The organism is Chryseobacterium sp. II3a (assembly GCF_057815135.1).
Genome location: NZ_JBYPZJ010000007.1, coordinates 1 through 115343 on the forward strand (window position 1 = coordinate 1; position 115343 = coordinate 115343).

Annotated in this window: 105 protein-coding genes (1 of these 105 running past the window's edge); 58 read left to right on the forward strand and 47 right to left on the reverse strand. The window is 35.0% G+C overall.

Translation table 11 applies throughout. The features are described from left to right. The 4 genes from AC3HD6_RS16375 to AC3HD6_RS16390 form a co-directional block, all read right to left on the reverse strand. On the reverse strand, positions 1-513 hold a 513-nt coding region (locus AC3HD6_RS16375; protein WP_488895947.1), incomplete at its 3' end, for an IS110 family transposase. 344 nt (positions 514-857) lie between these two features. After that, complete coding sequence (locus AC3HD6_RS16380) at positions 858-1259, reverse strand: DoxX family protein (protein WP_488897308.1); 402 nt, start codon at positions 1257-1259, stop codon at positions 858-860. Between the two features lie 11 nt (positions 1260-1270). Next, complete coding sequence (locus tag AC3HD6_RS16385; protein WP_488897309.1) at positions 1271-1891, reverse strand: hypothetical protein; 621 nt, start codon at positions 1889-1891, stop codon at positions 1271-1273. A gap of 65 nt (positions 1892-1956) precedes the next feature. Further along, the gene (locus tag AC3HD6_RS16390; RefSeq protein ID WP_488897310.1) at positions 1957-2556 is read right to left on the reverse strand and encodes a Crp/Fnr family transcriptional regulator; all 600 of its coding nucleotides are present in this window, start codon (positions 2554-2556) and stop codon (positions 1957-1959) included. 166 nt (positions 2557-2722) lie between these two features. Between AC3HD6_RS16390 and AC3HD6_RS16395 the strand changes: the two genes are divergently transcribed. From AC3HD6_RS16395 to AC3HD6_RS16405, 3 genes are all read left to right on the forward strand, one after another. Continuing rightward, a complete protein-coding gene (locus tag AC3HD6_RS16395; RefSeq protein WP_488897311.1) occupies positions 2723-3175 on the forward strand; it encodes a hypothetical protein in 453 nt (150 codons plus the stop codon). 659 nt (positions 3176-3834) lie between these two features. After that, the gene (locus AC3HD6_RS16400; protein WP_488897312.1) at positions 3835-5259 is read left to right on the forward strand and encodes a tetratricopeptide repeat protein; all 1425 of its coding nucleotides are present in this window, start codon (positions 3835-3837) and stop codon (positions 5257-5259) included. Between the two features lie 728 nt (positions 5260-5987). Next, the gene (locus AC3HD6_RS16405; RefSeq protein ID WP_488897313.1) at positions 5988-6401 is read left to right on the forward strand and encodes a hypothetical protein; all 414 of its coding nucleotides are present in this window, start codon (positions 5988-5990) and stop codon (positions 6399-6401) included. A 102-nt stretch (positions 6402-6503) separates the two neighbouring features. Here AC3HD6_RS16405 and AC3HD6_RS16410 read toward each other — a convergent pair whose 3' ends face one another. From AC3HD6_RS16410 to AC3HD6_RS16435, 6 genes are all read right to left on the reverse strand, one after another. Then, positions 6504-6911, reverse strand: coding sequence for a hypothetical protein (locus AC3HD6_RS16410; RefSeq protein WP_488897314.1), 408 nt, complete (start codon positions 6909-6911; stop codon positions 6504-6506). 7 nt (positions 6912-6918) lie between these two features. Further along, entirely contained in the window at positions 6919-7266 is a 348-nt protein-coding gene (locus AC3HD6_RS16415; protein WP_488897315.1) for a DoxX family protein, read from the reverse strand. A 215-nt stretch (positions 7267-7481) separates the two neighbouring features. Beyond that, positions 7482-7961: a hypothetical protein gene (locus AC3HD6_RS16420; RefSeq protein ID WP_488897316.1), complete on the reverse strand. Its 480-nt coding sequence runs from the start codon at positions 7959-7961 to the stop codon at positions 7482-7484. A gap of 139 nt (positions 7962-8100) precedes the next feature. Then, a complete protein-coding gene (locus AC3HD6_RS16425) occupies positions 8101-9291 on the reverse strand; it encodes an MFS transporter (RefSeq protein ID WP_488897317.1) in 1191 nt (396 codons plus the stop codon). Positions 9292-9547: 256 nt separating this feature from the next. Further along, positions 9548-10159: a response regulator gene (locus tag AC3HD6_RS16430; RefSeq protein ID WP_488897318.1), complete on the reverse strand. Its 612-nt coding sequence runs from the start codon at positions 10157-10159 to the stop codon at positions 9548-9550. Positions 10160-10165: 6 nt separating this feature from the next. Beyond that, positions 10166-13159: a sensor histidine kinase gene (locus AC3HD6_RS16435; protein WP_488897319.1), complete on the reverse strand. Its 2994-nt coding sequence runs from the start codon at positions 13157-13159 to the stop codon at positions 10166-10168. Positions 13160-14042: 883 nt separating this feature from the next. Here AC3HD6_RS16435 and AC3HD6_RS16440 point away from each other — a divergent pair. The 8 genes from AC3HD6_RS16440 (at position 14043) to AC3HD6_RS16475 (ending at position 22037) form a co-directional block, all read left to right on the forward strand. Next, positions 14043-14402: a helix-turn-helix domain-containing protein gene (locus AC3HD6_RS16440; protein ID WP_488897320.1), complete on the forward strand. Its 360-nt coding sequence runs from the start codon at positions 14043-14045 to the stop codon at positions 14400-14402. Between the two features lie 408 nt (positions 14403-14810). Continuing rightward, positions 14811-16085 carry an aminotransferase class I/II-fold pyridoxal phosphate-dependent enzyme gene (locus AC3HD6_RS16445; protein WP_488897321.1) on the forward strand — a complete coding sequence of 425 codons (1275 nt, stop codon included), beginning with the start codon at positions 14811-14813 and terminating at the stop codon, positions 16083-16085. Further along, positions 16078-16716: a TetR/AcrR family transcriptional regulator gene (locus AC3HD6_RS16450; RefSeq protein ID WP_488897322.1), complete on the forward strand. Its 639-nt coding sequence runs from the start codon at positions 16078-16080 to the stop codon at positions 16714-16716. The genes AC3HD6_RS16445 and AC3HD6_RS16450 overlap by 8 nt, the downstream gene beginning before the upstream one ends. A 100-nt stretch (positions 16717-16816) precedes the next feature. Continuing rightward, a complete protein-coding gene (dnaX, locus tag AC3HD6_RS16455) occupies positions 16817-17902 on the forward strand; it encodes a DNA polymerase III subunit gamma/tau (protein WP_488897323.1) in 1086 nt (361 codons plus the stop codon). Between the two features lie 32 nt (positions 17903-17934). Then, complete coding sequence (locus tag AC3HD6_RS16460) at positions 17935-18516, forward strand: hypothetical protein (protein ID WP_488897324.1); 582 nt, start codon at positions 17935-17937, stop codon at positions 18514-18516. A 396-nt stretch (positions 18517-18912) separates the two neighbouring features. Beyond that, entirely contained in the window at positions 18913-19995 is a 1083-nt protein-coding gene (locus tag AC3HD6_RS16465; RefSeq protein ID WP_129056561.1) for a chorismate mutase, read from the forward strand. Positions 19996-20118: 123 nt separating this feature from the next. After that, complete coding sequence (gene rsgA / locus AC3HD6_RS16470; RefSeq protein ID WP_488897325.1) at positions 20119-21045, forward strand: ribosome small subunit-dependent GTPase A; 927 nt, start codon at positions 20119-20121, stop codon at positions 21043-21045. Between the two features lie 575 nt (positions 21046-21620). Then, the gene (locus AC3HD6_RS16475; RefSeq protein WP_034687444.1) at positions 21621-22037 is read left to right on the forward strand and encodes a nucleoside-diphosphate kinase; all 417 of its coding nucleotides are present in this window, start codon (positions 21621-21623) and stop codon (positions 22035-22037) included. An 83-nt stretch (positions 22038-22120) separates the two neighbouring features. Here AC3HD6_RS16475 and AC3HD6_RS16480 read toward each other — a convergent pair whose 3' ends face one another. Further along, the gene (locus AC3HD6_RS16480) at positions 22121-23968 is read right to left on the reverse strand and encodes an alpha-L-fucosidase (RefSeq protein ID WP_488897326.1); all 1848 of its coding nucleotides are present in this window, start codon (positions 23966-23968) and stop codon (positions 22121-22123) included. 153 nt (positions 23969-24121) lie between these two features. Here AC3HD6_RS16480 and chrA point away from each other — a divergent pair, with 153 nt between their 5' ends. The 3 genes from chrA to chrI are packed head-to-tail and all read left to right on the forward strand — an operon-like array spanning position 24122 to position 25972. Next, positions 24122-24346, forward strand: coding sequence for an MNIO class RiPP chryseobasin precursor ChrA (gene chrA / locus AC3HD6_RS16485; protein ID WP_068943004.1), 225 nt, complete (start codon positions 24122-24124; stop codon positions 24344-24346). A gap of 3 nt (positions 24347-24349) precedes the next feature. Further along, complete coding sequence (chrH, locus tag AC3HD6_RS16490) at positions 24350-25447, forward strand: MNIO family chryseobactin maturase (protein WP_488897327.1); 1098 nt, start codon at positions 24350-24352, stop codon at positions 25445-25447. 33 nt (positions 25448-25480) lie between these two features. Continuing rightward, a complete protein-coding gene (gene chrI, locus AC3HD6_RS16495) occupies positions 25481-25972 on the forward strand; it encodes a chryseobasin maturation helper ChrI (protein ID WP_488897328.1) in 492 nt (163 codons plus the stop codon). Positions 25973-26186: 214 nt separating this feature from the next. Here chrI and rpe read toward each other — a convergent pair whose 3' ends face one another. Together rpe and chrP are read right to left on the reverse strand one after the other, a co-directional pair. Beyond that, positions 26187-26837: a ribulose-phosphate 3-epimerase gene (rpe, locus tag AC3HD6_RS16500; RefSeq protein ID WP_068943007.1), complete on the reverse strand. Its 651-nt coding sequence runs from the start codon at positions 26835-26837 to the stop codon at positions 26187-26189. Between the two features lie 330 nt (positions 26838-27167). Beyond that, a complete protein-coding gene (gene chrP / locus AC3HD6_RS16505; RefSeq protein ID WP_488897329.1) occupies positions 27168-28241 on the reverse strand; it encodes a chryseobasin maturation metalloprotease ChrP in 1074 nt (357 codons plus the stop codon). 51 nt (positions 28242-28292) lie between these two features. On the opposite strand from chrP, the gene AC3HD6_RS16510 reads away from it, so the two are divergent. Next, positions 28293-28997 (forward strand): DUF4294 domain-containing protein, encoded by a 705-nt coding sequence (locus AC3HD6_RS16510; protein WP_488897330.1) that lies wholly within the window; start codon positions 28293-28295, stop codon positions 28995-28997. Between the two features lie 31 nt (positions 28998-29028). Here the strand turns inward: AC3HD6_RS16510 and AC3HD6_RS16515 are convergent, their stop codons facing one another. After that, complete coding sequence (locus AC3HD6_RS16515; RefSeq protein ID WP_488897331.1) at positions 29029-29445, reverse strand: NUDIX domain-containing protein; 417 nt, start codon at positions 29443-29445, stop codon at positions 29029-29031. A 104-nt stretch (positions 29446-29549) separates the two neighbouring features. Beyond that, positions 29550-30224 carry a tRNA (5-methylaminomethyl-2-thiouridine)(34)-methyltransferase MnmC2 gene (gene mnmC2 / locus AC3HD6_RS16520; protein ID WP_047431425.1) on the reverse strand — a complete coding sequence of 225 codons (675 nt, stop codon included), beginning with the start codon at positions 30222-30224 and terminating at the stop codon, positions 29550-29552. A gap of 85 nt (positions 30225-30309) precedes the next feature. On the opposite strand from mnmC2, the gene AC3HD6_RS16525 reads away from it, so the two are divergent. From AC3HD6_RS16525 to AC3HD6_RS16545, 5 genes are all read left to right on the forward strand, one after another. Further along, the gene (locus tag AC3HD6_RS16525; protein WP_488897332.1) at positions 30310-31380 is read left to right on the forward strand and encodes a branched-chain amino acid aminotransferase; all 1071 of its coding nucleotides are present in this window, start codon (positions 30310-30312) and stop codon (positions 31378-31380) included. Between the two features lie 293 nt (positions 31381-31673). Further along, positions 31674-32186: an FKBP-type peptidyl-prolyl cis-trans isomerase gene (locus AC3HD6_RS16530; protein ID WP_488897333.1), complete on the forward strand. Its 513-nt coding sequence runs from the start codon at positions 31674-31676 to the stop codon at positions 32184-32186. Between the two features lie 81 nt (positions 32187-32267). Further along, on the forward strand, positions 32268-33305 hold the full coding sequence (locus AC3HD6_RS16535; protein WP_488897494.1) for a peptidylprolyl isomerase: 1038 nt from the start codon (positions 32268-32270) through the stop codon (positions 33303-33305). 337 nt (positions 33306-33642) lie between these two features. Beyond that, complete coding sequence (locus AC3HD6_RS16540; RefSeq protein WP_488897334.1) at positions 33643-34809, forward strand: retropepsin-like aspartic protease; 1167 nt, start codon at positions 33643-33645, stop codon at positions 34807-34809. A gap of 94 nt (positions 34810-34903) precedes the next feature. Then, complete coding sequence (locus AC3HD6_RS16545) at positions 34904-35125, forward strand: hypothetical protein (RefSeq protein ID WP_141395677.1); 222 nt, start codon at positions 34904-34906, stop codon at positions 35123-35125. A gap of 80 nt (positions 35126-35205) precedes the next feature. Here AC3HD6_RS16545 and AC3HD6_RS16550 read toward each other — a convergent pair whose 3' ends face one another. After that, on the reverse strand, positions 35206-35451 hold the full coding sequence (locus tag AC3HD6_RS16550; protein WP_488897335.1) for a hypothetical protein: 246 nt from the start codon (positions 35449-35451) through the stop codon (positions 35206-35208). 709 nt (positions 35452-36160) lie between these two features. Here AC3HD6_RS16550 and AC3HD6_RS16555 point away from each other — a divergent pair. Beyond that, entirely contained in the window at positions 36161-36667 is a 507-nt protein-coding gene (locus tag AC3HD6_RS16555) for a hypothetical protein (RefSeq protein ID WP_488897336.1), read from the forward strand. Between the two features lie 243 nt (positions 36668-36910). Here AC3HD6_RS16555 and AC3HD6_RS16560 read toward each other — a convergent pair whose 3' ends face one another. From AC3HD6_RS16560 to AC3HD6_RS16590, 7 genes are all read right to left on the reverse strand, one after another. Then, on the reverse strand, positions 36911-38269 hold the full coding sequence (locus tag AC3HD6_RS16560) for a M20/M25/M40 family metallo-hydrolase (protein ID WP_488897337.1): 1359 nt from the start codon (positions 38267-38269) through the stop codon (positions 36911-36913). A gap of 2 nt (positions 38270-38271) precedes the next feature. Beyond that, entirely contained in the window at positions 38272-39633 is a 1362-nt protein-coding gene (locus AC3HD6_RS16565) for a M28 family peptidase (RefSeq protein WP_488897338.1), read from the reverse strand. A gap of 1 nt (position 39634) precedes the next feature. Then, complete coding sequence (locus AC3HD6_RS16570; protein WP_488897339.1) at positions 39635-41041, reverse strand: M28 family peptidase; 1407 nt, start codon at positions 41039-41041, stop codon at positions 39635-39637. A 55-nt stretch (positions 41042-41096) separates the two neighbouring features. Continuing rightward, positions 41097-42341, reverse strand: a complete 1245-nt coding sequence (locus tag AC3HD6_RS16575; RefSeq protein ID WP_488897340.1) for a DUF1015 domain-containing protein — start codon at positions 42339-42341, stop codon at positions 41097-41099. A gap of 2 nt (positions 42342-42343) precedes the next feature. Then, positions 42344-43309, reverse strand: a complete 966-nt coding sequence (locus tag AC3HD6_RS16580) for a D-2-hydroxyacid dehydrogenase (protein WP_488897341.1) — start codon at positions 43307-43309, stop codon at positions 42344-42346. A 125-nt stretch (positions 43310-43434) separates the two neighbouring features. Continuing rightward, positions 43435-44499: a 3-phosphoserine/phosphohydroxythreonine transaminase gene (serC, locus tag AC3HD6_RS16585; RefSeq protein ID WP_488897342.1), complete on the reverse strand. Its 1065-nt coding sequence runs from the start codon at positions 44497-44499 to the stop codon at positions 43435-43437. A gap of 111 nt (positions 44500-44610) precedes the next feature. After that, complete coding sequence (locus tag AC3HD6_RS16590) at positions 44611-44961, reverse strand: 4Fe-4S binding protein (RefSeq protein ID WP_068943024.1); 351 nt, start codon at positions 44959-44961, stop codon at positions 44611-44613. 59 nt (positions 44962-45020) lie between these two features. Here AC3HD6_RS16590 and AC3HD6_RS16595 point away from each other — a divergent pair, with 59 nt between their 5' ends. The 3 genes from AC3HD6_RS16595 to AC3HD6_RS16605 are packed head-to-tail and all read left to right on the forward strand — an operon-like array spanning position 45021 to position 47267. After that, positions 45021-46055, forward strand: coding sequence for an acyl-CoA reductase (locus AC3HD6_RS16595; RefSeq protein ID WP_488897343.1), 1035 nt, complete (start codon positions 45021-45023; stop codon positions 46053-46055). A gap of 48 nt (positions 46056-46103) precedes the next feature. Then, the gene (locus AC3HD6_RS16600; protein WP_488897344.1) at positions 46104-46550 is read left to right on the forward strand and encodes a peptidylprolyl isomerase; all 447 of its coding nucleotides are present in this window, start codon (positions 46104-46106) and stop codon (positions 46548-46550) included. 27 nt (positions 46551-46577) lie between these two features. Further along, positions 46578-47267, forward strand: coding sequence for a Bax inhibitor-1/YccA family protein (locus tag AC3HD6_RS16605; RefSeq protein ID WP_488897345.1), 690 nt, complete (start codon positions 46578-46580; stop codon positions 47265-47267). A gap of 652 nt (positions 47268-47919) precedes the next feature. Here AC3HD6_RS16605 and AC3HD6_RS16610 read toward each other — a convergent pair. The 5 genes from AC3HD6_RS16610 to AC3HD6_RS16630 form a co-directional block, all read right to left on the reverse strand. Continuing rightward, positions 47920-48168 carry a DUF6952 family protein gene (locus tag AC3HD6_RS16610; RefSeq protein WP_002980002.1) on the reverse strand — a complete coding sequence of 83 codons (249 nt, stop codon included), beginning with the start codon at positions 48166-48168 and terminating at the stop codon, positions 47920-47922. After that, complete coding sequence (locus tag AC3HD6_RS16615; protein ID WP_034698499.1) at positions 48168-48476, reverse strand: thioredoxin family protein; 309 nt, start codon at positions 48474-48476, stop codon at positions 48168-48170. Before AC3HD6_RS16615 ends, AC3HD6_RS16610 begins: the two co-directional genes overlap by 1 nt. 124 nt (positions 48477-48600) lie before the next feature. Further along, positions 48601-49233: a peroxiredoxin gene (locus AC3HD6_RS16620; RefSeq protein WP_066692332.1), complete on the reverse strand. Its 633-nt coding sequence runs from the start codon at positions 49231-49233 to the stop codon at positions 48601-48603. 147 nt (positions 49234-49380) lie between these two features. Next, entirely contained in the window at positions 49381-52320 is a 2940-nt protein-coding gene (locus AC3HD6_RS16625) for a M16 family metallopeptidase (protein WP_488897346.1), read from the reverse strand. Positions 52321-52349: 29 nt separating this feature from the next. Then, on the reverse strand, positions 52350-53543 hold the full coding sequence (locus tag AC3HD6_RS16630; RefSeq protein WP_488897347.1) for a pyridoxal phosphate-dependent aminotransferase: 1194 nt from the start codon (positions 53541-53543) through the stop codon (positions 52350-52352). Between the two features lie 194 nt (positions 53544-53737). On the opposite strand from AC3HD6_RS16630, the gene rsmG reads away from it, so the two are divergent. The 5 genes from rsmG (at position 53738) to AC3HD6_RS16655 (ending at position 60772) form a co-directional block, all read left to right on the forward strand. Beyond that, positions 53738-54373, forward strand: a complete 636-nt coding sequence (gene rsmG / locus AC3HD6_RS16635; RefSeq protein WP_488897348.1) for a 16S rRNA (guanine(527)-N(7))-methyltransferase RsmG — start codon at positions 53738-53740, stop codon at positions 54371-54373. A 62-nt stretch (positions 54374-54435) separates the two neighbouring features. Then, a complete protein-coding gene (locus tag AC3HD6_RS16640) occupies positions 54436-54840 on the forward strand; it encodes a hypothetical protein (protein ID WP_488897349.1) in 405 nt (134 codons plus the stop codon). After that, positions 54840-55388 (forward strand): DUF922 domain-containing protein, encoded by a 549-nt coding sequence (locus AC3HD6_RS16645; RefSeq protein ID WP_488897350.1) that lies wholly within the window; start codon positions 54840-54842, stop codon positions 55386-55388. The genes AC3HD6_RS16640 and AC3HD6_RS16645 overlap by 1 nt, the downstream gene beginning before the upstream one ends. Further along, positions 55372-58059, forward strand: coding sequence for a PD-(D/E)XK nuclease family protein (locus tag AC3HD6_RS16650; RefSeq protein ID WP_488897351.1), 2688 nt, complete (start codon positions 55372-55374; stop codon positions 58057-58059). The genes AC3HD6_RS16645 and AC3HD6_RS16650 overlap by 17 nt, the downstream gene beginning before the upstream one ends. Positions 58060-58411: 352 nt before the next feature. Next, on the forward strand, positions 58412-60772 hold the full coding sequence (locus tag AC3HD6_RS16655) for a patatin-like phospholipase family protein (protein ID WP_488897352.1): 2361 nt from the start codon (positions 58412-58414) through the stop codon (positions 60770-60772). Between the two features lie 202 nt (positions 60773-60974). On the opposite strand, the gene AC3HD6_RS16660 is transcribed toward AC3HD6_RS16655, so the two are convergent. The 4 genes from AC3HD6_RS16660 to AC3HD6_RS16675 all read right to left on the reverse strand — a co-directional run bounded on the left by AC3HD6_RS16660 (position 60975) and on the right by AC3HD6_RS16675 (position 66396). After that, entirely contained in the window at positions 60975-62930 is a 1956-nt protein-coding gene (locus tag AC3HD6_RS16660; RefSeq protein WP_488897353.1) for a T9SS type A sorting domain-containing protein, read from the reverse strand. A 160-nt stretch (positions 62931-63090) separates the two neighbouring features. Next, on the reverse strand, positions 63091-64269 hold the full coding sequence (locus tag AC3HD6_RS16665; RefSeq protein ID WP_488897354.1) for an acyl-CoA dehydrogenase family protein: 1179 nt from the start codon (positions 64267-64269) through the stop codon (positions 63091-63093). A gap of 128 nt (positions 64270-64397) precedes the next feature. Beyond that, positions 64398-65186 carry an NUDIX hydrolase gene (locus AC3HD6_RS16670; protein ID WP_068943039.1) on the reverse strand — a complete coding sequence of 263 codons (789 nt, stop codon included), beginning with the start codon at positions 65184-65186 and terminating at the stop codon, positions 64398-64400. Between the two features lie 16 nt (positions 65187-65202). Next, entirely contained in the window at positions 65203-66396 is a 1194-nt protein-coding gene (locus AC3HD6_RS16675; protein WP_488897355.1) for an MFS transporter, read from the reverse strand. 178 nt (positions 66397-66574) lie between these two features. On the opposite strand from AC3HD6_RS16675, the gene AC3HD6_RS16680 reads away from it, so the two are divergent. From AC3HD6_RS16680 to AC3HD6_RS16710, 7 genes are all read left to right on the forward strand, one after another. After that, complete coding sequence (locus tag AC3HD6_RS16680; protein WP_488897356.1) at positions 66575-69490, forward strand: SusC/RagA family TonB-linked outer membrane protein; 2916 nt, start codon at positions 66575-66577, stop codon at positions 69488-69490. Between the two features lie 11 nt (positions 69491-69501). Beyond that, entirely contained in the window at positions 69502-71055 is a 1554-nt protein-coding gene (locus AC3HD6_RS16685; RefSeq protein ID WP_488897357.1) for a RagB/SusD family nutrient uptake outer membrane protein, read from the forward strand. A 1-nt stretch (position 71056) separates the two neighbouring features. Continuing rightward, on the forward strand, positions 71057-72481 hold the full coding sequence (locus AC3HD6_RS16690; protein ID WP_488897358.1) for a glycoside hydrolase family 30 protein: 1425 nt from the start codon (positions 71057-71059) through the stop codon (positions 72479-72481). Between the two features lie 10 nt (positions 72482-72491). Further along, on the forward strand, positions 72492-74714 hold the full coding sequence (gene bglX / locus AC3HD6_RS16695; RefSeq protein WP_488897359.1) for a beta-glucosidase BglX: 2223 nt from the start codon (positions 72492-72494) through the stop codon (positions 74712-74714). 64 nt (positions 74715-74778) lie between these two features. Next, on the forward strand, positions 74779-75588 hold the full coding sequence (locus AC3HD6_RS16700) for a glycoside hydrolase family 16 protein (protein WP_488897360.1): 810 nt from the start codon (positions 74779-74781) through the stop codon (positions 75586-75588). Between the two features lie 34 nt (positions 75589-75622). Next, on the forward strand, positions 75623-77062 hold the full coding sequence (locus AC3HD6_RS16705; protein ID WP_488897361.1) for a glycoside hydrolase family 30 protein: 1440 nt from the start codon (positions 75623-75625) through the stop codon (positions 77060-77062). Between the two features lie 338 nt (positions 77063-77400). Then, positions 77401-78414 carry a terpene synthase family protein gene (locus AC3HD6_RS16710; protein ID WP_488897362.1) on the forward strand — a complete coding sequence of 338 codons (1014 nt, stop codon included), beginning with the start codon at positions 77401-77403 and terminating at the stop codon, positions 78412-78414. A gap of 104 nt (positions 78415-78518) precedes the next feature. On the opposite strand, the gene AC3HD6_RS16715 is transcribed toward AC3HD6_RS16710, so the two are convergent. Both AC3HD6_RS16715 and AC3HD6_RS16720 read right to left on the reverse strand, forming a co-directional pair. After that, on the reverse strand, positions 78519-79331 hold the full coding sequence (locus AC3HD6_RS16715) for an enoyl-ACP reductase FabI (protein WP_068943051.1): 813 nt from the start codon (positions 79329-79331) through the stop codon (positions 78519-78521). A gap of 120 nt (positions 79332-79451) precedes the next feature. Beyond that, the gene (locus AC3HD6_RS16720) at positions 79452-79751 is read right to left on the reverse strand and encodes a DUF883 domain-containing protein (protein ID WP_488897363.1); all 300 of its coding nucleotides are present in this window, start codon (positions 79749-79751) and stop codon (positions 79452-79454) included. A gap of 138 nt (positions 79752-79889) precedes the next feature. On the opposite strand from AC3HD6_RS16720, the gene AC3HD6_RS16725 reads away from it, so the two are divergent. Both AC3HD6_RS16725 and AC3HD6_RS16730 read left to right on the forward strand, forming a co-directional pair. After that, the gene (locus AC3HD6_RS16725) at positions 79890-80456 is read left to right on the forward strand and encodes a DNA-3-methyladenine glycosylase I (protein ID WP_488897364.1); all 567 of its coding nucleotides are present in this window, start codon (positions 79890-79892) and stop codon (positions 80454-80456) included. A 246-nt stretch (positions 80457-80702) separates the two neighbouring features. After that, positions 80703-81977: a hypothetical protein gene (locus AC3HD6_RS16730; protein ID WP_488897365.1), complete on the forward strand. Its 1275-nt coding sequence runs from the start codon at positions 80703-80705 to the stop codon at positions 81975-81977. Positions 81978-82042: 65 nt separating this feature from the next. Here AC3HD6_RS16730 and AC3HD6_RS16735 read toward each other — a convergent pair whose 3' ends face one another. Both AC3HD6_RS16735 and AC3HD6_RS16740 read right to left on the reverse strand, forming a co-directional pair. Then, on the reverse strand, positions 82043-82798 hold the full coding sequence (locus tag AC3HD6_RS16735; RefSeq protein ID WP_488897366.1) for a DUF3667 domain-containing protein: 756 nt from the start codon (positions 82796-82798) through the stop codon (positions 82043-82045). A gap of 24 nt (positions 82799-82822) precedes the next feature. Next, on the reverse strand, positions 82823-83080 hold the full coding sequence (locus AC3HD6_RS16740; RefSeq protein WP_488897367.1) for a hypothetical protein: 258 nt from the start codon (positions 83078-83080) through the stop codon (positions 82823-82825). A gap of 233 nt (positions 83081-83313) precedes the next feature. Between AC3HD6_RS16740 and AC3HD6_RS16745 the strand changes: the two genes are divergently transcribed. The 3 genes from AC3HD6_RS16745 (at position 83314) to AC3HD6_RS16755 (ending at position 84833) form a co-directional block, all read left to right on the forward strand. Further along, positions 83314-83742, forward strand: coding sequence for a MarR family winged helix-turn-helix transcriptional regulator (locus tag AC3HD6_RS16745; RefSeq protein ID WP_488897368.1), 429 nt, complete (start codon positions 83314-83316; stop codon positions 83740-83742). Continuing rightward, positions 83739-84506, forward strand: coding sequence for a Rossmann-fold NAD(P)-binding domain-containing protein (locus AC3HD6_RS16750; RefSeq protein ID WP_488897369.1), 768 nt, complete (start codon positions 83739-83741; stop codon positions 84504-84506). Before AC3HD6_RS16745 ends, AC3HD6_RS16750 begins: the two co-directional genes overlap by 4 nt. A gap of 198 nt (positions 84507-84704) precedes the next feature. Then, the gene (locus tag AC3HD6_RS16755) at positions 84705-84833 is read left to right on the forward strand and encodes a hypothetical protein (protein ID WP_488897370.1); all 129 of its coding nucleotides are present in this window, start codon (positions 84705-84707) and stop codon (positions 84831-84833) included. A 20-nt stretch (positions 84834-84853) separates the two neighbouring features. Here the strand turns inward: AC3HD6_RS16755 and AC3HD6_RS16760 are convergent, their stop codons facing one another. Together AC3HD6_RS16760 and AC3HD6_RS16765 are read right to left on the reverse strand one after the other, a co-directional pair. Then, a complete protein-coding gene (locus tag AC3HD6_RS16760) occupies positions 84854-85708 on the reverse strand; it encodes a nucleoside phosphorylase (RefSeq protein ID WP_347218154.1) in 855 nt (284 codons plus the stop codon). Between the two features lie 20 nt (positions 85709-85728). After that, positions 85729-86211 carry a hypothetical protein gene (locus tag AC3HD6_RS16765; RefSeq protein WP_068943059.1) on the reverse strand — a complete coding sequence of 161 codons (483 nt, stop codon included), beginning with the start codon at positions 86209-86211 and terminating at the stop codon, positions 85729-85731. 229 nt (positions 86212-86440) lie between these two features. Here AC3HD6_RS16765 and AC3HD6_RS16770 point away from each other — a divergent pair, with 229 nt between their 5' ends. Further along, positions 86441-88270 carry a cytochrome-c peroxidase gene (locus AC3HD6_RS16770; protein ID WP_488897371.1) on the forward strand — a complete coding sequence of 610 codons (1830 nt, stop codon included), beginning with the start codon at positions 86441-86443 and terminating at the stop codon, positions 88268-88270. Positions 88271-88455: 185 nt separating this feature from the next. On the opposite strand, the gene AC3HD6_RS16775 is transcribed toward AC3HD6_RS16770, so the two are convergent. After that, a complete protein-coding gene (locus AC3HD6_RS16775) occupies positions 88456-89244 on the reverse strand; it encodes a helix-turn-helix domain-containing protein (RefSeq protein ID WP_488897372.1) in 789 nt (262 codons plus the stop codon). An 87-nt stretch (positions 89245-89331) separates the two neighbouring features. Here AC3HD6_RS16775 and AC3HD6_RS16780 point away from each other — a divergent pair, with 87 nt between their 5' ends. From AC3HD6_RS16780 to AC3HD6_RS16805, 6 genes are all read left to right on the forward strand, one after another. Beyond that, positions 89332-89565, forward strand: a complete 234-nt coding sequence (locus AC3HD6_RS16780) for a hypothetical protein (RefSeq protein ID WP_488897373.1) — start codon at positions 89332-89334, stop codon at positions 89563-89565. Positions 89566-89574: 9 nt separating this feature from the next. Continuing rightward, complete coding sequence (locus AC3HD6_RS16785; protein WP_488897374.1) at positions 89575-90909, forward strand: TolC family protein; 1335 nt, start codon at positions 89575-89577, stop codon at positions 90907-90909. Positions 90910-90920: 11 nt separating this feature from the next. Then, positions 90921-91967, forward strand: a complete 1047-nt coding sequence (locus AC3HD6_RS16790; protein ID WP_488897375.1) for an HlyD family secretion protein — start codon at positions 90921-90923, stop codon at positions 91965-91967. After that, complete coding sequence (locus AC3HD6_RS16795) at positions 91967-93559, forward strand: MFS transporter (RefSeq protein WP_488897376.1); 1593 nt, start codon at positions 91967-91969, stop codon at positions 93557-93559. Before AC3HD6_RS16790 ends, AC3HD6_RS16795 begins: the two co-directional genes overlap by 1 nt. A 207-nt stretch (positions 93560-93766) precedes the next feature. Further along, a complete protein-coding gene (locus tag AC3HD6_RS16800; RefSeq protein ID WP_488897377.1) occupies positions 93767-95932 on the forward strand; it encodes an alkaline phosphatase PhoX in 2166 nt (721 codons plus the stop codon). 135 nt (positions 95933-96067) lie between these two features. Continuing rightward, positions 96068-96967: a leucine-rich repeat domain-containing protein gene (locus tag AC3HD6_RS16805; protein WP_488897378.1), complete on the forward strand. Its 900-nt coding sequence runs from the start codon at positions 96068-96070 to the stop codon at positions 96965-96967. Between the two features lie 2 nt (positions 96968-96969). Here the strand turns inward: AC3HD6_RS16805 and AC3HD6_RS16810 are convergent, their stop codons facing one another. The 4 genes from AC3HD6_RS16810 to AC3HD6_RS16825 all read right to left on the reverse strand — a co-directional run bounded on the left by AC3HD6_RS16810 (position 96970) and on the right by AC3HD6_RS16825 (position 100035). Then, entirely contained in the window at positions 96970-97293 is a 324-nt protein-coding gene (locus AC3HD6_RS16810; RefSeq protein ID WP_488897379.1) for a translation initiation factor, read from the reverse strand. Positions 97294-97482: 189 nt separating this feature from the next. Continuing rightward, positions 97483-98442, reverse strand: coding sequence for an alpha/beta hydrolase (locus tag AC3HD6_RS16815; RefSeq protein WP_488897380.1), 960 nt, complete (start codon positions 98440-98442; stop codon positions 97483-97485). A gap of 96 nt (positions 98443-98538) precedes the next feature. Beyond that, complete coding sequence (locus AC3HD6_RS16820) at positions 98539-99105, reverse strand: sugar O-acetyltransferase (protein WP_488897495.1); 567 nt, start codon at positions 99103-99105, stop codon at positions 98539-98541. 102 nt (positions 99106-99207) lie between these two features. Then, the gene (locus tag AC3HD6_RS16825) at positions 99208-100035 is read right to left on the reverse strand and encodes a helix-turn-helix domain-containing protein (protein ID WP_488897381.1); all 828 of its coding nucleotides are present in this window, start codon (positions 100033-100035) and stop codon (positions 99208-99210) included. A 141-nt stretch (positions 100036-100176) separates the two neighbouring features. On the opposite strand from AC3HD6_RS16825, the gene AC3HD6_RS16830 reads away from it, so the two are divergent. The 6 genes from AC3HD6_RS16830 to AC3HD6_RS16855 all read left to right on the forward strand — a co-directional run bounded on the left by AC3HD6_RS16830 (position 100177) and on the right by AC3HD6_RS16855 (position 106470). Then, positions 100177-101406 carry a DUF2268 domain-containing putative Zn-dependent protease gene (locus tag AC3HD6_RS16830; protein ID WP_488897382.1) on the forward strand — a complete coding sequence of 410 codons (1230 nt, stop codon included), beginning with the start codon at positions 100177-100179 and terminating at the stop codon, positions 101404-101406. 202 nt (positions 101407-101608) lie between these two features. Beyond that, entirely contained in the window at positions 101609-103150 is a 1542-nt protein-coding gene (gene gpmI, locus AC3HD6_RS16835) for a 2,3-bisphosphoglycerate-independent phosphoglycerate mutase (RefSeq protein WP_488897383.1), read from the forward strand. Between the two features lie 150 nt (positions 103151-103300). Then, positions 103301-104278 (forward strand): acyl-ACP desaturase, encoded by a 978-nt coding sequence (locus AC3HD6_RS16840; protein ID WP_068943066.1) that lies wholly within the window; start codon positions 103301-103303, stop codon positions 104276-104278. Between the two features lie 98 nt (positions 104279-104376). After that, on the forward strand, positions 104377-104808 hold the full coding sequence (locus tag AC3HD6_RS16845; RefSeq protein ID WP_068943067.1) for a BT0820 family HAD-type phosphatase: 432 nt from the start codon (positions 104377-104379) through the stop codon (positions 104806-104808). An 85-nt stretch (positions 104809-104893) separates the two neighbouring features. After that, positions 104894-105703, forward strand: coding sequence for a type I methionyl aminopeptidase (map, locus tag AC3HD6_RS16850; RefSeq protein WP_488897384.1), 810 nt, complete (start codon positions 104894-104896; stop codon positions 105701-105703). Then, on the forward strand, positions 105703-106470 hold the full coding sequence (locus AC3HD6_RS16855; protein WP_488897385.1) for a class I SAM-dependent methyltransferase: 768 nt from the start codon (positions 105703-105705) through the stop codon (positions 106468-106470). The genes map and AC3HD6_RS16855 overlap by 1 nt, the downstream gene beginning before the upstream one ends. 178 nt (positions 106471-106648) lie before the next feature. Here AC3HD6_RS16855 and AC3HD6_RS16860 read toward each other — a convergent pair whose 3' ends face one another. Beyond that, positions 106649-106981, reverse strand: coding sequence for a DMT family transporter (locus tag AC3HD6_RS16860; protein WP_045496196.1), 333 nt, complete (start codon positions 106979-106981; stop codon positions 106649-106651). A gap of 472 nt (positions 106982-107453) precedes the next feature. Beyond that, on the reverse strand, positions 107454-108017 hold the full coding sequence (locus tag AC3HD6_RS16865) for a Crp/Fnr family transcriptional regulator (RefSeq protein WP_488897386.1): 564 nt from the start codon (positions 108015-108017) through the stop codon (positions 107454-107456). 401 nt (positions 108018-108418) lie between these two features. Between AC3HD6_RS16865 and era the strand changes: the two genes are divergently transcribed. The 3 genes from era to AC3HD6_RS16880 all read left to right on the forward strand — a co-directional run bounded on the left by era (position 108419) and on the right by AC3HD6_RS16880 (position 112344). Beyond that, complete coding sequence (gene era / locus AC3HD6_RS16870) at positions 108419-109294, forward strand: GTPase Era (RefSeq protein ID WP_068943071.1); 876 nt, start codon at positions 108419-108421, stop codon at positions 109292-109294. Positions 109295-109361: 67 nt separating this feature from the next. Continuing rightward, the gene (locus AC3HD6_RS16875; RefSeq protein WP_488897387.1) at positions 109362-109790 is read left to right on the forward strand and encodes a DoxX family protein; all 429 of its coding nucleotides are present in this window, start codon (positions 109362-109364) and stop codon (positions 109788-109790) included. A 151-nt stretch (positions 109791-109941) separates the two neighbouring features. Continuing rightward, positions 109942-112344, forward strand: a complete 2403-nt coding sequence (locus AC3HD6_RS16880; RefSeq protein ID WP_488897388.1) for an alpha/beta hydrolase family protein — start codon at positions 109942-109944, stop codon at positions 112342-112344. 407 nt (positions 112345-112751) lie between these two features. Here AC3HD6_RS16880 and AC3HD6_RS16885 read toward each other — a convergent pair whose 3' ends face one another. After that, positions 112752-113696: a reverse transcriptase domain-containing protein gene (locus AC3HD6_RS16885; protein ID WP_488897389.1), complete on the reverse strand. Its 945-nt coding sequence runs from the start codon at positions 113694-113696 to the stop codon at positions 112752-112754. A gap of 656 nt (positions 113697-114352) precedes the next feature. Further along, entirely contained in the window at positions 114353-115048 is a 696-nt protein-coding gene (locus tag AC3HD6_RS16890; RefSeq protein WP_488897390.1) for an HAD family hydrolase, read from the reverse strand. Between the two features lie 75 nt (positions 115049-115123). Between AC3HD6_RS16890 and AC3HD6_RS16895 the strand changes: the two genes are divergently transcribed. Then, a protein-coding gene (locus AC3HD6_RS16895; protein WP_488897391.1) for a Crp/Fnr family transcriptional regulator crosses the window boundary here: on the forward strand, positions 115124-115343 show its start. 341 nt of this gene lie beyond the right edge of the window; the window shows 220 of its 561 coding nt (coding positions 1-220); it begins with the start codon at positions 115124-115126; its stop codon lies beyond the right edge, outside the window.

Below are 115343 nucleotides of genomic sequence, written 5' to 3' on the forward strand. Positions count from 1 at the left end.
TTGGGTCAATAGCTTAAACACATACACATCGTGACTTTTGGCTTCCCTTAATTGATTTTCCAAAGCCGTTTTTTGCAATAGTAAAGTATCACGGGATTTAGCCAGCACGTTCATTCGTTGTATAACTTCCTCTGGTTCCTCATAAGGCATTATTTTATCGTGATAGCGAACAGCGTATTCTGCAATTCTTCTGGCATCTTTTCGATCATCTTTTCCTCTTAAATCACTGGCCGCCTTTTTGATTTTTACCGGATGTTCCACCCAAAGCAGATACTCTGATTTTGAACAAAACTTCTCTAATGGTCGGTTATAAATTCCAGTATTTTCACAGCAAATCAAAAGGTCTTCTTTGGTTATTTTCAGAAGCTTTAAAATACCTTTCAAAAATGAAGATATTCCTTTCTCTGTGTTGGGAATGATCTGCTCACATTGGATCTTATACTCAGAATCCATTATAGCACAATCTAATTTTGATTTGGAAATATCAATGCCGATAACGTACTTTTGTCTCATAACTTTTTTGAGGTTATCATTCACATTGAGAATCGTGTCTAAGCCCTTGATAATAGGTCCAAAGCCTAAATTTCTATAATGACCTTATTCTCAAAGAAACAGGGTTCATAATCTATGTATAGGCCTCGAATCCTTGGACACATAATGGTTCACCCTGTTTCTTGTGAATGCTTTTATTTTGTAAACTTAATTTCTTTTTACAAACTAAAGGGCACATAGTTTTTTAGATATTCCCATATCCGTAGCAAATAGGCGGTACTCAATTTTATCAGAGATAAAATCTTTGCGCCTTAAAAACACGTTGAAAGAAAAAAATAGCGTCTTAGCGTTTTCCAACAAGATATTTAATCCCACTTATTTACCGTAGAAACCGCATATTTCCCAGCTCCAGCAAAGAAAAAACTAATTCCCACCAACATATAGATCACCAATAATTCCAATGCCCATCCTCCAAAATCATTCAGCTTAAAAATATTAGCCGTTTGGGCAAGAACGGTTGCGGTAAAGCAGTTGGCTGCAAAAATTAAACCTGCAAGCCTTGTTCTGAAGCCCAGCATCAGCATAATAGGAGCTATAATTTCACCTGCAAATACTCCATAGGCAAAGAAGGAAGGCAAACCGTGCATGGTCATCATATCTTCAATAAATCCTATTCCGTGAATCAATTTGTTCACTCCATATACTGACATTGGAAATCCAATGGCGATTCTGCTGATTAATAGTCCTAAATCAATGTTCTTTTTCATTATATTATTATTTAAAAGTTATATTTTACAAATGCCCCAACATTTTCAAGGGTCTTTTTAGCGTTGTTGAACTGGTCGAAATTGGAAGCCACTCCATACATTATTTTGTCCTGTTTTACACCCAGACGGATAAACTGTAAGCCTCTTGGATAGCCACTGTCATCAATATTGCCAATAACTAGTACACTGAAGTAGCCCTGAAGATTTTCCTTCAGATAAGGCATGTATTCAAACGATACAGACTGTTCAAGGGAAAATCCTTTCTGATAAGTTGTTCCAATAGAGTAGGAAAGAGAATAAGTAGGTTTTGCAATCCTGTATTGTACATACGCACTGAAGAATGCTCCAGGATTTTTCATCCCTATTGCAGCATTGATACTGAACCTTTTAGTAAGATTATAAGCAAAGGCATTTCGTATGAAGAATATATTTTCTTTGTCTTTGGTATATTCTGTATCAAATAAAGTAAGATTATTGAGCTTAAGTCGATCATTAAAATAATAATTGACATTATGCATATAGGTATAGGAACGGTGTCCTAAAACAAGGTCCGGGGTAAAGTTTAGCTTTTGTGCATTCAGGCTTAAAGAGACTGATGCAAGAGCTGTTATGGCGATGATTTTTGCCTTCATATTGCACTCATTAAATTTCTGAGAGCAAAATTATTCAGGCGTGGACGGAATAAACTTAAGATATCTTAAGAAACGTCAGACAGGTGTTTTTTTCTTAAATAACTCAGATATTCTACTGTAATTCCCAGATAGGAAGCCGTCATATATTGTGGGAAACGCTGCTCGATATTACGATAAGCTGTTACAAAGTTTCTGTATTTGGTGTAAGCATCCACTCTTGAATGTTCAAACGTTCTTTCTTGTAAAGTAACATAAGCTGATTGCATTTTCAAACGCCAGAATTCGGAGATGGCAGGAATTTCTTTGTACAATAATTCCAGATTGGTTTTACTGATCTGAACAATCGTAGCATCTTCATTAGCCTGAATAAACATTCTTGAAGGAAGCTCGCTCAAGTAACTGTACAGGTCATTGATCCACCAGTTTTCAATACCGAGCTGAGTGATATTTTCCTTACCTTTTTCATCAATATGATAAGCATATAAGCTTCCCTGGGCAATAAAGCGCATATGTCTTGAAACCTGTCCTTCACGGAGCAGATATTCTTTCTTTTTAAGCTGAATAAATTCCAGTTTTTGAATCACAAGATCAATTTCTTCCTTTTTTAAAGGGACAATTTCCTGAAAATGTTCTGTGAGCTGCGAAACGATAATATCTGTATCCATAATGAAGTTGTGGTATTGCCTACTAGTGCGTATTAACAGACAAATTCTGTCCAAATTTACGTAAATATTATGGCAAATATCAAGTATAACTTGTGGTGAAATTTTACATTCAAATGGATGGGTAAATTTTACTATATTAACTGATTCAATTGCAAATCATCAGAATATGAGCCATTTTGATACTGAATTTCAAAAATATCTTGCAGAGCTGGTTGAAACCGGCTTTGAATTTGTAGATAATAATTCAGAAGAAGTAGATGCTGTGTATATCATCGGGTTAATAGAGACAGGATATTTTTATAAAGTTTTTTATGAAATTAATGGCTATCTGGTGAAATCCCATAATGTGAATGAGGTATCAGATATGCAGTATGATATTAGCCATGAGAAATTGTTTGAAATGCTCAATAAAGGTAACCGGATATTGAAAGATATCGAAGGTCTTTTTAAAAATGATAGGAGAGATGCTCCCATCATGTTGAAGTTATCATATCACCCAAAAACAGATAAATTTAATAGTGATTTCAGCTATGATAATGCTTTTACAGGGCAGATGTTAAAAACAGCAGAAGATATATATGAAGAATGGTTTGGGCAAATGGAAAAATTAAATGGCTAATATTCTCATTTGTAATTATTAAAAGATACGTGTTATACTCATAAATGATATAGACAAAATCATTTTTATACAGTATTCAAAAAAGAAATCTATTAAACATCTACAGGTTACATAAAATCAATATATTAAAACGATACGGTTTTTAAATCGGATAGTTAAATTGATGCAAAATCCCCGGGTCATTTATGAAGCGCTTAATAAAGTGTGATATAGCTATTTAATAGTAATAAAAGACTCTATTTCTATCAATCTTTTTTGGCCGGATTTTAAATTTGATAATCAAAATAGATAGGTTTTATGTTATCTGGGGTCAATATATCTCGTGTTGAATTTATAAAATAAATTGATACAAAATGTTTTGAATGTTAATCATATTTTCAGTCTGGATCTGGAAGTCATTTCAATTTTGAGATGGCTTCTTCTTTATTATAGAATTCTCAATTAATTTGAATTTTGGTAAGGTTGTACGGAATAGATTTTTATCTAGAAGAAAAACTATATAATAGAATTGGAATACTATTTGTAATGCAATATCGAAATCACAAATGAACAGAATTTATTAGCAATCAAATATTTATGTTAAATAAACAAATGAATTAAAATTTAACAATTATTATCCTTAAATAATTAATAACATGTTCCCATCTCGATTAAATAGAATGTTTTATTCATATAATCTCTTGTTTTTATTCCTTTTGTGTTGTGCCACATCAGCGTATGGTCAGGAAGCATTTTCGCGTCAAAGGTTTGATAGCATTCTGCTTAAGAAAACAGAGTCACTCCGAATTCAGGGAGATTATGAAAACCTTGTCCGCCTTAATAAAGACTATTTGAATCTGGCGGAAGAAAAGAAATATAAGGAAGGAATCATCCTTTGTTACATCAATATTTCCAATATTTCAGCAACCATTGGGAATTATAAAAGAGGATTATCTTATCTTTCTCTGGCTGAAAAAGAACTTAAGAATGTTAATAGCCCGGTATTAAAGGCAAGACTCTATCAGGAACATGGCCAGCTGAATGGGGTAATAGGCTTGTATAAAAGTGCGCTGGAACTAAATGCGAAAGGCTTATATTATCTTAAAAATATTCCAGATGCAGAGAAAAGAAAATTTTATCTGTATAGACTTTATGCCAACAGGGCTGATTTTTTGTATAAAGCGAATAAAGCGGATTCAGCATACATTTATTTACAGAAAGGGAAAAGGATTGACGGCCAGGGAGTTCTTTTGAATACACTTTTGGCTAAGCATCACCTGATGTACACTAAAAGGAAAGACTCTGCCCTGATCTATCTTCAGAAAGCTTCAGAGAAAATTGTTAATACCGGTAAAGTAAATGTTCAAAGCGGATTTGTATATCTCACCTATGGAGATTATTACTTTACATTGGAGGATTATAAAACAGCATTGGAATATTACAATAAAGCATTGGATTACTATAGTAAAACAAACAGGCTGTATAATATCCCCGGAGTCTATGAATCTATAGCTAAAACCTACAAGATGCTGCATGAACCCCAGAAAGAAGAAGAGGCAATGCAAAAGTATACAGAAGAGAAAACAGCTCTAGACAATATTCAGAATGAAGCAATCAATATTTCGATAGATCACATGCTGAGTGATAAAGCCGAAGAGTCCAATGGTTTTCAAGAAAAGATCTACCTTTCTATTGGCTTAATCATTATTTTGTCGTTGATCATATTTATGTTATTCTACAGACATAACAGAGCATTAAGACAAAAGAAAAATGAATTTAAAAGTGAGGCTCTTTCGTTAAAAAGTAAAATTAATGATTCTTTTGATGAATTGGTAGGACTCGCTAAAAAAAATGATTCTACATTTTTGACACGATTTCAGGAAATCTATCCTGAGTTTTGTCCGAGACTTCTGGAGATCAACCCAAGACTTGGGGCTTCAGAATTGGCATTCTGTGCAATGATAAAGCTTAATTTCAGTTCAAAAGAAATTGCCGAATATACCTTTATCCAGCACAAATCTGTGCAGCAGAAAAAACACAGATTGCGAAAAAAGCTGAATGTTCCTACTGAACAAGAACTGTTTATTTTCTTCGATTCTTTATAAATTCATTATCAAAGAAAAATAAGCTTGCTTAAAGATAAAACAACTACCCATATGTTTTGTGTTTTTAAGTTGCTGTAAATATGTTGTTATAGGTTATGTAGTAGATATGTGGTAGCTGAATATTCGCAAATATTCTTATTTTATTTCTGTTTTATATTACTTAGCATTTTATTAGCTTTTTTGATATAGTGATACGATGTGGTATCAAAATTTTAGTGTTGAAGAGATTACGCATAGAATTGCAGTAGTCTCTTTTTTTTATGTTGATTTTACTTTTAATATAGAATAGATCATAAAATATTTTGATAACAGTAATATAGTATAGGATAGAAAATGATTTTTTGGCCTTAATCTTTCAACTTTCAGCTTTCCTTAACCTGATAGGAAAATAGGAATTCACCATTTTGTTAACTTAACTTATGTTTTTTTATAGATATTTGTCGATAAACGCTTTATTTATGGGTGAAATCGACAAATGTGGTATAAATGTAGTATGATAAAATTGTTGTTTTTTTTAATAAGTTTTTAAAATTTGCAAAACCAAAAAGAGGGGGCAGATAAGGAGACTTAAAAATCAATAAAAATTCTAAAAACACAATGATGACCCCTCTTTTATTATAAAGAAGTTAATTAAGAAAATAGATTGGGAAATTATAAGGTAAATTTAATGACCAACAGAAATATGTATCAGAAAAAATAAGTAAATTCATCTATTAAATTAAACATATATGAAAAATGTAAAACAATTTATTACAGCAATGGCAGTTGTAATGTTCGCTTCAGGAGTTTCAGCACAACTTAGTCCAAAAGGCGCAGGTTCAGACAAAGATAAACATGGTTGTAAAGGATCTGCAGGATATACATTCTCAGTAATAAAAAATGACTGTGTAAGAATTTTTGAAGAGAAGATACAATTAAAAGAAGTGGATAATAAAAAAACATACACTTCTAATGCCTCAGTAATTCTTAGCGAAGATGGAAAAAAAGCAGAGATATTTCTACCTGAATCTGATGGTAGCTTAGTGCTTGATAAAATTGCTTCTAAAAAAGTAGTAGCCTATAAAAAAGGAAAGTATACACTGACAAAAAACAAAAATGCTTATACATTAAAACTAGCAAACAAAATAGTTTTTAAAAGCTAAAAAGACAATCTTCATTAGTATCAAAGCACAATTGATCTTAGATATGTGCTTAAAGGCTGTCTCAAAGTGGGGCAGCCTTTTTTATGCCTTAGAAGTTTATATTTATTTATCCTGTCCAATATCCAATCGGTCAAATTTCCCTTCAGCATTTTTATGAAATTTGAAGAATACTGGAAAGGTTCCCCATTGCCCGGCTTTAAAGTTCCCGTGAATATTTTTTCCATCATTTTCAATACGGTCTATGCTGAGAAACATTTCTTTACCTAATGCATTGGCAAAAAAAGATTTAAAATCTACTGTATTGCCGTCATCCGTCATGGCTGGATTTTCAATAAAGAAGCTGTACCAGCTTTTATCTCCTGTTTGAAGAGCTTCTATGGCCTGTTTTACCTGTGGGTCCGTTATTTTAGATACATCCATTATATTTTGTTTTTCTTTGGCTGTATTCTGGCCGCAGGCGGTGTATGAAAGCCCTATAGCCAATAATATTGTAAGATTGGAATATTTCATATCAAAGCTAATTTTTAAGAGGATGCTGAAGATAAATAATCAACAAGTTGAGAAAAAGAAAGGGAAGCTCTATGAGTACTCCTTTAAAATCTTTTTCCATCAAATGAAAACAGATAATCAACAAAATACCTGCAGCCATTAGGAAGTTTCCCCAGACAAATGTTTTAGGAAACAGTATTAATAGGGAAGCCAGGATGGTGACGGTTCCATTAATCATCAGTCCGGTTTTGTCAAATCCCCATTTTCCAAACATGGCAGTCATTTCAGGTTTTCCGGAGAACATGGCAGTTCCCTGTTTAAAACCCATAAAAACGGCAGTGAGAATAAGGATGGAATTAATAATTTTTAAAATCATATCGAGTGTTTTTTTGTATTAATGAATACTAGTTTCATACAAATATGCACGAAATGACTGATTTATGTATGGTGAATTTTTCGGAATTTTTAAGACATCGATCTTCACCAATGAAATGGGTAATCATTATGTATTACTTACTCATTCATTTTCTAAAAGAAAACCACAGTTTAGCTGTATAAACTGTGGTTTTCGATAACTAAGAACTATTTAACTTATGATTCTGTCTTAAGGTAGCCAAAATGTAAAGCAGGTTCTTTCCCGAATAAACATGAGAAAATGTTTTGAAACTCGTGGATATACTTGCATTTGATGGCATTCCCATATATTTTCAACCCTTCCAGTATTTTTCTGGAACTCAAGTCGATGTCATATTTTATAAAAGCTTCCGGTCTTTCATATCTGATCGTTTGGTCTGAACTGTATGTTTTTGAAAACCCCAGTTTTTCAAGCCATTCTTCTGTTATTTTAATAGGTTTTATAGCTTCTGCCGGAACCGAAATACTGTGAATATCATTTTCAATTTTAACAAAATATGCCTGTTCTATACTCTGAAAAATTTCAGTGATCGTATAAATCTGATTTTTGTACTCGACTAAGTTTTTGATTTTAAGATCTGCTACATTCATAATATTTTGAATTTTTAGTGGATGATAAGGTTCTGTATAAATATCAAATACTATGCCTTGCATCATATTGTAAGCCTATATTTACTTGAAGATTAGGTTAAATTTTCAATCCAAAAAATTAAGAATATGTTAAAAATAAAGGGTATTTCCGTTTTGTATCGCTTTTCTTCAAAAATAAAATGTGGTATGGATGTGGTACCAGTTTTTATTTTTTTTGAGAACGGTTAGCGGTTGCCAGAAGAAGGGCTGCTATTACAGCAACCACAAGAAAAGCAATAAAAACATTCCATGAATAAGAATGAAGAAGATAGCCAGTCCCGCTTCCCAAAATACTTGATCCAAAATAATAGAACAACCAGTAAATAGAAGTTGCTGAAGATTTACCTCGTTTGGCATACAGTGCAGCCATCTGGCTTGCCATAGTGTGGGCTGCGAAAAAGGAAAAAGTGAATAATCCAAGGCCAAAAATGAGAATATAAAGGTTTTCAGACAGCAGTAGCAAAGCTCCAATCAGCATACTGAGAATAGAACATTTTAGAATGATGTTCGTCGGAATCCTTTTGGAAAGCCGGCCAACGGTCATCGTTCCGAAAACTCCGAAGATGTACATGAGGAATATAAAAGCGATGATAAAATGGCTTAAAGAAAAAGGTTGAGACTCTAGTCTGAAAGTCAGATAGTTATATACGCTTACAAAAACACCCATCACAAGGGCTGCTATAAGGTACAACCGAAGCATATAAGGATTGGTAAGGAAAAACTTCATTTGTTTTACCTTAAGGTGATAGTCTGTTTTTTGTGGATTAAAAAACTTTGATTCCGGAAATAACTTCCAAAATACCATTCCCAGAATCAGGCTTTCTATTCCGATCACCAAAACAGCATTGCGCCAGCCAAATTCTCCCGCGAGAATGGTGGCTAGTATTCTTCCACTCATTCCGCCAATAGTATTCCCGCTAAGATACATACTGATAGCTGCTCCTATTACCGCTGCACTTACTTCTTCTGTAAGATAGGCAAGGGCTACTGCTGAAACTCCGGAAACGACAAACCCTTTACAAATCCCGATAGCGATCAGAAGACTGAGACTCGGAATCCATGTTGAAATAACCGTCAGTAAAGCAGAAGAAACCAATGAAAAAGTCATCAAGCCCTTCCTCGAATAACTGTCTGCTTTAAAAGCGAAGAATAGTAAGCCCAATGCCATTCCGATGGTAGATGATGAAACCAGAAGAGAAGTATCTCCAACAGATACTTTGAACTGTTCTGCGGCCATGGGCAGCATCGGCTGAAAAAGATAAAGCTGTGCAAATACCGAAAGTCCGGAAAAGAAAATACAAAGTTTTATATATCGGAAACGTCGGCTTCCCTGATCTGCTTTTTCCAATGGATTCATGATTTTTTGCATTTAAAATGCAGTGGTTTCATAGAAATAAGATCCTGTAAATTTCCTGATTATTTTTTAATTGTAAAAATCATTCTTTCAATCATGGTAATAGGTACTGATTATAGAGTAGGGAAGCTGGAAGTTTATACTGAACATATAATTTAAAATAGGGAACAAAATCAATAATTTTCCAATTAATACAATGAAACCACATTGATTCTGAATACTTAATAATTTCTTTCTTTCAGCTTTTGGCATCCAACTGTCAGTGCATCATTTCATACACCTTAATAAGTTCAGCAATATTGGCAACATCAAGCTTCTGGAAGATTCTTTTTTTGTAAGTGCTTACTGTTGACATCTGAATGTTGAGCTTGTTTGCAATTTCAAGATTTCCATTTCCGTCCGCTAAAAGCTTAAAAATTTCGTATTCCCGGGATGATAATTTTTCAGCAGGGTTGCTTTTTTTGTTCTGAATGATCAGTCCAATAAGTTCTGCAGGGTAAAAATATCCTTTTTCAATAACGTTTCGCACTGCATTTTTAATCTCTTCCTCACTGCTCTGCTTATTCAGATAGCCCTCAGCACCTTCTCGAATATACTGTATTGCTACATCTTTGTCATATCCGGAAAATACAAGTATTTTTATATCATTCTGTATGCTTTTGAGTTCAGAAACCATCTTTTTATATTGGGTTCCAGGCATATCAATATCCAAAATAATAAGGCTGTAATCCTGGGACTCCAGCATTTTCTTTACTTGTGCATAGTTTTCGGCAAAATCTATTTTCATTTCAGGAAACCCCGATTCGAGGACTAAAGCGGTTCCTGCTCTGACTACATAGTGATCATCAGCAATTAAGATTCTTTCATTCATAGTAAATTAGTTTTTATTGAGCATTAATTCCACAACGGTTCCCTGAGGCTGGTTGTGCCTGAAACTGATTTCAGCATTTATTTTTTTGACCAAATGAATAACCATGTGCAATCCAAGACCTTTTCCTTTAAAACTAGGGGTCTCTAATTTTGGGTTTTTGAATAAACTCATGTACATGTTAATCTGTTCATCTGGCATTCCTATTCCTGTATCAGAGATAATAATGGTAATTTTCTGATTGATTTCTACTGCATCAAGATATATTTCTCCATCAAAGGTGTTTTTTACAGCATTATCAAGAATATTGTGAATAATAGCTGTTAAAATACTTTCATTAACCTGAGAGAAAACTTTATTTTCTACAATATTAATGATTTTTGTTCCTCTTTCTTTTGCAATTTCACAGAAGAGCTTTTTCTTGATCTCTAAAATCTTGTTGACGGGATATTCTTCTTCTTCAAAAATATTCTCTGCCTTATACAATTCCGTATATTCTTTTAAATTAAGAGTGAACTGATAAAGCTGCTCAGAAGATTTATAAATACTGTCAAAGTACTTTTTCTGAAGTTCCAGATCATCAGATTCATGAAGTTTCTGCGAAAGCATGGCAATAAATCTGATAGGAGTGGTAATATCATGACTGATAGTCTCCACCAGCTTTTTCTGGTATTCAGTTTCTTTGCGTAAATCACTTTTTACTCCTTCAAGGGTAAGAGACGTTTCCTTTAATTCCGAATTCTTATTGTGGACAATCTGCTTGAGTACTCTGTTTTTTATTCTTAAAAAATTAGTCATCAGCTGAACAATCACAATGATGATAATCAGAATAATAATGGAGGCAGAAACACGGAATAACAATGTCTGATAAAAAAAGGGTTGAATCTTAAATTGGATAGACTTTTGTTCAAATTTTCCATCCGGAGAAATCAGCATCCGGACATTCAGAGTATAATCTCCCGGAGCAAGATTGCTGAGTGTGTATTTAAGTTCTTTTCCAGTAGTGATCGGCTCCCATTCTGAGCTTTCTTTTCCAGAAACTTTTGCCTCCAAATAAAGGTTTTCCAGATTAGAATAATAAGGAACATCAATAAAGACTTCCGCTGTTTTATAATCACTGTGTAGATCAAGAATATGACGGAAATATTGAGGCTCAGAATTTCCGATCTTTACCCTTTCTATATAGATCTTGTTTTTATCCGGATAAAAAGTTCTGACGGTGTCCGGATTAAAAAATACAAATCCATCCATCGAAGGGAACACAAAATCTCCATTTTCCAATGCATAAGCGTTAGGTTGTGAACTTCCATTAAATTCATTAGTCAAAAAACCATCTCTTTTTGTGAAACGGTAATAATAGACCGGGCTTTTCCTGTCTTGTGCATACTGCAGAAGTTGTTTCTTTGGAACTTTGAAAAGACCATTATTAGAAGATATCCAATAGAAACCCTTTCTATCCTCCAGAATATAATGAGCAGACATAAGATTATTACTTCTATCAGTCGGCATTTTTATAAGCTTCCGATCTTTGAGAAGATAAAACCCGTTTTTATTAGTCATCACCCAAATCAGATGATCTTTCGTTTTGATAATACTTTTTACATGAATGTTTTTGTGAATAGGAGTAATAGTCTTGCTTCCCAAAGTAATAGAATAAAGAGCATTACTATTACCTACTAAAATTTCATTTTCATCGTATTGGAAAAAAGTATTCACAAAATCATCAAATTCATAAGTGTAATCCGGTTTTGTAAACGGATCTTCCTTAAAAATCTGAAGCTGGCTTTTTGAAGAATCGGAAAATGAAGCTCCATACAAATTTCCACTTTGCAAGAAAGCTTGAAACCCCTGTTTAATAAAAGTAGAATCTTTTCTTTTATAACCGGAATCCTTGTAAAATTTAATGACACTGCTTCTTTTCCGGATCAGTATATTTCCGGCCTTATCATACATCATAAGATAGTTGTCATTATTGCCAAAAGGATGCTTTTTCACTATTCCGTCTCTTCCGAATTCAGTTCCATCTTCAGCAATGATCGTGCTTTTACTAAAAGGTAAGGAAGCGTAATAAACATTGTTCGAGAAATCCTCTTTTTTCTTGGCTACATAAAAATCAGAAAGTTTCAGAACATTCAAGCCATTATTAAGAGTTCCGAGATAAAGTTTATTGAATTTCCATCCATAAAACATAGAGCAATAGGAGTGACTGCCTATTTCATTGTATTGTACAAGAAATTTGAGCGAAGGTTTATTTTTATCACCTACAACAATATAAATGTCATTGTGATTGATGACAAAGGTTTGATTGGTAATCTGCTGCCAATAAATTCTTGTATTTGGATCATTAAAAAGATTAGGCTCGTCATGAATGGAAAGCCTCCCGTTATCAATGGAATAGGTTTTTCTTTTTTTTACATCATTAATGTAAAGAACTTCATTGAACACAAACATATTGTTCAGGTCCTTATTGGTAAAAGGAATGGATATTTTTGTTTCAGTTCCGTTGTGATCCTTATAAATTATAAGATTGCTTTCAGCGAAGCTATAGGTTGAGTTTTTAAGCTTTACAAAATATTGGATATCATTGTAAAAATTACAGGCAAGAATGTTATTGGCAACACGATGTATAAATTCATTTCCCGTAGTGAAAGTGATCCTGTCACTGCTGTGAAGCTGGGTTAACTTAGGAAATCTGTTTTTAATAATGACTTTGTTTTCCTGAAAATCATTCAAGACTGTAATGCTGTCCTGTGAAGGATCGCCGATGAATTCTCCGAAGTGAAGGTTGTTTATTTTAAAATTATTGAATGTAATAAAGGAACTCCCATCATACCGTACAAGACCGTTTTCTGTAGAGATCCAGATGAAGCCATACTTATCCTTAACAATAGCCTTTGCACTGCTTTGTGGAAGTCCATTGTCAATATTATACCATGTAGATGTATAGCGCTGTCCGTATATGTTGAAATATAAGCAAGTAAAAAACAATGCCCAAGCTCTCATGCAAAACTGATCTGTGTCTCTTGCCTTAAAGCAAAAAACGGTTAATAATAGTTTTTGTACAAGCCGAAGTTTTTTTAATAAGTAGGAACGATTGGAAATAAATTTTTGTCATTAATTTTTTGCGTGTGTGTTTTTAAGCGTTAAAATGTTTTTTTTTATGCTGTAAAAATAATGAAATTATACAGATAAATTAGCATGTTTTGATTTGTTTTATGATAAGTTTTGTCTGTATTTGTTGATAGTGACACTCATAATAGTCGGCTTTTTTGTAGTAATATTTCTACACAATGTGATAATTTGTTTTATGAATTTGGTTACAAAGAAACTTCTTGAATTTCGTATTTATACTTTAGATTTCATTTTATAAAGGATTAGAATATTTTTTTACAATTATAGATAAAGTGTAAGGTATGGAATAATTGGTTGTTACGAATTAAAATTATTGTATTATAAAGAGATAAACATATTAAATGATCGTTGGCTTTTAAATGAAGTGATATTTTGGCTTTCGATATTATCCGTATGATTTTGTAGTAAAAATTTTACATACATATTGTGATTATTCTACAGTTTTTTTTTGATTAGGGATGAATGGTTGTATACTTTTGCAAACAGTTCCCACAGCGATAAAAAGATATCGTTATTACAATAAAAAATTCTAGAAACACAAACGATTTATCTAAAAAAAACAAAGGTCTCTGCGGGAGATCTTTCGTTTTTTTAATAGATATTTCTACGATAAATAAAGGTTAAGAATGTACATTAATTCTTAAGCATAAAATGTTGAGTAGTGATACTTTACTTATCCGAAAAGTTCACCATATGGATTTTAATTCGTATTTTTAATTTTATAGTTTTAATTAATTATAAGTAAAAAAACAAGATGAAAAGAAGTGAAGAAATTACCCATCACTATTTTGATTTTTTAGAAAATCATATCCAGCAAGTGATTTCGGGCGAGGTGCCTGAGTTTATGGAGGTCAATGAAATTGCTGGTCAGCTTGCCATTTCACACAAACACCTTACCGATACGATTAAAAAAGAAACAGGCCGGCATCCCTGTTACTTTTATGATGAAAAAATTATCCAGCAGGCTAAGCAAATGCTTGCCGATTCAGATCATTCTGTAGCAGAAATTGCCAGGATATTTACTTATGACCCCTCCAATTTTTCAAAATTCTTTAAAAAAATGACAGGCGAAACCCCCGGCGATTTCAGAAAGTCATCTCAAAGCAGACCTTAATTTTTAAAGCTTCTAATAAGTATTGTTTGAATAGTTTTTAATGATTAATTTTAATGTAAAATACAGAATAAAAACTTTACCAATTATAGTACTATTTAATAGATGAAATAATGAAAAAAATAATCATTTATAAATGAGATTGTTATGAGAAATAATCATAAATTTTTGTTTTTTATTTATAAATATTGTTTTATTGTTTGCTTTTTTTTATTAAATTTAGGTAAGAAAAACTAAATAATTTACTTCCATAGAAAAATATTCAAGGTTACAGATATTTAAGTTATTTGGTTTCCAGCGACTAAGAGAAATTATTGTGTCATTAATAATATTTAATCTTTTACACGAGCTTAAGCCTTTTAAAATAGCTATATATTTGCTCCTTATAAACCACAACAAACAAGATTAAGGATGAGCATCAATTTCACAACAGCAACATTTAGGGATTTTGAGAATATCCCAGACTTTGATATAGTTAAAAGAGCTGAAATATTTTATGATTTTTTAGACTATATGAAATCGAATGGACATATGAATTACAGATTGAAAAATAACTCAGGATGTAGTTCCGTGATGAATGTAGATATAGCAGGCAAATCAAATGATTTTGTAAGTTTTGTTTCCAATGATTATCTTGGTTTTACACAACATCCGAAAGTGAAACAAGCAGCCATTGATGGAATACAGAAATATGGAACCGGAGCAGGAGCTTCGCCGCTTATTGGAGGACATTTTGTTTTTCATGATGATCTGGAAAAAAAGATTTCTTCTTTTTTTGGAAGAAAGCAGGAAGAAGCAGTGATATTTACAACAGGATATACAGCGAATAGTGCAACTCTTCAGATTTTATTACAAAAAGAAGATATCGCAATTATAGATATGGCTGTACATACCAGTGTACATGAAGGATGTGCTTTTACCAATACAAAAACATTTCCTCATAATAATTTGGAAGCTTTGGAACACATTTTGAAGACATCTGAAGATAAATTTCGTACAAAGCTAGTTATCATTGACGGTATTTATTCACAGGATGGTGATGTGTCTCCGTTGAAAGATATCTATAATTTAGTGAAAAAATACAATGCCTATCTAATGGTAGATGATGCTCATGGAGTCGGGATCCTGGGTGAAACAGGAAGAGGAGCGTTGGAAGATGCTGGTTTGATGGATAAAGTTGATTTTATTACAGGGACATTCAGTAAAACGTTTGGTAATGTAGGAGGCTATGTGATCTGTGATAAAAAGATGGCAGCTTTTATAAGATTTCAGTCCCGCCAGCAAATATTTTCTGCAACAGCTCCGCCGTCTACAATGGGTATTATCAAAGCCATTGAACTTGTAGATGAAGAGCCGATGTGGCGTATTAAGCTTTGGGAAAATATAAATTACTTTAAAAAAGGATTGAATGATATAGGATTAGATACAGGAAATACCTGTTCCGCAATTGTTCCGGTGAAAATAGGAGATCCTAATATAACCGGAGATGTAGGAAAGCTCCTTATAGAGCATGGTGTTTATACCAATCCCATATTATATCCGGCAGTAGCGAGGAAAGATGCAAGAATCAGAATGGCTGTAATGGCTACTCATGAGAGAAAACATTTAGACAAAACGCTAAATGCATTTGAAGATATCAATAATAAATTGCATATTGCAAAAAAATTTAATAACAACCATGCCTAGAAAAGTTGTACAGGGTCCTATCAGAGATAAGGAGAAGACCAAACAGAAACTGTTGGCCGCAGTTGGTAAAATTTTAAGAGTAAAAGGTTACTCTGGCCTAAAAGTAAGCAAAATTGCAGCAGTAGCTGGTTTTGATAAAAAATTGATCTACGAGTATTTCGGAAGTACTGATAAGTTGATTGATGAGTATATCAAATCTCAGGATTACTGGAGTAATAATCTTGCAGGCGCTAACGAAATTGACCTTAGTGACGGTGGGAAAGAACTGTCTAAAATTGCGTTAATTAATCAATTCGAAAGCCTTAAGAAGAATAAAGAACTTCAGAAAATTATTCTTTGGGAACTTTCAGAGCATAAACCTATTTTAAGGAAACTTGCTGATGAGCGTGAAGAAATGGGAGATGTAATGTTTAAAAATATTACGGATCCTTACTTTGGTGAAGATGGAGCAAAAAGATTCAGAGCTATTATGGCATTGCTAATTTCCGGGGCCTACTATCTGAATATTCACACCGCTGCTAATGGAAGTACTTTCTGCGGTCTGGATATGAAAAGTGAAGATGGCCGATCAGAAATAGAAAAAGCAATTAGTGATATTGTTGAGTTTGCTTATCAGGACAAAAATAAATAATTAATTAAAAGTTTTCCAATTAATACAGAATTATACTTCTTGTGGATAATTTGAAAACTTTTAATTTTCAAATTAAAACTATATTTCTTATTTTTGACCAATGGAAAATTTTATAGTATCTGCAAGAAAATATCGTCCTCAGGAGTTTGACACAGTGGTAGGACAATCCCATATTACGGATACTTTAGAACATGCAATTGAAGAAAGCCAGCTTGCTCAGGCATTGCTTTTCTGTGGTCCTCGTGGTGTGGGTAAGACTACTTGCGCCAGAATTCTAGCAAGAAAAATCAATGAGAAAGACGGCTCCGTTTCAGAAGATGGATTTGCATATAATATCTATGAATTAGATGCTGCATCCAATAACTCTGTAGATGATATTAGGGAACTGATAGATCAGGTACGCTTTGCTCCTCAGGTTGGTAAATACAAAGTATATATTATTGACGAGGTTCATATGCTGTCTTCCGCTGCTTTCAATGCTTTTCTTAAGACGTTGGAAGAACCGCCAGCTCATGCCATTTTCATTTTGGCAACTACGGAAAAACATAAAATTATTCCAACCATTCTATCCCGTTGTCAGATTTATGATTTTAAAAGAATCATTATTGAGGACATTCAGGGACATCTTAGAAATATAGCTCAAAAAGAAAATATCCAGTACGAAGATGACGCCCTTTACCTGATTGCTCAAAAAGCTGATGGGGCATTAAGGGATGCACTTTCTATCTTTGACCGACTTTCCACATTCTCGCAGAGAAATATTACCCTGGCAAAAGCCGCAGAAGTATTAAACATCCTGGATTACGATCAATATCTGAATATTGTGGACCTTGCCAAGGAAAATAAAATTCCTGAAGTTCTTTCCGCATTTAATGAAATCGTTAAAAAAGGTTTTGATCCTCATATTTTTGTTGCCGGACTTGGAAATCACTTCAGAGACTTAATGATGGCTCAAAATGCTTCAACCATAGACTTGATTGAAGTAGGAGAGAAAACCAAAGCTAAGTTTGTAGAACAAGGTCAGAAATGGAATGCACAACAGCTTATTGATGGCATTGAGATTTGTAACCATGCGGATATTAATTATAAAAATTCCAAGAACCCAAGACTTACTGTTGAGATTGCACTAATGCAATTGGCTTCGCTGACTGCTAATTCAGACGTTACTAAAAAAAAAAATTCCTGATACTGGCTCCGTTTCTCAATGAGAAACAGGAGGTGAAAATCCCTGAAAAAGTTCAGGAGAAAAAAGAAGTCGTTAAGACAGAGCCCACTGTACAGGCAGAACCTGTGCAGGCTGCTGTGATTAATAAAACTACAAAGCCTTTATCCAGACCGGGAGTTTCTTCAGGCTTCAGTATCAATTCGTTCTTAAATAAAGAAGAGAAAACTGAAGTAGCAGAAGATGTTGCCGTGAGGACCGATCATCTTCCAAAAAATCATTTTACAGATACAGATCTTCAGGCAGAGTGGAAAATTATGCTTAAGCATCTGCAGATAAAAAACAATTTTGTTTTTAATGCAGTAAAAACATTCAAACTGGAGAAAAAAGCGGAGAATAAGATCAAGGTTTTATTCCCTTCCGATTCTGCAAAAGTAGAATTTGATAAAATAAGTGGAGAATTTTTTAATCATTTCAGAAGAAAAGTTCAGAATTATTCCATTGAGGTAGAATACGTGAGAGACGTTGAAAATCTGAAGATTGAGGTGGTTACCAAAAGAAAAATTTACGAGAAGTTTATCGAAAAAAATCCACTTTTGAAAGATCTTGATGATTTAATGAAGTTTGATTTGACATAATTTTTATATATTTGTCAAAGTTTTCTGCTGAAAATAACTTTTCAACAAAAACAAATTATAGTAAGAAACGCTAAAACAAAGACATTTCCAGAACAAAATGGAAAAATTATCTAACACATATCTGTCTTTCTTTGCACCCGCTAATTATTTTAGCGGTTATTTTAGTTTTTCTGCTTCTTATTTTAGAAATTTTAGAACGTATTACCGATTTTATTGGTACTGTTAATAAAATTTCTTTCCAAAAAATACAGGAGAAGTAGAGCCCTTTCATTTTCCTGATTCCTTTAAACAATTTTTGAACGGCATTTTTTGAAAAGAATTATAAATTAAATTTTATAATCAAAGGGCTATTGCTGTGAACTTAACAAAAAATATAAAAACAATAAAATTTAGAATATGAATTTAAAAGATTTAAAAAACGAGTGGATTGATGGGCTTACACAACCATTAATGATCGCAGGACCATGTAGTGCAGAAAGTGAGGCTCAGATGCTTGAAACCGCCAGAAGAATTAAAGAATCTAATGCTCAGGTATCGGTATTCCGTGCAGGAATTTGGAAACCTAGGACGAAGCCTAATGGATTTGAAGGAGTAGGAGTGATCGGTTTGAACTGGCTAAAAAAAGTAAAAGAAGAATATGGTTTTAAAACTGCAACTGAGGTCGCTAATGCTCACCATGTATTTGCAGCACTAGAAGCAGATGTAGATGTCCTTTGGATTGGAGCTCGTTCCACTGTAAACCCTTTCACGGTACAGGAAATTGCAATGGCTTTAAGAGGTACAGATAAGCCGGTATTCGTTAAAAATCCTGTAAACCCAGATCTTGCCTTATGGGCTGGAGCGCTGGAAAGACTTTTAGGTCAGGATATTAAAAACCTGGGAGTGATTCACAGAGGGTTCTCAACATACCAAAAAACAAAATACAGAAATAACCCTAACTGGCAGATTGCCCTTGATTTCAAAAGCCAGTTCCCTAATATTCCAATGCTGATTGATCCTTCTCACATTTGTGGAAACAGAACAGGCTTGGCAGATATTACCCAGGAAGCGCTTAACGTGGGTTACCAGGGAGCTATTATCGAAACACACTCTAATCCTGATGAAGCATGGAGTGATGCTGCACAGCAGATTACGCCTGAAGTATTGGCAGAATTGATTGGAAACTTAAAAGTAAGAAGTACAAACCTTGCCGGCTTCGAAGGGGAAATGGGAAGACACAGAACTCTGATCTCTGACCTTGATTTCCAATTAATTGAACTTCTTTCTCAAAGGATGAAAATCTCAGAAAAAATCGGAAAACTTAAAAAGGAAAACGATATCGCCATCTTCCAGCCTGAACGTTGGAAAGTCATTACAGAATACGCTACTCAAAAAGCAAAAGAAACAGGAATGTCTCAGGACTTTATTGAAAAAGTATTCAAAGCGATTCACGAAGAATCTATTGAAGTTCAGAATAATATCATGATTGATAAGAAATAAATCGAAGATATCAGGTAATAGGAGTGGGGCTTAGGGAAAAAGAATTTAGGAAATCGGAACATTTGTTTTCTCCTATATTCTCAACCCTAAGCCCTAATTCCTTATATTTGCACCATATTATCTATGAAAGGAAAAATCATTAAATCTACAGGCAGTTGGTACCAGGTTTTGGAATTGGAAACAAATAAAATTTTCGAGGCCAGAATCAGGGGGAAATTCAAATTGATTAAAACACGACTTACCAATCCGCTTGCTGTAGGAGATTTTGTGGAATTTCAGCTCGAACAGGATGATATTGCATGGATTACTAAAATAGAACCACGCAGAAATTATCTGATCAGGAAATCTGTAAACCTTTCAAAAGAAGCACATATTATTGCTTCCAATATTGATCTTGCCTGCTTTATTTTTACTTTGAAGCATCCGGAAACCTCATTAGGTTTTTTAGATAGATTTCTGGCATGCTGTGAGGCCTACAATATAAAACCTCTAATTCTTTTTAATAAAATTGATGTTTTACATGAAGAAGAAATTGAGATTGTAAAAGAGGTTGAACTTGATTATCAGAACATTGGCTATGAGACATTGGAAATTTCATCCTATTCAAAATTAAATCTGGATCAGCTTCAGGAAATTCTGAAAGATAAAACTTCTGTATTTTTCGGCCATTCAGGATGTGGAAAATCTACTCTGGTTAATGCCTTGCAACCTGGATTAAACCTGAAGACTTCTGAAATTTCAGATACGCATTTAAAAGGAAAGCATACCACCACATTTGCACAAATGCATTTCTGGCATTTTGGCGGAAATGTTATTGATACTCCTGGAGTTCGTGAGTTTGCTATGATTGATATTGAAAAAGAAGAAGTACAACATTATTTCCCTGAAATATTCAAAAAGAGGGAAGAATGTAAGTTTCATAACTGTCTTCACATCAATGAGCCTAAATGTGCCGTATTGGATGCTCTTGAAACTGGTGAAATTCAACATTCCCGCTATGCAACCTACATAAAGCTGATGGACGAAGCTGAAGAAGCTGCTCAAAAATAATTGTAAAATATTTTTACTGATTAATAAAACCTTCATATAGTAAATACGAAGGTTTTTTCTAAACCAAACAGGTTTTAAAACCTGTTTGTTTTGTTTTTATGTTTTTAATTTTCTAATTCTGTTTATAGATTTTAGAAACCACTTTTGAAAAAAATAAAAATCAATCATTGATTCTTAAAATAACTCTACTTTTTATCATAGAAAATATATAGCATAACTCTACTTTTTGTGTCATAATATTTCGAAATTAAAAAATATTTAAAAAATATCAATTATTCCATTGATTGATTTAGAAGCAATACGATATTAATCTACTTTTATATGGTTTTTAATTTTATCAAATTATCAAAAAAATATCCGATTTTTTGCAAATAAAAAACCCAGCCGAAGCTGGGTAAAAACTAATAACCATGAAAACTCAAATTAAACATGAGAATCGTAATAGAATTAACAATTACTGTGCCAAAAGTTGGTTCACGATTTCTTAATAAAAGTTATTTTTATGTTAAAAAAAAATTAAAATAAAAATCAAAGATATTTTTTGTAATTTTGCACCATTAAAAAAATATACATTTATGTCTAACATTACATTCACTATGATTAAGCCTGATGCAGTTGCTGACGGACATATCGGTGCAATATTGGGTAAGATTGCTGAAGGAGGTTTTAAAATCAAAGCTTTAAAATTAACTCAGCTTACGGTTGCTGATGCAAAAAAATTCTATGAAGTACATGCTGAAAGACCATTTTATGGTGAATTAGTAGAATTCATGAGTTCTGGTCCTATCGTTGCTGCAGTTTTAGAAAAAGACAATGCAGTTGAAGATTTCAGAACATTAATTGGAGCTACTAATCCTGCTGAAGCAGCAGAAGGTACTATCAGAAAAATGTTTGCTAGAAGCATCGGAGAAAATGCTGTTCACGGTTCAGATTCTGACGAGAATGCATTAATCGAAGCTCAGTTCCATTTTTCAGGAAGAGAGATTTTCTAAGAAAATTTCTTACAAAATAAAAGATCCGGAGAATAATTTTCTCCGGATTTTGTGTTTATATGAGCTCTTATTTTGAGCTTTAATTAAAGGTTGTTTTCAATAGCTCCTACATTTTCTCTGTATAACTCAATAGGTTTATTCAGCAAAACAGCTAAGACAGTCATCTGTTTATCCAGTCTTTCTTTGGGAATATCAATGTAAATAATTCCTGGGCGGTCACTCCAGTATAGTTTATTGTAAATCGTGTGAGTAAGCATGCTGCCATCACCCACGATTCGTACTCTGGAAACATCATTTTTTATTCCTTTTAGAGCAATAGGGCCGGTAGGGGCTCCTTCTATAAAAAGATAAAGGGTTTGCTTGTCTTTTGATAATGCACTCATTCCAGAGAAGTGTCCCTCTGGTAATCCTTTTCCTGTTTCAAATAAAGCTTCAGAATGTTTGCTTATCCATTGCAGGGTTTCTGGATTTGTTTGAGGTGTTTTTTTAATTTTCATATCAAGACCATCATGAGTTAGACCATCATGTGTCAATAAATTATGATTATAGTGCAGGGCATTAGCTATATTGTAAACCGCCTCCTGTGTATTTTGAAGTTCTAGTATTCGGGTAAGAGATTGTTCTTCCTTCTTAAAATCTTTCAGAAATGTAGGTGGATTCTCAAAAGTAACTTCTACTACAGTAACATCTTTATCAAATTTTACATTGGAAAAGTTTAAAGTCAGTGTTTTTTCAGCATTATAATCTGCTGTAACAACAGCGGTAGGATCTCCAATGATTTTTGCCGAAAGAGGCTTTGTTGCCAATCCATAGATTTTTGTAAAATTTTTGGCCTCATCAAGATAAAGAAATAATGATTTTTTAGAAGTTGATAAAGATGATTTCCCTTTGTAATTATCAAAAGGGATTCCGCGTGTTGTTTCGTAGACAGCATGGTGATTTTTGGAGGTCCAGCGTCCAAGGTTTTTAAGAATCTCAATCTGTTCATCCGGAATGGTGCCGTCTGATTTCGGACCGATATCAAGCAAAAGATTTCCACCCATGCTGATCACATCTGCTAATGTTCTTACGATCATATTCGGGGTCTTATATTTTTTATCATAAGGCTGGTATCCCCAGGAGTCATTCATCGTGTAGCAAAGCTCCCAATAAGGGTTTTGTGGAGGTATTACCGGAATACCTTGTTCAGGAGTGTCATAGTCTCCATGATTATTGAGTCTTGAATTGATGATAATATTAGGATTGTATTTTTTAAGTATACTTAATGTTTGAGAGGCCTTCCATTCCTCAGAAGTGTGCTCCCAGTCCCCATCAAACCAAATTAGATCCGGAGAGTATTGAGTGGAAAGCTCATTAAGCTGTCTTTGGTAATAGCTGGTGAAATTCTGCCAGCGTGTGGGATCATTTTTTATTTCGTAACGCTTTTTTGTCCGGGTATTGATGTCATAATACGGATGGCTCCAGTCTGGCAATGAGAAATAAAGACCTGTTTTTAATCCTGACTTTTTCAGTGCGGAAATAAAAGGAGTGAGAACGTCTTTTTGGGCCAGAGCGTTTTGGGGAATACTTATCGCTTTTTCTGCTTTTGTGTTCCAGAGTGAAACTCCATCATGATGTTTTGTGGTAATAACAGCATATTTTGCTCCGGATTTCTTAATGAGGTCCACCCATTGCTGTGGCTGATATTCTGAAGCTGAAAAACCATTCAGCTGTTTCATATAATTTTCGTAATTAATATAATTATTGAAGAATGACCAGGATTCGGAGATTCCGTTAACAGAGTAGATTCCCCAATGAATAAAAATACCCAGTTTTGCATTTTTAAACCATTCCATTTTTTTGCTGTTGTCAACTGTTTGAGCCTGAGCATTGATACTCTGTGCAGAGAATATCAACCCAAGGAAAACAGCTTTAATCAGACGGCTTTTCATATATAGATTTATTTTAACTTTAAATATAAATAAAGAAAATAGTATAGTGTAAAATAGTTTCTGATATTTACTAAGAATTGTTGTTAAAACGTTTCTTATTATTGTATTTTTATAAATGGAACATTTATTGTAATTTTTTTCTAAAAAAGCATTATGAAAATCCCAACATTATTAATGGCGAGTTTATTAGCAGTAGGAGTTTCAGCACAAACTACAAAGCCTGCAGCAAATACCAAAAAGCCAGTGAAGAAAGTTAAAAAGGTTGCTCCAGCTCCAGAAAGCCCAGAAAAACCTAAACCGACGACGCCTAAAGCTATTGTTAAAAAAGATACTGTGAAGATGAGTCATTTTTCTTGTCCAGCCTGTGGAATGGGATAGAATATGAGAAAGCCACTGCTAGGATTATCTATGACGGCAGAAGCAGAGTTTATTTCTGCTATTATGCCTTTATTACAAAGCAATTCTGTTGAAGTGCTTGAATGGTCATTTGATACATTCTACAATATAGAAGAACCTGTTTGGCTTGGTGATCTTCTCAATTTTTATGCTGAAAATAATCGTTTGATTGGCCATGGAGTGTATTATTCTTTATTTGATGCCCAATGGACCGAAAGACAGGAGATGTGGCTGAGCCAATTAAAACAAGAGTTTAAAAAAAGAAAATATAACCATATTACGGAACATTTCGGTTTTATGAATACCGAAAATTTTCATCAGGGAGTACCGTTACCTGTTTCTTTACACTCAAAAACATTAGAGATTGGGAAAGATAGGCTTCACAGGTTACAGGATGCAGTACAGGTTCCTGTTGGGATAGAAAATCTTGCCTTTTCATTTTCATTGGATGATGTAATGGAACAAGGAGTGTTTCTTGATCAATTGACAGAGGATGTGGATGGGTTCCTGATTCTTGATCTTCACAATATCTATTGCCAGTCCTGTAATTTTGAAGTGGAAATGCAGGATATTATGAAGCTGTATCCTTTGAATAAAGTTCGAGAAATTCATCTGTCAGGAGGGAGCTGGCAGGAAAGTGCTTACGGGAAGAAACCGGTGCGGAGAGATACGCATGATGATTCAATTCCTGAAGAGATACTGCTGATATTGCCTTCAGTATTATCCCAATGTGAAAATCTGGAATATATGATCATTGAAAGATTGGGACACACGATTAATACAGAAGAGAAAAGAAAATGTTTTCTGGATGATTTTGATAAAGTCAGGACACTGATTGATTCATCAGATCTGGAAATTCAAAATAGAAATCCCTGGAGTAAGAGGGAAGTTCAATTCCCCCGAAAACCTTTAGAAGATATGGCTTTACATGAAGAGCAGACATTGCTGACAAGGCTTTTGTTTGACAGCGTTGAGGCTGCATCTATTCAAAATCATGAATTTCACTATTTCAAAACAGAGAACTGGGATCCGGAAATGATTCTTACTGCTCAGAACATCATTAAAAAATGGAATCCTTATTAAATGATGATCCTCTAATAACCACAAATCAATTATATGAAAATGACAACTGTATTATTAATCATCATAGCTGTACTTACAGCACTTATTGCAGGACTTTTTTACGCTTATTCATGTTCTGTAGTGCTTGGGTTAGGAAAGCTGTCAGATGTTGAATATTTGAAGGCAATGCAGAATATCAATCGTGAAATTCTGAATCCTGTCTTTTTTGCAAGTTTTATGGGGACTGCAATTCTTCTTCCGGTGTCTACATTCTTTCTTCGTGGAGAACAGCCCGTTTTTATGTTTCTTTTATTAGCAGCATTAGCTTATTTGATAGGTGTTTTTGGAGTTACAGTAGTAGGAAATGTTCCTATGAATGATCAGCTTGATCAATTTGATATCTCCGGAGCTGCTACTGAGGCTATTAAACAAATGCGTGAGAATTTTGAAGCAAGATGGAATTTCCTGAATAATGTAAGAACTGTTTTTTCGGTAATCAGTATTACATTGACAATTTGTGCTTGTATTTGGCATAAAGAAGTATAGAGAGATACGTAATAAGTGAAACTACTCAGCTATAAATTCCGTATTTCTACGGATTGACTGGAATTAATTTTATATGGAAATTTGTGTTGTTAGTAAGAAGGAATTAAACATCTAAGAATTTTGGAAAAAAATTAATAACCAGGACGACTCAAATTCAAACTGAAAAAGGCAGCTCCATCGGAACTGCCTTTTGCTTATCTAAACTTATATCTTTTTAGATTTTCAAAAGTTCAATAGTCCTTTCCGGGCTTTCAGCAGAGAATACTGCATTTCCGGCAACCAAAACATCTGCTCCGGCTTCGAAAAGTTTAGAAGCATTGTCAAGGTTTACCCCTCCGTCTACTTCAATAAGAGCGGTAGAGTTATTGCTCAGGATAAGATCTTTAGTTTCAGCAATTTTCTTGTAGGTGTTCTCAATGAATTTCTGTCCTCCAAATCCTGGATTTACACTCATTAATAATACAAGATCTACATCTGCAATAATATCTTCAAGCATTAAAACAGGAGTGGAAGGATTTAGGACAACGCCGGCTTTTACTCCTTTGCTTTGGATATGGTGGATTGTTCTGTGAAGGTGGGTACATGCTTCATAATGAACAGATATAAGGTCTGCACCATGGTTGATGAATTCATCAACATATTTTTCAGGCTCTACAATCATTAAGTGAACATCCACGAATTTTTTAGCGTGCTGCTGAACGGTTTTCATTACCGGAAAACCAAATGAAATGTTCGGGACGAATCTGCCATCCATTACATCAATATGGAACCAGTCTGCCTGAGAATTGTTTAACATTTCAATATCTCTTTGCAGGTTCCCAAAGTCTGCAGATAAAAGGGATGGAGCAATAAGCTTCGTTTTCATTTTTACTTTTTATACTTTTACTTAGATTTCTCTCTTTTAAAATGGATTATCAACCAGAATATGATATAGGAAAATACCTCCAAATATAATGCTCTCTATGATAGTCAATTTGATATGATTGATTTTAATCACCAATAATCTGTCAATTATAAATAATCCTAAAGGTACAATACTGATAATTAATAACATTTCAAGAATCATATTGTAGGGCGATCCTATTTTGGGTGGATCAAACAGTTTATATATACTTAAAAATGCTATATAAATAAAAAAAAGAGCACTTAAAATAGATATGAACGTCGGACTACATGATAAAAAAAAGGTTTCATCTTAATGATACTTCAGTTTCATTTCCGGTTTAATCTCCAGAACGGTTTCGTAGATCAATTTAATAACATTGGCTACATCTTCTTTAGATACCATTTCAACCGTTGTATGCATATAGCGCAAAGGTAAGGAAATTAGAGCACTTGGCACACCGCCGTTAGAATGTGCAAAAGCATCAGTATCTGTTCCTGTTGCTCTGCTTGCTGCAGCCCTTTGATAAGGAATCTTCTTTGTTTTTGCGGTGTCAATAATTAGCTCTCTGATGGTATGATGAACGCTTGGTGCAAAGAATACTACCGGTCCATTACCGCATTTCTGGTCTCCTTCTTTTTTCTTTTCAATCATTGGAGTGGTAGTATCATGCGTTACGTCAGTTACAATGGCAATATTAGGTTTGATGGTATCAGCAATCATATCAGCACCGTATAACCCAACTTCTTCCTGTACAGAATTGGTAATATAAAGACCAAATGGAATAGATTTTTTGTTTTCTTTTAGAAGCCTTGCTACTTCAGCAATCATAAAACCACCGATTCTGTTATCAAGAGCTCTGCAAACAAAATATCGGTCATTCATTTCGAAGAATTCATCAGGGTAGGTGATCATACACCCTACAAAAATTCCCATGTCTTCTACTTCTTTTTTGGAAATAGCACCACAGTCGATAAAGATATTTTCGATTTTTGGAGTAGGTTCGTCCTGATTACTTCTGGTATGAATGGCAGGCCATCCGAATACGCCTTTTACAATTCCGTTTTCTCCATGAATGTGTACTACTTTTGATGGAGCAATGGTCTGATCTGAGCCTCCGTTTCTGATTACATAAATCAATCCATCATCCGTAATATAATTAACATACCAGGAAATTTCATCAGCATGAGCTTCAATCACTACTTTGAATTCTGCTTCAGGATTGATGATCCCATAGCATGTTCCGTAATGATCCACTTCAATCTTGTCTACATAAGGTCTGATGTAATCCATCCAGACCTCTTGTCCCTTATGTTCGTAACCTGTTGGTGATGAGGTGTTTAAATATTTTTCTAAAAATTTTAAAGATTTCTTTTCAAATTTCATAAAAAGGAATGATTTTTGCGTTTAATTTTTGTTCTTATAAGTGTAAAAATAATGAATTTTAGTAAGATTATCTGTCTTTTTATGTTCTTTTTTGGAGCCGGTGTTTATGGGCAGGAAGATACTGTGGTGGCAAAACCGCTGAATCAATACCCCGCTGAGTCTTTGAAAGTAGATGAATTTGGCAATAAGTATTATTATGACGAACAGCAGAAAGTTAAGATCTATGAAGTAAATGGAGAGCCTGTAGTAGTAATGGATGAACTGGTTTTAGTGAATAAACCAAGGTTTAATAATCAATTAGATAAAAACTATTATTATTTCTTAAACAAGAAGCTATATAGGGTGTATCCGTTATTTGTAACTGCATTACAACAATACAGAGATATCCAGGTAGACATGACTGACATGGATAATAAAGCCAAAAGAAAGTTCATCAGAGAAAGACAAAATATGCTTGCTGATCAATATGAAAAGCAATTAAGAGATCTTACCACTACCGAAGGACAAGTTTTTGCAAAGCTGATGAATAGAGCAACCGGCAAAAATGTATATGAAATCATTAAAGAGATGAGAGGTGGATTTAGTGCCTTTTGGTGGAATCTGAAAGGAAAGATGGCAGATATTGATTTAAAAGAACGATATGATCCTCATAAAAACAGAACTGACGAATTTGTAGAATCATTACTGCAGTCTAATTGGAATTCAGGGTATCTGAAGCCATATCCGGGAGCAACTGATTTTAAAGTAAAGAAGTAAATAAATAATATAAAAATTCCTGTAAGCTCGCTTACAGGAATTTTTCTTTTAATTTATCGAAAACGATTTTATCTATAGGAAGAGGGAAAGGATTATCGGGTCTGTCAATATCCATCCATTCCGTCTTTTCAATACAAGGATCCATAATAAGGAATTCATTCTCGTCCACAATATTTACAATATAATATATGGTAAGAAGCTGTTCGTTTTCTCTGAAGCGCGAAACAAGAAAATTTTCCTGAGTGTAGAAGTGTTCTACAATATCTATTTTCACATTCAGCTCTTCATCAAATTCACGATGCAGGCATTCCAGTGTTCCTTCACCATATTCCAATCCACCACCCGGAAATTTCACTAGAGGTTCGCCGGCATATTCTTCAAATAAGGTGAGTACTTTTTTATCTTTTACTGCACAGCCATACACTCTAATGTTGATCTTGTCTATCATATATATAATGTATAATATTTTGTATAGCTAAGGTAAGAAATTTTTATGAGGCATATATTGATGAAGAATGAAAATGTAATTTCGCTAATGTGTATTTTACTTTATTAAAGCTTGATCGCGTTAATCATTTCTCTTTTCCCCGGGGGTCCCTGTTTTTTCTCAACCTGAAAGTTTAGTTCCTGAAGGATTCTTCTTACACTTCCTTTAGAAGAGTAGGTTGTTAATAATCCGTTAATGGCCATTTTGTCAGATACCAGTTCGAATAATGGTTTTTCCCAAAGGTCTGGTTGTACTCTTGCCCCAAAACAGTCGAAATAAACAAGGTTGATTTTAGGAAGGTCTATATCCTTTAGATCAAAAAAGTCACATTCTATCTTTTTAAGATTGAATCCACTAATGATTTCTACTGACTTTTCCCAATCTGCCAGATGAATTTTCTGATAAATATTTTTGAACTCAGGGTTATCAAAAAGTTCAAAGTAGGCTAAATCCTTAACTTCGGATTCATTTATGGGGTATTTTTCGAGCGAAAAATAATTGATGACATGATTTTTGTCAGTTTTTAAATATTCATTAATTGTTACTAAAACATTCAAACCTGTTCCAAAACCTAGTTCTAAAATATTAATTTCGCAATCATTGATTAAATTTAATCCATTTTTGATAAACACGTGTTCTGCTTCTTGAAGAGCTCCGTGATGAGAATGGTAATTTTCATTTAAATCATTGATAAACAATGTTTTACTTCCGTCGTTTGTGGTCTTAATCTCTCTTTTCAAGCTATTTTTTTGTCAAATTTACTCTAAAATTTTTATATTTAGAAAATTATGTTAAATTTGTAGAACATCGTAAAAATTTTAAAAAATGATAATTCAAAAAACTGAAAACTCCAGAATTTCTACATTTGACCCTAACAATTTTTCATTTGGCGGTACTTTCATAGATCATATGATTATATGTGAGTATGAAAATGGTAAATGGGGTGATGTAAAATTAGTTCCTTACGGTCCAATACCATTTACACCTGCCATGATGGGAGTAAACTATGGACAAGCTTGTTTTGAAGGTATGAAAGCCTATAAAGACAAAGATGGGCAGGTTTTCCTTTTCAGGCCTGAAAAGAATTTTGAACGTATCAACAAGTCAGCGAAGCGTCTTGCTATGCCTGAGGTGACTGAAGAAATGTTTTTAGACGGATTGAAAGCATTAGTAGATATCGACAGAGACTGGATCCCTCAAGGTGAAGGTATGTCTTTATATATCAGACCATTGATTTTTGCTACAGAAGAAGCTTTGAAAGCAAGAGTTTCTGAAAAATATATGTTTGCTATCGTAGCAACACCTGCAAAGAGCTATTACTCAGAGCCCGTATCTGTAAAAATCTCTGATCACTATTCAAGAGCAGCAAACGGAGGAGTAGGTTCTGCTAAAGCAGCTGGTAACTATGCGGCTTCTTTCTACCCAACTCAGTTGGCTATTGAAGAAGGATACGAACAAATCATCTGGACTGATGATGCAACTCACGAGTATTTCGAAGAGAGTGGTACTATGAACGTGTTTGTAAGAATTAATGATACTATCTATACACCACCAACATCTGAGAAAATTCTTGACGGAGTTACAAGAGACAGCTTCCTTCAATTAGCTAAGAGAAGAGGAATCGAAGTAAAAGTGGAGCCAATTGCTGTAAAAACAGTTATTGAAGCCTTGAAAAATGGTTCTCTTAAAGAAGTATGGGGAGTTGGTACTGCGGTAGTAACCACTCAATTCCAGGCTTTAGGATATGAAGGTGAGAAATTAGCACTTCCAAGATTATCAGACGAAGAAAGTTATGCTGCTATCCTTAAGAAAGATTTAGTAGATCTTCAAAATAATCTTTCTGAAGATCCATTCGGATGGAGAGTCGTTGTAGATCATGCACTTGAAACAGTTTAATAGTATTTCAATATTATAGAGAGCCGGGAATTTTCCCGGCTTTTTTGTTATTCTATACTTTTAAATTTCATTCAAATCAAAAGATCGGAGTATCTTTAGTTAAATTCTAACCACAGATTGAACTGATGTACACAGATGTTTATAGATAATATTCTTCACAGGTTGTGAATATCAGTCCAATTTTCGCAGCTAGATTTTGACCATAGATGGCAACAGTGGTTTTTATATAATTTACATTAATGGTTTAAAGCTTTTGTAATTGATTCACAAAATGTGTATTTTCGCAAAAGGTTATGAAAAAATTACTCTTCATATCAGCCATAAGTTTGCTGAGCTGTAATAGAAATACACAGACTGCCCACCCTCCGGTAGGCGGTGTTTTAAGCCAGAAAGATCTGGATGTTTCTAAAAACAGAATGAAAAACCTGAATACCATCGAAAGAGGTCAGATTCAGGATTGGATTAATGGACAAAACGTAAAGTTTTATCCTACACAGCTTAATTATTGGGTTACGGTTGATGGTTTTGATCGTAGAGAAAGAAGAGTAGATAACTCTCTGATTTCCTATTCTTATGAGTTGTATGATTTTGACCAGACGAAAATCTACGACCAGCCTTTTGAAAGAAGAGATGCCAAGTTCGGGCATTTTGATGAACTGAGAGCGGTGGAGAATGCTTTGCGTTTTATACATGATGGAGAGGAAGTGACGCTTTTAGTACCATCTTCTTTGGCTTATGGAACTTTTGGAGACGAAAAGAAAATAGACAATGATATCCCATTAATCATAAAATTAAAAGCTTTATAATACATGAAATTGTTTAACAAGAATATAATTCTGGCAGCGGCAAGTGTTTCGCTGATGAGTTGTACCCCAATTTATAAAAAAATGAACGTAGACAAAGAAACTTACGAAGGTCTTAATGACGGGCTTTATGCCAATCTTCAAACTACAAAAGGTAACATGATTGTGAAGTTTGAGGACAAGAAAGCACCAGTAACTGTAGCCAACTTTATCGGTCTTGCAGAAGGGAAAATCGACAACAAAGCTAAGGCTAAAGGAGTTCCTTATTATGACGGAACTATTTTCCACAGAGTGATCAAAGATTTCATGATCCAAGGAGGTGATCCTCAGGGAACAGGAATGGGAGATCCTGGATATAAATTTGAAGATGAAAGAAATGACCTTAAACATACTGGAAAAGGTATTCTTTCTATGGCGAATTCAGGTCCAAATACAAACGGTTCTCAATTCTTCATCACTGAAGTAGCTACTCCTTGGTTAGACGGAAGACACACGATCTTCGGAAAGGTAGTAAAAGGAAATGATGTGATTGATGCTATTGCAAATGTTGAAAAAGGAGCTCAGGATAAGCCTAAAACAGATATCGTTTTAGAAAAAGTTTCTATCTTCGGTAAGGGTGATGAGTACAAAAACTACGATGCAGCGAAAACTTTCAACGAAGGAAAAGCTAAAATCGCAGAAAATAACAAAGCTTTCATTGCTAAAGAAGAAGCTGAGAAAAAGAAAAAAGAAGAAGAGTTCAAAGCAAACCAGGAAAAATTAGTTGAAAACTTAAAAGCTGGAATGCAAAAGACGGAATCAGGTCTTTACTATAAAATCACTAAAACGGCTGACGGTAAAGCTCCAAAAGCTGGTGATAACGTTTCTGTACACTATGCAGGAAAATTAGTGGATGGAACTGAATTTGATTCTTCATTCAAGAGAAACGAGCCAATCGAAATTCCAATCGGAATGGGAAGAGTAATCAAAGGATGGGATGAAGGGATTCTATTATTGAAAGAAGGTGAAACTGCTACATTATTGATCCCACCAGCAATGGGTTATGGAGAAAGAGGAGCGGGAGGAGTTATTCCACCAAACTCTTGGTTAGTTTTCGATGTTGAGCTTGTAAAAGTAAAATAATTGAATTTTTAAGATATCAAGCCGCCCTGGAAAGGGCGGCTTTTTGTTTATTTTTATGGTAACTATATGCAATTTTGCATTGAGTTATTCCTTTTTTCGTCCTGACATTCTGAGTACATACTGAAAATTGCGAAAGTAGTTCAGAAGTGGAATGAAGAATCTAAATTCCTATTTGAGATTCTTCCTCCGTCAGAAATCAAAGATTATCTCTTTTCATTCGATGAATATTATTTCGGCGTAGCCAATGACAATGGAGTAAATTATATGTAAGTGCTATTTTTATTGATAGTGACTTTGTCTACACTCTAAAAATGAGTACTTTAGTAAAAACTACTTCATGAAGAAATTTCTTTATACTTTTTTTATATTTTCTAATCTTAGTCTTATTGCTCAAGGGAAGAAATTTTTTGAAAGTGGAGACGTTCAACTACAGTCAGCAGTTGAAAAAATCAATTTAAAATATTCTACAGACTTACCTTTCGTAAAAGTAAGTATTAATGGAAAAGTATATAATTTTCTGTTGGATACCGGAGCACCTACTGTTATTTCTACTGCAGTTTATACTGAATTAGGCCTTGAAAAGAAACATAAAAGCAGTGTGAAAGATTCTCAGAAAAATAAACAGACCCAGATATTCACTGTACTGCCTGAAATGATTGTGGATCAACTAACTTTTAAAAATATTGGTGTAATTGTCATGGATCTTACCGCTGATGAATTCGGATGCTTTAAAGTGGATGGAATTCTTGGTTCTAATCAGATGGCTAAACTTTTCTGGAGAATAAACTACAACGAAAATTCATTGGAGGCAACTCAGGATCTTTCTAAGTTTGATCTTACCGGCTATGACATTGTGATTCCCTTTGATGTAAAAGATCAAAAAACACCTATTATAGAGGCTCGTATTGTTGATAAGAAAATGAACCTTACATTTGACACAGGATTTTCAGGAAACCTAAAGATTTCGAATAATGAGTACAATGCTAAAAAGGTAACAGAGAAGATAGATGTTTACGGAAATAGTTCTGTAGGGGCCTTTGGAGCTGGAAATCCTATGCCTGGATATATTTTTAAGGCTTACGATGTTTCTTTTGGAAATAAAAGCTTTAATAATGAAGTGGTAGCAACAGGAAATTCAAACTTAGTAGGAAATGATTTTTTGAAAAATTTTGTATTTGTCCTGGATTGGACAGGACATAAGATTTATATGAAGCAAATTAAGGAAACTTCTCACAAGCTTGAATCCTTTGGTTTCGGATATCGTTTTATAGATTCTAAACCTACTGTTGCTTATATTTTTCAGGAAGAAAACTTTCCATTAAAGATTGGTGATTCTATCATCAGTATTAATAATATAGATCTTGATCATCTTGATAAAGAAGGGGCCTGCCATTATTTCCTGAATAGGATAGAAAAGGGTGCTGCAAATATTGATTTGAAGATAAGAAGAGATGGAACTGTAATGAATGTAAATCTTAAAAAGAAAATGTATTTAAATGGGTAGTGATTAAGATGTAAAATACCGTGGAAATACGGTCTTTTGTAAAAATAAATTATTCCTATCTTTATCCCACACCAACGAAATAAAAATATAAAATATGTTTGATCTTAATTACGATTTAATAAAGCAGACCATAGAGGCTGAAGTTTGTAAAGAACATAACTTACATCCGGAATTTATCAAAACAGATGATGGGTTTGGAATAAAAGCCTGTTGTGAACCTTTTCACAAAGAATTAGTAGCAAAATCTGAAAAAATGGTCGAAGAAGAGACGACTCAATTCCTTGAAAAGATGATGAAAGATATCTTTAAAGAATAACTGGTGAGATTGTAGCAGAATTATATAAAAAACCGCCCTCGATAGAGGACGGTTTTTTCAGTAAAAGAGTGAAATAAAAGTTATATGTTTCTACCGGATCTTTTCTTCATCCCTGTTCCAGCAAGGGAACTGATGAATACAAGACCAAAGCCGATATAAGCGGCAAAGGCGGTAAGATATACGATTAAGTTGTTAAAACTTGGTTTTGAACTGTATACCAGTACAGAAAAAGCAGCAAAGCTTAGGACCAATAACAGGCTCCATATATGCATTTTTGCAGCATCTTCATTTCTCTTAAAAATCATTTCAAAAAAGGCTCTCATCATTACTAACATTTTAAGGGTTATACATTAATTAATTGAGAATAAAGCCGGTGTCATTATCATGGTATAAAGAAAGCATATTTCTTTACTGGGCTAAGGTTCATGATAACTTTGCCGTTTATTCAATATTATGATACCGGGCTCTGAAGTCCGGAATTAATAATCATTTTTGAATCAATACATGATTCAAGGGTTTATTGATGATACCAGTTAGATACGGGGCATAATTCTGCTGTGAAAGATCAACCTGAGTGCTAATCAATCACGTACCCGTATCTTTTACGGCATCGTAGAAAAAAAAGGATTCATATACGAGATACGAACTTTGAATCAGTGGAAAACTGAAAATCCACAGAAAACCTTTTTTCTCATCCTTAGTGCTTTTTTAATTTTTTCTCAAAATAGTACATGCGAATATCATGCCAAAGTGATTATTTCACAATTAACACTTTAATTTAATGGGGCGTATACTATTGTTTTTTAGGGAGTTTTTGAACTTATTTCCTTAAACAAAGAAAAAAGTTTTATTTTTAAATTCTAATTGTTTAAGATAAATAGAATATATATAGGTCTGATTTTTTAGCAATTTAAGGTATAGTAGTAACTTTCGGAAACAGAAAAAATATGTCTGAATTACTGGGAATCTGGAAACTGAAATGGTAGGAGATTTACTGACTTTAATATAATTGTAAAAAACTTTAATTTTAGAAAAATGAGCAAAGAAAATTTAAGAGATGAGATCAATTCTTGTATTGTTAATCTTCAACGATTGGCAATGATTACTTGTTGGAACAAGATATCATCTAATTTTGTTTTTATAGTATCTGACTTCAATGAATTTGAAGGCAATAAAATTTTTGAGCGAAGGAGGTTCAGAAATAGAGCAAATAAACCTAAAACTAGACTTTCGCTGGATTCCGCAATCAAGATGTTAGATAAAGAGTATCCGGATCTTTATGATCTTACTTTGTATATTTTCAAAGCAGGTCAAAAAGAAACTGTAATTGAAATTCAATATTATAGGAAATCAAATTTTGAACCCGATTATTTTGATGTAGTGAAAGACAATCCGCCTATGTTTCATTCTAAAATCTCAAAACCTTATTACGTTAGTGATCATAATAGGTTTGATATCAATTGGGAATTAGGAGGTGTAAGATATTTCTGGAATCATTTTCTTGCTCAAATTAAGTATAAGATAAATACTTTAAATATTTAAATTCCAAATAATACTTCAATTGTTATGTTGGAAGAATCTTAACAGTAATATTTAATAGTTTATTTGGGTTTCATAGAATGAAGAAAATTTTGGTGGGGCATTAATTAGGATTTTTTCAATTTCTATTATACCATAATGTTGTGTTATTTGTAGAGTCATTCATTTTATGTATTTTAAAGAGAAAACCCCATCAAATCTTATAAAATTTAATGGGGCTGCATTTATCTCAAGCTGGTATTTTTTCTACCAGTTTTTATCAATCATATAAATAATATGCGTCATGGTTACTGCACCTAATAGAAGTTCTCTTCGGTTGACTTTTTCAAAAGTATCTTCTTCAGTATGATGGATATCAAAGTAACGCTGAGAATCCGGCATCAGCTCAGCGGCCGGTACTCCCATGTCATGAAGTGGGTAAAGATCTGTTCCTGAGAATTTCTCTTCAAAGTTATAGACTCCGTAAGGCAGGAATAGCTTTGACCAGCTTTGAATCTGTTTTCTTCTAGCATCATCCATATCCAGAGCAATACCTCTTGGAGCAAAGCCTCCGGCATCAGATTCTATGGCAAAAAGATGCTTCTCATTCTTTTCTTTTACCGTTTTTCCATATTGAACTCCGCCTTTCACACCATTCTCTTCATTGGCAAAGCAAACCACTCTGATTGTATGGTTGTTCTGAATTCCAAGTTTTTTAAATGTTCTCAACACTTCAATACTCTGAACAATTCCTGCACCATCATCATGAGCGCCTTCTCCTACATCCCAGGAATCAAGGTGACCGCCGACTACTATTACGCTTTGGTCTTTTTTACCAGTAACTTCACCAATGACAGAGTGGGAGAGTTTCTCACCTTTCATCCCACAATTGGAATTGAGCTTGGCTGTGATTTTTTGATTCTTTAATAAAGCTTCCAATTCATCTGCTGTGGTGCTTCCGATAGCTACGGCAGGAATTTTAGAAACGTTTTCTTCGTAACGCATGGCTCCGGTATGAGGAACATCATCAAATGCTGAAGACAGTGATCTGATAATGGCAAATTTCCCTCCTTTTTTAGCCGTTAAAGATGCAGCCGTTGTTCTGTACTTGGCAGCGTCACCATATCCTTTAAACGTTTCAATGAATGATTGTTTGAAAGCATAATTGAAGAATAGGATTTTATCTTTCACCTGCTCTGGAGAAAGTTTATTATATTCATCCATAGATTTTACCATGATAATGTCTCCGGAAATATCTTTTCCACCTGTACCTTCAGAGTTGCCAAGGGAAAGCATTTTAAGACTTTTCCAGCTTCCGTTGGAAGTTTTGATGTGTAAGGATTCCTTTCCTCTTTCCCACACCGGGATCATCACCTCCTGAAGCCATACTTTATCTGCTCCGGCCTCACGAAGTTTTTGGGCTGCCCATTGTACGGATTTTTCATAGGCTTCGGAACCGCTTAAACGGTGGCCTATATTTTTAGTAAGTTCACGAAGATCATTGTACCCTTTCCCGTTATTTAAAACTTCAAGAGAGATCTTGCTGAATTGTATTGAATCTTCTTTGGTTTGGGCAAAAACTGCCATTCCAAAAAGCAATAATGAGGTTCCTAATATCTTTTTCATTGTTACCAATTTTTATCAATCATATAAATAAGTTGTGTCATCACCGTTGATCCTAACAGTAATTCTCTTCGGTTGACTTTTTCAAAAGTATCTTCTACGGTGTGGTGAATATCGAAATAACGCTGTGGTTCCGGAACAAGTTCTGCTGTTGGAACGCCCATCTCATGAAGCGGGGCAATATCCGAACCCGAATACTTTCCTTCAAAATTGTAAACTCCATAAGGTAAAAACAGGTTCACCCAGCTTTTGATCTGGTTTCTTTTACTGTCATCCATTTCCAGAGAGATTCCGCGGGGTGAAAATCCTCCGGCATCGGATTCTATGGCAAAAAGATGTTTTTCATGATTGTCTTTTGCTGTTTTTCCATATTGTTTTCCACCTTTTGTTCCGTTTTCTTCATTGGCAAAGCAAACCGCTCTGATGGTATGATTATTCTGAATCCCTAATTTCTTGAATGTTCTTAAAACTTCAATGCTCTGAACAATTCCAGAACCGTCATCATGAGCACCTTCACCTACATCCCAGGAATCAAGATGGCCACCAACTACGATTACATTTTGATCTTTTTTGCCTGTGATTTCACCAATGACAGAGTGGGAGAGTTTCTCACCCTTCATTCCACAATTAGAATTAAGTTTTGCAGTAACTTTCTGTTTGGTTAGCAAAGACTCCAGTTCATCTGCTGTTGTACTTCCAATTGTAACTGCCGGGATTTTGATAATGTTGTCTTCATAGCGCATATTTCCAGTGTGCGGAACATCGTCAAAGGCTGACGAAAGAGATCTGATGATAGTAAACTTACCCCCTTTCTTTGCTGTTAAGGATGCCGCTGTACGTCTGTAGGCTCCAGATTCTCTATAAGAAATAAATGTCTGTACATTTCCCTGATTAAAAGGATAATTAAAGAAAACAATCTTATCTTTTACTTTTTCGGCAGGGAGTTTGTCATATTCTTCCAGAGATTTAACCATAATAATCTCTCCTGAAACGTCTTTTCCATTTGTTCCTTCGGAATTCCCCAGAGAGAGCATTGTAAGACTTTTCCAGCTTCCGTTGGAAGTCTTGATGTGTAAGGATTCTTTTCCTCTTACCCAAACCGGGATCATTACTTCCTGAAGCCATACTTTATCTGCTCCGGCATCACGAAGTTTTTGGGCTGCCCATTGTACAGATTTTTCATAGGCTTCAGAGCCACTTAAACGGTGGCCGATATTTTTAGTCAACTCCCGAAGCTCATCATAGCCTTTTCCGTTATTTAAAATTTCAGTGGAAATGTTGTTGAATTGTATAGAATCTTCTTTAGTCTGCCCTGATAAAAAGGCTATCCCTAAAGTTAATAATAAGGTTGTAATTGTCTTTTTCATGTTACCAGTTTTTATCAACCATAAAGATCATTTGTGTTATAGCAACTGCTCCGAGAAGAAGCTCTCTTTTATTTACTTTATCAAAAGTATCCTGTTCGGAATGGTGGTAGTCGAAATATCTTTGAGTATCTACAACAATTTCTGCTAAAGGAATATCCAGCTTTTTCAAAGGTGAGATATCCTGGATAGCCTCTGTTTGATCAAAGTCATAAACACCATAAGGAAGAAAATATTCTTTCCAGGGAAATATAAGCCTTCTTCTTTGAGGAGACATATCTAAAGAGAATCCTCGTGGAGAATAGCCTCCGGCATCTGTTCCCAGCGCGAATATGTGTTTCTCTTCTCTTTTTTTGACATAGGCTGCATACATTTCACGACCTTGGCCTCCGTTTTCGCTGTTGGCATATAAAACAACCCGGATGGTGTGATTATTTTCATAACCCAGTGCTTTCAATGTTCTTAAAACTTCGATACACTGAACTACTCCTGTTCCGTCATCAACTGCCCCTTCACCAATATCCCATGAATCAAGCTGCGCCCCTAAAACAATTACTTTAGAGTCTTTATTCCCTTGGATTTCAGCAATGATATTGGGATTGGTTGTACTGCCTTTTGATTCTGCAGTCATATTGATTTTAGCCGTAACTTTTTGCTTTTTCAAGGTTTTCTCCAACTCATCCGCTGATCTTACCCCTATTGATAAAGCAGGAATTTTAACTTTATCATCTTGTTCATAATAAATCATTTTGGCATGAGGCGTGTCATCAAGAGCTGTTGTCAATGATCTTATAATTAAAGCTTTTGCGCCCGTCTTAGCAATAACGGATGCCGAAATTAATTTTGATTTTGCAGTCTGTAGATAAGAATCACTGGTATTAATGATTTTCGGATCCATAGGAACATTCACGAAGACTATTTTGTCCTTTAGCTGGCCTATTGACATAGCATTTAATTCTGATGTGGAAGTAATTAAAACAATTTCACCTGTCAGATCTTTACCACCTGTTCCTTCAGAGTTTCCAAATGAAAGCATCTTGATATTTTTCCAATCCCCATTTTCTGCTTTTATCTGTAAGGATTCTTTCCCCCGGATCCAAATAGGAGCTTTAGCTTCCTGTCTCCAGATCATATTAATGCCAATTTCCTTGAATTTCTTTTCAGCCCATTCTACTGCTTTTGAATAACCGGGAGTGGCGCTGAAGCGAGGGCCGATACCTTTTGTGAGTTCTCCAAGATTTTCATAAGCCCTGCCATTGGTCATGATCTCATCTGAGATCTTTTTGAATTCATCGTGATAATTTAATTTTACAGGAATTGCTGTTCTGCCGGCAGGCTTTTTCTGGACTTTTTTTTGAGAAAATAAAAATCCACTCAAAAAGAGTGGAAGTATAATGAATATTTTTTTCATTTTTTATTTACCTTTCTTTTTCCAATGATAAAAGTAGGAAAAAAATAGGAATTTATTAAGGTTTCATGTCGTACATTACCAGTGCTGTAATCAATTTTGGCTCAATGAACGTACATTTTGGAGGCATGCTTAGTTTTAAGTCTGAAATTTTAATCATATCGTTAAAACTTACAGGGTAAATTCCGAAGCCTGCTTTTGCTTCTCCGCTCTCCACTTTTTCTTTTAAGATGTTGATTCCATTAAGATTGGAAGTGCCTTTTACATAAGAAATCAGATCAGAGCTATCCGGATCTTCGATTTTTAAAATACCTTTAAAAATATATTTGTCCAGTAAATGGTGATCCAGATTATCTAAAGACATTTCTTTAGAACGAAGATCGTGCTTTACGTGAAGTGAATAGAATTTACCATCCAGATACATTGAAATATGGAATTTCTGGGAAGGGTAGTAAGGTGTTTCTCCTTTTTCATGGATCAGGAAATACTGATCAAGCTCCTTCAGGAATTGTTCACTGGAAAGACCGTTTAGATCGTGCAAAATTCTGTTGTAGTCGTGAATCTTGATCGATTGATTGGAAACGATAAAGCTGTATACAAAGTTATAAAGTTCTGTACCGTTATGTCTTTTGTTTTTATCTTTATGTTTCTTCGCATTCAATGCTGTAGAACCAATTCTGTGGTGTCCGTCAGCAATATAAAACGAATCAATCTGATCGATTACTTCTTTGAACTGCTGAAGCTTTAAACGGTTATCAATTCTCCAGATCTTATGTCTGATTCCCAGGTGGTCTACATGGTTAAAAATAGGAACATTTTTTTCCTCGTGATTCATCAGCAACTCAATTTTTGAGTTGGCAGGATAGGTAAGAAGTACCGGTTCGGCCTGAAGATTTACTTTCTCAAGATAATGAGCCAGTTTTTCTTTCTTTTGAGGAATGGTACTTTCGTGCCTTTTGATCTTTCCGTTCCAGAAATCTTCAATACTGGCAAGACCTAAAAGTCCTCTGAAAATTTGTTTGTTAGGATATATTTGTTCGTAAAGATAATATGCAGAATTATCCTGAACGAGTTTCTTTTCGTCCAAAAGTTCTTCAAATGTGGAACGGATCTTTCTCAGATTTCGGTCTACATCCTTAGATTTACTTACAACATACGGTTTTATCATGTTGATGTAAGTGTTCTCAACTTGTGCTTTTTCTGCTATTTCTTCCTGGGTAAAATTATCCAGTGGATGGGTAGGGAAAGTATCCTCAAAATCTCTGTGAGGTCTTATTCCACGGAAAGGTTTAAAAATAGGCATATTTATCTTATAGTTTCTTTTTGTAGCTTAATAATTTGTTCTGCAAGTTCAATACCAATTTTCTCTTGCGCATCTACTGTATTTCCGCCTACATGAGGAGAAAGTGATAGGGCCGGATTCATCAGTAAAGGAAGTTCCGGATTGGGTTCGCTTTCAAAAACGTCCAATGCAGCTCCTGCTACTTTTCCTGAATCAATAAAGTCAATTAATGTTACTTCATTCATCACACCGCCTCTTGCAGTATTTACAATATAGACTCCATCTTTCATTTTTTCAAACTGTGGAGTGTCTATAATGTATTCATTCGTTTTAGGAGTATTGATGCTGATAAAGTCTGCTTCTTTAAGGAATGCATTCATATCATTGGTGGAAGTGATTTCAAAGTTCACCGATTGTCCGTCAAAGAAATTCAGGGTAAGAACTTTTGTTTTCGGGTTTCTTGTGAGAACCTGTATTTTCATTCCCAAAGCAATTCCTATTTTCACGACTTCCTGACCAATACTTCCAAAGCCGATTACTCCTAATGTTTTTCCTGAAAGTTCATAAGCATTGCTGAAAGACTTTTTCATGGCATTGAAATGGGTTTCACCTTCCAAAGGCATCAGCCTGTTTGATTCATGAAGGAATCTTGCTAATGAAAAAAAGTGTCCAAAAACCAATTCTGCAACGGATTTTGATGATGCTGTAGGAGTGTTGATTATTTTGATCCCCTTGCTTTTTGCATATTCAACATCAATATTATCCATTCCGATACCGCCACGACCTATAATTTTAAGCCCAGGGCATGCATCAATCAGGTCTTTCCTTACTTTTGTTGCACTTCTTACAAGAAGAACATCTACATTATTATCGTTGATAAAATTAATAACGTGATCCTGAGCCACTCTATTGTCCAGAATTTCAATTCCGGCTTCTTTTAAAGCTCGTTCTCCTGCTTTTGAGATTCCATCGTTTGCTAAAACTTTCATGTGTTATTTGGATTTAAAGATTGAAAAATTTAAAATATTTCAAAAATTTAAAACTGGGGTGCAAATTAATAAATTTAAATTAACTGCTTTTAAATCTTTCAATCTTTGAATTTTTTATGGTTTAATTATTTGATAGATTTCATTACATCTACCAATACCTGTACACTTTCAATAGGTAAGGCATTATATAAGCTGGCTCTGTAGCCGCCAAGACTTCTGTGGCCATTAAGTCCACTGATGCCTGCTGCTTTCCATGCATTGTCAAACTCTTCTTTTTTGCTTTCGTCTGTAATTTTGAAAGAAACATTCATTAATGAACGGTCTTCTTTCATGCAGAATGTTTCAAATAATGGATTGCTGTCAATTTCATCATATAAAAGCTTAGCCTTAGCTTCATTCCTTTGTTCTGCTGCTGCAATTCCACCATTGTTTTCAAGATACTGTAAGGTTAAAAGAGAAGCGTAGATTGGGAATACTGGTGGGGTATTGTACATAGATTCTTTGGAAATATGCTGAGAATAATCAAGCATAGACAGCATATTTTCTCTTCCGGTTTTACCCAGGATTTCTTTTTTGATCACTACTAAAGTAACTCCTGCAGGTCCCATGTTTTTCTGAGCTCCTGCATAGATTAAATCGAATTTTGAAAAATCCAGTTGTCTTGAGAAGATATCAGAACTCATATCACATACCATCAGAGTGTCTACTTCAGGGAATGATTTCATCTGAGTTCCATAAATGGTGTTGTTGGAAGTACAATGGAAATAATCGTATTCTGAACTTACAGTATAATTTTTAGGAATGAAAGAATAGTTTTCTTCTTTTGAAGAACCTACTACATCTACAGTTCCTAATTTTTTTGCTTCTTTGATGGCTCCGGCTGCCCATGTTCCTGTATCCAGATACGCGGCTTTTCCGCCTACTTTCATCAGGTTGTAAGGCACCATGGCAAACTGCATGCTTGCTCCACTTCCTAAATAAAGTACCTCGTAATCATCTCCAAGGTTCATCAGCCTTTTTACAATTGCACGGGCTTCGTCCATTACTGCAACGAAATCCTTACTTCTGTGCGAAATTTCAAGAAGAGATAATCCGATCCCGTTAAAGTCTAAGATTGCCTGTGCTGATTTTTCAAATACCTCTTGTGGTAAGATACACGGCCCTGCGCTGAAGTTGTGCTTTTTGTTCATATTTTTATTTTTTGGTTGCGTAAAGAATTGAAATTCTTTAGCTTAATTTTTGGTTTTGTTGGATTATTGGTTAAAAAAAGCCGCCTCAAACATTATGAGACGGAATTTTTTTTATTCGCCGTGTAGGAATGCTTTTTTGTTAAGCAGAGCCTCTTCAGATTCTACATGATCTTCATCTGGTACGCAGCAGTCTACCGGACATACCGCAGCACATTGTGGCTCCTCATGGAATCCTTTACATTCAGTACATTTATCAGTTACAATGAAATACACATCGTCACTTACAGGTTCCTGAGCAGAATCTGCATCAACAGTAAGTCCTGATGGTAATGTAATCGTTCCTTGAAGACTAGTACCGTCTGAAGCTTTCCAATCTACAGCTCCTTCATATATTGCATTGTTTGGACATTCCGGTTCGCAGGCCCCACAGTTAATGCATTCATCAGTTATTTTAATAGCCATCGCTAATTTTTTTTAAATTTGCACAAAATTACAAAATATTCCCCAATTTTAAAGTAATTATGAATACCGAAAATCAAGTTTTAGGACTTATTAAATTAAGTGATTATATAAAAGCGTTTTTAGCTAAAAAACCAGAAGATCACAATGAAGATGATGTAAATATTGAATTATTATTAAAAAAATCTGAAATAGAAAACCCTTGGTTTACTGTTGATAATCAGAAATTTGCATTAAAACAGTGGGCGGATCTTCTTACTGAGGGTGCTATTAAAAACTGGCTTAAAAATTATTCAATCTCTAAAATTTCCAAGAAAGTTGGACTTATTTTAGCAGGAAATATCCCTTTAGTAGGGTTTCATGATGTGATTTCTGTTGTATTAAGCAATCACATTCCTTTAATTAAACTGTCATCCAAAGACAAATATCTTATTCCGTTCCTGTTAAATAAGTGGAAAGAGCTTTCCAATAATGAGGTTCAGTTTGAATTTGTAGAAAAATTAGCAAATTTTGATGCTGTTATTGCGACCGGAAGTAATAATACAGCAAGATACCTTGAATATTATTTTAAAAATCATTTAAATATTATTCGTAAAAACAGAACCTCTATTGCTGTTTTGAAAGGTGATGAAACGGACGAAGAATTGCAGCTTTTGGCAAAAGATATTTTCCAATACTTCGGTTTGGGATGCAGAAATGTAACGAGAATTCTTATTCCTCAGGATTTTGTGATTGATAGACTGTTTGAGAACTTCTTAGGTTTTCAGGATATTATCAATCATAATAAATATGCTAATAATTATGATTACAACAGAGCGGTTTATCTTTTGAACCAGGATAAGTTCTGGGATAATAATTTTGTGATGCTGAAAGAAGATGATAAATTATTCAGTCCGCTTTCTGTGATTAATTTCAGCCGATACGAATCGTTGGAGGAGGTAAAAAACTTTATCTCTGAAAATGAGGAAAACATTCAGTGTGTGGTTGCTAAAGAAGAGTTGGGATTAGATTCAATTTCCTTTGGTGATGCACAAAATCCGGGGCTTGATACCTATGCGGATAATGTAGATACCATGAAATTTTTAGAACTGGTCTGATTTTCGTATCTTCCATGACCTATTTCACTAAATAATAAAACAAGTACTATGAAAAAAATATTTTTAGGTCTGGCAATTGTTGGCGTACAGTTTATGTTTGCCCAGAAAGTTGTGGGAATGAAGGTTGAGAATAATCAAAAGAAAGAACAACCTGCGACTATAAGTAAGGATAAAGTCAATATTTATAATGATAATTTCCAAAAATTTATCAAAGCACTGCAATCTTCGGACTACAAAGCAGCAGAAGAAGTACTTTCTGATAAGGTAAAGGAAATTGTTACAGAAGATGTTCTTAAAAAAGTAAGGGACGGTATTGATATCAATAAAAAATTGGAGATTTTGAAAGTAGGCTATTACGTAACAATGGATGGGATCAGCCATCCTAATATTAAATACAAATATGCAGGAGATTCTTCATCGAAAGAAGTGATAAGCGCTGTATTTGAAGATGAAGGGAAGCTTCTTGGAGTGTTGCCTGCTAAAAAGGATAAATAAATTTCAATCAATCAAAAAAATATAACTATGATGACAGATGTTTTAGTCGCTCATTCTTCCGATGTGGAGAAAGCGAATTTTTACAAGAAGACGTATTTGCATGTTGCATTATCAATTCTTGCATTTATTGGAGTTGAGACTGTTTTGTTGAAGACTGTACCAGTTGAGCTTATTGCGATGATGTTTCAGGGGAAGTTTACCTGGTTATTAATCATTGGTGTTTTCTGGCTGGCTTCTATTTTAGCCTCTAAATGGTCACTTTCACAAAGTCAATCCACACAGTATTTAGGTTTAGGGTTTTATATTGTATTGGAAGCCGTAATCTTTTTACCATTGCTTTTTATTGCTACTAATATTACTGGTGGTGCCAATATCATCTTCCAGGCAGCTACGTTAACGGTTGCTATGTTTGCAGGGATTTCTGCAGTAGCATTTACTTCCAAAAGAGATTTTTCTTTTTTAAGAAATATCATTATTATCGGAGGGTTTATCTCTATTGGATTAATCATTGGCGGAATGGCCTTTGGATTTAACCTTGGATTGTGGTTCTCTGTAGGAATGGTGATTCTGGCTTCTGCAACGATTTTATATCAGACAAGCAAGCTGAAGGATGCTTATGCTACGAATCAGTATGTAGGAGCGGCATTGCAGCTTTTTGCTTCGATTATGCTTTTATTCTGGTACATCCTGAATATTCTGATGAGCAGAAGAAGTTAATTTGAATTCTTAATTAGCTTTAAATATAGTCCTGGTGATTTTTCATCAGGATTTTTTTTTGATTGTTTTTTTTCTGGCAGATTACGCGGATTACACAGATTTTTTAACCACTAATAACACAAAGGTTTTCACTAATGACACTATTACTGCAGTTGGTATTTGTGGTATTCGTGCAAGAAATATTATTAGTGTAATTTGTGTTTAATTAGAATTGTAAATATGGTTTTGATTTATTGCGGAATGTCATTCTGAAAGAAACGAAGTGGAATGAAGAATCAAATTGGGTTTGAGATTCCTCCTTCGTCGGAATGACAATGAGGTTGTAATAGGTGATTTAACCACAAGTAGCACAAATGTTTTCACAGATGGCACTACTGCTATGGATGGTATTTGTGATATTCGTGGAAAATATTCGTGAAATTAATATTTAATATAAACTGTGAATCCAAAAAATCCTGATGACATTTCACCGGGATTTTATTGGATATTCTTTAACTATTCAATGCTGACTATCGCTTCAATAGGACTTAATGACCCTGAAGTTTTATTTCAGATAAAAGTAAAGTATAAGTTAAAGAATAGGGAAGTATAGTGTTGAGGAAAACCTCAGGTCTTTTCTTTTGTGTTTTTATAGAATATTAAATGATAAAAACTACTTATCAATAGATCCTAAAACCTTTTGTGCAAAAGAGTTTAGAGCATCCTTTTCGCTCATTCCGTTCTGTACGTTAGCGTGAACTTCCAAAGCTCCGCAAATGTTGGTAATAAGCTCTCCTGCAACATTTAAATCCTCCTCACTTGTTCCTCTGAATTCACAGAAGCTTTCAAGCACTTCTAATGTTTTTTCTAGGTTCTCAGGAGTCTGATTCTGATAGAATTGTCTGATTACTGGTAATTTCATTATGCTAATTCGTTAAAAAGGTTAATTAAACTTTCTGCCTGGTTAGATTGAACCTGGTTCACCAATTCACCATTTTTAAAGATAGCGAATGTAGGTAAGTTGTCTACTTTTGCTAGTTTTCTGCTTTCAGGAAGTTTTTCAGCATCTACATATAAGAAAGGAATAGAGTCATTCTCAGATGCTAATTTTTTGAATTTCGGCTTCATGATTCTGCAGTTTCCGCACCATGTTGCGCCATATTGAACAACTACTTTTTCGTTGTCATTTACTATATTTTGTAATGTATCTTCGGTTAATTCTGTGTACATGATAGTGATTTGAAAATTTGTTAATTTAAAAATGTGTTGTCGATAATAAAAAGAAAATGAGATAATTTCAGATCATCCGGAGATTAATTTTCAAATTATCTCATTTTCAGATTAACACATTATATTAGTTCTTAGCTAAGTATTCTGCTGTAGAAGTTCTGTCTGCTTTCATAGCATCTTTACCTTCTTCCCAGTTTGCAGGACATACTTCACCGTGTTTTTGAACGTGAGTGTAAGCGTCAATTAATCTTAAGAATTCTTTTACGTTTCTACCTAGAGGCATATCGTTTACCGCTTCGTGGAAGATTTTTCCAGTTTCGTCGATAAGGTAAGTTGCTCTGTAAGTTACGTTAGAACCTGTGAAGATTTCTTCTCCTTCTTCATTGTATTCGAAATCCTGATCTACAATTCCTAAAGTGTTTGCCAATTGTCTGTGAGTATCAGCTAAAAGTGGGTAAGTTACTCCTTCAATACCTCCGTTATCTTTTGGTGTGTTTAACCAAGCAAAGTGTACTTCGTTAGTATCACAAGAAGCACCGATTACTTTAGTGTTTCTTTTTTCGAATTCACCTAAAGCCTCCTGGAAAGCGTGAAGCTCAGTAGGGCATACGAAAGTGAAATCTTTAGGGTACCAGAACAAAAGAACTTTTTGTTGGTTGTTAGTAGCTTCTTCAAGGATGTTGATTCTTAAATCGTCACCCATTTCAGACATTGCGTCGATTGTTAAATTCGGGAATTTTTTTCCTACTAAAGACATAATTTTCTTGTTTTTATATTTAAATTTCTGATGCAAATATAAAGAAGTTTTATCTATCGAACAAATATATTTCGATAAATAAAATCTATAATTGTTTTTGATGTGTTGTTAATTACAAAAGCCCTGATATCAGGGCTTTTTGTTATTTTAATAACCAAATATTTCGGTTAAGTTGAGTTTTTTAATCTCTCCTAATTTCTGCATATCGCTCTCATTTACTTTGTCTTGCGATGCGACAATACAATAGGTGTAATTCTTGTTTTTCATTTCGTTATCATGGAACGTGTTGATGTCTGCAAAAGACAGTTTGGGTGCCTGTTCATAGATATTCTTTCTTATATCAGATTTGTTTCCAAGCCTTTGAGCTTTTAAATAAGAGAAAATGATACCGTCCTGAGAAATTCTTTCAGAAGCAATAGTTTTTTTCAATCCACCTTTTGCAGTTTCAAATAATTGTTCAGACTTTGGAAGGGTAGTCAGGAGCTCATTCATTGCAGAAGAAGCCTCGTTGAACTTATCAGCCTGAGTTCCTACATAAGCCATGATACTGTTCTTATCTTCTTTCTTGCTTGGAAGCGCAAAATAAGAATAAGTAGAATAGGCTAATGCTTTAGATTCTCTGATGGTCTGAAAAACGATAGATCCCATTCCACCTCCGAAATAATTATTGAATAAACTTACGGTAGGAGTAATGACAGCATTGTACTGTTCAGAGTTTCTTGCCCAGAAGATTTCAGCTTGTACCATGTCATAATGGGCAAATAATACCTTGTTTTTATCCGTTGGGATCTGCTCAAAGGTTTTAGTCTTTGGAAGTTCCTTAAGTGATGCAGGTAATTTGTGGATTGGCTTTAAAGAAGCAATAGTTTCAGCTCCTGTTTTTGGACCATAATACAGTACTTTATGTTTGAAGTTGAATAAATCATGAAGGATATTCACAAGATCTTCCGCTTTTAAAGCATCAAGCTCTGCGTCACTTAAAACATTATTGAACGGATTCTGAGCACCATATTGGGCATAGCTTCTCAGTCCGGCCATGATGGTTGCTTTATTCTGCTTAGCATTAGCTCTGGCTTTCTTAAGCCTGGTTTTGTAAGCATCTAATGCAGTTTGGTCTGCTTTGCAGTTTTTGATCAGATCTTCAAATAAAGCAATGGTTTTATCGAAGTTTTCATTCAATCCTTCCAATGAAACATAGGTTTCCTCATTTCCGGCACTTACTTTAAAGCTTGATGCCAGTTTATAGAACTCTCTGCTGATGGTTTCCGATGACTTATCATTAGTTCCTAAGTATTGAAGGTATTCTGCTGCCAATGGAAGCATTTTGTTGTTCCATTTTCCGGAGTCAAAGTGATAGTACATTCTGAATAATGCATTGTCTGTATTTTTCACAGAAAGCACTTCTACATCACCTAATTTATTTTTAGCAATGTCTTTGTCATAGTTTAGCCATACAGGAGTAATTGCTTTTTCAGGCATCTCGTCAATCTTTTTAAGGAAAGCAGATTGATCTTCTCTGTTCACAGAAACAGGCGTGATGGTAGGTTTGTCAACCTTTACAATATTTTTATCTTCTCCTTTTTTCTTATAAACGGCTACATAATTGTTATTTTGAAGATATTTGGAAACAAAATCCATGATATCTTTTTTGGTAAGCTTAGAGATTTCCTCTATATATTCTAGGTTGGCTTTGTGGTCTACGTCAGAAGTGAACTCATCCATTAAGATGCTTGCTCTTGAAGCGTATTTTTCATCTTTTTGAATGGTGTTCTTCTTTTCATTGTTTACGATAGATTGAATAAGATCATCCGAGAATTCCCCTTTCCTTAATTTATCGATTTCCTGAAGAAGAAGAGTCTTTACTTCATCTAAAGATTGCCCTTCGGTAGGTTTTCCCTGCAAAAGCAACACTGAATAATCTTTTAAGGTGTAAGGATAAGCAAAAGCACCTAGTAATTTTTGTTTTTTTACCAGGTCAAGATCAATTAATCCTGCCTGTCCGTTGGTAAGCATACTTCCTACGAAATTTAGTAACCTGGCATCTTTTGTTGAAGCACCCGGGAATCTGAAACCGAGCATTACGCTTTCAGAATCAGGACCTACGACTTCTTTTATGACTGGAGAAGTGATGGCTTTCTCCTGTCCTACAATATATTCCGGGATCGGTTTAGATTTCATGTAAGAGAAAGCTTTGTCGATCTTGGCAATCACTTCATCCGGATTGAAATCTCCTGACATGATGATTCCCATGTTATTGGGAACATAGTAATTGTTGAAGTATTCTCTGATGGCATGAAGAGAAGGGTTTTTCAAGTGCTCGATGGTTCCGATGGTGGTTTGTTTTCCATAATTATTATTAGGGAAAAGGTTGGCAAACATCATATCATATACCTTGTCTCCATCATCATCAAGCGATCTGTTTTTCTCTTCGTATACGGCTTCAAGCTCCGTGTGGAATAATCTTAGAATAGGATCTTTGAACCTTTCTGATTGTAGAGCCAGAAATTTATCCACAACATTAGAAGGAATATCTTCTGTGTATACGGTTTGTTCAAAAGAGGTGAAGGCGTTTGATCCGTCAGCACCCATACCGGCCATCATTTTATCGTATTCGTTAGCAATTGCATACTTGGCTGCTTCTCCGGAAACTCTGTCGATTTCTTTGTAAATCTCTTTTCTCTTTGCTTCGTCCTTGGTCTGATTGTATTTCTCATAAAGAGCATCAATCTGATCTAAAAGAGGTTTTTCCTTTGCCCAGTCTTTCGATCCGAACTGGCTGGTTCCTTTGAAGAGCATATGTTCCAAGTAGTGCGCAAGACCTGTATGATCTGCAGGGTCAGTTTTGCTTCCCGCTTTGGTAGCAATATAGGTCTGAATTCTTGGCTCTTTGTTTGTTGGACTTAAAATAACTGTTAATCCGTTTTTTAAAGTGTAATATCTTGCTGCGGTAGGATCGTTGGTGACAAATTTATATTTATATCCATTAGAAGTGGCTTCTTTCCACTGATACTCCTGCCCGAAAGCATTGCCTGCAAAACTTGCTGCGGCTATACTTGTAACGATGGTTAATTTTTTAAACAAATTCATTGTTGTGGTTGTGTTTTGTTTGTTAATTCTTAGTTGAATTGCTGTAACAAATCTTTGATTCGCTTCATAGCTTCTCTTAATTCTTCTTCAGAAGCTGCATAAGAGAATCTAATGCATTCCGGGCTTCCAAAGGAGAATCCGCCAACACATCCTACGTGAGCGTTTTCCAATAAGAACATGGCGAAGTCATCAGAGTTATTGATTTCTGTTCCGTTCAAAGTTTTTCCGATGTAATGGGAGATATCCGGGAAGAAATAGAAAGCAGCTTTTGGAAGCAATACTTTGAATCCTGGAATTTCCTTGATAAGTTCATATACAAGATCTCTTCTTTTTTTGAAGGCATCAATCATATATCTGTATTCTGATGGATCAGTTTTTAAAGCAACAATAGAGGCTCTTTGAGCTACCGTATTAGCGCCGCTTGTCATTTGTCCCTGTACTTTTTCACAAGCTTTAGCCAGCCATTCCGGGCATGCAGAATATCCGATTCTCCATCCGGTCATGGCAAAAGCTTTTGACATTCCGTTGATTACAGCAGTCTGCTCATATACTTCAGGGAATTGAGCGATAGATGTGGTTTTTGTTTCGTAATTGATGAATTCATAGATTTCATCTGAAATAATGGTCACATGAGGGTATTTTGCAACCACTTTAGCGATAGATTTCAATTCATCATAAGTGTAATATCCTCCTGAAGGGTTACATGGTGAACTGAAAAGGATTGCTTTTGTTTTGTCTGTAATCGCTTCTTCAAGCTGTTCAGCGGTTACTTTGAAATCGGTAACATAAGAAGTTGGAAGCATTACAGAAGTTCCGCCCATCATTTTCACCATTTCATCGTAGCTTACCCAATAAGGGGCAGGAAGTAAAACCTCGTCACCATCATTGATAATCGCTGCTAAAACATTTAAAATAGCTTGTTTTGCACCATTTGAAACGCAGATCTGTGTTGGTTTGTACTCCAGATTGTTGTCTCTTTTTAATTTATAAGCAATCGCCTCACGCAATTCCAGAAATCCTGGAACAGGAGAGTAGTGGCTGTAATTCTGATTGATGGCATCGAATGCTGCCTGTTTGATATTATCCGGAACATCAAAATCCGGTTCACCAAGGGTTAAGCTGATCACATCAATTCCGTTCGCTTTCATTTCCCTTGCTTTATTAGACATTACAAAAGTCTGTGAGTATCCTAGTCTTTTTACTCTATCTGAAAGTTTGTCCATGTATTTTTTGAATTTTAACAAATATATAATAAAAAGACCTTGCAGGAGTAATAAAAAGAGGTCTGGTTTAAAGATTTTTATCAGGTTTAAAAGGGACGCGATATCTAAAATTAAGGCTGTTTTTTTAATATACTCTTCTTTAAAATTTGAATAAAGCCAATAAAAACTTATTTTTGCAGATTATAATAATTCACATGTCTACATCGTTACTATTAAAATATTTTCCGGATCTTACCGAAACACAGTTAGAACAGTTTGCAAAGCTGGAGACCCTGTACAATGAATGGAATGAAAAGATCAACGTAATTTCCAGAAAAGATATGGAATCGTTGTATGAAAAGCATATTCTTCACTCATTAGGAGTTGCCAAAGTGATGGAATTTGCGCCTGGAACAAAGGTACTGGATATTGGTACCGGAGGTGGTTTTCCTGGGATTCCATTGGCGATCCTTTTTCCTGAAGCAGAATTTACCCTTATAGATTCCATTGGGAAGAAAATTAGCGTAGTGAAAGCAGTGGCAGAAGGAGTAGGACTGAAAAATGTAACGGCTATCCACGGAAGAGCAGAAAAATTAAAAGAAAAGTTTCATTTTGTAGTAAGCAGAGCGGTAACCCAGATGCCGGAATTTTTAAGATGGCTAAAAGGGAAATTTGAAAAAGAACAGTTTAACCCTAAACATAACGGGATTTTATATTTAAAAGGTGGAGATCTTGCTGAAGAACTTGCCGGACTTAAATGTGAAATTTTCAATTTGAAACACTATTTTGATGAAGAGTTTTTTGATACTAAAAAAGTTGTTTATGTATCAAAAGGTAATTTTAATTCCTGATTTTCTTGGAATAGGGAATAATTTTTGCTAAATATGTATTGATAATCATAAAAGTAAAGATTATGAAAAAGTTTCTAAATATTGGATTTTCAGCATTATTGTTGAGCTTGGTATTAGTTTCGTGTAATGATGATGATTATCAGACGATTGAATCTATTGACAAGGTGAAAATAGATAGTGTACAAATTACTCATGACACGATGGATATTTTTTCGATACAACGTATAAAAACTTATTCCACCTATTCATCTCAATGTCAGGGTTTTTATGGGTATGATTATATTCATAATGGTAATTTTGACAGATCGGTTACTGCTTATAAATATATTACCAATGGGCCTTGTACTCAGAAGAGTTATTCAGCTGTCAACCAGATTAATTTCAATCCTCAGAGAGCAGGAAAATATACCTTTACATTCTGGAATGGAGGAGATAACTGGATTACAAAAACGATTGTAGTAAAATAATGAAATTGACTTTTGTACTCTGTGTGTTGGCTGCAAATGTTGTGTTTGGACAGAAAATAATCTGGAGCGAAGAACAGAAGCTGGTGTGGGATAATTTTAAGAGCCCTGTCAACAGGAGAAACAATCCGGATGTGGCAGCGTATACCAATTGTGGCTGGGAATATTCTGTAGTGAAATCCTCCAACCCCAAGTCTCCTGTAAAAATTGAAGTAAAAACAATATTCAACGAAGACAAATCCTGGAAGGATACTAAAAAGATCAATAGTTACATTTTACTTCATGAGCAGAAGCATTTTGATATTGCAGAACTTTTTGTAAGGAAATTCAGGAAAAATATTACTGAAAAGATCAGAAATTCCGGTGATTATGACAGGGTATTTAAATCTATTTATAATACAATATACAAGGAATATAAAAACTTTCAGATGGCCTATGACAGGGATACCCGTCATGGGATGGATGAAATAAAACAGGCAGAATACAATGCTGCCATCTCTCAAGAATTAGAAAACCTTAAAAGCTACCAAGCCCTTGAAATTCCTCAATAAGATCATTCACGAATTGTTAGCTCAAAACCCGGATTTATCTGCGTTTAATATTATCCTGCCGGGAAAACGTCCGATTGTATTTATCAGGCAGATTTTGGAGGAAAATAACTATTCTGGATTTCTTCCCAACTTTTTTACCATTGAGGAACTGATCAATTCTATTGCTGATAAACAAGTGATTCAGGGAATTCCGCTTTGGCTTTTTTCCTTTGATGTCTACCGAAGTCTGAATCTGATCCCAAGAGATGATTTTTCTGACTTTTTGAAGTGGTTTCCAACCTTACAGAAGGATTGGGATGATATCCTGAAGTTTTCAGACAGTGATCAGGCGGTACTGCAATACATGTTTGATGAGGAAAGGATTAAAGAATGGGCCCAGAACCTTGGTGAAGATGATGACGTTCCCCGAAAAAAGTTCCTTAATTTCTGGCAGAATATGAATGTTTTCCTTCCTGAATTAAAAAGCAGGTTACAGGAAAAGAACTGGGCAACCTCAGGAATGATTCACGAGGCTGCTAAAGCGAGTATCTCCGATTTTGCGAAGAATACCTCAGAGGAGTTCGTATTCTGCGGATTTAACGCCTTTACGCCTGTTGAAGAAAAACTGGTGAGAAATCTTCTGCAGTGGAATAAAGCTCAGTGCTTTTTTCAGGCAGACCGTTATTATTTTAATGACGAAAGACAAGAGGCCGGAAAATTCCTCAGAAATCATAAAACATGGAAGGAGTTTGATGACAACAGGGCTTTTCAGTGGATTGAAGATGACTTTAATCAGCCTAAAAAGATCAAGGTGTATGAGGTTTCCGGGAATGTGACACAAACGAAGGTGCTGCCAGAGATTTTTAAAGAAATCAATAATAAAACTTACTCGAATACTGCTGTAGTTTTGCTGGACGAAAATCTTCTTCCTGCGAGTCTGGATGTGATGCATGGAGTAGAGAATCTGAATATCACGATGGGTTTCCCATTGAAGAACCTTTCTTTCTCCAATGCTGTAAAAAGACTATTCTATTTGCAGAAACAACTTGAGAAAAATAAAACCTCTTATTACTACAGGGATGTATTCCCGATTCTTGAAGAACTTCCTAAATCAGCCAAAGATGAGCTGATCATTAATGATTTTAAATCGAAAATAGAGGAGAGGAATATTGTGTATATTTCTAAAAAGCTTTTGAATGAAATTCTGGGTGAGTTATCTTACTTTGGTCTTCTGCAAAAAGCTGCAAGTACCAACGCTTATCTGGATATTTTGATTTCGTTTTGCCATCAGGTGAAATGGTTAGAAATAGATGATATTCAATACGAAAACGTTTCTCACTTCGAGAATGCCTTTAGGATTATTAAAAACCAGTTGACCCCTTACAATATTGAGATTAAAATGGAAACGCTGGAGATCCTCATCAACCAGCATATCAATTCTGAAAGTATTGATTTCCAAGGAGAGCCATTAAGAGGGCTGCAGATTATGGGATTGCTTGAAACGCGTCTTTTGAATTTTGAAAACGTGATTCTGCTTTCTGTAAATGAAGGAAAACTTCCATTGGGGAATTCACAGAATACCTATATTCCTTTTGATATCAGAAGATTCTTTGATCTTCATACGTTTTTAGAAAATGACAGCATCTATGCATATCACTTTTACAGACTGATTCAGGATGCTCAAAATGTTCATTTACTGTATAATGCTTTAAGCTCTGGTGTGAATACAGGAGAAAAAAGCCGTTTCATTACCCAAATCGAAATGGAAAGTTCTCATGAGATAGAACACCTGATTATTGAGAATTCTTCAGAGCCTATTATTACAAAACCTATTGAGATTTCCAAGACTGTCACTGTCATGGAAAGACTTCAGAAATGGAAGGAAAGAGTTTCTGCTTCTCACCTTACAAGCTATCTTTACAATCCTATTGATTTCTATTTATCCAAGATCCTGAATACTTCGGAATCGGACGAAATTGAAGAGGAATTATCTATAAAAAATTATGGAAATCTTGTTCACTATTCACTTCAAGAAGTTTATGATATTTTAAAAGGTAAAGTTTTAAAAGAAAGTGATTTAGAAAAATCAATTAAAGCGATAGATCACTATATCAATGTTGCTATTGAAAAGCTCAAACATCAGCCGGAATTCTATGAGAAAGGAATGAACTACATCCACAAAGCCATTGCAAAAAAGGTGATTGAAAATGTTCTGAATCATGATCTTGAACTTATTAAACAAGGCAATACACTAGAGATTATTGACATCGAAAGGAAGTTTGAAAATGTAGAGTTTTATCTTGATGGAAATGATAAAATTTCTTTTTTAGGATTCATTGACAGGATTGATAAACTAAACGGAACTTTAAGAATCATTGATTATAAAACAGCCAAAATTAAAAACTTGCATGTAAAAATTGATGAAGATAATGTAGAACAATATTTTCATAATAGTGACAGAAAGCAAGCACTTCAGCTTTGTATTTATCATTATGTGGTACAGCGTCTTCCTGAGTTCTGGGGATATCCGATTGAAACGGGAATCTGGAGTTTTGCAGAAGCCAAAAAAGGAATGGTTCCACTAGTGTTTGATAAAGGGGATATTGATGATGCAATGAAGGCTGTTAAAAGCCTTATTCTGGAAATTCTGAATCCGGATATCAGCTTTGTAGAAACGGTAAAATCTTACTAAAATTATTTTGTTTTTTTATAATTTTTCTTTAACGCAAAGATTTATTTTTATTACGTTTTATTTTAAGTGAGCTAAGAAGGAATTGATTAAAGATCAATTCTGATGAAGCATGCAGTCTTCATTAGTGAAGCCAAGGGTTTTGGCAGAATCTTCATTTTACGTTGTAAATAAGTATGTTAAATTATTATAGAAACACTATTTTTTGCAAAAAAAATTTGAGGAAATATTTTTGATAATAATAATTTTTCTTAAATTTCTATTCAATAGGGAAATAGGAGATTTTCTTGTCCGCATGTAGGGTATAATTGTATATTTACCGTAAATTTTTATACACATAAAAACGGGTTGTCTCATGAAAAAACTCCTGATTTTGGGAACCATCATTCTTTCTCTTTTCTTTAAATCCCAACAGATTAACGATTCTCTGAGTATCAGATTACAAAATGTAACGAAGGATACAAAGTTTGGTTTGGCCCTGAGTGGAGGTGGTGCCAAGGGATTTGCCCACATCGGTATTCTGAAAATGATTGATTCTCTTGGGATTAAGGTAGATTATATCACAGGAACAAGTATGGGTGGTATTTTGGGCGGTTTGTATGCAATGGGATATAATGCTGATGAATTGAAGAAAACGATCTATAAAGTAGATTGGAATAGGATTCTGAGCAATAAAGTTCCTTACAGCAAAGTGAATATCAGTGAAAAAGATGAATATGATAAATATATTCTGGAATTTCCTGTAGTAAAAGGAGTTCCGACACTTCCCAGCTCGTACATTGAAGGGCAATATATGGGCGAGGTTTTGAATACATTGACCTTTAATGCAAAACATATTAATGATTTCAGTAAACTGAGGATTCCGGTAGAGCTTACTTCTTCAGATATTGAAAACGGAGGATTAATTATGCAGAAAAAAGGGTCTCTTCCATTGGCCATTCGCTCTACTTTGGCTATTCCTGCTGCTTTTGCACCAGTTTATATTGATGGAAAGCTTTTAGTAGATGGTGGATTAGACCGGAATTATCCGGCCAATGAAGTTCGCCAGATGGGAGCAGATTTCGTTATTGGTGGCTATACAGGTTTCAGGCTTTTTACCAAAAAAGAGATTGAAAATCCTATGAAAATGATCTACCAGACACATGCCATCCGTTCTGTAGAAGATTTTAAACATCAGAAAGCCTTATCCAACATTCTGGTAGACTTTGTAGACCCTTTGGGGGATATTACCACAAAAGACTTCGCGAAGTTCAGAAAGATCATTAAAATAGGGGAAATAGAAGCAAGAAAACACCTTCCTGAATTTATAGCTTTGGCAGAGGCTCAGAAAAAATTGGGAATCAAGTATGAGCATGAGAAAATTGAAGAAGTAAAGCTGCCTACTACAAAATTTACTTTCAACGAAGAAAATGGAACTCCGCTTACTGATAATGTGGAAATTGCAGTGATTAAAAAAGAGTTAGGGCTGACAGAAGGAAAGTACTATGATGTAAGAACTGTTAATGAGGCCATAGACAGAGTGTTCGGAATGCGCCAATACGAAAAAGTGTATTATACCTACACCAATGAAGGAGATGGTCTTGTGATGAATATTTTTGTAAAAAAAGCTAAAAAAGGTGCTTTTAAATTGGCGCTTCACTATGATACAGAACAATCCGTTGGGATTATTGTTAATTATACTTATAGGAATATCTTGGCTAACAGATCAAGGTTTCTGGCTACCATTGATATTTCAGAGCGTTTTAAAGCAAGATTAGCCTATCAGCGTTTCCTTGGAAGCGGGGATCATTGGTGGATTGATCTTGAAGCGAAAATGGTTCACCTTAAAAGTAATGATTTAACTTTCAGAACATTTGGGTATGATGATTATACTACAAAATTCCCTAACCACATGTACAGAAATATTACAGGGAAAGTAGCTTTAAATTATAATATTAATCCTAATGCTTTTATTTCTCTGGGAACAGAGTTCAGTACTGAAAGAATGTACACTTTGCTAGATAAGATAGACCAGGCGAAGACTGATAATTTTAGTAAAAAACTCTACAATCACAGTAATTTTAATGCATTTTTAAAGTTTGAGCAGAACAATCTGAATAAAAGATACTTTTCTACCCGTGGAAATCACCTTCAGGTAAGCACAAGGCTGTATTTTGGAGATCAATATAATTTGTATGATCTGCAAGTGGTACAGCCTCAGTTATATCCGATTTTAAATCCTCAGGAGCCGGGTTATTTTGCTCCTAAGAATCTTGTGTCTTTTACCCTGAACGAAAATTTTACTTACCCTATTACAAGAAGACTGGCAGCCAAGGTTAATCTGTTTTTGGGAACAAGCTTTGGAGCTTACAGAGAAGATACTGTACCTTATTTTTTCCTAAATCAAAAATATAATTTAGGGGGCAGCGAGTATAATTATGATATGCTAAATCCTGAGTTTAACGGACTTCGTCAGAAAGAGCTGCCAATGAATTCTGTAGCTAAAGCAGGAGTGTCATTTCAGTATAGAATTATGAAGAGATTGTATGTGACACCTTCATTCAGCTATGGAAAAGTGAGTGAAGAACTGTCTCCTTTCAATGATAGTTTTGAGATGTTTGGGTACGGGGTCAACCTAGGATATGAATCTCTTATAGGTCCTATTAATCTTAATATTTCCAGAAATAATCAGCTTGATTTTTCAAGAATCTATTTGAGTATTGGATTTAAATTTTAAAGAGTACGGACGCTGGAATAGGGAAGTTATTTCTGATAATAAAAGCTCTTTATCTCATTAAATCAAAATTATAAGACTTGGAGAAGTTAGTAGTGTTGATTTCCATGTTCCTTTTTCCATCTTCCTAATTTAAAAATAAAAAAGCACCCCATTGCTGGAGTGCCAAAATTAACTTGAAAATGATATATAAAAAGGATTGATGCTATAGTTTAACTTTTTTATTGATTGTTTTCCCATTGGAAAGAATCATCTGCACAACATAAACTCCAGGTTCCATGTTTCTTGATTCGAATTGCTGTGAATTCACTTCCTGCTGATGAATCAAAGCTCCGGAAATACTGTATATGCTGATATCTTTAATGTTATGGTTAGCTCTGGCTCTGATCTGTTTATTCTGAGCAAAGATGTCTGTACTGTTTTCCAATCTGCTGTTTCCAAGATTCTTGCTGAACTGTAGGTTATAATAGGATGTAACTACTTCGAATGTGTATTTCTGAGGATCCAGTTCCTGTAAATTGATTCCTCCATTTTCCTGATACAGATCTTTAGAAATGGTTTTAACCAGATTTTTATTTTCATCGAAAATATGAACTGCTGAAAGCTCATCCTCATTGATCTTTACCTTTAGAATAGCATTGTTTTCGGATTGTATGATTTCATTTTCTGCTACTTCTACAGGAGTGTTTTTAATGTAAGGAAGCATTTTTTCCTGCTCACTTTCCGATACTTTTAACAGATATACACCATCTTTTAAAGAAGATAAGTTTCGATCAATTGCGGATCTGCTGCTTGCTTTTTCTTTATTAAAATCAATGATTTCAATCAACTGCATATTTCCCAGTTCAGGTTTTATCTGAGAAGAAAACAGAGTAGGTGTTTCTGATGAAGGTACAGTTGCCTGTTTTCCAAAAATAGATCCCACTGCAGCCCATTGATTGAAAAGTCCGCCGCTTCTTAAGGTATTGAATTTGGCATTGGAAGCCAAAACAAATGGAACAATACCACCTACGTGACCGATGGGTCCCCAGTAGAAGGAATCTAATTTATATTTATTCAAATCCCACCAGGCATAATAACCGCGTTGTACATCAATGGTTTTGGATGTGTTTTCTGGCGGAATGGCAAGATCAACGGTAGAATGCCCCAGAGTCATAGGGGTTTTGTTATACCAGTCGTACACGTCTTTAGGCTTCAGGCATTGTCTGAATTTATGATTCGGGTTATTGGTGACATCATTCACAAAATTGGTGGTGAACAGCTTTCTCCATATAAATGGTCCCCATAGTAAACCGCCATTGTCCTGAACCACATGATAATTGTATTTGTCCAGATATTCTGCGGAAATAACTTCCGAAATATCATTAGTATATGTTTTGTATCCTGTATTGTTGCAGCTGTGAAGAACATTAGCCAGGAAAGAGCTAAACGGATAAATATCTTTTTCCAGAACACCTTTCTTTAAAGTGGTTTCTGACATATCATAAGGTCCGTCTCCCATATAGGCATATTTAAACTTCAGGTTGCCGGGATTGGATACATTCAGTCTTTTTAGAGTTGACATTGCGGCGTGAGCACCTTGTGAATAACCTGCTAAGAAATATTCATCATAGCGTTTCACACCCAATTGAGCTAATGCTTTATTGGCTGCAGTAACAAAATCAATAGTAGCTCCGGACTCAGTAACATAGTCTACATACGGATGTACGCCATCTCCGTCTCCCATTCCTACGTAATCGGGAGCCATTAAAATGTAACCGTTGAGTACATAAGAAAGTTCAACGACAAATCCGGCGGTTAAAGTTCCTTTAAAATTAGAAGGAACATTGTGCCTGCTGTCGGTAGTTCCGTGGTCAGAAACTACGGTGGAAAGCTTCATATTGACATTAGGATACATCAGGAGTCCTGTTGCTTTGACAAGAATATTGTTCTCGTTTTTGGTGTAATAGGTTATTTTATAGCCTTTTAGACCAACATTGAAACCATTGAGATAGCTTACAAAGTCAGGGGCATTTTGTTCGCCAAGATTGTTGGCAATGAAATTAACAACTCCCTGGGGTGTTAAATCCAATTTCTTTTCGGCGCTTACCAGATCACCAGCCTGCTGGGCAAGATAGAATGGAGCTGTAAGTCCTATCAAAAAAGTTGTGATTTTCTTCATATCGTGAATTTTTACTACTGTCAAGGTAATAACTTTAGTAAATTCACAAAAATATTCAGACATTAATAACTATTCATTGAATATTAAATTCTCTGAAAGGTGAGTAAAATAAAAGAGTCTGATCCAAAGACCAGACTCTTAATTCTATATTTTCCTTTCCTTAGAAAGCGTTGATACCTGTAATATCTAAACCGGTGATTAACAAATGAACATCGTGAGTTCCTTCATACGTAATTACAGACTCCAGATTGGCAGCATGTCTCATCATTGGGAATTCACCCATGATTCCCATTCCTCCAAGGATCTGTCTTGATTCTCTTGCAATGTCAATCGCCATTTTTACGTTGTTACGTTTAGCCATTGAAATTTGTGCCGGAGTTGCCTTATGAGCATTTTTAAGGTTTCCTAACTGAAGACATAATAACTGAGCTTTTGTAATCTCTGTTAAGAATTCAGCTAATTTTTTCTGCTGAAGCTGGTAAGAACCGATTGGTTTACCAAACTGCTTTCTTTCTTTAGAGTACTGAACCGCAGTGCAGTGGCAGTCGATAGCAGCACCAATTACCCCCCAAGAAATTCCATATCTGGCAGAGTTCAAGCAAGATAGAGGGCCTTTCAATCCTGTAACTCCCGGAAGTAAATTCTCTTTCGGTACTTTTACATCGTTGAATACTAATTCTCCTGTTTTAGAAGCTCTTAAGCTCCATTTATTGTGTGTCTCCGGAGTAGTGAATCCTTCCATTCCTCTTTCAACAATTAATCCCTGTACTTTTCCTTCTTCATTCTTTGCCCATACTACAGCGATGTCGCAAAGAGGAGAGTTGGTGATCCACATTTTAGCCCCATTCAAAAGATAATGGTCTCCCATATCTTTAAAATAAGTTTCCATAGAACCAGGATCAGAACCATGGTTAGGTTCAGTTAATCCAAAAGAACCAATCATTTCCCCAGCAGCAAGCTTTGGAAGATATTTCTTTTTCTGTTCTTCGGAACCGAACTCATTAATGGGGAACATTACCAAAGAGCTCTGTACTGAAGCAGCAGAACGTACTGCAGAATCTCCTCTTTCCAATTCCTGCATGATAAGACCATAAGAAATCTGATCTAATCCAGAACCACCATACTCCACAGGAATATATGGACCTAATGCTCCAATTTTTCCTAGTTCTCTCATAAGACCTGGAAGATCTGTATGATTTTGAGCTGCCTGATCAATCTGCGGCATTACAAAACTTTCAACCCAATCCCTGATAGATTGGCGGATCAGTTTGTGTTCTTCAGTAAGTAAAGCATCAATTCCATAGTAATCAGGAATGCTTGTAAGAGGATAATATGACATGATTTTTTGATTTTGTTAAAAATAACATTTTTCGTGGTGTTTGAGAAATTTTTTTGAAAACTTATCTAAATGCTGGTTTTCAAACAGATAATGTGGTTTTTTCCTGTTTAAGGGATAAAATTCACATTTTAAGCTTCCTCATCATTGGAGATAGGGTACTGATTGGTGGAATTATGCACTTCAGTTTTAAATTTATAGAGGTATGGAGCTTTGTTAGCAGAACCGTCATATAGTTTTTCTAATCTGTCAAGAATATTGAGGCTTAGTATTTTTCGCTGGAAGTTATTTCTTCTGAATTTTTGTCCCAAAATGGTTTCATAAAGAGCCTGAAGGTCCTTCATCGTAAATTTCTCAGGAAGAAGATTACTTGCGGCCACTTCAGTGTTGATATTCATTCGAAGATATTCCAGTCCGGTTTCTATAATTCTGTCATGGTCAAATGCCATTTTGGGAAGATTATTCACTTCAAACCATTCGCAGCTTTCGTTAAAAGCATCCGGAAAAGTATTCGTGAGTGAAAAATCGATGAGACTGCAGTATCCTACTGTAATAAACCTCTGAAAAATCCAGTGATCAGCAGGGACTTCAATCCCTTTATTTCTTAGAAGGATCTGATGTACATTATTTTCTGTACGGTCAATTCTTCCGAATGTATGGAATTGTTTTAAAAATAAATCTTTAAGATGGGTTCGTTCGTATAAAACCCGTTCTGCTGCTTCCCTAAGATCCTCATCATTGAAAACAAAACCACCCGGGAGTGACCACAGATCCAGATCGTGATATTTCAATAACAATACTTTCAGAATGTTATTGTGAAATCCGAATATCGTACAGTCTACAGAAATATGAGCAACAAAATCCTTGGTGTCGATCAGTTCCTGAAGTGTTTCTTTACTTTTTGTGTCTTTGATTTTCATGGTTGTAAAAATAAAACTATTTTCTATATTTTCTTTTTGAGACGTTAAAATATATCAAACTAATCACAAAAAGAAGAATTATAGAGCATAAAATATATAATGGATAAAAGTTTAATAGCTGCTTTCCAAAGAGTATGGCCATAATAATGGAACTCACGGAACTTCCCAGAGAAGAGAAAATAACAATAAGAGAGGTAAACAGATTGATCTTTTCTTTATCTACCAAAGCAATCATTTTTGAATTGACAACCGGATAGAGCGGCGACAGAAATAATCCTATCACTGGAAACAGAAAGAGAATCATTCTGGAATCTTCAGAATCAAAATACTGAATTCCTAAGATGACAAGTAATAAGGCTATAATTAATGATATACATGTAATGTAATATTTTGGTAAAGAAAATCTACGGATGATATTGGCTGTGACCGTTCTTCCTGCATAGGAGAAAAGTGATAAAAAAGAGGTGGCCTGGAGAGCAAAAAATGAATTGACCTTCAGGTGATTCTTATAAAAAGAAGGCAGCCATGAATTAAACCCCTGTTCTACAAAGACAATAAAGAAGATTACCGCAAGGAATAAAGCAACTACTGGGGTTGTAAATCCTGAAAGTTCAGTGAAAATACCTTTGCTTTCGGAGGGTTTAGACTCTGTAATTTCTATTTTTGAAAGTAAGAATATGGTGATGGCAGATAATACAGCAATCAACAGAAATCCAAATCTCCAGAATTCGGAATACGGGCTGGAGATCAGCCATCCAAAGCCTGTATTGACTACAAAGATTCCTATCATAAAGGAAGCTTCCACACTGTTCATTGTTTTAGCCAATGATTTTTCATCAGAAATATTATTCCTGATGATTCCGAAGACACATATTTTTCCGATTGCAAAACAGGCTCCGATAATGGCAAACCATACTTTATAAAACCAAAATTCTTCTATAAAGGGAAGGAGACAAGAACAAAATCCTACGATAGCCAATGCAGCAATCAATGCTCTTTTTGATCCTGTTTTATTGATAAAGCTTACTGCAAACAGAGAGATAAATGCAATAGGAAGATCTTTAAAAGATTCCAAAAATCCAAGCTCTCCATACGTAATATTGGTATCTGCAAGCTGAAGGATAATAAGACCCATACAGTTTAGAACCATTGAAAAAATGAGAAAGGTCAATTTTAAAGGGAGAGAAATTTTGGAAAGCTTAGTGGTCATTTTGGGAGTTAACTTTATTGAATTTTTATAGCTTTTTGTGAATAATTGATGCGAAGATATGGCTTTTAACCCTGAATAATAAACGAAATTTTAAAATATTTGTTAATCTAATGTTAATTAATTGAAAAAAAATATATTTTTATTGTCTCAATTTGAGAATTAAAACAAATAGCTGTATATGAATGTAAGAATATCAAGAAATTTAGGAGTGATCGCCGTCCTCTATTTTACGGCTAACTTCAGTGGCCAGACAAAAAAGGACACGCTTTCTAAAGAGAATAAAATAGATGAGATTGTAGTCATTGGTTACGGAACTCAGAAGAAGTCTAATGTAACTGGAGCTATCGCAAGTATTAAAGCGAGTGACATAGAAAACATCCCAACCGGTAAGCCGGAACAGGTGTTGCAGGGAAGGGCTGCAGGGGTTTCTGTTGTTACCAATTCCGGGCAACCAGGTGCTGCTGCAACGGTCCGGGTCCGTGGTATTACCAGTTTTGGAGCCGGAAGTAATAGTCCGCTATGGGTGGTAGATGGAATTGTCGTAGATAACATTGGATGGCTTAATCAGTCTGATATAGAAAGTATTGAAGTACTGAAGGACGGAGCATCGTCTGCAATCTATGGAGTTTCTGCTGCAAAAGGAGTAATTCTGGTTACTACCAAAAAGGGAAAAAAAGGAAAACTGGTTCTTTCTTATAATGGATTTTATGGTTTTTCAAATGCATCTAAAAAATTGGATCTTTTGGATGCTACTCAGTATGCAAAAATTATTAATGAAGGTTTTGTAAATGATGGGAAGGCCCCACGTTTTACTAATCCTGAATCACTTGGAAAAGGAACAAACTGGCAGGATACTATTTTTGGAACAGGAGAAAAATCATCTCATGAGATAAGTATCACTGGAGGTAATGATAAATCAAGTTATTATACATCGTTTGGATATTTTGATCAGACGGGTATTGTAATGACTGATATTTCTTACTATAAAAGAATCAATGCAAGATTCAATTCCACTCATAAGGTTACAAACTATTTAACTTTGGGACAAACCTTTGCTTATACCCATACTAAATCTCAGGGAGTAAGTGCTAACGAAGAATATGGCGGACCTTTAGCTTCGGCGGTTAACCTAGATCCTATCACTCCGGAAGTGGTCACAGATTGGTCTAAGGTAGATCCAAGTGGATATACAGATCCATATATTATTCGGGACCCAAATGGCAATCCGTACGGGATTTCGCGATATGTAAACAACGAAATGACGAATCCAAGAGCTTTTCGTACTATTCAGCAAGGGAATTACAATTGGTCTGATGATTTTGTAGGAAATGTTTTTGCAGAGCTTAAGTTTCTTGATCATTTTACTTTCAAGTCAAGTTTAAATGGGAAGAAATCGTATTGGGGAAGCCGTACTTTTACTCCTAAATATTATTTAAGCCCCAACTACAGAAATACAGGTTTTAATAGTCTGAATAAAGTGGATGAAAATAAGTTTGAATGGAGCATGGAAAATACATTGACATATCAGAATAAATTTGGTGATCACAACTTAAGCATTTTGATAGGACAAGGGGTATATCGATATAACGTTTCAGGCGGAGCAAGCTTAACCTACAGTAATTTACCTATCGATAGCTGGCAGGATGCTTCTTTTAACTTTGATATTCCTCAGGATGATATTACAGCCAAAGGATGGGATGGGATTCAAACCCGTAAAGCTTCTTATTTTGGTAGAATTATTTATGATTATGCTGATAAATATTTATTTACAGGAACCGTTCGTAGAGATGGGTCTTCAAAATTTGCAACAAACCAGCATTGGGGAACTTTCCCATCCATGTCTTTAGGATGGAACGCTCATAAAGAAGATTTTTGGCCAGAAAATAAGGTGATTAATAGCTTGAAACTAAGAGGAGGGTATGGTGTTTTAGGAAATGATGAAATGGAGAACTTTAGATTTGCAAGTTTTATGGTTTCAGGAAGTAACTATACTAATTCAGGAAATAATATCATTATAGGATATGCTCCGAGCACCTTGGAAAATCCAAACCTGAAATGGGAACAAACGAGCCAGCTGAATATTGCTGCAGACCTTAAGCTCTTCAATAATTTCACTCTTACCGCAGACTGGTATAAGAAAAAAACGACTGATATCTTAAGACAGATCAATATTCCCGGTTATGTTGGAGTTCCTAATTTACCTTGGTCAAACGTAGGGGATATGGAAAACTCAGGATTGGAACTTGAGCTGGGATATAAAAAGAATTGGGAAGACTTCAGTATATCTGTAAACGGAAATTTTGCAACAATCAAAAATAAAGTTTTGCGATTAGAGAATGATATTGATTATTTCAACTTAGCTTCTTTCCAGACAATGGGAGCAGTCTCAAGAGTAGCCGTAGGACAACCTTACGGATCTTTTTACGGACAGACTTATAGTGGAGTGTTCCAGAATCAGGCTCAAATTGATGCTTATGTAAATGCTAATGGTGGGAAGCTGTTGCCTAATGCTAAACCAGGAGATTTTATCTGGCAGGATAATAATGGTGATGGTAAAATTGATGAGGAAGACAAAGTGAATTTAGGAAGTTCTATTCCAAAATATACCTTTGGGCTTACTGTTAACATGAATTATAAAAATTTTGATTTTATGGTGTTTGCACAGGGGCAGGCTGGTAATAAAATTTTCCAGGGATTAAGAAGATTGGATATTCTTGATGCGAATTATCAGACAAAGATTTTAGACCGATGGACCGGAGAAGGTTCTACTAATACAAGTCCGAGAGTTACCAGGGATGATCCCAACCATAATTATTCATGGATGTCTAACTATTACCTTCAGAAAGGAGATTATGTACGTATAAAAATTATTCAGTTGGGATATACGCTTCCTCAAGACGTTACCAGCCGATTTGGAATGAGTAAGGTGAGATTATATATTACTGGAGAAAACCTTTTCACCTTTACAAAATATACTGGATATGATCCGGAAATTGCCGGAAGAAATAATTCTGAACAGGATATTATAGGAGTTGACAGAGCTTACTATCCGCAGGCAAGAACATTCTTACTTGGGGCAAATATTCAATTTTAATACATAATAACATGAAAAATAAAAGTTTTATATATAAAGGGCTTGCTGTTACTTTTTTTGCAGGTCTGGGTTTTAGCAATATTGCATGCAGTGGTTCTTATCTGGATGAGGTACAGAATTCAGGAGCTTTTAAAACAGAGACCTATTTTCAAAATGAGAGGCAGTCATTTAGTGCTTTGGTTTCTGTATATGATATTTTAAGAAAATATTCCGGGGGGTTTGAGAATACAGTTACCTTTTTTAATGCTGGATCTGATGATTTTTATTCCGGAGGCGGAAATTCTAATGATGGTGCAGGTATCCAGGGAATCAATAATTATTCACTAAACCCTAACACAATGCCAGCAAGCTATTGGAGAGATTATTATCAGGGTATAGCACGTGCTAATCTTTTAATGGAAAGAGTACCTGGAGCGAATATGGATGAAGCCCTCAAGAAAAGATACAGTGCCGAAGCAAGGGTTTTAAGATCTTTATACTACTTTGAATTGGTAAGAATGTTTGGAAATATTCCTTTGGTTCTTAAGAGTGTAAAATTTGATGATGATTATTGGAATATCCCACAGGCAAAACCTGGTGAAGTATATACACAGATAGAAAACGATATCATTGCTGCACTTCCAGATCTGATGCTAACAGCTACAGGTAATGATAAAGGAAGAATTACACAAGGAACAGCCAGGGCAATATTAGGAAAGATATATCTTTATGATAAGAAAATGCCGGAAGCAGCAGCACAATTTGAACAGGTGAATGGTACACCGGGAGGTGTCAGCCAATATGGGTACAAATTGGTAGCAAACTATGGAGATTTATTTAAAGTAGGGCCGGAAACAGTAGATCCTTATAAGTTTTCAACGGAATCTATTCTGGAAGTTATGCATACTAATAAGGGCAACTCTGACTGGGGCTTCTGGGGTCAGGGAAAAGATGAAGGAAACTCAATCAATGCAATGTTGGGGCCTCGTTCTTATTCCATTAACACAAAAATTAAAGATAATGATGCTCCTGATTTATATCCGGGGTGGGCATTTAATACAGTGACTGAAGACTTGTATAATTTTATGCAGGATGACCCGCGAATGAATGCAACTATCTTTAATATGAAACCCTTGTTAGCACAGGATAAAGTTACTTATAGCCCTGCATTTTCGGATACCGGATATTTTTTAAATAAATATTTACCTACCAATGATTTGAAAAGTTCACTTCCCGGAGCTGCGGAACTCAACTTCAGACAAAATTATGTGGCTATAAGATTAGCTGATACCTATCTTATGGAGGCAGAGGCTTTAGGCGGAGCAGGAGCAAGAGCTCAGGCTTTGTTGGATGCAGTAAGAGCAAGAGTTGGTTTAGGGTCAGTTCCTGTTTCTATTCAAGCCATCAAAGATGAAAGAAGGAGAGAGCTTGCTGGTGAGGGACACCGATGGTTTGATCTTGTAAGATGGGGAGATGCTCCTACAAAGCTTGCATTCAAAGGATTTAAAGCAGGTAAAAATGAAATTTTACCCATTCCTTTTAATGAATTGCCAAATACAGCGTTGCATCAAAACCCCGGCTATTAATATGGAGTTTCACAACTTATATAGTTTCTTTAAAGGTACTGCACTGCTTTGCGGTGTGGTACTTTTTCCTTTATCGTGTACCTCAGTTACTCAGAATAAAGGAAATGAAGTGCATTACTGGCTTACCAAAGGAGATGAAAGTGGACTGTTGCAGCTTCAGACCCCGATTAGATTTGTAAATACATCTAATAATCTTCAGAATATTGAAATTGATGATACTCAAAAGTTTCAATATGTTGATGGTTTTGGATATACATTGACAGGAGGGAGTGTTGAGGTTATTAACCGTTTGTCTTCTGCAAAAAGAAAAGCTTTACTGAATGAACTTTTTGGAAAGGATAAAAATTCTATTTCTATAAGCTATCTGAGACTAAGCATTGGTGCTTCAGATCTTGATGGAGATGTTTTTTCCTATGATGATCTTCCGGAAGGACAGACGGATATTTCTCTGTCTAAATTCAGCCTTGCAAAAGACAAGACTCTGATTGCTATGCTGAAAGAAATTTTAGCCATCAATCCTAAGATTAAAATTATTGCTGCTCCGTGGTCAGCGCCTGTTTGGATGAAAGATAATGGAAAAACAAAAGGCGGAAGTTTAAAACCAGAGTTTTACGAAACCTATGCCCGCTACTTTGTAAAGTATATCCAGGAAATGCATAATGAAGGAATTACTATTGATGCTATCACTCCTCAGAATGAACCTTTACACCCGGGAAATAATCCGAGTTTGTATATGCCATCAGAAAAACAGAGAGATTTTATTAAGGGATATTTAGGACCTGTTTTTAAAGCAAATAATGTCAAAACAAAGATTGTTGTATACGATCATAATTGTAACAAACCTGAGTATGCTCTTGATATTTTAAAAGATCCTGAAGCCTATCAATATATTGATGGTTCCGCTTTTCATTTATATGAAGGTGATATTTCAGCATTAAGTACAGTGCATAATGCCTTTCCTGATAAGAATCTCTATTTTACTGAACAGTGGACAGGTTCAAAAGGAACTTTCAATGAAGATCTGAACTGGCATATGAAGAATGTAATCATCGGATCCATGAGAAACTGGAGTAAAATTGCTTTGGAATGGAATCTTGCCAATGATTCAAAATATGGTCCTCATACAGAAGGCGGGTGTACGGAATGTAAAGGAGCAATAACCATTGCAGACAGTGAGAACTTCAACAGAAATGTTGCCTATTATATTGTAGCACATGCCTCTAAGTTTGTACCTGCAGGATCTCAACGTATTGCTTCCACTCAGACAAAAAAATTATCGACTGCAGCATTCAAAACTCCCAATGGAAAAACAGTCTTGATTGTTCAGAACGATAGTAAAGAAAATGAAAATTTTAATATTAAATTTGCCGGAAAGATCGCTGCAGTAAACATTCCTGAGCAATCTGCCGCTACTTACATTTTTTAATCGAATAAGTATGAAGAGAGTTTATTTCTTACTCGCATTCTCAGCACTTGGAATGAGTGTCTACGGACAGAAAACAACAGATCAGAGAGTTGCAGAACTTTTGTCTAAAATGACACTGGAAGAAAAAGTAGGGCAGATGGTGCAATACAGTGGATTTGAATATGCCACAGGGCCTCAGCATTCTAATTCAGCTGCAGTGTTGGAAGAAATAAAAAAGGGAAAAGTGGGCTCTATGCTTAATGTTGCCGGAGCAGAAGAAACCAGGGCGTTTCAGAAACTGGCTATGCAATCCCGATTGAAAATTCCTTTACTCTTTGGGCAGGATGTTATTCATGGATACAGAACTACTTTTCCTGTCAACATCGGACAGGCTGCAAGTTGGGATCTGGGAATGATAGAAAAATCAGAAAGAATTGCTGCTACAGAAGCATCTGCTTATGGTATTCACTGGACTTTTGCCCCGATGGTTGATATTGCCAGGGATCCGAGGTGGGGAAGAGTGATGGAGGGATCAGGAGAAGATACTTATCTGGGAACTCAAATCGGATTGGCAAGAATTAAAGGATTTCAGGGAAAAGGATTAGGGAATCTTGATGCAGTTATGGCCTGTGCAAAACATTTTGCAGCTTATGGTGCAGCAGTAGGCGGCAGAGATTATAATTCTGTTGATATGAGTCTCAGACAACTGAATGAAACTTATCTTCCGCCCTTCAAAGCTGCCGCAGAAGCTGGAGTGGCTACATTTATGAATTCTTTCAATGATATCAACGGAATTCCGGCCACAGCCAATCAATATATCCAAAGAAATTTACTAAAAGGAAAATGGAATTATAAAGGTTTTGTGGTTTCGGATTGGGGAAGTATCGGAGAAATGATTCCTCACGGATACGCAAAAGATGGCGCTGAAGCCGCTGAAAAAGCAATTCAGGGAGGCAGTGATATGGATATGGAAAGCCGGGTATATATGGCAGAACTTCCGAAACTTATTAAAGAAGGAAAAGTAGATGCTAAGCTTGTAGATGATGCCACAGGAAGAATTTTAACCAAAAAATTCGAGATGGGGCTTTTTGATGATCCTTACCGGTTCAGCAACGAAAAAAGACAAAAAGAACAGGTTAATAACCAGGAAAATAGAAAATTCGGAAGGGAGTTCGGATCTAAAAGTATTGTTCTTCTTAAAAATAAAGACAATATCCTTCCCCTTTCAAAAACAGTAAAGACAGTGGCTTTGATTGGCCCATTCGGTAAGGAAACGGTAGCCAATCATGGGTTTTGGTCTATTGCTTTTAAAGATGATACCCAAAGAATTGTTTCACAGTTTGATGGGATCAAAAGTCAACTCGATAAAAATTCTACTTTATTATATGCAAAAGGCTGTAATGTAGATGATCAGGACAAAACGATGTTTGCTGAAGCTGTAGAGACCGCCAGAAAAGCAGATGTGGTGATTATGACTTTAGGAGAGGGACATGCGATGAGCGGTGAAGCAAAAAGCCGAAGTACTATTGGTTTTTCCGGGGTACAGGAAGATCTGTTAAAAGAAGTAGCCAAAACAGGAAAGCCGATTGTCCTTATGATTAATGCAGGAAGACCTTTGATTTTCAACTGGGCAGCAGATCATATTCCAGCTATTGTTTATACCTGGTGGCTGGGAACGGAAGCAGGAAATTCTATTGCAGATATTCTGTTTGGAAACGTAAACCCGGGTGGAAAACTTCCAATGACTTTTCCAAGAACTGAAGGGCAGATTCCTGTCTATTATAATCACTACAATACAGGTAGACCTGCAAAAAATAATACAGACAGAAATTATGTTTCAGCGTATATCGATCTTGACAATGATCCAAAATTTCCGTTTGGATTTGGATTAAGCTATACAGACTTTACCTACTCCGATATGATTTTAAGTTCTGAAAACCTGAAAGGAAGTCAGAAATTAAACATTAGTGTTACAGTTTCCAATACAGGAAAATATGATGGAGAGGAAGTGGTGCAGCTTTATATAAGAGATCTTTTTGGCAAAGTAGTAAGACCCGTAAAAGAATTAAAGGGTTTTAAAAAAGTATTCATCAAAAAAGGAGAAGCTAAAAAAGTGGAATTTACACTGACTCCGGAAGATCTGAAATTTTTTGATGACGAATTGAATTTTGACTGGGAAGCAGGTGAGTTTGATATTATGGTGGGAACCAACTCTCAGAACGTACAAACTAAAAGAATTAATTGGACGAAATAAATACTCTTTAGTCTGGCCACAATAAAAGTAAATGCCTTTAGCTCAACTTAATCATCATAACGCTATGAAAATTAAACTCCGAAATACCCTTCAGTTGTATGCAGCAGGAATATTAGCCTTATCTGTGATGAATTGTGCTTCCAACAAAGCAGATCCTGGGAGAAAACTGATTTGGAGTGATGAATTTAACGGAAAAGGTCTTCCAGATTCACTAAAATGGAACTATGATGTAGGCGGAGATGGTTACGGAAATAATGAAGCTCAGTTTTATACCAAAAACAGACTGGAAAATGCCCGTATGGAAAATGGAAATCTCATTATTGAGGCTAGAAAAGAAGATTGGAAGAACAATAAATATACTTCTGCAAGGCTCTTGACCAAAGGGAAATTTTCATTTCAATATGGAACGGTAGAAGTTCGGGCAAAACTTCCAAAAGGCCGGGGAACATGGCCTGCGATCTGGATGATGAACGAAGGTATGAAGAAATGGCCTGATGACGGCGAACTTGATATCATGGAACATGTGGGATTTAATCAAGGCTATATCCACGCATCAGTACATACTAAAAAATACAATCATATTTTGGGAACTCAAAAGACTGACACTTTGATTGTAAAAGATGTAAGCGAAAAATTCCATGTATATAAAGCAGATTGGACCCCGGAAAAAATTGATGTTTACATTGATGATCAGAAAATTTTCACTTATGAGAATAAAGAAAAAACCTATGAAGCGTGGCCTTTTGACCAGCCTTATTTTATCATTTTAAATCTGGCAGTAGGCGGTTTCTGGGGTGGAAAAGAGGGAATAGATGATAGCATCTTTCCACAAAAGTATTATATAGACTATGTAAGGGTCTATCAAAATAAATAATGAAAAAGAGGACATAGAAGTCCAAAAAGAAATCATGAGAAAACTAATCGTAAGTTGTTTTGTAATCGGTATTGCCATCAATGTCAATGCCCAGAATTATTGGAAAAAACATGAAGGGAAAACAGCTAAGGTAATTCTTACCAACTCCAAAGCGAATGAGAGAATGGTGGATAAAGGTCCCGTAAAATTTGAGCAGTTCGGACAGCCGAAGGAAACGGAAGCCTGTATTTTTGTAGCTCCTGGTTTTAAATATCAAAAGCTGATCGGAATTGGAGGAGCTATTACAGATGCATCCGCAGAAACATTCTACAAAATGCCAAAGAACAAGCAAAAAGAAATTCTTGAAGCTTATTTTGGAAAAAACGGATTGGGATACACAGTGGTGCGTACCAATATGAATTCCTGTGACTTCTCCAGCGATTCCTATACCTATGTAGAAGATAATGATACTTCTTTAAAAACATTCAACCTTGCTCATGATGAAAAGTATAAGATTCCAATGATTAAGGAAGCACAGAAGGCAATAGGAAATAATTTTACTTTTTATTTCTCACCATGGAGCCCACCAGCCTGGATGAAGTCTAATAAAAGTTTATATAAAGGCGGAAGGTTGGAAAACCAATACTATCAGACATGGGCAGATTATTATATTAAATTCATTAAAGAATACGAAAAAAGAGGGATCAATGTCTGGGGATTAACTGTTCAAAATGAACCTATGGCGACCCAATCCTGGGAATCATGTATCTATACAGCGGAAGAAGAAGGGGAGTTCCTGAAGAATAACCTTGGCCCAACCCTTTGGAAAAACGGCTATAAAGATAAAAAAGTAATGATCTGGGATCACAACAGAGACCTGATTTATCAAAGAGCAACTACCACACTTGGTGATCCTGAAACTTCAAAATATGCTCATGGAATTGGCTATCACTGGTATGAAACGTGGAATAATAAAACTCAGTTATTTGACAACCTTGCCGAAACCCATCGAGCTTTTCCGGATAAGTTCCTTGCCTTCACTGAAGGCTGTAAAGAACAGTTTGCCATGGACAGGATTTATGATGTAAGTCTGGGTGAGTTGTACAGCAAAAATATGCTGAACGATTTTAATAAAGGAAATGCTTTATGGACAGACTGGAACATTCTTCTGGATGAGACCGGAGGACCTAATCATAAAGGGAATTTCTGTTTTGCACCCATTATTGCAGACACGAAAACAGGAGAAGTTTTTTATACTTATGAATATTATTACATTGGGCATGTATCAAAATACATCAAGCCTAATGCACAAAGGATTGGTTCATCTTCTAACAGAGCGGCATTGACGTCTTCAGCTTTCATGAATGAAAATGGACAGCTGGTTACGGTCATTATGAACGATTCCGATAATGATATCGAAACCAATCTTTGGATTGAAGGAATGGCAGCTAAGGTAAATGCTCCGGCACACTCTATACAGACCGTAATTTTATAACATCATATTAATATTATTTTAGCAGAATCGGCGGCCTCGTAGAGGCCGCCGATTTCATTTCGTATTATTTTTCCTTAATCCTGGATAGGATATTAGTTTTAATTTATAAATTATTCACAATAAACGTATATGATTAAATAGTCTTAATTTCATTATTTAAAGGTTTTGTTGGTTTTAAATTGGTGTTTTTAATTAGTGAATTATTTTAAGTGTCAGTATGTGTGTTATTTATGTGTTGTTTTCTAATTGGGTCTCTGGTGTGGAATTTAAGAATAGTATGTTTTTGGCTTTGTTTTTTTATTAATTTTAATTCAGTTTTAATATGAAAAACAAATTTTATGAAAACATCAATGACTAACGAAGAATTTTATGCCGGCTTACGGCAGCTTCCCAAGCCTCAGTATCCTTTTCCTCATTTTGTTCATCCTGCTATGCAGGAGCAAAGAGAAGAGTACTACAAATGGATTGATACAGAATATGCTTTTCACAGCAAAGAAGCTCGTGAAAAACATAAAAAACATCATTTAACCGATATTGCAGCGAGGGGTTGCCCCTTTCTTAAAACAATTAAAGAGCTCAGACCTTTGGCAAATTATACAGCTAACGGAGCGATGATGGATGATTACTTTGATCGTTGTTCACATGACGAAATGTATGAAATAACCAATCGTATTATTGAGTTATTAAGTGGAAATAACCCCAAAGAACCGGTTGAGAATGGTATATTTCATCTGTATTGGGTACTAAGACAGGATGCTATTGCCTGTGAAGTACCTGCTCATCTCTATAATAGATTTGTAAAATCAATAAGATATGTATTCATGGGATATTCTGATGAAAAAGTATATTATAGAAAAAATGAAATTCCTCCGTTGTCTGTTTATCTTTTGATTCGGGAAGCAACCAGTGGAGTTCAGCCTTATTGTAATTATGTAGCATTGCAGAAAGAATATCGTTTATTACCAGATGAAATTTTTGATCACCCTCATATGAAACGGCTTTATACTCTTTGCTCCTTGATGATAGGCATTCATAATGATATTATTTCATTACCTAAAGAACTGCATAGGGAAGGTGATACCATGAATATTGTGAAAGTAGTGCAACAGGAAAACAAACTGTCCCTGCACGATGCTTATATGTTGGCACTCGAGATTCATGATGATTTTTTGAAAGAGTTTTTAGTTCTGCAGGAGCATTTACCTTCTTTCAATCAATGGCAGAATATGGTGTATGACTATGTACAGGATTTGGGAGTGATGGTTTCCGGAGTATATGCATGGCATACCAATGATACATCCCGTTATGTTAATGGTGGTTATGTGGAAGGTGAATTCGTTGGAAATGATTAATTCCTGATTGGGTTGTAGCAAATAAAGAAACCCATGAAATGGTTTTCATGGGTTCTATATTGTAAAACGAGTATTCTCGTCAGATTTAATAGTTTGACAGTGGATTAGTTTTCAGCATCATATTTACTGATCACTCTCTGAGTAACCCCTGAACTGCTGAAACCTCCATCATGGAAAAGATTCTGCATCGTTACTTTTTTAGTAAGATCTGAGAATAGAGTTACACAATAGTCTGCACATTCAAGAGCTGTAGCATTTCCTAGTGGAGACATATCTTCAGCATAACCAAGGAATCCTCCGAAACCTTTCACTCCGCTGCCTGCCGTAGTCATTGTTGGAGACTGAGAAACGGTATTTACACGTACTTTTCTTTCTCCCCAGTAATTTCCGAAAGTTCTTGCAATACTTTCCAGATAAGCTTTGTTATCAGACATATCATTGTAGTCCGGGAATGTTCTCTGAGCTGCAATATAAGTAAGTGCTAAGATACTTCCCCACTCATTCATACAGTCTTTCTCCCAAGCTACACGCATTACTTTGTGGAAAGAAACCGCTGAAATATCCCAGCCTTTTTCCAACCAATCGTAATTCATTTCCGTATAATGTTTTCCTTTTCTTACGTTGATAGACATTCCGATAGAATGTAGGATAAAGTCAATTTTACCAAATTTTGCAACAGCAGCGTCAAAAAGTTTCTCAAGATCTTCGATAGAAGTAGCATCTGCACCTATAACTTCAGAACCTGTTTTTTCGGCTAAACCATTAAGTTCTCCCATTCTCAAAGCAATAGGAGCATTAGATAAGATGAATTCTGCACCTTCCTCATGACATCTCTCAGCAACTTTCCATGCGATAGATTGTTCATTAAGGGCTCCAAATATAATTCCCTTTTTGCCTTTAAGTAAACCGTATGACATAATTTTTTAATGTTTATTGAAATACAAATGTAGCAATAATTGTGGTTATGACATAATAAAAATGGAGCCTTATCAATTATAAGACCCCATTTTCTTGAAAATATTTATATGACTGAAATTTTAATTGGTTTTCTTGTTCCATTCTGCCTTTACATCTTCTGCTGCATCCTTGGTTTTTTCCCAAGCTTCATCTGCTTTATCTTTAATGTCTTCCCAGGCATCGGATACATTAGCTTTTACCCTTTCTAGCCAGTCTTCTTGTTTCGCTTCTTCGTCATTATTCCGCTTTTCATTAATATAGTCCTTGGCTTTATCTGCCAATTCATTGATTTTCCATTTAGCATTGTCCGTTGCATTCTGTAAAGAATTTTCTACATTATTTACTGCATTTTCCGCTTTGTTGTAATCTGAATTGTTCATAATACTATAAATTTGGTTTGGTAATATTGAATAAACAATAACCATTCCTAAAATCTGATGACTTTGTTAAACTTTTCATAATCTTTTGTTATCCTTTTCAAAATCAACCTTACCTTTATTCTATTAAAATCAATCATTATGGAAAAAATACGCTGTGGATGGTGTGAAAAAGATGATCTCTATAGAAAATATCATGATGAAGAATGGGGGAGACCCGTTTACGATGATGAAACGATTTTTGAATTTCTTATTCTTGAAAGTTTTCAGGCAGGTCTGAGCTGGTACACCATTCTTTCCAAAAGAGATAACTTTAGAAAAGCATTTGATTTTTTTGATTATAAAAAAGTTGCTGTTTATTCTGATGAGAAAATAGAGGAACTTATGAATGATGCCGGAATTATCAGGAACAGGCTTAAAATATTGGCTGCAATAACCAATGCTCAGAGATTTATGGCGGTTCAGAAAGAATTTGGCAGTTTTTCAAAATATATCTGGGGGTTTATAGATGGGGTGCCCATTGATAATAAACCGAAGGCTTTATCAGAAGTACCAGCAACCACGGAAGTTTCTGATTTAATTTCCAAGGACCTTAAAAAAAGAGGGTTTAAGTTTGTGGGTTCAACAGTTATTTATGCTCATATGCAGGCTACAGGAATGGTAAATGATCATATCGAAACTTGCTTTATAAGGAATTTTAAATTATAGTTTATTCAAAATATAGTGATGTTTTTTGATAATTTTGTATGAGATATTTTTTAAATATAACAATTTAATTCACCAAATTATAATGGCTGAGACGGTATTTAATCCGCTGTTAATTAATATATTTTTCATTTGTAAGTGAATACTGATTGCTTTAATCACTTTGTTGTGTTTTAAATTATTGATTTATTAAAATAATTATATATTTATTAAAAAGTTTGTATATTTGCACCCTCAAAAACATAGGTGATGCAAAGAAATTATAAACCACGATATAGTCTTCTCTTTTTACTTTTTGCTGTCTTTTTGAATGCTCAGATTGGGATTGGATTGGCGAGCCCGGATTCTTCTGCAATGTTTCATGTAAGCGCTAAAGATAAAGGTGTGCTTCTTCCAAGTATTGCCTTAAATTCAGATTCTGATGCACTTACCATAGCTGCTCCGGCAGATGGTTTGATTGTATGGAACAACGGAAAAGCTGGATTAGCAGAAGCTGGATTTTATTATTGGTTTGCTTCCAAATGGAACAGACTTTCAACTTCTGCCAATACTAATAAAGGAAATGATAGTACTGGATGGAATACAACGGGAGAGAACGCTGGAACCTATAGTGGTGCCAATACTGCTTTGTCATTGGGAACAAAAACAATGGATGATCTCATCTTTAAGGTAAATGCTGCCACAGCAGGAAGACTGGGTGTTGATAATTCTGTAAGTTTTGGATTAGGGGCTAATGCTGGCCAGAACGGAATTGCTATTGGAAGTTCAAGTTCTGCATTTCAAGGAATTTCTATTGGTAGCGCAGCTGCAGTTACTGCCAACGACGCTTTGGCGATAGGAAACAAATCCACAGCTGGAGCTTTTAAATCCACAGCTATTGGGTATAATGCTCAAACCAGTAAAAATGAGTCCACAGCAATTGGAAATAATGCTTCAGCCGGAGGATTTCAGTCAATTGCTTTGGGATATAATGCTAAAACAAATACAAACAGTGAAACAGCTTTAGGATATAATGCTGTTACCAATAAAGAAAACTCTACAGCAGTAGGTTCAGAGGCCAATGCCCTGGGACAATTCTCTACTGCAATAGGATATGGAGCAACTACCTCACAGGCCAATGCTATTGTGTTGGGAAATAATAATGCGAATGTAGGCATTGGCACGGGGGCTCCAAATACCTCGGCAAAATTAGATGTAAACGGGCAGTATAAGCTGGGCGAAAGAGGCAGTGTACAGAAAAATCAGATCAATTTTGAAGTATGGCCGGGTGTTTCCATCAATAATTTGCCTCCCGGAAAATCTACTACGTTGGAAATTGCTGTTCCAGCCGGATTTCAGCCAGGCTCTACAAGAGCTGTAGTAGTCGTATCTCCAGCCGGAGATTTTGCAGGGAACTCCACATTCTCGATTTCTAATCCAAGAATGAATTCCACCTCAAGTATTGTGATTAATCTTACCAATATTTCAGGAAGTGCAAACAGTCTCTACTCAAGTCATTTTTATGTGATGATTAATGAGTTTTAAAGTTGATAATAAGTTTTATTATAGTTGATATGGTGTTAAGGGCCTCCAGTTTTGGAGGTCTTTTTTTATGAGTGTGTATGCAAAATAGAGGCTGCAATAGCCCAAATATACCCAACGATCATCTGAAAGATTATAAATGAAACAGGAATCATCAGACTTCTTAAAAATATAGATCCTTTAGAATATCCGGATTGAGAGAAAAACTGCACATAAAACCACAATCCATAGACAAGACTAAATACAGTAAATGCCATAAAATAAATTGAGATAACAGCAGCAGAGTTCTTAAACAAGAAAGTGATGAGAGTAAATGCCAATAGAGCAATCATGTCTCCGCTTGTTTTATAAGCGTTAAGAACAAGGTGTTCAGAATAGTTAAATCCAGCTTTTAGAAACCACAGATAACTAAAAATTGAGTTGAAAGGGATAGAAAGGAGCAGAAAAATTTTAAAATAAGTGGTCATAAATTCCTGGAAAGAACTCATCATCGCTTTCTGATCATCAGAAACCAAAGCACTGTAATCCATATTGGAATAATGGGAAAGTATTGATGAAATGGTGGCTGTTAATAATAAAAGGGTAACAAAATTAAAATAATTTACTCTTTTGCCCAGAATATATTCTCTTACACTGTTTCCTGGTCTTGTAAATAATTCTTTTATCGTGTACAGAATTCCTTTGTCCACATGCCATACTCCATGGATTAAATCATGTTCAATAAAGTGTTTTAAAGAATATCTGTGAGTACTGGTTTTTTGCCCACAATGGCCACAGTATTTGGTCGTAACAGGTTGGTTGCAGTTTAAACAGGTATCATGCATTTTGTAAAACTTTTTTTAGTTAGACTAACGAGACTTAATTTCGTTACGCACATTTTTCTGGTTTTTCCAGATGATTAAAAAAATAGGAAGAAAAGCGATAGGCATATACGTCAAAGGACCTATTCCTTTTTTGATTGTTACATAGAGACAAGCCCCAAGCATAATTCCTAAAATGATACTTAAGAAAAGAAGTATTGCTGTTCGTTTTTTAAGCTCGGTCTTAAGCTCTTCAACGGATAATTCTGACAGTTTACGATCACCTGCCTGTTGTATGGTTTTCATATTCAATCTTAGTTTTATAGTTATTAGGTTTTTGCTAAATTAATAAAAAAGAGAATTGATAAAATTGAACCTTTAAAAAAAATGCCTGAATCCCTGTAAATATACCCTAAAGTGTAGTCAAAATTTATATACAAAAGATTGTAAAAGAGAACAGATTAATTAAAAAATAACATTTTAAGCAAAAATATTGTGTACAAAATAAATTGAGTATTTTTGTTTTTTTAAAATAAATTATGATTGCGCTGTCAGAACATTTATGCTTTAAGACCTATGCTGTTTCAAGATATATTACAGGACTGTATAAGCCTTATTTGGATGAAATATCACTCACATATCCTCAATACCTTGTAATGCTGGTATTGTGGGAAAATGGAGAAATGAATATCGGAAAGATTGGTGAACATCTTCATTTGGATAACGGGACTTTAACTCCTTTATTAAAAAGAATAGAAAAGAACGGATTTTTGACCAGGACCCGAAGTCTGGATGACGAAAGAGTAGTCCGTATCAATCTTACAGAAAAAGGAATATTGTTGAAAGACAAAGCGAAACATATTCCGGAGGCAGTTCAAATCTGTTTACATCTGGATGAAGAAAAAAAGAAACAGCTCATCTCCGGTTTGAATGAAATATTATCAACACAATCCTTATCCAACATATGAAGAAGATAGGAATCATAGGGTATGGCTGGCTGGGAGCCAGAATAGCAGTATCTATTTCAGATCAATACGAAATCTTTGCAACCACAACAACCGATGAAAAAGCAAAAGAACTTAATGGCAAAGGGATACATGCTATAGTTGCTCATTTCCCTGATTATCAGATTTCTGAACCCTATTTGAAATGGGAGGTGATAGACCATCTGGATGTTTTAATTATTACCATTCCGATTTCAGAGAAAAGTTGTTGCGTAAGTTCACTATACAACAGAATTCAAAATTTATCGTCTTTTATCGGAGATTTTAAAGGACAAATGTTTTTAATGAGCTCTACAGGAGTTTACCCGGATATTGAAAAAGAATTTATCGAAGATGATATTCCCATTGAAAAAGTTTCAGGAGAAAGAATGTTTAGAAGAAAATACTCACAGGTAAATATTTTGAGACTTGGAGGTCTTATGGGAGATCAGAGACTTCTTAAAAATTATAATGTGAGTAATCTTGATTCTGCGGTTAACCATATCCATTACAAAGATATTGCAGGTATTCTCTTAAAAATGATCGACAATGAAGCAAAATCAAAATTGTATAATGTAACAGCCTTGTTACATCCATCAAAAGCTCAGGTTATCAATGTTCAAAAAGGCATACAGGAGAGGGAAGAGATGGAAGTTATAAAGGGAAAGAAAATTTTATCTTCAAAACTGGTTTCAGACTTAGAGTATATTTTTGAATACCCGGATCCACGAAAATTTCATGAGAATTAATTTGAACCATTAAATAAATTAAAGATGCGAAGTTTCGCTAAGAAGATTAAACATATTCTTTTTCATTCTGTAAGAATTTCAACAGCAAGTTTAAATATTTTAAATCATCAAGATTGGAAAAGTATGGATGAAATTACATTAAGAGTAATAAAAAAAATCTACGTTACCACAAATTCAATCCTGTTTTAATATATTTCAATGTACATCTATAAAACATCAATAGGGACGGGCTTTAGCCCGTCTTTTAAATTCATTTCCAATCCATTGGCTTTAGCCAAAACCTATAAAAAAGCCTCTGGAAAAACTCCAAAGGCTTTTTATGCATAAAATGGATTGTACCATTTATCTTATTTAATAATTCTGTCAAGAACCCAAGTAATAAGATTCTTTTCAGAATTGTGGTGGTCTGTAGAGAATTCTCCACGTCTTCTGTTTGCCACTACGTTATTTACGGTAATCGCTTTATGGCCTAATAATTTTGAAAATGCATAGATCGCAGAGGTTTCCATTTCAAAGTTGGTAACTCCAAGATCATTCAATGTTTCAAGGAATTGATCATCTACAGCCTTTAGACGAAGCTGTCTTCCCTGTGGTGCATAGAAACCTGGGAATGTAGCTGTGTTTCCGTGGTATTTAGCATCTTTATAATATTCACCCATTTCTTCTGCCCAGTCTGAGAAATAAAGCATAGGTTTAATTTTTTCGTAAGGGAATCTTTCCATAAAGCTTCTTGAAAACTCATTTTCAAAGTTGTAGTCCTGGTAGAAATGCATTAAACCATCTAATCCAACTACGTTTTGAGTAACCAGCATATTATCAACCTGTACATCAGGGTTCACACTTCCACAAGTTCCCATACGGAATAATTCAAGGGCTTTGTGCTCTGTTTTGAACTCCTTATTTTTAAGATCGATGTTTACCAGGGCATCCAGTTCGTTCATTACGATATCGATGTTCTCAGTTCCGATACCTGTAGACATTACGGTGATTCTTTCTCCACGCAATGTTCCTGTATGCGTGTAAAATTCTCTTTTGTTTTTTTTGATTTCTACGGTATCAAAATATTTTGAAACCTTTGCTACTCTGTCCGGGTCACCCACAAGGATGATTTTATCAGCAATATCTTCAGGTAAAAGATTCAAGTGGTATACACTTCCGTCTTCATTCAGAATAAGTTCTGAAGCAGCAAGTTTGTTTAGCATAATTTATATTTTTTGTTTTTTTAATTGATGAAAATTGCCTCTTTATAAGGTGAAGCCATAAGTTGATAGATCGAATCGTATTCCTCAACAATCCTTTTTTGTCCGTCCATCACTTCATATACAGTCACTACTGTCTTTTCAAAGTTTTTAGGATCTTTTCTCTGGGAAGTAATCTCATAAAAATGATTATCTTTTTTAAGAATAGAAACCAATTCTTCTTTGGTCGAATTATTAGAAGACATCATTCCCGGAAATTCCATAACAACATCTTTAAGTTCCGCATAGCTTTTGTAAGGTTTGGTTATTCCGTTAGAATATACATACACGTTAGGTACCGGTTTATCCTGTTCCAGACGGACCAGATAATAGTCATTTCCTTTTTTTTCAGCATATATGGCCATTTCCTGTTGTTTTGCGGGCTTATCTGCCTGCTTTTTCTTTTGCGAAAATGCTGTAAGAGAAAGGAAACTCGCTGTAACAGCAAACAATAATTTTGTTTTCATACTCCTATTTTATTTTTGATGTGTTGAATTTAATTAAAAAAATCCTCTCCCAATAACCTCTCGCCATTATTTTAACGGTATTTTAGAATAAACCGTTCCTTAAAGAATAATGAATCTGATTTCGGGGTTTAAAATTAGTGAAAAATATTGTATCAAAAATATAAACATTATTTAATCTGCTATTAAAATTGAGATAACATCCTATTAATAGTTTTGCGGATAAAAATTCATGAGATCTTATCCACTGCTTGTTGTCATCCTTTTGATAGGATTTGCAGTAATGTCTTTTAATCCTGTTTACCGGGGTAAAGAAAGTGAAAATACATTTATTAATAAAGGGTTGTCAGATTTTAAAGGTAAGCTCGAGCAATTAAAGTCTGATGTTCGTAAGTTCTCTGAAGACCGTATTAGTCTCGAAGAATTGCAGGAATCATTAAAAAACACAAGAAATTCTTTTAAGGAAATTGAATTCTATATTGCTTATCATTATCCTGAATTCACCAAAACTCACCTTAATGCAGCGCCTTTATTTCATATTGAAGCTGCCGGAACATCATCATATACACTGCCTCCGGAAGGGTTGCAGGTATTAGATGAACTCGTGTTTTCGGATGAAGCTGCAGATGAAAAAGAAAAGATAAAAACCATTACCGATTTTTTATACAACAGCTATTCAGGGTTCTATCTGAGTGCCATAAAAAATGGAATGAGTAAAGGAAACAATAAAACACTGCCTTTGCGCATAGAGCTGATCAGGATCTACTCTCTGGGAGTGACAGGTTTTGATACCCCGGGTTCTTTGAATATTTCCGAAGAAGCCAGCCATGCGCTTTCCGGAATGCAGAAATATATCAATGATGATCCGTATTTTAAAAACTATAATAGCCAAAAAGCAGATCAGACCTTAACGGAAGCCATCAGTTACCTTTCAAAAAATAAAGATTTTGAAACCTTTGACCGAATTGAATTTTACAAAAAATATATTCAGCCTCTGTATGAAGAATTAGGAAAATGGGATGGAAGACCTGATGATCTGAAGGAATTTTCAGGATGGAATGTCAATAACAAAAACCTTTTCAGTAGTGATTTTTTAGATCCCTATTTTTATACCTTGTTGAAATCATCAGAAGATAATCCGGATCTTCGAAATCTGGGAAAATCAATTTTCTATGATCAGAATTTAAGTGGCAATGGGAAAATGAGCTGTGCAACCTGTCATCTTCAGGAAAATGCTTTTACAGACCTTATGGCAAAATCACCAAGTAATGTAGAAGGAAAAACAGTATTGAGAAATTCACCATCTTTATATAATGCAGTTTTTGCAAAAAGGTTTTTCTATGATTTACGTGCTTTTTATCTTGAACAGCAGGCTGAACACGTTATTTATAATGAAGATGAATTTAATACAAGCTACGAAAGTATCATTCAAAAGTTAAAGACAAAGCCTGAGTATAAAAAAGCATTCCGTAACGCTTTCAAAGATGGTAAGATCAATAAAGAAAATTTTTCAAAGGCATTAAGTTCCTATGTAGCTTCATTATATTCCTTTGATAGTGATTTCGACCGTTTTATGAGAAATGAAAAAAGTGTTTCGGATGATGTGAAAAAAGGATTCAATTTGTTTATGGGAAAAGCGAATTGTGCTACCTGTCATTTTGCACCTCATTTTTCAGGGCTTGTACCGCCATTTTTTAATGAAAATGAGTCTGAAGTTTTGGGAATAACTACAAAACCAATTAAACAAATTCCTATAGAGCTGGATCAGGATCCTGGAAGAGGAAACAGCCCTGTGAAAAAAGAAAAATCATGGATCTATGACTACTCATTCAAAACAGTTACAGTAAGAAATATTGCCCTTACAAAACCTTATTTCCATAACGGAGCTTTCAATACTTTAGAAGAGGTTCTTGATTTCTATAACGAAGGTGGTGGAGAAGGATTGGGACTCAAGATGAAAAATCAGACACTTGCTGCTGATAAATTAAACCTTACCCAAACAGAAATGAAACAAATAATTGCTTTTCTGAATGCACTTACGGATGTGAGTAGGGCGAAGTAGATGGTAAAGATATTTTTTTGCTTTTTAAGTGAGGGATTCATGATTAGTTGGCGGGGATTTGTTATTCGTGATAACAGAGTGCAGATGCCCGCTTTACGTATCTGAAGCAGAGTACTAAATGTAGTATCAGCCCCGGAGATAAATCAGCTTCCGGAACACTTTCGTTAAAATGGGAATGTAAATTTCTAGACTTTTGATATGGTCTTGAAATCTGTAGGCCTCATATGGGTAAGCTGCTGAAAATTATTGCTGAATGCAGATATATTAGAATAACCAATTTCGTATGCTATTTCCGTCATACTCAAATCAGTATCTTTTATTAATTCCATGGCCCGAATAATTCTCAGCATTTTCAAATATTGAATAAAAGTGATATGCAGTTTTGTTTGAAACAATCTTGTTAAACTTCTAACACTCATTCCGGATATCTTTGCCATATCTTCTAATGTATGACTTTCATTTAACCTATTTCTAAGATGATCGGTAATTGCATTAAGCCTCTGATCTTCTGTTGTGGGAAGCTGAATCGAAAATTTTTTAAGATTTTCTTTTGACAATACTTTCTTAAGCGTTGATAAAAACTCAAATTCCCAGGTATCTTTTTCGTAATCTCCCTGCCATTTTTCGCTGAAAGATAGCATTTCTGATAAAAGTTTACTCACTGGATAAATTCCTAATTCATTATAAAAGTCATCTGTTTCTTTCTCTGGGAAATAGATATTGATCATGTATAGATCCTGTGTATTAAACATCAGATTATGAGAATAATTCTTGGGTATCCATAGATAATGATTAGACGGAATATAGAAATCCTTTTCACCCGTTTGCAGATAAGCAATTCCGCCATAAACCAGCAGCAGCTGAGCCTTATCATGCTGATGGGAAGGAAAACGCTGCTCAATCTGTTGCCGCATTACTAAAATTGAATCAGGATTCTGATCAATAACATTTATTAGTTGGTTAAGACGTTCCATTTGGCCAAATTTAGCAAATATTAGGCTAATTATATAAAAAAATCATTTTAGGTGTTGAATAATTTTGCTCAATAATAATATAGCATTATGAAACAAAATATAGTAGGCCCTCATAAGGAGCTTGAAATACCGGATGAATATTATAATAATAAATTACCGTATTCAGCAGCGGATATTGATGCAGCGAATATTTACAGACTGACTTGTACGTATTCTAGCCCTTTTATGCCAATGATAGATCTAACCGTTGCGTTGGAAGAATTGATGAAGTTCTTTAAGGAGTGGTTGGCTTCTAAAAAGAAAGAAACAAAGCAATTATAAAGAAGAATGATGAAACAATACAGAACCATTTTAATTCTCAATATATTATTGTTGCTGTTGGTGCAATCTTTTTATGCCCAGAATACAGAAAATGTAAAAATATTGAGTTTGGAAGAAATATGGAAAATTGCCGAAGTGAATAATCGTCAGTTAAAACTATCTGATTTAAATTTTCAGCAAAGTAAGCTGGAGGTGCTTGAGGCAAAGGATCGCTTGATTCCCGAACTTTCGGTAGGAGGAGAGATAAAAGCCAATTCTAAATTTCTGATTTATGACAATGGTTTATTCTCATCCCCACAGGATGTACCAGTAAAAGGCTATGGATACGGAATAGGATATAATTTGAATTTTAATCTTTTCAATGGTGGCAAAGACCGCATAAATATTCTCATGGAAAAAGAAGAAGAGGTACGGAAACAATATGAATTTGATCAGCAAAAGAACAATGTAAAATACAGTGTTGCGGCGGCTTATTTCGATTTATATAAGTTTCTGCACTTTTATGATTTTCTGGATGCGGAAATTGAAACGGAAAAGAAACAGCTGTCGCTTATAGAAAGTCTGCATAGAAATGGTACTGTACTAAAGAGCGATGTGCTGAGGACTTCCGTAAAATTGTCGCAATTAGAACTCACTCTTTCCGATGTTGAAAAGAAGATTGAAATCGCTAAACAACGCATCAATATTCTGATGGGATATGAAAATGATGCTGAACTAACTATTAATTATGAAGAGCCCGTTGAGTTAGATACCATTGCAAATGCTGGCTACAATGATTATATAGATATGGCTCTTAATACATCACCTGATTATAAGGTAGCCGATAGCGACATTAAATGGAGTGAACTCAATATTAAACAGATTAAAGCTGCATTATGGCCTAAAATTTCATTGTTTTCAAATTACAACTATACCTATCCTCAGATTTCTTTTTATCCATACTCAAATGATGTATGGGGATTTGGACAAACAGGAATTAAAGTACAATTTTCTCTTGATAACTTATACAAAAACAAACATTCGGTAACTCATGCCCAAATTACCAATAGTAAAGCAAAAGAAAAAGCAAACATTAAAAAGAATGAAATTTTGATCCAGGTAAAAGAAGCTTATTTACAGGAACAACAGGCTTTGGAAAACGTAAAAACAGCCATGAAAAACATTACAAAAACAACTGAAACGGTTCGGGTTATCAGAAGCAGTTATCTCAATCAGGAATCTCTTCTGACTGACCTTTTGGAAGCCGAAAACGCTTTATTGGAAGCGAAATTTAATGTAACAACTGCCCAGGCAAACGTAAAACTCACCCATATTAGATTGTTGACAATTGTAGGAATTCTTTAACGTAAAAAATTATGAACAAAAATAAAACAGATAAAATTATAGTAAAGCTAACCCAATGGTTGGGAATCACATTATTTACCAGTATAGTTATTTGGGCAGTAGCATTTTTTCTGAAAGGATATCGCTATGAACAGACCAATGATGCACAGATTGATGCCTATTTGTCACCCATAAATGCAAAAGTTGGCGGGTATATTCGTAAAATTTATTACAAAGATAATCAGCAGGTTAAGAAAGGAGATACACTTGTTGTTATTGAACTTGACGAGTATGAGTTAAAAAGAAATGCGGCATCAGCTGAACTGATGAGCTCACATGCTAAAATTCCTGTTCTGGCTTCCAATGAAGAAACGCAGATTAAAAGTATTGCAGTTATAAAGGCACAATTGGCAGGTGCAAAAGCAAGATTGAACCAACAACAAAGAGAATTTAAACGTTATAAAAATCTGCTGGCTGATGAATCTACCACACAACAAAAATTTGACAATGTCAATACATCATTGTCTATCACGCAGGCAGATTATGACCAGGCTAAAGCTTCTTTGCAGGTGGCTGAATCCAAACTAAATGATTTCAGAGCACAACGTAGTGCGATATCGGCAGAAATAAAAATAAAAGAAGCTCTTCTTCAAAGACAGGAACTGGATATCAGATATACTTTCATTATAGCTCCTTTTGATGGACAAATTGGTAAAAAAAGTATTCAGGAAGGCCAATTGATACAACCGGGACAAACATTAGCATTTTTAGTCAACAAAGCCGAAGAAAAATGGGTGATGGCCAATTTTAAAGAGACACAAATTGAAAATTTCAGAGTCGGGCAGTCAGTATCCATAGAGGTTGATGCTTTTCCTGATAAAAAATTTAATGGCATCATTGAATCACTTTCTCCAACTACAGGTTCCCGTTATTCACTACTTCCTCCTGATAATGCTACCGGTAATTTTGTTAAAATCATTCAACGCATTCCTGTTAAAATTAAACTTATAGATACACCTGATAAATTAGAAAAACTTTCTGCAGGAATGAATGCAAATATTTATGTCTTAAAACACTGATGATGCAGACACATAAAATACCGGTTTTCAAACCATGGGTTTCCGAATGGATGGCAAGATCCATAATATTTATTATTATGATGACCTGCCTGTTTAGTTTCACTTTTTACAGCAGCCCGGCAGCAGCCATGGGATTTTATGGTATACAATCTACCGATGTACAATATGGTATGGTAGTGATGTATGGCTCAACCGTAGCTTTTCTGGCACTGGACTCCCGCATTGTAAAGTATTTTGCAGTAAGAAAATATTTACTTATAGCACTCGCCATTAATGCAATATGCTCCGTTATTTGTTTTCAATGTAAAGATTGGAACCTGTTTATTATTTGTCAGTTTTTACAGGGAATTACCTGTGCACTGATGTCTGGTATCGTGTTACAGCTTATTTTTCCAAGATTGCAGTCGGTCCGAGCTCGTGTGATTGCGTACAGTCTCCTTTACGGGAGCATACAAATTGCAGTACCATTTTATTCCATCTATACCAGTGTAGTCCTCTATTTTTTTGATTTTAACTGGCTATTTTACGGGTTCAATATTATACTTATCATCCTTACATGTATTATATTGCTTACGATGAACGGTAAAGCAAGGTTTACGAAAAAGCTACCTTTATATCAGGTAGATTGGGCGGGCTATCTACTGTATGTATCTTTTATTTTAATATTGGGATATATCTTTGTATACGGAAGACAGCTAGGATGGCTTGACAGCCGTTTAATACTTGCCCTTGGTTTAAGTAATCTTGCAATTCTTGTGCTTTTTATAATAAGAGAACTCAAAATTAAGCGGCCATTAATCAACCTGCAGATTTTTAAAACAAAAAATTTTGTCGTAGGCCTTTTACTCCTTTTTACATTTTACATTTTTAAAGGGAGTACAGGAATGGCTTATGGCTATCTTGAAGTGATTTTAGGTAATCATCCACTCAGTACTATTCCCATATGGGTTGCGGTAATCTCAGGAGTCATTCTAAGTATGTTTGTCACTTCGCGGTTTGTGCTGATAGGTTTTAACCTGATAAGGATTATTCTTGTTGGTTTTGGGATCATGGCGGTATACTATGTCTATATGATATTGTTTGTCTCTGTACAAGGCGAAACAATAGATTTCATCTTGCCTATGTTTATATATGGAGTGGCAACGGGTGTTTTATTTGTTCCCATTGTTTCATTCACCGCATCATCAGCGCCTCCTAAAATTGCTCTGCATGCCTCGCTGGTTGGAATATTTGCCAGGTTTACCGGGTTTATAACCAGTTTGGCATTTAGCAATGAACTCCAATTATTTACAAAATCAGCTGTAAGGGAAAAGTTTCGCGAAACAATAACGGAAACTAATCAGCAATTACCAGTTACTTTACTGGATATTCAAAACCAGTATATGAATGCAGGAAGCGATTTGTATACCTCAAAAACAGGATCCGCGGGATATTTTAATCAGATGATAAGTCATCAGATATTGGCTCGCGGTACCCGGGATTATTATGATTTGATGTTGATAGGGGTAATTTCCGTAATTGTTATTTTACTCTTTACCCCTCAGATTCAAAATGTCTTTTTAAAATTAAGAAAAAGCAGTATTCCGTATTAATCATTATTAGGGTCTGTTATTGATGAGTTATGGAGCAGTGAATTAGGATTTCTAAGACGATATCCTGTTAACTATTAACGAAAAGTTAATCCCATTAACATTAGGTTTTAAATTAATTAATATTCCCCTGTCTTTATTTAAAATCCTATTAACAGGAAGACCATCTTGAAAAAATAGTTTTGCAAGGTCTAATAAATCAAATTAAAAATGAATAAAAAACTACTAACAATTGGGGCTTTAGCTCTATTTGCCGGTTCGGTTGTTCAGGCGCAGACTACTATTTTTGACAAGGGAACGTCCTGGAGCTACAAAGACTTGGATCAGGCACAACCTGATGCATGGAAAACCCAAAACTATGACATCTCTTCCTGGCCTGTGGGTAATGCACCATTAGGATATGGTGATCCTGTTACTACCACCATTCATGGAGGTGCAACCGGATTAGTTACAGCATATTTTGCAAAAGATATTACGGTGGATCTTGCCACACTTACAGACAACATGGAACTTGGAGTAATGAGAGATGATGGTATAGTAGTGTATCTTAACGGAGAGGAAGTAATAAGAGACAATATGCCTGCCGGAGTCATTACATTCAATACTTTTTCCAGTACAACAATTGACAATGCTGCAGAAAATGTGTATAATATTTTCTCTATTCCAAAATCAAAATTCATCAATGGTGTTAACCGAATTTCTATTGAATTACATAACCGAAGTGTTGGCAGTTCAGATCTTAGAATTGATGCTTATCTGAAAACAAAGCCTAACACGACATTTCCGCCTGTTGTATGTAACGGATCACATATTAGCTGTTTCACTTCCATTGTTCCTACGGCACAAACCAATAAACTTATCATTCCTGGTGAACACAAATATCAGCTTATTTTGAAAGAAGGTGATAATTATACCGAAGGAGGCGGGCTAGTAGGCGGGCAGAACGACTTTACAGCGTATGTTGGCAAATCAGGAAGCAGTACAAATGGATACCTTTCCGTAAACCACGAAACAAACCCTGGTGGTGTAACGATGGCTGAGGTAAATTATAACGCATCTACAAAACTTTGGCAGTTAACAAAATCAAGAGCAGTAAGTTTCTCAGATCCTAGCTTGGTACAGACAATCAGAAACTGTTCAGGAGGAATTACTCCTTGGGGAACGGTAGTAACAGCAGAAGAATCTGTAACGGCTAATGACACAAATGGTGACGGATACAAAGATTACGGCTGGCTGGTAGAAATTGATCCCGCAACAGCACAGGTAGTTTCTAAGAATACAGATGGTTCTAAAGGAAAACTATGGCAGATGGGAATCATGAACCATGAAAATGTGGTGATTAATAATGCCGGAACTACTGCATATTACGGAGAAGATGGAGGTACACACATGGTGTATAAATATGTGATGGATACACCAAACAATCTGGCTTCAGGAAATCTTTATGTATTAAAATTAGATCAGGGATTAACGGCAGCAGGAGATCCGGCGGGAACTACAGCAACATGGATTCCGGTTCCTAATAAAACAAAAGCAGACCAAAATAACACAGCAAACCTTGCTCAATCATTAGGAGGAACAAGATTTAATGGAGTAGAAGATGTGGATATCAGCCCTCTGGATGGTAAGATTTATTTTACAGCAAAAGGATTAGATAGAGTCTATCGTTTACAGGACAATGGAACAACCGCTTCTCAGGTGGAAACATTCGTGGGTGGAGCCAACTCGGTATACTCTTTCGAAACAACACAGGGAACAAAATCTGAGGCTTGGGGAGATGGAAATGACAACCTTACTTTTGATGAACTTGGAAACCTTTGGGTGCTTCAGGATGGTGGTAAAAACTATATCTGGGTCATTGCTCCGGATCATACACAGACTAATCCGAAAGTGAAATTATTTGCTTCAATGCCAGCAGGGTCTGAGCCTACAGGATTAACGTTTACACCAGATCATAAATTCGGTTTCTTCTCTATCCAACATCCGGATTCTACCATCTCTACAGACATTGATGCTACAGGAAATACTATTGATTACAAAGGGAAGTCTGCTACTGTAGTGATTGCACTTAAAGGAAATCTCGGAACACAAGGTTCTTTAGGAACAACTGAAAATACAGCTGCTGAAAACACAGTAACGGTAGCTCCGAATCCTACTTCAGGAATAGTAAAAATCAATTTGCCAAAAGGCTTAAAAGATATTTCAGTGACTGCTTACAGTATAGATGGTAAAATTGTTTATACTAAGAAATTCAATGGCGTAAACAAGATATTAGACCTGGATTTTACACCTCAATTGGAAGGGGCCAGAGTTTTAATTCTGAATATTGAAGCAGAAGGAGGATTCCAGAAAACAGTAAAACTTTTAAAGAAATAAAAACTATTTATAATTCCTGTCTGCCGATACCATTTGTTGTCGGCAGACATTTCTGTTTATAAAATTGCTGTAATAGACACATGCAGATTAAGGTGCTGTGATAATGGACATTTAAAAAATAATAAACATCTTCATATGAAAAAGTTTTTCTTACTTATTTCCTTTTTATCACTTTCTCAGATCAACGCTCAGATTGATCCTGTTAAATATCCTACTTTCACCAATATGGAAGAAGCTCTGAACAGTAAGAAGGCTGTTTACAGTATGAGTTTCAGAGAAAAAGGATTGTTTAATATTCCGCCTCAAATTATAAAATTGGATTCATTATTCTTTTTAAATATGATGGCCAATAAGTTAGAAAAAATGGATCAGGAGCTTTTTACATTGAAAGAACTTGAATTTTTGAATGTAAATGAAAACAGCATCAAGTACATCCCGGATGAAATCAGCCAGCTTAAAAAGTTGACTACATTTTCTATGAATCTGAACAGTCTGACAAGTATTAATCCAAATCTTGCAAAGCTTCAAAATCTTAAGGTGGTTCACTTTGATGCCAATAACCTTAATGTTTTTCCTGAAGCTCTAATGGAAATACCCACCTTAGAAGAAATCAATTTACAGGGAAATCAAATTAGTTTTATTGCGGACCGGTTGTTTCAGATCAAAAGTCTGAAATTCTTAAATCTGGCCAACAATCAGATCAATGACATGGGAAATCTTTCATTTCCAAAAAGTTTAAAATATCTCGAATTACAGCAGAATACTATCAGCAGACTTCCTGAAAATCTATTTAAAGCTCAGGAACTTGAATTTCTGAATGCAAGTGATAATAATATTACAGAAATCTCATCTAAAGTAAAAGGATTAAAGAATATTGTCAGCATGAATCTTGCTAACAATAATCTGAAAGATATCCCTGTAGAAATCAGTCAGCTTAAAAACCTGAAAACACTGATTCTTACAGGAAATCCTATAGAAAAATCTAAAATTGAAAGACTAAAAACCTTACTGCCGGAAGCACAGGTTTATTTCTAGACCTATCCGCCAACACGTTTGGTTTTATAGCCCATATCTTTAAGGATAGCCATTATTTTATCACGGTTATCTCCCTGGATGATAATCGTTCCATCCTTTTCAGAACCGCCTATTCCTAAGGTGGTTTTTATTTTCTTGGAGATTTTTTTAAGGTCATCTTCACTACCTTCCCAACCTTCAACAATAGTTACAGGTTTACCGTTTCTGCCTTTCTTCTCAAATTTGCACACCAATGGTTCTTTTTGCTTGAATTCTTCTTCAGGCATTTCAAAATCCTGCTCTTCATGTTCAGGAAAAAGATTCTTCAATTGATCACGTAAGTCCATACGGCAAAATTAAAAAAGATTTATGGATTAATCCTTGCAAATCCTTATGAAAATATACAGCTGAATAAAATAGTTCTGGATTAGTTTACTTTATTCTGTTCCAAAAATAATGGGTACATTTCCGCAAAACTGAATGGCGCTATGGAAGTGCAACCCCAATGATTAAAAACAATCGCCTCATAGTTGTTTTTATTTTAAGTTCTCCCTGAAGAACATTTCCAATTTATCAAATGGAATAAGATCAGTTTTATCATATAAATCTACATGAACAGCACTAGGAATAATCATCAGCTTTTTAGGTTCAGAAGCCATTTTAAATACATCTTCACTGAAATAACGCGAATGAGCTTTTTCTCCGGCAATAATCAATAAAGGTCTTGGTGCTATTTCTTTAATATAAGTAAGGAGAGGCATGTTCATAAAAGATAACGGATTGGTAGCGTTCCAGGCACCGTTTGAATTCAGGGAACGTTTGTGAAACCCTCTGGATGTTCTGTAATAATCGTAATAGTCTTTTACAAACTGTGGCTCATCACCTGTTAGTCTTTCAGGATTTAGAAGATTTCCGGCATGAAAAAATCCAGCTTCAGCATCTTTCCATCGCTGTTCTCCCAATAGTTCTAGATTTTTATTTCGTTGTTCAGGGGTCATTGCATCATAATATCCCTTTGACATTACTCGGGACATATCATACATGCTGGTAACAGCAACAGCTTTTACGCGCTTATCTATGGCAGTAGCGTTGAGAGCAAAGCCTCCAAAACCACAAATCCCTATGATCCCGATCTTATTTCTGTCAATATTTTTCTGTATTCCCAGAAAATCTACTGCTGCACTGAAATCTTCTGTATTGATGTCTGGGGATGCCACATTGCGGGGTTCACCACTGCTTTCACCAGTATAAGAAGGATCAAATGCCAGTGCAATAAAACCACGCTCTGCCATCTCATTGGCATATAAGCCTGAGGATTGCTCTTTTACAGCTCCAAACGGACCACTGATAGCAATAGCAGATAATACCTTTTGGCTATGATATTTCGGAATGTACAGATCGCCGGTAACAGTTAGTCCATACCGATTTTTAAAGGATATTTTCTGGCGTATTACCTTATCACTTAATTTAAAAGTATAATGTTCTGTGGAATCCATTTTTTGAAAGTCTGATATTTTGTTTTGTGCATATGCCTGTACTATACTGAGAAATATAATGCACAGCGGTAGTATTTTCTTCATATTGTGTTATACTTAGATCCTTTTAATTATTTTGGCAGGAACTCCTCCAACGATAGTATTGTCCGGGACATCCTTTGAAACCACTGCACCTGCAGCAACTATTGAATTTTCACCAATGGTTACTCCGGGTAAAATGGTAGCATTTGCTCCAATCCATGCATTTTTTTTAATATGGATAGATCCAACCATTAAAGAATGTCTATCTGCTGGGGAAACAGGATGTCCTTCAGACAACAGATTTACCTTAGGAGCAATCAGTACATTGTCCTCAATCGTAATACCACCTAGATCCAAAAATGTACAGCCAAAATTGATAAATACATTTTTTCCGATTTTCGTATGTTTTCCGTAGTTGATGTACAAAGGGGTAAAGACATTGATACTTTCATCAATCTCAGATGTTGTGATTAGGTTTAATAATCTTCTCACTTCATGAGGATCAGAAGTATTGTTCATCTGAATAAGCAGTTTTTTTGTAGAAAAAGACTCTTCCAGCATTTTATAAGCTTCAGGATCATTGGCTGAAATGGTAAAACCATTTCGTAGCCTTTCAAATATATCTTGTGTTTGCATTGTTATGTTGATTTACTAACTCTGCAAAATTAAAGATAAAGCCCCACAGCAGTTTTGCTGTGAGGCTCATATTACTTTTCTGTGAAGCTCATTTTTTATAAAGAGTCTCTATATTTCTGTCGGAGGTACACCATATTGCTTTTTAAAAGCAGTAGAAAAGTGAGAGAGGTTTTTAAATCCAACTTCTATATAAACATCCTGAACCTTTTTATTTTCTTCTTTTAGCATGATATAAGCCATTTCAAGACGCTTTTTTATCAACCATTTTTGAGGGGAGAGTCTGCTAATCTTTTTGAAATCTCTTTTAAAAGTAGCCAAGCTTCGTCCCGTAAAAGATGCAATCTGATCCATACTGAGATCATCCATATAATTATTGTTAAGAAACTCAAGAAGATCAATTTTCCATGGTTCGGCAAAATCAAAAAGGATGGGGTAGAGTAGCTCATTGTTGTTTAGCAATGCATAAATTCCTTCTAGCAGTTTAAGATGTACTACACTTTCTGTTGGTTGTACATTACTGTCAAAGTAAGGAGTAAGGGATTGGAACAAACTTTCAATAGCTGGAGTTGGTTTTAATTTAAAAACTTTTTTATCAGAACCTTTGATATCCTTTGGAATTTCCGCTTTATTGATTTTACTGTAAGAATCACGTAGTACATTTCGCTGAAATACTAATGAGATACCTTTGTAAAGATCTTCACCTTTGCTGTTCTTATACATTTTCAAGCGATGATCTCTCCGGATAAAAGCACAATCACCAGCCTGTAATTTTATTTTTTTATTCCGGTCTTCAATAATCTGTTCACCAGAGTAAAGGTAAACCAGAACATGCTCCGGCTTAGAATGAACACAGTGTACACCATGTTCAGAAAAACATGAAAGAAATATCCCGGAATAACTCAAGGTTTCTAATATACTATCTGTCTGTATATTCATATTACTGTTAATTCATTATTGTAGCAAATGTAAGACTTTTGAGATGAGGTTATTTTATTGTGTAGCTCAATTATAAGGATTACTTTTATATTGATTAAGCATAATTTTTTATAATTTTAGTCGTTACCTTTAAAAACTAATATGAAAACCAATCATCTTATAATGCTTTCTTTGTTGGCTTTTGGAATGATGAATGCTCAATTTGCAGAAGATCCTCTAAACGCAGTTTTAGAAACGAAAGATGTACAAAACTTCTGGAAAGCCTTTGATAAAATGGAAACTTCCACTACTAATCCTTTTATAGAATACATAGAAAATGGTTCACCGGGAGTAAAAAGTTTTATCAGGAATCGTATCATTAATGCAGATTCTCTGTATGCAACAGTGAAAAAAAATAAAGAAGAATATCTTAAAACCAGACATGTAATAGATGGAATTGGGGCAAAAGATAAAAAACTAAAAGCAAGTTACAGCGCTTTAAAATATTGGTATCCAAAAGCTAAATTCTCAACCGTTTATTTCGTGTATGGCAGAATGAATACGGGCGGAAATTCTTCCAATGAAGGAATCTCAATCGGAACAGAATTGTTTAAAAATCTGGATGGAGTTGTACCTCTTATTGTTCATGAAATGATTCATTTTCAGCAAAATAATAAAGGCGGAGAAACTTTATTGAAACAAGCTTTAACAGAAGGCGGAGCTGATTTTATAGCAGAGTTTGTTTCCGGAGAACCAATGAATGTAAAAGCATTTCAGTATGGTGAAGCAAATTCAGACAAATTATACAAAGAATTTGTAACAAGATATAAAAGTGATGATTTAAGAGACTGGTTTTATTGGACCTCCAAAAAAGATGACAGACCCAATGATTTAGGATATTGGATAGGATACAAAATATGTGAAGCCTATTTTAATAAACAAACCGATAAACAACAAGCAGTACATGATATTTTAAACATTGAAGACCCATTTTTATTTTTAAAAGAAAGTGGCTTTCTGGATTCTTATATTCAGTCGTATGCAAAAGAAAAGAATTTAAAATATGATGATTTTTTCCAGGAATTTTCAGGGGAGCCTTCAACGGTAACATTATTAGTAAATGTTCCTGATAAAAATGATGAGGTTTATATCGCAGGAAACCAGAAAGGGTTGGGGAGCTGGAGTGCATCTTCAGTTAAAATGGAAAGGAAAAGCGATCTTGAAAGAACCCTTACTTTAAAAATATATTTACCAGCGCAATTTAAGTTTACCAAAGGAAACTGGAATCAGGAAGCTAATGTAAAAGGAGTGGAAAAAGGACAGAATATCAAAATAGAAAATGTAAAATCAAATAAGTTTACTTATAAAATTAATAGCTGGTTTAAAAATTAGAGTTGAAGCCAGAAGTTGAAATCTATAATCATCCACATTTTAAAATCTGCGAAATCAGCAAGATCTGCGAGAATAATAGAGCTCAAAGATTTTGAAGAGAACACAGATTTTTTCATTTTCCTCTGAATACATAAAATTCAGAACTCCAAATTCTTCTATTCATCGGAAATTAGGTAAATTTGTATAACTAAAGTTTTACAAAATGTCAAAAAAAGCAATATTAGCAATTCTTGACGGATGGGGATTGGGAACAAACCCGGACGTTTCTGCAATAGACAAAGCAAATACACCATTCATAGACAGCTGTTACCAAAAATTTCCACACACAACTCTTGAAGCAAGTGGCTTAGCTGTAGGCCTTCCTGCAGGGCAGATGGGGAATTCCGAAGTTGGGCACATGAACCTTGGGGCCGGAAGAGTTGTTTACCAAAACCTGGTAAAATTGAATATGGCGGTTGAAAACGGAACCCTGGGCCAGGAAAAAGTGATTCAGGATGCTTTTGAATACGCTAAAAAGGAAAATAAAAAAGTACATTTCATCGGATTGGTTTCCAATGGAGGAGTACACTCACATATCAATCACCTAAAAGGATTATTGACTGCTGCCAAAGAATTTGGATTGAATGAAAATGTCTTTGTACATGCATTCACAGACGGAAGAGACTGCGATCCACATTCCGGATTAGGTTTTATTGAAGAGCTTCAGAACCATATGGAAGCAACTACCGGAAAACTGGCTACCGTTGTAGGAAGATACTACGCAATGGACAGGGATAAAAGGTGGGAACGTGTAAAATTAGCTTATGATGCCCTTGTAGAAGGAGTAGGAGAGCAGAGTACAGACGCTCTGGCCTCTATCCGTGCTTCTTATGATAATAGCGTAACAGATGAGTTTCTGAAGCCTATTATTTTAGTCAATACAACAGCTACAGGAAACGTTGTACCTGTTGCTAAGATTATTGAGAATGACGTAGTGATTTGTTTCAACTTCCGTACAGACAGAGGTAGAGAAATTACAGAAGTGCTTTCTCAAAAGGATTTCCCTGATTATTCTATGCGCAAACTGAACCTTTATTATATTACATTAACCAATTATGACAAGACATTCCAGAATGTTCAGGTTGTTTTTGATGAAAATGTTTTAACAGAAACAATGGGTGAAGTACTTGAGAAGAATGGTAAAACTCAGATCAGAATTGCTGAAACTGAGAAATATCCGCACGTTACTTTCTTCTTCTCAGGAGGAAGAGAAGAAGAATTCAGCGGAGAAAAAAGATTGTTGTGTCCCAGTCCAAAAGACGTTCCTACTTATGATCTAAAGCCTGAAATGTCAGCTTATGATATTACCAATGCTATTGTTCCTGAACTAAAGCAAGGTACTGCGGATTTTGTATGTCTGAACTTTGCCAATACTGATATGGTGGGACACACAGGGGTGTTTGAAGCTGCTGTGAAGGCTGCTGAAACAGTTGATGCATGCATCGAAAAAGTAGCTACAGCTGCTTATGAAAACGGATATGCAGTATTCATTCTTGCTGATCATGGAAATTCAGATGTCATGTTGAATCCTGACGGAACGCCTAATACACAGCACTCTACCAATTTAGTTCCTTTCATTATTATGGATAAAGACCATACATGGAACTTAAAACCTGGAAAACTGGGTGACGTAGCACCTACAATCCTTAACGTAATGGGTGTTGAAATACCAAAAGCCATGACAGGAGATATTTTAGTTAGCTAAAATTCAATAATATTGTAAAAAAAATGCCGTTATACTTATATATCGGCATTTTTTTATGATTTATGTCAGATAAGGTATGAGTTGCATACTTTATTATGCGTTAAATAATAAATAAATCATATCTTTGTAAATTAAAAACTGAATATAAAAATGTATCAAAAGCTTGTTAGGAAAGAAGTAATGGGAATATTGGAAAAGGAAGTAGGTTCTTTTCTTGATAAATTTTTAACGCCAATTGAAAAGATTTGGCAGCCTTCTGATTATTTACCAGATCCTTCAAGCGAAGAGTTTAAACATGATCTTGAAGAAATTCAGACTTTTGCCCGTGAAATGCCTTATGATCTATTTGTAACACTAATCGGAGATTGTATTACGGAAGAAGCTCTTCCTTCCTATGAATCTTGGTTAATGGGTGTCGACGGAATTAATCAGGAAGAAAAATTAGGCTGGGCAAACTGGGTGAGAGCCTGGACCGCAGAAGAAAACAGACACGGAGACTTATTAAATAAATACCTTTATCTGTGTGGTAGAGTTAATATGAGAGAAGTGGAAATTACCACTCAATACCTTATTAATGATGGATTCGATTTGGGAACAAGTATGGATCCATACAGAAACTTCATTTATACAAGTTTCCAGGAAACAGCTACCAATATTTCTCACAGAAGAGTAGGGACATTAGCAAAACAATCCGGGAACGGAAAGTTAGCTAAAATGTGTGGTGTAATTGCAGCAGATGAAGCAAGACATGCAAAAGCTTACAAACATTTCGTTGCTAAAATCCTTGAAATAGACCCATCAGAAATGATCCTTGCTTTCGAAGATATGATGCGTAAGAAAATTGTAATGCCGGCTCACCTGATGAGACAATCAGGACAGAAGGCTGGCGAGCTTTGGGGGCATTTCTCAGATGCTGCACAAAGATGCATGGTATACACAGGCCAGGATTATATCAACATTATGAAAGACTTGTTGGATGAATGGAAAATTGAGCATGTAAAAGGCCTTACAGAAAAAGCAGAAAAAGCTCAGGAATATCTGATGAAGCTTCCTGCAAGACTACAGAAGATCACAGACAGAGTTTCTACTCCGGATCTTCAGTTCCAGTTTAACTGGGTTAAGAGCTAGTAGCCCATATTATTATTTTAAATTATAAAAGTATTGAGTGCCTTTCTTTTGGGCACTCTTTTTATTTCTTATCTTTGCAAAGCTAAAAAAAGAACAAAATGTTAAATAATAAAAAGATTGCTGTTGACTTTGACGGGACTATTGTTGATGATGCTTACCCAGGAATTGGTAAGGCAAAGATCTTCGCTTTCGAAACCTTGAAAAGATTACAGGCAGAAGGATTCAGATTGATTCTTTGGACATACAGACACGGAAAAACGTTAGATGAAGCAGTAGAATTCTGTAAAAAGAATGGAGTGGAATTTTATGCAGTGAACTCAAGCTTCGAAGGAGAAGTTTTTGATTCTGCCACTCAATCCAGAAAATTGGATGCAGATTGGTTCATTGATGACAGAAATATTGGTGGATTCCCAGGATGGGGTGAAATTTACAACATCATTCAGGAAAGAATCGAGTTCCGTGTAGAAGGAAAAGAAGTTTTGGCCTATTCAAAACTTAAAAAAGAAAAGAAAAAAGGACTTTTCTGGTAAGATAAAAATATAACAATTTAACAGTGTATCCATAAAATAATCATATTGTTACACTGATTTATTAATACATTGGTAAATTAAAACAATGATTCAATTAAAAACAATAGACGAATTACGTCTGATGAAGGAGAGCGCCCGATTGGTTTCTAAAACATTGGGAATGTTGGCAAAAGAGATTAAACCGGGAATTACGACTTTATATTTAGATAAATTAGCTCATGATTTTATTAAGGATCATGGGGCTCAGCCTGCGTTCTTAGGATACGGAGGTTTCCCAAACTCACTATGTATTTCTCCGAATGAGCAGGTAGTTCATGGTTTCCCGAATAATGAAGTGGTAAAAGAAGGAGATGTTCTTTCTGTAGACTGTGGAGTAATTCTGAACGGGTTTGTAGGAGATCATGCTTATACCTTTGAGATTGGTGAAGTAAAGCCGGAAGTTAAAAAACTATTGAAAGTGGCAAAAGAATCTCTTTACAAAGGGATTGAGCAATGTATCAGAGGAAAAAGAATCGGAGATATCTCTCATGCGATTCAGGCACATTGTGAAAAAGAAGGATATGGTGTGGTAAGAGAGCTTGTAGGACACGGTCTGGGAAGACAGATGCACGAAGATCCACAAGTTCCTAACTATGGAAGACAGGGAAGCGGAAAAGTAATCAAAGACGGTTTGGCAATTGCGATTGAACCGATGATTAACCTTGGAACTGAAAAAGTAAAATTCCATAGCGATGGCTGGACAGTAACTACCTTAGACAACCTTCCATCTGCACACTTTGAGCATGATGTAGCGGTAATCAACGGTAAGCCGGTATTGCTTTCTACATTTGATTATGTGTACGAAGCATTAGGGATCATAAGTGACGAAGAAAAGCCTTTCCAACTGGATTTTTAATGAAAAAGATAACTAAGCTTTTACTGAATAAAATTCCACGTCCGATGCTTATAAAAATGAGTATCTGGGCAAGACCGCTTATTTATCAGTTTTTCAAAGGAGATGAATTTTATGATCCTATCGATGGTAGATCATACCGGAAATTTCTGCCTTATGGCTATGGAAAGCAAAGAGAAAATGCTCTTTCTCCGGGAACCTTAAGTCTGGAAAGACACCGCCAGATGTGGTTGTATCTTCAGAATGAGACCGATTTTTTCATTAAAAATTATAAAGTTCTGCATATTGCTCCCGAACAGGAATTTCTAAGAAAATTCAAGAGAATGAGCAATCTGAACTATATATCTGCAGATTTATATTCGCCCATTGTTGATATAAAGGCTGATATTTTGGATTTACCTTTCGAAAATGACAGCTTTGATATCGTTTTCTGTAATCATGTTCTGGAACATATTGAAGATGATGCAAAAGCAATGAGTGAGCTATATAGGGTGATGAAACCCGGCGGATGGGGGATTCTTCAGGTTCCGATGAAAAACTCATTGGAAAAAACCTATGAAGACTTCACCATCAAAGATCCAAAGGAACGCCAGAAACATTTCGGACAGTACGATCACGTTCGCTGGTACGGGATGGATTATTTTGAGCGTTTAAAAAATGCAGGATTTGAAACAGATATCAATTTCTATTCACAGAAATTTTCTGAAGAGGAAATAAAGAAGTATGGACTAAGAAGTAATGAAATCTTACCTGTAGTTTACAAAAAATAATAAGTGTTTCATGACACTAAAGAATAAAACCATCTTCATAACGAAGGTGGTTTTTGTTTCTTAAAGAGTCTTCATTCTCTGATTAAGAAGTAATAAAAGCTATCAATGGCTTGAAAAACAAAACCGTCCTCCACACGAGAACGGTTTCATTAAATATAGATAGAAGTTTATTGACTTGTTAGTGTGATGAAGATACAGCTTTTAAGCCTACAACAGAACCGATAAGGGTTACAATAAAAAATACTCTCCAGAAGCTTACAGGATCTTTAAAGAAGATAATTCCCATTAAAGCTGTTCCTACCGCTCCAATTCCTGTCCATACCGCATAAGCAGTACCAATAGGTAAGGTTTGCGTAGCTTTGATCAGAAGAAGCATACTGATAGTCATCGTTATCAGAAATCCGGTATACCAAAGATACATTTCCGTTCCTGATGTTTCTTTTGCCTTTCCTAAGCAAGAGGCAAAGGCAACCTCAAATAATCCTGCGATAACTAATATTATCCAATTCATTTTGTTAAATTTTTCTATTGCAAATTTCAGAATTTGAAAGGAGAAAAAATTTTACAATTGTTAAAAAATGAGTTTTTGGCTGGAGAGTTGAAAGTTATGATAGTTTGGAGAAGGAGATGTTTTGTTACTTAATCAATGAAGTTTTTTGATAGAAAGATGGGAGCTGGAGGATGGAAGTTATGGTAGTTTGGAGGAAGAGGTGTTCTGCCTCTCAATTAATGAGAGCTTTTTAGGTGAAAAATAATTGATTATTTTATTTGTTTACTTTTTAATAAGGAATCATCAATATTGAAATCATCTAGACTTTAATATCAATAGGGAGCGGACTTTAGTCCGCTCTCAATATAAATATGCATTCCACTGGCTTTAGCCAAAACTTAAAACGCTGCTTAAATTAAATAATAAAACATTCAGATCATGTTATAGACCACCAGAACCTCCATCTTCCAGCTTCCATCCTCAAACGTAATTTTTACTTAATCTCCGCCCGGATTCTGCTCAAACTTACCTGCGTAATTCCAAGGTAAGAAGCAATATGCCCAAGCTGAACCCTTTTAAGAAGATCAGGCTGATATTGGATAATATCTTTGTAGCGTTCCAAAGAAGTTTTGAATTGTCTTGAAATAATTAATTCTTCCGATTTTATCATTTCTGCTTCAGCCAGTTTTCTTCCCCAGTTGGCAATATGAATGTCTTCATTGAACAGTTTTTTAAGATGCTCTGTTTCCAGGATGTACAGCTCGCAGTCTTCCAGTAATTCAATACTTTCATAACCAGGTTTGTCTTCCACATAACTTTTCATAGAAAGAACACATTGTCCTTCGCTTCCAAACCAGAACGTAATATCATTATCTGAAGTAGAAGAGTAAGCACGGGCAATTCCTTTACGGATAAAATAAACATAAGGAATCACTTTATTGGCTTCCATCAGGCAGTAACCCTTAGGATGTGAAACTTCAGTAATATATGCTTTTAAGCTGTTTTTTGAAGCCTCGGGAAGGATGTAAATCTGGTCAAGAATCTGGTCTATATTCATAAAAGATGAATTCTAATATTCAAAAATATCAGTTTTAGGTAATGCAATACAAAATTATTTTGTGGTTTTTGTGAGAAATATACCATAGGTTGGGTTAAAGAAAAAAATACAGTGGTTTCATAAAGTATAATGATACATGAGGCTTCTGATTGATTCAACCAAGCTTCGATTTCTGTAGGGCTCTCCATAAAGTATTTTATTTATTCTAAATGGATTGGATCCTTATAGAATGATAAATAGAATGTTTTAAAAATTGCGGATCTGTTATAAGATGATATAATGTAATTCTTCTTTTGTAAAGCCTCCAAAGACCAATAACTCGCTTTTTTCTTTTAAATATTAAGATTAACCGTAAAGACCAATTTTGTTTTACTAACTTTGCAGTTCGTAATATTATTTTTATGCACAAAGCTGGATTTGTAAATATAGTTGGAAAGCCTAATGCGGGAAAATCAACACTTCTGAACCAATTAATGGGTGAGAAGCTGGCGATTGTAACGCAGAAAGCTCAGACAACCCGTCACAGAATTTTTGGTATTTATAATGAAGAGGACCTTCAGATCGTATTTTCCGATACTCCGGGAGTGTTGGATCCAAAATACGGATTGCAGGAAAAAATGATGGATTTTGTAAAGGACTCCCTTCAGGATGCCGATGTATTCCTGTTTATTGTTGATGTAACGGACAAAGCTGAGCCTTCAGAGTTCTTAATTGATAAATTAAATAAAATCCCTGTACCAGTACTTTTATTATTGAATAAAGTAGATCAGACTGATCAGGCAGGTCTTGAAACATTGGTAGAAACCTGGCATAACAGGATTCCAAAAGCGGAAATCCTTCCAATTTCTGCGCTTAATGCCTTTAATACTGAGGTTATTTTACCTAAACTAAAATCTTTACTGCCCGAAAACCCACCTTACTATGATAAGGATCAGTATACAGATAAACCGGAAAGGTTCTTTGTAAATGAAGCAATCCGTGAGAAAATCCTTTTGAACTATGATAAGGAGATTCCATATTCTGTAGAAGTGGTAACTGAGCAGTTCAAAGAAAAAGAAGGAATTATCTTCATTGACTCTATCATTTATGTAGAAAGAGATACCCAAAAAGGAATTATTATCGGACATAAAGGTGAGGCTATCAAAAAAGTAGGTACAGAAGCAAGATTAGACCTGGAAAAGTTCTTTTCCAAGAAAATTCACTTGAATTTATTTGTTAAGGTGAAAAAAGACTGGAGAAAGAATGACAGAGATCTTAAGAATTTTGGTTACAGATAGACTAAAAATGCTCTAAAGCCCGTTGTATTAAAAGATTTTTATTACCTTAGTCTAAATTTTTTAGTAAATGAACTATAATAATTCAAATTCGAGCTCAATACCTAAAGATATTATTTTGTTAGCTGTGAGAGTATTTGTTGGTTTTGCAATGCTTTCTCACGGATACCCGAAACTTCAAATGCTATTGGCTGGTGGAAAAATTGAATTTTTCGACTTTTTGGGAATGGGACCACAAATTACCCTTATTCTTACGGTACTTGCTGAATTTGTTTGTTCAATCCTGCTGATATTAGGCCTTTTTACAAGAGTTGCCTTAGGTTTTCTGATCTTTACAATGGTCATTGCCGGATTTGTAGTGCATGGAGCAGATCCTTTTGAAAAAAGAGAAATGAGCCTTATTTACCTTTCCGTATATCTTCTCCTAATGATTATTGGAGCCGGAAAAGTTTCTGTAGATCATTTGATTGAAAGAAGAAAAAGAGCTTCAGACTGGTAAAACTTACAATATATAATGAAAAGAGCATCTTCGGATGCTCTTTTTTTATTTGGAGTTATTTTTATAAATGTCTTTATTGTTCGGGATTGTAGATCGATTTTTATAGCAAATTTATCTTAAAAATCACTACATTCGTAGAAAATAAATCTATATGAAGATAAAACTGACAATTTGCCTGTTGGCATTTCTCAATTTTTATGATGCCCAGGAGAATATTACTTATCAAAAACCCTCTGCCGAAATTCTAAAACTGGCAGATTATGAAAGGCCACCAGCGGTTTTGATGAACAATAAAAAAGATTGGGTGGTTTTTACTTATCGTTCAACATACAAAACATTAGATGATCTTAATCAGCAGGAAATGAAATTGGGGGGATTAAGAATCAATCCCGTTACTAATATTGCAAGTACTGTAACCTATTTCAACAATCTTAAAATAAGAAAGTTCAATGATAAAAATGAGGTTCAGGTAAAGAATCTGCCTACAGGAGCTAAAATTGCGTATGTGCAGTTTTCACCGGATGAAAAGAAACTTACTTTTACCAATACCACAAGCAAAGGCGTAGAGTTATGGATTGTTGACCTTGAAACTGCTGCTGCTAAAAAGATTACAGGAGATATTCTGAATGCCAATTTAGGAACTCCATATCTCTGGTATAATGATTCTCAAAGTTTATTAATCAGAACGCTGCCTCAAAACAGACCTGCGCTGATTGATTCAGGGAAGGACCTTCCGACGGGACCTATTGTTTCTACAGCAGATGGAAAAGTATCCCAAAACAGAACATATCAGGATCTTTTAAAAAATCCGCAGGATGAAAAGAACTTCGAGACGTTGGTCACTTCAGAAGTATTCAATGTAGACCTGAACGGAAACCTTAAAAAGGTAATGAATCAGGATATGTACACAGGATTAAGTTTTTCTCCTGACGGAAATTATCTGTTATCTTCAGTCATTAAAAAGCCTTTCTCTTATATTGTTCCCTTGAACAGATTTCCTATGACCACAACAGTATATGATACAAAAGGAAATACAGTAAAAGTGGTAAATGAGATTCCTCTGAATGAAATTATGCCTAAGGGCTTTTCGTCTGTAAGAACAGGAAAAAGAGAAATGTCCTGGAGAAGTGATGCTCCGGCAACATTAGTGTTTACAGAAGCTCTTGATGGTGGAGATCAATATAAAACGGCGGAATACAGAGATGAAATCTTTACCTGGGAGGCACCGTTTACAGCTGCTCCTAAATCATTCTTCAAAATCAAACAGAGATTTGAGGATGTAGATTGGACGAATGACCACTATGCGTTAGTATCTGAAGAATGGTATGATACCAGAAATACCAAAACGTTCCTGGTAGATCTTAACAATGGAGAATCAAAAGTTATAGATGATAGAAATTCTCAGGATGTGTATAGTGATCCGGGAAGTTTCAATACCGTGAAAAATCAATATGGTAGATCCGTTATCGATATGAAAGGCGGGAAAGCATATCTGATCGGAGAGGGGTTTACAAAAGATGGCCAGCACCCGTTTATTGATGAAATGGATATCAAATCATTGAAGAAAAAAAGACTGTATACTTCTAATCTTAAAGGGGCTAAAGAAAAGATAGTAGATATTCTAAATCCTTCAAAAGGAGAGATATTAACAATACAGGAATCATCAAGTCAATATCCGAACTATTATAAAAAGAATATTAAATCTAATAAAGCTGAAACGGTAACTCATTTTGCAAATCCTTTTGAAAGCATCAAAGATGTTCATAAAGAAGTCATTACCTATAAAAGAAATGATGGAGTTACATTGACGGGAACTCTTTATCTGCCGGCAGACTACGATAGAAAGGCGAAAAAAGAAAAATTACCATTATTGATCTGGGCGTATCCAAGAGAATTTAAAGATAAGAATACAGCAGGGCAGAGTACTCAGAATGATAACGACTTTACCTTCCCGTATTACGGTTCTTTCGTATATTGGGTGACTAAAGGATATGCTGTTTTAGATAACGCAGCATTCCCGATCATCGGAGAAGGAAAAACAGAACCTAATGATACCTTTATTACGCAATTGGTAGCTGATGCTGATGCGGCGATCAATGCGGTAGATCAGTTAGGATATATAGATAAAAAGAAAGTCGCTGTTGGAGGCCACTCATATGGGGCATTTATGACAGCTAACTTATTGACACATTCTAATCTTTTTGCCTGTGGTATTGCCAGAAGTGGTGCTTATAACAGAACATTGACTCCATTTGGATTCCAGAGCGAACAAAGAAACTATTGGGATGTTCCGGAGATCTACAACACGATGTCTCCGTTTATGAATGCTGACAAAATGAAAACCCCGTTGCTTCTGATCCACGGTGATGCAGATAATAACCCGGGAACTTTCACTCTGCAGACAGAAAGATATTTCCAGGCTTTGAAAAACCTTGGAGCGCCGGTAAGAATGGTTCTTCTTCCAAAAGAATCACACGGATATCAGGCTAAAGAGAATATATTTCACGTTTTATGGGAACAGGATCAGTTCCTTGAAAAGTGTCTGAAAAAGTAGCATAAAAAAACTCGTCCTAACAGGCGAGTTTTTTTATGCTATTTTCTTTTGGGCATTCAATGTTTCCTTAGTTTTAATCTTTTTAATTTTTTCTCTTATTAAGAAACTTGTTAAAGGAATACCTGAATTGGATCTTTGATTTTGATTAAGACAATAAGGAGATGTAGCTTTATGTCTATATTTTTTTGGTATTTTGTCTAAGCTGTTTTTATTCAATTTCCACCCAATTTTTTCAAGCTTGATATAAATTATTCTATTAATTAAAAAATCTAATTCTTCACTGTACCTATTTAAGTCTGTATAAATGAATGCAGAGATCCATCCTTCATGCTTGTTTTTTATTTTTTCCAGAAATTCAAAAAGATTTAATTTAATTTTATCTTCCTTTAATTCCCATATTTTGTTTTTTAATTTCTCAAAATTATCCGCAGAAGGATATAAAAAAAATTTCCATCAAAAGTAACTGATAAAAAAGTGAAACTATCTTTAGATATATCAGTTATTTTTGTTTTATCGTTTTTTTCTAGAGAATGTATCTGTAAGTTTAAATCCTTAAGATAAGTTTCGCATTTGTGATATGCTTCTTTACATTCTCTTTTTGTAGTCGCAAGAATTATAAAGTCATCAGCGTATCTAATTAGGTTATAATTATCTGAAATGATTTTTTTATCAAAATCAGCTAAGTATATGTTAGAAAATAATGGTGATAAAGCATTGCCTTGTGGAATTCCATTTTCAATTCCATCAAAATAATTTTTTTTTTCTGTGTCAAAGTCAGTAAGATTCCCTACTCTTTGATTTAAAGCATCTTGTATCAATGAATTTAGACTATCATCAGGAAGAGCTGGAAATATTTTGTTTTCTAATAACTCCTTTTTATTAACTGTTCCAAAAAAATTAACTATATCAGCTTCCAATACATACTTATTTCCAAAGTTATAGTATTCTTGAGCCTTTAACATTGCATCTTTCACACCAGTATCTTTTTGATATGCAAAGCTATGTCCATTGCTTTCCATTAAAGTAGGTTTAAAAATATCTTCTAACTCAATTGCGATTGCCTTAATAACAACTCTATCAGAGACTTCTGGTATTTGAAGTGGTCTAAAGGAATTTTTATCCTTTTTTGAAATAAGTACTCCTCTCGTAGGACGAAAGTAATAATTGTTAGATTTTAATTTTTTTGAAATGGATAAGATTTTATCATCTAGGTTTTTATCAAATAGTTCGATAGTTTCACCAGATAATCCGTGAGAATCTTTATTAAATTTTACTAATTTTTTCCATGCATTTTTCAATGCTTCTGGGCTAGATATTTTTTGAAGTAAATTTTTATTAGTTTTTGTTTCCATATTTCTGTATTGCAAAGACCCATGAAATGACAATATTGCCAGTATGATAAACTTTACATCTGAGACAGAGAACACATCATTGAAAGAGTGATTAGGACAACCATCAAGGTTCTAACTAATCCTTTGCAAATGGGTTCTTCGGCAATCCTGACTTTCGATTGACTTCTCAATCTTATGTCGAGCGCGCACTTAAGGGAAACCTTAAGCCTTAAATTATGGGCGCAAGAAATTGCATTGTTGTTTGTTACTTTGGCATCTTGCGGTTGAAATTGGGATGTTCTTTCCATTATAGTCAAAATTAAGTTTTTTTATGACTTATGCAAGTTTTTTTGAACTTTCACATTTTTTAACACTTTGGCCTGGGGTCGCAGTCTTTCTCTACTATAATAATAGCTTGATACCACCGTTTCTGTGGGTTTGTGTTTATCATACACAATGGTATCAAACGAGATTGACAGAGAACACATCATTGAAAGAGTGATTAGGACAACCATCAAGGTTCTAACTAATCCTTTGCAAATGGGTTCTTCGGCAATCCTGACTTTCGATTGACTTCTCAATCTTTATATCAAGTAACAATACGTTTATCTCAATTTTTATTCCACTTAATAAATTATGACAAAAAGTCATAATTTATTAAATGACTTACAATAGATTTAGTCAATTAAATATTGTAAGATTTCATTAATACTTTTCAATTCCATAAAATTCTCGTGTTCAAGATTCACATCATGCTGCTCATGGTTCCATGTCACATGATAAGGAATATGAGCTGCTGATCCTCCGATTTCCAATACAGGTAAAATATCTGATTTTATGGAGTTTCCAAGCATCAGGAAATTCTCTGGTTGGCAGTCAAGATGTTTTAATAGTTTTTTGTAATCATGTTCTTTTTTGTCACTCATGATCTCAATGTGATGGAAATGATCTTGTAATCCTGAGTTTTTAAGTTTGCGCTCCTGATCCAGTAAATCTCCTTTCGTAGCTACTACAAGCCTGTATTTTCCTTTTAAACTTTCAAGGGTTTCTGTCACCCCATCTAAAAGTTCAATAGGTTTTTGAAGAAGTTCCTGGCCCAGTTCAATGGCTTTATTAACCAGCTCAATAGAAGCTGTGTTGTTTGAAACCTTTCCAATCGTCTCCACCATACAAAGCATAAATCCTTTTACTCCATATCCATATAAATGCAGATTCTTCATTTCCGTTGCAAAGAGTTCCTGAGATACGGAATGCTGAGGAAGATAATCTTCAAGCAGCATACAGAATTCTTTTTCTGCTTCCTGAAAGTAAGGTTCATTGATCCAAAGCGTATCATCTGCATCAAAAGCTATTGTTGTAATGTGATTATTCATTTTTGTTTTGTAAATTTCAGCTTCAAATTTCCTTATAAAAAATAAACCGGCAAAGGACAATTGTCCCGAAGAAGTATGTTACGAACGAATCAATCATTTTTAAGTCATCTTGAAGAACTTTATCACCAACAAACCGGAGAAAATATTATTCTGGAATCATTTTCAAAAGGACAGAAGCTATTGATTCAGGATCAATCATTATCCAAGGTTATGCTGGTTAAAGAGGGGATTACAAAGTGTTACTTTGAAGAAGAAAATGGTAAAGAATATATCGTTGAATTTCTGGGAAGTGGAG

Coding starts and splice junctions, on each gene's coding strand:
- AC3HD6_RS16790 (WP_488897375.1), top strand. CDS start 90,921: ATGAACAAAAATAAAACAGATAAAATTATAGTAAAGCTAACCCAATGG.
- AC3HD6_RS16735 (WP_488897366.1), bottom strand. CDS start 82,798: ATGCATGATACCTGTTTAAACTGCAACCAACCTGTTACGACCAAATAC.
- AC3HD6_RS16630 (WP_488897347.1), bottom strand. CDS start 53,543: ATGGACAAACTTTCAGATAGAGTAAAAAGACTAGGATACTCACAGACT.
- AC3HD6_RS16615 (WP_034698499.1), bottom strand. CDS start 48,476: ATGTACACAGAATTAACCGAAGATACATTACAAAATATAGTAAATGAC.
- AC3HD6_RS16815 (WP_488897380.1), bottom strand. CDS start 98,442: ATGGATTCCACAGAACATTATACTTTTAAATTAAGTGATAAGGTAATA.
- AC3HD6_RS16660 (WP_488897353.1), bottom strand. CDS start 62,930: ATGAAGAAAATCACAACTTTTTTGATAGGACTTACAGCTCCATTCTAT.
- AC3HD6_RS16740 (WP_488897367.1), bottom strand. CDS start 83,080: ATGAAAACCATACAACAGGCAGGTGATCGTAAACTGTCAGAATTATCC.
- AC3HD6_RS16690 (WP_488897358.1), top strand. CDS start 71,057: ATGGAGTTTCACAACTTATATAGTTTCTTTAAAGGTACTGCACTGCTT.
- AC3HD6_RS16880 (WP_488897388.1), top strand. CDS start 109,942: ATGAAGATAAAACTGACAATTTGCCTGTTGGCATTTCTCAATTTTTAT.
- AC3HD6_RS16465 (WP_129056561.1), top strand. CDS start 18,913: ATGAATTTAAAAGATTTAAAAAACGAGTGGATTGATGGGCTTACACAA.
- AC3HD6_RS16860 (WP_045496196.1), bottom strand. CDS start 106,981: ATGAATTGGATAATATTAGTTATCGCAGGATTATTTGAGGTTGCCTTT.
- rsmG (WP_488897348.1), top strand. CDS start 53,738: ATGTCTACATCGTTACTATTAAAATATTTTCCGGATCTTACCGAAACA.
- AC3HD6_RS16600 (WP_488897344.1), top strand. CDS start 46,104: ATGAAAAAAATATTTTTAGGTCTGGCAATTGTTGGCGTACAGTTTATG.
- AC3HD6_RS16840 (WP_068943066.1), top strand. CDS start 103,301: ATGTATCAAAAGCTTGTTAGGAAAGAAGTAATGGGAATATTGGAAAAG.
- AC3HD6_RS16440 (WP_488897320.1), top strand. CDS start 14,043: ATGAAAAGAAGTGAAGAAATTACCCATCACTATTTTGATTTTTTAGAA.
- AC3HD6_RS16580 (WP_488897341.1), bottom strand. CDS start 43,309: ATGAAAGTTTTAGCAAACGATGGAATCTCAAAAGCAGGAGAACGAGCT.
- AC3HD6_RS16570 (WP_488897339.1), bottom strand. CDS start 41,041: ATGAAAAAAATATTCATTATACTTCCACTCTTTTTGAGTGGATTTTTA.
- rsgA (WP_488897325.1), top strand. CDS start 20,119: ATGAAAGGAAAAATCATTAAATCTACAGGCAGTTGGTACCAGGTTTTG.
- AC3HD6_RS16755 (WP_488897370.1), top strand. CDS start 84,705: ATGTACATCTATAAAACATCAATAGGGACGGGCTTTAGCCCGTCTTTT.
- AC3HD6_RS16575 (WP_488897340.1), bottom strand. CDS start 42,341: ATGCCTATTTTTAAACCTTTCCGTGGAATAAGACCTCACAGAGATTTT.
- AC3HD6_RS16665 (WP_488897354.1), bottom strand. CDS start 64,269: ATGTCATATTATCCTCTTACAAGCATTCCTGATTACTATGGAATTGAT.
- AC3HD6_RS16705 (WP_488897361.1), top strand. CDS start 75,623: ATGAGAAAACTAATCGTAAGTTGTTTTGTAATCGGTATTGCCATCAAT.
- AC3HD6_RS16595 (WP_488897343.1), top strand. CDS start 45,021: ATGAATACCGAAAATCAAGTTTTAGGACTTATTAAATTAAGTGATTAT.
- AC3HD6_RS16560 (WP_488897337.1), bottom strand. CDS start 38,269: ATGAAAAAGATATTAGGAACCTCATTATTGCTTTTTGGAATGGCAGTT.
- AC3HD6_RS16670 (WP_068943039.1), bottom strand. CDS start 65,186: ATGAAAATCAAAGACACAAAAAGTAAAGAAACACTTCAGGAACTGATC.
- gpmI (WP_488897383.1), top strand. CDS start 101,609: ATGTCAAAAAAAGCAATATTAGCAATTCTTGACGGATGGGGATTGGGA.
- bglX (WP_488897359.1), top strand. CDS start 72,492: ATGAAGAGAGTTTATTTCTTACTCGCATTCTCAGCACTTGGAATGAGT.
- AC3HD6_RS16770 (WP_488897371.1), top strand. CDS start 86,441: ATGAGATCTTATCCACTGCTTGTTGTCATCCTTTTGATAGGATTTGCA.
- AC3HD6_RS16725 (WP_488897364.1), top strand. CDS start 79,890: ATGGAAAAAATACGCTGTGGATGGTGTGAAAAAGATGATCTCTATAGA.
- AC3HD6_RS16865 (WP_488897386.1), bottom strand. CDS start 108,017: ATGAATATAGACCAGATTCTTGACCAGATTTACATCCTTCCCGAGGCT.
- AC3HD6_RS16620 (WP_066692332.1), bottom strand. CDS start 49,233: ATGTCTTTAGTAGGAAAAAAATTCCCGAATTTAACAATCGACGCAATG.
- AC3HD6_RS16610 (WP_002980002.1), bottom strand. CDS start 48,168: ATGAAATTACCAGTAATCAGACAATTCTATCAGAATCAGACTCCTGAG.
- AC3HD6_RS16540 (WP_488897334.1), top strand. CDS start 33,643: ATGAAGAAATTTCTTTATACTTTTTTTATATTTTCTAATCTTAGTCTT.
- AC3HD6_RS16450 (WP_488897322.1), top strand. CDS start 16,078: ATGCCTAGAAAAGTTGTACAGGGTCCTATCAGAGATAAGGAGAAGACC.
- serC (WP_488897342.1), bottom strand. CDS start 44,499: ATGAACAAAAAGCACAACTTCAGCGCAGGGCCGTGTATCTTACCACAA.
- AC3HD6_RS16380 (WP_488897308.1), bottom strand. CDS start 1,259: ATGAAAAAGAACATTGATTTAGGACTATTAATCAGCAGAATCGCCATT.
- AC3HD6_RS16430 (WP_488897318.1), bottom strand. CDS start 10,159: ATGAATGAAAGAATCTTAATTGCTGATGATCACTATGTAGTCAGAGCA.
- AC3HD6_RS16760 (WP_347218154.1), bottom strand. CDS start 85,708: ATGCTAAACAAACTTGCTGCTTCAGAACTTATTCTGAATGAAGACGGA.
- AC3HD6_RS16675 (WP_488897355.1), bottom strand. CDS start 66,396: ATGACCACTAAGCTTTCCAAAATTTCTCTCCCTTTAAAATTGACCTTT.
- AC3HD6_RS16830 (WP_488897382.1), top strand. CDS start 100,177: ATGAAAACCAATCATCTTATAATGCTTTCTTTGTTGGCTTTTGGAATG.
- AC3HD6_RS16750 (WP_488897369.1), top strand. CDS start 83,739: ATGAAGAAGATAGGAATCATAGGGTATGGCTGGCTGGGAGCCAGAATA.
- AC3HD6_RS16885 (WP_488897389.1), bottom strand. CDS start 113,696: ATGGAAACAAAAACTAATAAAAATTTACTTCAAAAAATATCTAGCCCA.
- AC3HD6_RS16545 (WP_141395677.1), top strand. CDS start 34,904: ATGTTTGATCTTAATTACGATTTAATAAAGCAGACCATAGAGGCTGAA.
- AC3HD6_RS16405 (WP_488897313.1), top strand. CDS start 5,988: ATGAAAAATGTAAAACAATTTATTACAGCAATGGCAGTTGTAATGTTC.
- chrI (WP_488897328.1), top strand. CDS start 25,481: ATGAAAATGACAACTGTATTATTAATCATCATAGCTGTACTTACAGCA.
- AC3HD6_RS16400 (WP_488897312.1), top strand. CDS start 3,835: ATGTTTTATTCATATAATCTCTTGTTTTTATTCCTTTTGTGTTGTGCC.
- AC3HD6_RS16795 (WP_488897376.1), top strand. CDS start 91,967: ATGATGCAGACACATAAAATACCGGTTTTCAAACCATGGGTTTCCGAA.
- AC3HD6_RS16410 (WP_488897314.1), bottom strand. CDS start 6,911: ATGAAATATTCCAATCTTACAATATTATTGGCTATAGGGCTTTCATAC.
- AC3HD6_RS16605 (WP_488897345.1), top strand. CDS start 46,578: ATGATGACAGATGTTTTAGTCGCTCATTCTTCCGATGTGGAGAAAGCG.
- AC3HD6_RS16425 (WP_488897317.1), bottom strand. CDS start 9,291: ATGAATCCATTGGAAAAAGCAGATCAGGGAAGCCGACGTTTCCGATAT.
- AC3HD6_RS16480 (WP_488897326.1), bottom strand. CDS start 23,968: ATGAAAAGCCGTCTGATTAAAGCTGTTTTCCTTGGGTTGATATTCTCT.
- AC3HD6_RS16530 (WP_488897333.1), top strand. CDS start 31,674: ATGAAAAAATTACTCTTCATATCAGCCATAAGTTTGCTGAGCTGTAAT.
- AC3HD6_RS16395 (WP_488897311.1), top strand. CDS start 2,723: ATGAGCCATTTTGATACTGAATTTCAAAAATATCTTGCAGAGCTGGTT.
- AC3HD6_RS16890 (WP_488897390.1), bottom strand. CDS start 115,048: ATGAATAATCACATTACAACAATAGCTTTTGATGCAGATGATACGCTT.
- AC3HD6_RS16445 (WP_488897321.1), top strand. CDS start 14,811: ATGAGCATCAATTTCACAACAGCAACATTTAGGGATTTTGAGAATATC.
- AC3HD6_RS16825 (WP_488897381.1), bottom strand. CDS start 100,035: ATGAATATACAGACAGATAGTATATTAGAAACCTTGAGTTATTCCGGG.
- AC3HD6_RS16710 (WP_488897362.1), top strand. CDS start 77,401: ATGAAAACATCAATGACTAACGAAGAATTTTATGCCGGCTTACGGCAG.
- AC3HD6_RS16800 (WP_488897377.1), top strand. CDS start 93,767: ATGAATAAAAAACTACTAACAATTGGGGCTTTAGCTCTATTTGCCGGT.
- AC3HD6_RS16875 (WP_488897387.1), top strand. CDS start 109,362: ATGAACTATAATAATTCAAATTCGAGCTCAATACCTAAAGATATTATT.
- AC3HD6_RS16510 (WP_488897330.1), top strand. CDS start 28,293: ATGAATTTTAGTAAGATTATCTGTCTTTTTATGTTCTTTTTTGGAGCC.
- AC3HD6_RS16780 (WP_488897373.1), top strand. CDS start 89,332: ATGAAACAAAATATAGTAGGCCCTCATAAGGAGCTTGAAATACCGGAT.
- chrH (WP_488897327.1), top strand. CDS start 24,350: ATGAGAAAGCCACTGCTAGGATTATCTATGACGGCAGAAGCAGAGTTT.
- AC3HD6_RS16415 (WP_488897315.1), bottom strand. CDS start 7,266: ATGATTTTAAAAATTATTAATTCCATCCTTATTCTCACTGCCGTTTTT.
- AC3HD6_RS16590 (WP_068943024.1), bottom strand. CDS start 44,961: ATGGCTATTAAAATAACTGATGAATGCATTAACTGTGGGGCCTGCGAA.
- AC3HD6_RS16550 (WP_488897335.1), bottom strand. CDS start 35,451: ATGATGAGAGCCTTTTTTGAAATGATTTTTAAGAGAAATGAAGATGCT.
- chrA (WP_068943004.1), top strand. CDS start 24,122: ATGAAAATCCCAACATTATTAATGGCGAGTTTATTAGCAGTAGGAGTT.
- AC3HD6_RS16715 (WP_068943051.1), bottom strand. CDS start 79,331: ATGTCATACGGTTTACTTAAAGGCAAAAAGGGAATTATATTTGGAGCC.
- AC3HD6_RS16515 (WP_488897331.1), bottom strand. CDS start 29,445: ATGATAGACAAGATCAACATTAGAGTGTATGGCTGTGCAGTAAAAGAT.
- AC3HD6_RS16680 (WP_488897356.1), top strand. CDS start 66,575: ATGAATGTAAGAATATCAAGAAATTTAGGAGTGATCGCCGTCCTCTAT.
- AC3HD6_RS16855 (WP_488897385.1), top strand. CDS start 105,703: ATGAAAAAGATAACTAAGCTTTTACTGAATAAAATTCCACGTCCGATG.
- map (WP_488897384.1), top strand. CDS start 104,894: ATGATTCAATTAAAAACAATAGACGAATTACGTCTGATGAAGGAGAGC.
- AC3HD6_RS16685 (WP_488897357.1), top strand. CDS start 69,502: ATGAAAAATAAAAGTTTTATATATAAAGGGCTTGCTGTTACTTTTTTT.
- AC3HD6_RS16565 (WP_488897338.1), bottom strand. CDS start 39,633: ATGAAAAAGACAATTACAACCTTATTATTAACTTTAGGGATAGCCTTT.
- AC3HD6_RS16775 (WP_488897372.1), bottom strand. CDS start 89,244: ATGGAACGTCTTAACCAACTAATAAATGTTATTGATCAGAATCCTGAT.
- AC3HD6_RS16390 (WP_488897310.1), bottom strand. CDS start 2,556: ATGGATACAGATATTATCGTTTCGCAGCTCACAGAACATTTTCAGGAA.
- AC3HD6_RS16385 (WP_488897309.1), bottom strand. CDS start 1,891: ATGAAGGCAAAAATCATCGCCATAACAGCTCTTGCATCAGTCTCTTTA.
- rpe (WP_068943007.1), bottom strand. CDS start 26,837: ATGAAAACGAAGCTTATTGCTCCATCCCTTTTATCTGCAGACTTTGGG.
- AC3HD6_RS16555 (WP_488897336.1), top strand. CDS start 36,161: ATGAGCAAAGAAAATTTAAGAGATGAGATCAATTCTTGTATTGTTAAT.
- AC3HD6_RS16720 (WP_488897363.1), bottom strand. CDS start 79,751: ATGAACAATTCAGATTACAACAAAGCGGAAAATGCAGTAAATAATGTA.
- AC3HD6_RS16420 (WP_488897316.1), bottom strand. CDS start 7,961: ATGATGCAAGGCATAGTATTTGATATTTATACAGAACCTTATCATCCA.
- AC3HD6_RS16765 (WP_068943059.1), bottom strand. CDS start 86,211: ATGAAAACAAAATTATTGTTTGCTGTTACAGCGAGTTTCCTTTCTCTT.
- AC3HD6_RS16435 (WP_488897319.1), bottom strand. CDS start 13,159: ATGAGAGCTTGGGCATTGTTTTTTACTTGCTTATATTTCAACATATAC.
- AC3HD6_RS16845 (WP_068943067.1), top strand. CDS start 104,377: ATGTTAAATAATAAAAAGATTGCTGTTGACTTTGACGGGACTATTGTT.
- AC3HD6_RS16525 (WP_488897332.1), top strand. CDS start 30,310: ATGATAATTCAAAAAACTGAAAACTCCAGAATTTCTACATTTGACCCT.
- era (WP_068943071.1), top strand. CDS start 108,419: ATGCACAAAGCTGGATTTGTAAATATAGTTGGAAAGCCTAATGCGGGA.
- chrP (WP_488897329.1), bottom strand. CDS start 28,241: ATGAAATTTGAAAAGAAATCTTTAAAATTTTTAGAAAAATATTTAAAC.
- AC3HD6_RS16640 (WP_488897349.1), top strand. CDS start 54,436: ATGAAAAAGTTTCTAAATATTGGATTTTCAGCATTATTGTTGAGCTTG.
- AC3HD6_RS16625 (WP_488897346.1), bottom strand. CDS start 52,320: ATGAATTTGTTTAAAAAATTAACCATCGTTACAAGTATAGCCGCAGCA.
- AC3HD6_RS16805 (WP_488897378.1), top strand. CDS start 96,068: ATGAAAAAGTTTTTCTTACTTATTTCCTTTTTATCACTTTCTCAGATC.
- AC3HD6_RS16655 (WP_488897352.1), top strand. CDS start 58,412: ATGAAAAAACTCCTGATTTTGGGAACCATCATTCTTTCTCTTTTCTTT.
- AC3HD6_RS16535 (WP_488897494.1), top strand. CDS start 32,268: ATGAACGTAGACAAAGAAACTTACGAAGGTCTTAATGACGGGCTTTAT.
- AC3HD6_RS16745 (WP_488897368.1), top strand. CDS start 83,314: ATGATTGCGCTGTCAGAACATTTATGCTTTAAGACCTATGCTGTTTCA.
- dnaX (WP_488897323.1), top strand. CDS start 16,817: ATGGAAAATTTTATAGTATCTGCAAGAAAATATCGTCCTCAGGAGTTT.
- AC3HD6_RS16700 (WP_488897360.1), top strand. CDS start 74,779: ATGAAAATTAAACTCCGAAATACCCTTCAGTTGTATGCAGCAGGAATA.
- AC3HD6_RS16785 (WP_488897374.1), top strand. CDS start 89,575: ATGAAACAATACAGAACCATTTTAATTCTCAATATATTATTGTTGCTG.
- AC3HD6_RS16810 (WP_488897379.1), bottom strand. CDS start 97,293: ATGGACTTACGTGATCAATTGAAGAATCTTTTTCCTGAACATGAAGAG.
- AC3HD6_RS16475 (WP_034687444.1), top strand. CDS start 21,621: ATGTCTAACATTACATTCACTATGATTAAGCCTGATGCAGTTGCTGAC.
- AC3HD6_RS16730 (WP_488897365.1), top strand. CDS start 80,703: ATGCAAAGAAATTATAAACCACGATATAGTCTTCTCTTTTTACTTTTT.
- AC3HD6_RS16645 (WP_488897350.1), top strand. CDS start 54,840: ATGAAATTGACTTTTGTACTCTGTGTGTTGGCTGCAAATGTTGTGTTT.